Raw genomic sequence first — 112,010 nt, forward strand, 5'->3', positions numbered from 1 at the left:
TACCGGCAGGCGGTGCTGACCGCCATCAGCGACCAGGCCGCCGACACGCCCCGCTGGGTGCCCGCCGCGGCGGGGGCGCCGCACGCCTTCTCCTGAGGAGGGTCGGCGCGCCGCCTGACGTTTGTGGGAAATCGGGGCCCCGGTGCTTACAGTGGATGAATGTACTACGGCCCGGATTTCGGAGCCCTCCAGCGGGAGGACCCCGAGATCGCGCAGGTGCTGCTCGACGAGATCGAGCGGGTGCGCGGCGGTCTGCAGCTGATCGCGAGCGAGAACTTCACCTCGCCCGCCGTCCTGGCCGCGCTGGGGTCCACGCTGACGAACAAGTACGCCGAGGGCTACCCGGGCAGGCGCTACTACGGCGGCTGCGAGGTCGTCGACAGGGCCGAGCGGCTGGCGGTGCGCCGCGCGACCACGCTGTTCGGCGCCGACCACGCCAACGTGCAGCCGCACTCGGGCGCCAGCGCCAATCTGGCCGCCTACGCCGCACTGCTCCAGCCCGGTGACACGATGCTCGCGATGGCGCTGCCGCACGGCGGCCACCTCACTCACGGCTCCAAGGTGAACTTCTCCGGCCGCTGGTTCGACGTCGTGTCGTACGGCGTGCGGCGCGACACCGAGCTGATCGACTACGACGAGGTGCGCGACCTGGCGCGCAGGCACCGGCCGAAGCTGATCGTCTGTGGCGCGACGGCCTATCCCCGGCTGATCGACTTCGGCATCTTCAGGGGAATCGCCGACGAGGTGGGCGCGTGGCTGATGGCCGACGTCGCGCACACCATCGGTCTCATGGCGGCGGGCACGATTCCCTCGGCCGTGCCGTACGCGGATCTGGTCACGTTCACCACGCACAAGGCGCTGCGCGGGCCGCGCGGCGGCGGCATCCTGTGCACGGCGGAGCTGGCCGCGCGGGTCGACAGGGCGGTCTTCCCCTTCGTCCAGGGCGGGCCGCTCATGCACGCCATCGCCGCGAAGGCCGTGGCGTTCGGTGAGGCGATGCGTCCCGAGTTCGCCGACTACGGGCGCAGGGTCGTCGAGAACGCCAGGACCCTCTGCGCGGCGCTCGAGGGAATGCGTCCCGTCGCGGGCGGCACCGACACCCATCTCGCGCTGATCGACCTGCGCGGACTAGGCGTGACCGGCGCCGAGGCCGAGCGGCGGTGCGCGGCCGCGGGCATCACACTCAACCGCAACGCCATCCCTTACGACCCCGAGCCGCCCGCGATCACCTCGGGGCTGCGCGTGGGCACTCCGTGCGTCACGACCCAGGGGATGGGGGTGGAGGAGCTCGAAGAGGTCGGGACGCTGGTCTCGCGCGCAGTGAGATATCCGGAAACGGCGAACGAAGTGCGGGAACGTGTCTCTGAGCTGGTGGGGAAACACCAGCCTTATCTCAGTGAATTATAAGGTGATCTGTGTCGATTTCCGGTCACAGCTGGCCGATACATCCGGGAAACTAGGTCCGTGCGCGAATACCTCTTCATGGCACTGGTAGCGGCGGCGGTGACGTACCTGCTGGTTCCGCTGGTCCGGCGGTTCGCCATCCGCATCGGAGCCATGCCCGAGGTGCGTGATCGCGACGTGCACACGGTCCCGACACCGCGTCTCGGCGGGCTCGCGATGTACGGCGGGCTCGTGGCGGGCCTGCTGGCCGCCAAACAGCTCGACAAGACGGGCGAGGTGCTGGCCCAGGACCGGACTGTGATCGCGCTGATCGCCGCGGGCGGGCTCATCACGCTCACCGGCTTCCTCGACGACTGGTGGGGCATGGACCCCTTCATCAAGCTGGGCGGTCAGATCGGCGCCGCGGGTGTGCTGGTCTACTTCGGGCTCTACCTGCCATGGGTCCCGTGGGTCAACGGCGAGACGATCAGCCTGCCGCCCGACCTGTCCACGCTCATCACCATCCTGGTCGTGGTCGTCGCCATCAACGCGGTCAACTTCGTCGACGGCCTCGACGGCCTGGCCGCGGGCATCGTCGGCATCGCCGCGGCCGCCACCTGGGTCTACGCGATCTTCCTCGACCAGAACATCGAGCAGAACCGGATCAACACCACCGCGGCCATCACCGCCATCCTCATCGGCATGTGCCTGGGCTTCCTGCCGCACAACTTCCACCCCGCCAAGATCTTCATGGGCGACACGGGCGCGATGCTGCTGGGCCTGGTCCTGGCCTCCTCGCTGGTCACGGTGACGCCCGTCGACTCAGAGGTGATCGAGGGGATGAACAGGTTCGGCGCGCTGATGCCGATCCTGCTGCCCGCCGCGGTGATGGTGCTCCCGCTGATCGATCTGATCAGCGCGGTCATCAGACGCACGTCGATGGGCCTGTCGCCGTTCGCGCCCGACCGCGGTCACCTGCACCACCGCCTGCTCGACATCGGCCACTCCCACCGCCGCACCGTGCTCATCATGTACGCGTGGACGTCGGTGTTCGCGCTCGGCCTGGTCGGCATGTCGGTGAGCGGCGTGCCTGTCGTGTACTTCCCGATCGTGATCGTGCTGGCGCTGGCCGTCCTGGTGCTCTTCTCGCTGCCCCGGTGGAGGGGGCGCGGCGGCGCGCACGCCGCCAAGCGCAAGGACACCCCCGACGACGATGACGACGGCCCTCCCACGGGACCCATGCCGCCCATCAGGACCGAGTTCCAGCAGGTGCATCCGGCGAAAGAGGATGCGAGCGTTATCCCCGCGTTTCCCGCGCGTTCTTGATCGGGAACTAGAAATGGCAGGTAAAAGCGGTCATAGACGAGCTTGTGATATCTTTCACGAGCAGGGCCCCCGTGGTGCACGGCTCATGGGGTAGCAATCGCTCGCTTGTTAACTAGCTGTCTGGAGCACCGATGCAGGCCAACGACGTGCGCGTCATCAAGAGCGCCGCGCTGCCCACCTTCGCGGTAGGAGCCGTCGCTGTCATCGTGGCCTTCCTGGTGGCAGGCGGGAAGGGCGCACTCGGCGCCGTCGTAGGACTCGCGCTCGTGGCGGTTTTCTTCAGCGTCAGCGTGGTAGCGGTGTCCTATGCCGCTCGAGTGTCCCCCCAGATGATGGCCATCGCCGCCATGGTCAGCTATCTCGTCAAGGTCGTGGTCATCATGGCGATGCTGCGCGCCTTCGGCGACACGACCGCGTGGAACCCGAAGGCCTTCGCCTGGACGGTCGTGGTCGGCACCGTCGTGTGGACCGCCGGCGAGGTGCGAGCGTTCGTGAAGACCAAGATGCTGTACGTGGACCCCGACGCCACAGTGCCGGGCCAGGAGAAGTCATGACCCCCGGTAAAGTGACGGGGCCCGATATGACTAGTCCAGGCTGTGCCTGCTATCGTCGGGCGCGCGATGAGCGAAGAGAAACGCCGGCCCGAGGACGACGGCCGCGACTTCGCCAACGCCGCGTGGTCGATTCCCAGCTACCTGCTCTCCGGGATGGTTGTCTACGGCGGTGCTGGCTGGTTGCTGGACCGGTGGCTCGACACGTCCGCGTTCTTCCCCATAGGCGTCGTCCTGGGGACAGTGCTCGCCGTCTACCTGGTCTACCGGAAGCACGGCCGCTAACTCCGCGCGGCGGTCCCGCCCGCCTAAGGAACTCGTTGTGACCACCTACCACGCTGAAGGGAACGCCGCGTGATCGCGCTGACGCTCCTCGCCGACCCTGATCAGTTCAAGGCGCCGGCGCCGGACGAACTGTTCCAACTCCCCCCGATCATTTCCGGGGTCACCTGGTTCACCAAGCCTGTGCTGCTGGCGGTTCTCAGCTCGATCATCGTGCTGGGCTTCCTGTGGGCCGCCTTCTCCAATCCGAAGATCGTGCCCAGGGGCGTCCAGAACGTCGCCGAGGTCGGCTACATGTTCGTGCGCGACCAGGTCGCCCGGCCCTTCCTGGGCAAGGACGCTGACCGGTTCATGGGCCTGCTGCTCAGCATGTTCTTCGTGATCTGGGTCTGGAACGTGATGGGCGTCATCCCGCTCGCCCAGTTCCCCGTCGCCTCGCACATCGCCTTCCCGATCGTGCTCGCCGTCTCGATCTACGTGCTGAAGCTCTACCTGGGATTCAAGACCCAGGGCGTCGGCGGCTACTTCAAGAACATGATGTTCCCGCCGGGGCTCCCCAAGTTCATCTACGTCCTGCTGGCGCCGATCGAGTTCCTGTCGAACATGATCATCGCGCCCTTCACCCACGCTGTGCGACTTTTCGCCAACATGTTCGCCGGCCACATGCTCATCGCCTTCTTCAGCATGGTCGGCTTCTGGTTCCTGTTCGAGCAGCTGAGCCCGCTCGGCGCTCCCATCGGCGTGCTCGGTGTCCTGATGACGATCATCATGACCGGCTTCGAGTTGTTCATCATGTTCCTGCAGGCGTTCCTCTTCGCGATGCTGGCCGCCATGTACATCGGCAACAGCCTGCACCCGGAGCACTAAGAACCACCTACCGGTATATCCAGACCGGTGATACACCGCATCACCGGCCGACCAAGTAAAGGAAAACAGCAATGAGCCTTCTCGCTGAGGTCTCCGGCAACGTCACCGCCATCGGCTACGGTCTCGCCGCCATCGGCCCCGGCATCGGCGTCGGCATCATCTTCGGTCAGGGCGTGCAGGCCATCGCGCGTCAGCCCGAGGCCTACGGCCTGATCCGTCAGAACATGCTCCTCGGCTTCGTTCTTACCGAGGCCCTCGCCCTGATCGGTCTGGTCGCCCCGTTCATCTTCCAGGCCATCTGACGATCCAGAAGTACCCTGACGAAAGGCTGCATCCATGAATACGGCAGCTTCGCTCCTCGCGGCGGAGGGCGGCGCTAACCCGCTCCTTCCGCACGTGTACGAGCTGGTCGTGGGCATCTTCGCGTTCTTCGCCGTTTTTCTCGTCGTCGGCAAGATCCTCACCCCGCGCATCCAGAAGACTCTGGTCGAGCGGACCGACGCGATCGAGGGCGGCATCAAGAGGGCGGAGGACGCCCAGGCCGAGGCGCAGGCGCTGCTGAAGCAGTACCGCGACCAGCTGGCCGAGGCCAGGCACGAGGCGTCTCGCCTTCGCGAGGAGGCCCGCGAGCAGGGCGCCCAGATCAAGGCCGAGCTCCGCGAGGAGGCTCAGGCCGAGGCGCGCCGCATCGTCGAGGCGGCGCACACGCAGATCGAGGCCGACCGCCAGCTGGCGTTCGCCCAGCTGCGTACCGAGATCGGCCGCCTGTCGACCGACCTCGCCACCCGCATCGTCGGCGAGTCCCTCGAGGACGAGGCGCGTCAGCGTCGCACCGTCGACAGGTTCCTCGACGAGCTGGAGAGCTCCTCTGCGCAGGCGGTGCGCTGATGCGTGGCCTGAGCAGGAGTTCGCTGGCCGCTGTCGAGGAGCGCTTCAACGCTGTGGCGGCCTCGGCGGACTTCGGACGCCTGGCTGAGGACCTCAGCTCCGTCGCGGACCTGCTCGACCGCGAGCACGGCCTGCGCCGGAGCCTGTCGGACCCGGCGCGGCCCGCGGCCCAGAAGGCCCAGGTCGTCCGCATGCTGCTCGAAGGCAAGGTCAGCGAGGCCGCGCTGGAGACCGTCATCGCGGCGGCCGAGGCCAAGTGGTCGCGCCCCGGCGACCTCGCCGACTCGCTCGAGCGGCTCAGCGTCGTCGCCTCGGCCGCGCAGGCCGAGTCCGAAGGGCGTTTGGACGACGTGGAGGACGAGCTCTTCCGCTTCGGCCGCCTCGTCGCCGCCAATCCCGACCTGCGCCGCGCGCTCGCCGACCCGGCCGCGCCGGCCGGAGGCAAGGAGCGGCTGCTGACGGATCTGCTCGGTGGCAAGGTCGCCCCCTCCAGCCTGCGTCTCATCACGCAGCTGTCAGTGCATCCGCGAGGACGTAGCCTGGAGACAGGGCTGGAGCAGTACGCCGGCCTCGTCGCAGCGCAGCGCCAGCGTCTGGTGGCGGTGGTCCGCAGCGCTGTGGCGCTGACCGACGAGCAGAAGCAACGTCTGGGTGCGTGGCTGCGCACCTCCTATGGCCGTGACGTTCACGTGAACGTCGAGGTGGACCCGCGAGTGCTCGGTGGTTTCTCGGTTCGCATCGGCGACGAGGTCATCGACACCACCATCGCGGGACGAATCGAAGAAGTCCGCCGCCGGTTGGCCGGCTAGGCGAATAGGGAGACAGAGAAGAGATGGCGGAGCTTACGATCCGGCCGGACGAGATCCGGGACGCGCTTGAGCGCTTCGTCCAGGCGTACGAACCGGAAGGCGCCGCGCGCGAGGAGATCGGGACCGTCGTCGACTGTGGCGACGGCATCGCCCATGTCTCCGGCCTTCCCTCGGCGATGGCGAACGAGCTGCTCGAGTTCGAGGACGGCACGCGCGGCCTGGCACTGAACCTCGACACCCGTGAAATCGGTGTCGTTATCCTGGGCGACTTCAGCAAGATCGAGGAGGGCCAGACGGTCCGCAGGACCGGCGAGGTCCTGTCGGTGCCCATCGGCGACAACTTCCTCGGCCGCGTGGTCGACCCCCTGGGCAACCCGCTCGACGGCAAGGGCGCGATCGAGGCAGAGGGCCGTCGCGCCCTCGAGCTGCAGGCGCCCAGTGTCGTCCAGCGCCAGCCGGTGAAGGAGCCGCTGCAGACCGGCCTCAAGGCGATCGACGCCATGACGCCCGTCGGCCGCGGCCAGCGCCAGCTGATCATCGGTGACCGTGGCACGGGCAAGACCGCCCTGGCCGTCGACACCATCCTCAACCAGCGCGAGAACTGGCTGACCGGCGACGCCTCGAAGCAGGTTCGCTGCGTCTACGTCGCCGTCGGCCAGAAGGGCTCGACGATCGCGCAGGTCAAGGCTCGCCTCGAGGAGGCGGGCGCGATGGAGTACACCACCATCGTCGCCGCCCCCGCCTCGGACGCGGCCGGCTTCAAGTACGTCGCCCCCTACACCGGCTCTGCCATCGGGCAGCACTGGATGTACCAGGGCAAGCACGTCCTGATCATCTTCGACGACCTGACCAAGCAGGCCGACGCCTACCGTGCGGTCTCGCTGCTGCTGCGCCGCCCGCCGGGCCGTGAGGCCTTCCCCGGCGACGTCTTCTACTTGCACTCGCGTCTGCTCGAGCGTTGCGCGAAGCTGTCGGACGACATGGGTGGCGGCTCGATGACCGGTCTGCCGATCATCGAGACCAAGGGCAACGACGTCTCGGCGTTCATCCCCACCAACGTCATCTCCATCACCGACGGCCAGTGCTTCCTCGAGACCGACCTGTTCAACGCGGGTGTGCGTCCGGCGATCAACGTCGGTGTGTCGGTCTCCCGAGTCGGTGGCTCGGCGCAGATCAAGGCGATGAAGAAGGTCGCCGGCACGCTGCGTCTGTCGCTGTCGCAGTACCGCGACCTGGAGGCCTTCGCCTCCTTCGCCTCCGACCTGGACGCGGCCTCCCGCGCCCAGCTGGAGCGTGGTCAGCGTCTGGTCGAGCTGCTCAAGCAGGCGCAGTACTCCCCCTTCTCCGTCGAGAGGCAGGTCGTCTCGGTCTGGGCCGGCACCACCGGCGAGCTCGACGAGGTCCCGGTCGGCGACATCCGCCGGTTCGAGGCGGAGTTCCTCGACTACCTGCAGACCGGTCACAAGGGCGTCTTCGACGCCATCCGTGAGACCAGGGATCTGTCCGACGACACGGTGACCGCCCTCAAGGACGCCATCACGGAGTTCAAGAAGGGCTTCACCACGTCCGACGGCGAGCTGCTCATCCACGACGAGCCCGTCGCGGCGCTCGGCGCGGACGAGGTCGGCCAGGAGAAGATCCGCAAGGTCGTCCGCCCGGCAGAGAAGAAGTAGCCGATGGGTGCCCAGCTAAGGCTGCTGAGGCGGCGGATCAAGTCGGTCAAGTCGACCGCCAAGATCACGCGCGCCCAGGAGCTCATCGCCTCCTCACGGATCGCGAGGGCGCAACAGCGGATGCAGGCGGCCGTGCCGTACGAGCGTGAGATCACTCGCGCCGTCACGGGCGTCGTCAGCAACACCGGCGCCATCGACCATCCGCTGACCGTCGTCAAGGAGAAGCCGGCTCGCGCCGGTGTGCTGATCGTGACCAGCGACAGCGGCTTCTGCGGTGGCTACAACGCGAACATCCTGCGTGAGGCCGAGGCCCTGCGCGGCTTGCTCGAAGAGCGCGGCCTGACTGTGGTGCCCTTCGTCACGGGTCGCAAGGGCGTCACCTGGCACACCTTCCGTCACAGGGAGATGGGTGGCCAGTGGGTCGGCTTCTCCAGGAAGCCGAGCTACGGCGACGCCAAGGAGATCGCGAACACGCTGATCGACGCGTTCAAGGACGACAACGGGATCGACGAGATCCACATCGTCTCGACCGAGTTCATCTCGATGCTGACGCAGAACGTCGTGGTCAAGCGCGTGCTGCCGCTGGAGGTCGAGGAGTCCGAGGCGGACACGTCCGAGACGATCCCGCCGTACTTCGAGTTCGAGCCCACCGCGGGCGACGTCCTCGACTCACTGCTGCCGCGTTACGTGGAGTCGCGCATCTTCAGCGCGCTGCTCCAGGCGGCGGCGTCGGAAGAGGCATCGCGTCGCCGGGCCATGAAGTCGGCGACGGACAACGCCAACGAGCTGATCCGCGTGTTCACCATGCAGATGAACCAGGCTCGCCAGGCCGAGATCACCCAGGAAATCAGCGAGATCGTCGGTGGCGCCAACGCGCTGGCTGACGCCGCAGCGGGGAAAGAGTGAAATGACTGCAGAGACTGTTGAGACCACGACCGGCACGGGCCGCGTGGCTCGCGTCACGGGTCCCGTCGTCGACGTGGAGTTCCCCGTCGAGGCCATGCCCGAGATCTACAACGCCCTCAACGTCGAGGTCACCCTCGGCGGCGAGACCAAGACGCTGACCCTTGAGGTCGCCCAGCACCTCGGCGACAACATCGTCAGGGCCATCTCCATGCAGCCCACCGACGGCGTCGTCCGCGGCACGCCCGTCGTCGACAGCGGCCAGCCCATCTCGGTGCCGGTCGGCGACGTCGTCAAGGGCCACGTGTGGAACGCGCTCGGCGAGTCCCTGGACGTGCCGACCGCCTCGCTCCAGATCAACGAGAAGTGGGGCATCCACCGTCCGGCTCCGGCCTTCGACCAGCTCGAGTCCCGCACCGAGATGCTGGTCACCGGCATCAAGGTCATCGACCTGCTCACGCCGTACGTGCAGGGTGGGAAGATCGGTCTGTTCGGTGGCGCCGGTGTCGGCAAGACCGTTCTGATCCAGGAGATGATCCGCCGAGTCGCTCGTAACTTCGGTGGCACCTCCTGCTTCGCGGGCGTCGGTGAGCGTACCCGTGAGGGCAACGACCTCTGGCTGGAGATGGAGGAGGCGGACGTCCTCAAGGACACCGCCCTCGTCTTCGGTCAGATGGACGAGCCGCCGGGCACGCGTCTTCGCGTCGCGCTCTCCGCGCTGACCATGGCGGAGTACTTCCGCGACGTGCAGAAGCAGGACGTGCTTCTGTTCATCGACAACATCTTCCGCTTCACGCAGGCCGGTTCGGAGGTCTCCACCCTCCTCGGCCGCATGCCGTCCGCCGTGGGTTACCAGCCCACGCTGGCCGACGAGATGGGTGTGCTCCAGGAGCGCATCACCTCGACGCGTGGTCACTCGATCACCTCGATGCAGGCGATCTACGTGCCCGCGGACGACATCACCGACCCGGCCCCGCACAACGCGTTCGCGCACCTCGACGCGCAGACCGTGCTCTCGCGGCCGATCTCGGAGAAGGGCATCTACCCCGCGGTGGACCCGCTCGACTCCACCTCGCGTATCCTCGACCCGCAGATCGTGGGCGCCGAGCACTACGCGGTGGCCCAGGAGACCAAGCGGATCCTGCAGAAGTACCGCGAGCTCCAGGACATCATCGCGATCCTCGGTATCGACGAGCTGTCCGAAGAGGACAAGGTCACCGTTCAGCGCGCCCGTCGCATCGAGCGTTTCCTCTCCCACCCGATGTACGCCGCCGAGGCGTTCACCGGTCAGCCGGGCGAGAACGTGCCGCTGGACGAGACCATCGCCTCCTTCAAGGGGCTGTGCGCCGGCGACTACGACCACCTGCCCGAGCAGGCGTTCTACATGGTCGGCGGCATCGAGCAGGCCGTCGCCAAGGCCAAGGAACTCTCCAAGTAATCGCCTTCGGTGCCGGTATCAGCACCTCGTGCTGATACCGGCATCTGATCGGAAAGGAACCTACACAAGTGGCGAAGCTACGGGTAGGGGTCGTCTCACCGGAGCGTGAGATCTGGTCGGGCGAGGCCGACATGGTGATTGCCAAGACCGTGGACGGCGAGATCGGTATTATGCCTCAACACGCACCGGTGCTCGGCGTACTCGTCGAGGGCGGGGTCCTGCGTGTGAAGCGCGGCGGCGGCGAGGACGACCTCGTGGCCGCGGTGCACGGCGGGTTCATCTCCGTGGCCGACAACGAGGTGTCCGTGCTGGCCGAGGCGGCCGAGCTGGGCTCCGAGGTGGACGTCGCGGCTGCCCGCGACGCTCTGGCCAGGGCGCAGGCCTCGGTCGAGGCGAACCAGGATGACGCCGACGCGGCGGTCGAGGCCAAGCGTGCCAAGGCCCGGCTGCGCGCCGCCGGCGAGGACGTCTGATCTTTCACAACCGGCGGGGGCGGCGATGCTGACGATTCTTACGGACGCACTGCTCGCTGCCCTCCTGGTCGCGGCTCTCCTGCTGATCCGCGGTTTCGCGCTGGCACGCTCCCGCGGGAGCGTGCCGTGTCGTCTCAGGGTCGGCTCCCATAGCTGGCGCAGCGGAGTAGCCCGCTACGCCGACGGGGAGCTCCACTGGATCCCCCTCATAGGTGTGCTGTTCAGGCCGCGCCACGCGATCGCGAGGCGCGGCCTGACCGTTTCCAGCCGCCGCCGCATCGACGGCGGTCTGTGGGCCGTCGACTGCGGGCCCGTCTCCCTGGCGATGTCGGAGGACGCGCTGACCGGGTTCCTGGCCTGGCTGGAGTCGGCGCCGCCGAGCGCCTATCTCGACGTCGCCTGACACACCGTCCCGGCGCTCCGCTAGCGCGTGCCCCCCGGCTTCCACAGGATCTCGGTGCCGTTGTGCGCCGTCCTGCACAGGATGAACAGCAGGTCGGACAGGCGGTTGAGGTAGGTCGCCGGCAGCGGGCTGATGTCCTGGTAGACCTGCATGGCCGCCCAGGCCGAGCGCTCGGCGCGGCGCACCGTCACGCGGGCCACGTGCAACTGTGCCGTCGCGGGGTCGCCGCCGGGCAGGATGAAGCTGCGCAGGGGCTTCAGCTCGGCGTTGAAGCGGTCACACTGCTCTTCCAGCCACGCGATGTACGAGGGCTCGACCCGTAGCGGAGGGAACTCCGGGGTGTCGACGGCGGGCGTGGCCAGGTCGGCGCCGAGGTCGAACAGCTCGTTCTGGACCCTGCCCAGCACCGCCACGATCTCGGGGGAGAGCGTGCCGTACGCCAGGGCCAGGCCGATGGCGGCGTTGGCCTCCTCGGCGTCGGCGTAGGCGGCGAGCCTCGGGTCGGTCTTCGAGGTACGGCTCAGGTCGCTGAGCGCGGTCGTGCCGTCGTCGCCGGTCCGGGTGTAGATCCTGGAGAGGACGACCGGCTTGTCCTTGTCTGCGCGCGTCATGACCCCAGCATCGCAGACGGTTCCCCGCGGCATGACAGATGTCATGCGCACCCGGCGCGATCTTCATCTGCGGTCGGTGATATCGGCGACTACAGGGAGGAAGGCCGACACAGCAGGCTTGACGGCATGAGGACGACACAGACGGCGGGCACCGCGGAGCGCGGGGCGGTGGGCGGACCGGCGATCGAGGTCGCGGGGCTGCGGCAGCGCTACGGGCGCTTCGAAGCGGTGCGGGGCATCTCCTTCGAGGTCTCGCACGGGGAGCTGTTCGCGCTGCTCGGCACCAACGGCGCGGGCAAGACCACCACGATGGAGGTCCTGGAGGGGTTCACCGGGGCGAGCGACGGCATGGTCCGGGTGCTCGGGCTCGACCCGGTGCGACAGCGCAGGGCGCTGCGCCCGCGCATCGGGATCATGCTGCAGGAGGCGGGCTTCCTCGGCGATCTGACCGTCGCCGAGACCGTCGACGTCTGGCGGGGGATGAGCGCCGACGCGGGCCGCGAGCCGGCGAAGGAGGACGTCCTGGAGCAGGTGGGACTGTCGAGCAAGGCCAGGACCAGGGTCAGGCAGCTCTCGGGCGGGCAGAAGCGCCGGCTGGACCTCGCGCTCGCGGTGCTCTCGCGCCCCGAGGTGCTCTTCCTGGACGAGCCGACTACGGGCATGGATCCCGAGGCGAGGCAGGCCACCTGGGAGGTCATCAGGGGTCTCAAGGAGCGCGGCACCACCGTGCTGCTCACCACGCACTACCTGGAAGAGGCCGAGCGCCTGGCCGACCGGCTCGCCATCATGCACGAGGGCGTGATCCACACCTACGGCACGGTGGACGAGGTCGTGGCCACGACGGGCGACCAGATCTCCTTCAGGCTGCCACGGCCCGCCGAGCCGCCGTTCCTCGACGGCGCGGCCCCCGTGGTCGAGCGCGGTCACGTCGTCTACACGCTGCGCGGCGAGTCGCACCCCGCCCTGAGGTCGTTGCTGGCCTGGGCCGACGAGATCGATCTGACCCTGGAGCGGCTCGAGGTGCGCAGGGGCACCCTCGAGGACGCCTTCCTGCGAGTGGTGGAGGAGAAGCGATGAGGACCGACGCGCTGCACGCCGTACGGCTGGCCAGGATGGATCTGAAGCTGCTCGGCCGCAACACGACGGCGATGTTCAACGTGCTGCTGCTGCCGCTGCTGTTCGCCTTGATGCTCTCCCAGGGCGGAGAGGACTCGTTCGTGCTGACCGGCCTGCCGGGCGTGATGCTGGTCTTCGCGGTCTTCATGAACCTGGTCAACTCCTTCACCGCGCGGCGCGAGGAGCTGGTGCTCAAGCGGCTGCGCGGCGGTCAGGGCTCGGCCGTGGCCATCTTCGGCGGCGCGGGGCTGGCGGCGTTGGCGGTGTTCGTCCTGCAGGTGGCGCTGCTGGTGGTGTGGATCGAGCGCAGGGGCGGCGGGCTGCCGGAGAACGTGCCGATGATGCTGGTGGCGGCGGTGCTGGGCGTGGCGGTGTTCGCGCTGCTGGCCGCGGCCTTCTCGGGGATCACCCCGAACGCCGAGCTCGCGCAGGTCGCGGTGCTGCCGGTGCTGATCGTGGCACTGCTCGGCTCCCCGCTCATCGTGCCGCTGTCGAAGATGCCCTTCGTCGTCAGGCTGGTGCCCACGACGCCGATCGTGGAGATGATGCGCATGGGCTACGGCGGCGGGTCGTGGCTCGCGGCGCTGCCCTGGATCGGCGTGCTGCTCGCCTGGCTGGTGGTCGCCGGACTGCTGGCGAAGTGGCTGTTCCGCTGGGATCCCAGGCACAGCTAGGTTGACTCCCACCATGAGCGACAGCCGCACCGAGTACGAGCGCCTCAGGCGAGCCACCAAGTGGAGCGTCGCAGGGGGCGCTCTGCTGCCGTGGGTGGGCCTGTTCTGGACGGCGACGGCGCCGGGCCCGCCGCCGCCCTGGCAGCTGGTGGTCGCGGCGGTCGCGGCCGCCGTCTTCACGGTCGTCTACTGGCGGGCCGCCAGTCTCACCGTGGCGGGGACCCACGCCCGCACCGAAGTGATCGTCACAGGGGTGCTGGCGCTGTTGATCTTCGTGATGACCCGCGAACCCGAGTTCGCGGGCGTGATGACGGCGCTCGGCTGGGCGGCGCTCGCCGGCCTGCACGTCTCCAGGTCCACCGCGGTGGTGATGACCCTGATCGCGACGGGGGCGTGCGCGGCCTTCCAGCCCTACGGCGTGGTCTTCTACGCCGTGACGATCAGCATGGTGGTGTGGCTCAACCGCTTCCAGTTCTGGTTCTGGACGGTGGTCAAGGCGGCGCTCGACGGCAGGGACGCCCAGGCCAAGCTGGCGGTCACCGAGGAGCGGCTGCGCTTCTCGCGCGACCTGCACGACGTGGTCGGGCACAGCCTCTCCGCCATCGCGGTCAAGAGCGAGCTGGCCGCCCGTCTCGCCTCGGGCCCCGCGGCCGAGGAGATGATGGAGGTCAGGAGGCTGGCGCGGGAGTCGCTCAAGGAGATCCGCTCGGTCGTCCGCGGCTACCGCACGATCGACCTCAACGCGGAGCTGCGCAGCGTCAGGGCGGTCATGGAGGCCGCGGGCATCAGCTGCGCCCTGGAGCTGCCGGAGGCGGCGCTGAGCGACGAGATGAGCACGCTGCTGGCCTGGCTGGTGCGCGAGAGCAGCACCAACGTGCTGCGACACAGCGCCGCCACCCGCTGCCGGATCAGGGTCGCCTCGAGCGACGGGCAGGTGGAGCTGACCGTGAGCAACGACCACCCCAAACCGCCCAGGAGTACGGCGGGCAGCGGTCTGGCGGGGATGAGCGAGCGGGTCGCCGCGCTCGGCGGCGTGCTGACGGCGGGACAGAACGACGGAGAGTTCACGGTGAGCGCGAGGATTCCGGCATGATCAAGGTGTTGCTGGCCGACGACGAGCACCTCATCCGCGAGGCGCTGGCCACCCTGCTCGGCCTCGAGCCCGACATCGAGGTGGTCACCCAGGTCGGCAGGGGCGACCAGGTGGTGGCCGCGGTCGAGGCGCACCGGCCCGACGTGGTCGTCCTCGACATCGAGATGCCCGGCATGGACGGCCTGAGCGTCGCCGAGGCGCTGCCCGGCCAGGCGATCGTGATCCTCACCAGTTTCGGCAGGCCAGGCTACCTGCGCAGGGCCCTGGCGGCGGGGGTGCGCGGGTTCATCCCCAAGGACGCCTCCGCCAGCGAGCTGGCCGCGGCGATCAGGAAGGTCCGCGACGGCGGACGCTATCTGGACCCCGAGATGGCCGCCTCGGCGATGATGGCGGGGGAGAACCCGCTGACCGAGCGTGAGCGGGGCGCGCTGGAGCTGGCGGCGACGGGTTCGTCGGTGGGGGAGATCGCCGCGGCCATGCATCTGACCGAGGGAACCGTGCGCAACTACCTGTCCAGCGCCATCACCAAGCTGGGCGCCAGCAACCGAATCACCGCAATTCGGATGGCAAGGGACATGGGTTGGCTCTGAATGGGTAACCGTACACGTGGCTGGAGTGTGTTGATTCTCACCCTGCGAGAGTGAATGACTACGTTGCGTGATTTAATGGCGGCGTGACCTGAGGAGGTGGCATGCGGGTCCAGGGGAAGCCGGGGGCACAGGTGGTGCATGTCGGGCATCGGCTCGATGTGGGAACCGTTGCCGACATTCGGCCGCATCTGCACGACGCGGTCGACAGTGGCACCGGTGACCTGATCGTCGACCTCTCCGACCTGGAGATGATCGACTCCACTGGTCTCGGTGTGCTCGTGGGCACGCATCGTCGCGCGCTGAGCGCGGAACGCCACCTCGTTCTTCGGGGAGTGCCACCACGGATCATGCGGGTGCTGGCGGTGACTCGGCTGAATCGAGTGTTGCGCGTGGAGGTGCCGGCGGCCGCGGTGGCCTGAAAGTGACATCCGGCGGTCGGGAGTACGCCGGAGGTCACGCCATATTCGAGGGCAGGGTGCGATCAGCCGCCCCTGCCCTCGCCCATGCGCATGCGATTATCCCCCGACACGCTCGGTATTTCGCCACGGGCGGATCACGACAGGTTCGAAAAGGACCGCTGGAAGATATGGACCGCCGCGCCGATGAGTTCGTCGATCGAGGGGGGCTCTTCTGCCAGCACCCATTCGATCAGTAGCTCCTGTAACGCTCCTATCGCGCCGAGTACGAGCAGGTGCCGATTGACGGGAGCGGGGTCGGGAAAGACGTCCACGACCTCTTCGACGAGGCGGGCGAAGGACTCCACCGCCCGCTGTCTCGACGCGGTCAGCACATCCCCCGACCTGCGCACTTCGACGTGCATGATGCGGGCGCGCCGCCAGTCGGCCGTGGCGAAACCGATATAGCCGGCGATCCCCGCCCTGATGCGCTCGTCGAGCTCCCGAGGGGCCTCCTGCAGGGCCTTCGACACCGCGTCGAGCGTTTCGTCGACGCAGCGCTCGTGCAGGGCCTGGAGAAGCTCCTCCCTGCCGCCGAAACATTCGTAGAAGGCGCGATTGGAGATGCGCGCCTCCGTGCACAACCTTTCGATCGTCGTGGCGGCGAATCCTGGTTTCGCATAGAGCGTGTATGCGGCGGCCATCAGCCGCTCCCGCCTGTCAGCCAGCCTTTGCTCGGCTGACATTCCCCGGTAAGACCGGTTCACATTCCACCCGTTCCCGCATGATCGTGAGCCCCCAGAACCCACAATTATGGATGGGTGATCGCATTCGGGAAAGAGCGTCTACATTAGCGTTTACGTCGCCCGTGCAAGATGGTCACCATCCTGATCAGTCGCTCAACTTCTCCCGCCCCCCTGGAGAAGGAGGTCAGGTTCATTCCGGGCAGTGCGAACCGCTGGCGGGAGATGGCCTTGGGCCTGGCGAACTCCCTCAGCCCGTCGGCCCCGTGGATCCTGCCGAACCCGGAGTCCCCGACCCCGCCGAAGGGCAGCGAGGGCACTCCCGCGAACGAGATGACCGAGTTGATCGCGGTCGCGCCGCTGCGCATGAGCCTGGCCAGCCGCAGCGCGCCGCGTGTGTCCCGGGAGAAGATGGTGCCGCCCAGCCCGTACGCGGACGCGTTGGCCAGTTCCAGCGCCTCCTGCGCGTCCTTGGTCCTGCGCACGGTGATGGTCGGGCCGAAGGTCTCCTCGCGCACCGCCGCGGAGTCCTCGGGCACATCCTCGACGATGACGGGGTCCACGTACGGCGCGCGCACCGACTCGGGTCCGCCCTTGACCGCCTTCCCGTTCTTGACCGCGTCGTCGATGTGCCGCCTGATGACGTCGAGCTGGGCGGGCATGGTGATCGGCCCGTAGTGCTCGCCCGCCTTGACCGTGGCGGCCAGATCCTTCAGCTCGCGCATGAACGGCTCGTAGACCTGGTCCACGACGTAGACGCGCTCCACGCCCACGCATGTCTGCCCCGCGTTGGACAGCGCGCCCCACAGGCAGGCGTCGGCGGCGGCCCTGAGGTCGGCGTCGGCGTCGACGATGAAGGCGTCCTTGCCGCCGCACTCGGCGACGATCGGGGTGAGGTTGTCCGCGCAGGCGGCCATCACGCGCTTGGCGGTGGCGGTGGAGCCGGTGAACGCGATCTTCTTCACCCTCGGGTCGCCCGCCAGCGCGGCGCCGGTCTCCCCGAGCCCGGTGACCGTCTGGAAGACCGGGTGCTCGGGCACCGCGTCGGCGAACAGCTCCGCCAGCCGGACGCCGACGCCGGGGGTGAGCTCGCTCGGCTTGAACACCACGGCGTTGCCCGCGGCCAGCGCGTAGGAGATGGAGCCCATCGGGGTGAAGACGGGGTAGTTCCACGGGCCGATCACGCCGACGACGCCGAGGGGGAGGTACTCCAGCGTGGCGGACAGGTTGAGGCCGATCAGGCCGGTGGCGACCCTGCGCCGGCCCAGCACCTTCTCGGCGTTGCGCGCGGCCCAGTCGAGGTGCGTGATGGTGAGGACGATCTCCAGCACGGCGTCGGCGGTCGGCTTGCCCGTCTCTCGATGGACCAGCTCGGCCAGCGGCCTCAGGTTCTGGGTGATGACCGCCTTGTAGTCGAGCAGCCTGCGCCTGCGGTCGGCGGGAGCCAACGCCGCCCACCAGCCGGCCGCCTCCTCGGCCCGCGTGACGGCGTCGTGGACCGCCGGGGCGGATTGCCGGGGGTGGGTGCCCACGACCTCGCCGGTCGCGGGATTCACCGAATCAAAGGTCAGGGTGGTCATGGCGTCACGATAAGCCGGTAAATCCTTACTTACAACACGTGACGGCGCTCGACCGAAGTCCCGCTGGAGTACGCGTGATGGACGGGCGGCCACCGGTGACCACGGTGGCCTCTCCCGTGCGAAGCCGTACAGGAAGAAGTCAGAAGAGAGTCGGGTTCTCGGGCTCGATGCCGCGGAGGGTGTCGTAGTCGAGGGTGACGCAGTCGATGCCGCGGTCGGCGGCGAGCACCCGCGCCTGCGGCTTGATCTCCTGGGCGGCGAACACGCCGCGGACCGGGGCGAGCAGCGGGTCGCGGTTGAGCAGCTCCAGGTAGCGGGTGAGCTGCTCGACGCCGTCGATCTCGCCGCGCCGCTTGATCTCCACGGCGACCGTCGCGCCGGAGGCGTCGCGGCACAGGATGTCGACGGGCCCGATCGCCGTCATGAACTCCCTGCGGATCAGCGTGTAGCCCTCGCCCAGGGTGCCGATGTGCTCGGCCAGCAGCTCCTGCAGGTGCGCCTCGACCCCGTCCTTGATCAGCCCGGGGTCGACGCCCAGCTCGTGCGAGGAGTCGTGGAGGATCTCGTCCATCGTCAGCACGAGCTTCTCGCCGGTCTTGCCGTGGGTGACGGTCCAGGTCGAGCCGTCCTCCTTGAGCTTGCACGGTGGGTTCATCCAGTTGAGCGGCTTGAACGCGCGGTCGTCAGCGTGGATGCTCACGCTGCCGTCCGCCTTGATGAGGACGAGCCTCGGCGCCATCGGCAGGTGTGCCGTGAGCCTTCCCATGTAATCCACGCTGCATCGCGCGATGACCAGCCGCATGACCGCCAACCCTACCGGCTCTGGAAAACTGGGCGCATGGTGTTCGAAACGGTGGGAGTGGTCGGTCTCGGCACGATGGGGGCCGGCATCGCGGAGGTCTTCGCCAGAGCGGGGATCAGAGTGGTCGGCGTCGAGGCGGATCGGGAGGCCCTGGCCAGAGGGCTCGGGCACCTGGAGAGCTCCACGGGCCGGGCCCTGGAGAAGGGCAGGCTGAGCGCCGCCGACCGCGAGGAGATCCTGTCCAGGGTGACGCTCACCACATCGCGCGCCGACCTGCGCGACGCCGACCTGGTGATCGAGGCGATTCCCGAGATCATGGAGTACAAGGTCGCGCTCTTCACCGACCTCGACCGGATCTGCAAGCCCTCCACCGTCCTGGCGACCAACACCTCGTCCCTGCCGGTCACCGCTCTGGCCGCCGCCACCGGGCGCCCCGACCGGGTCGTCGGCATGCACTTCTTCAACCCCGCCCCGGTCATGGGGCTGGTCGAGGTCGTCGGCACCGTGGTCACGGGCCCCGGCGTCGTCGCCGGCATCTCCGAGCTGGCGGTACGGCTCGGCAAGACGCCTGTCGCGGTGGGCGACCGGGCCGGGTTCGTGGTCAACAGGCTGCTCCTGCCGTACCTGAACCACGCGGTCACCCTGCTCGACCACGGCGTGGCCGCGCGCGACGACATCGACCACGCCATGAGGCTGGGCGTCGGCCTGCCGATGGGCCCCTTCCGCCTGCTCGACCTGATCGGCCTCGACACCTCTCACGAGATCATGGGTGTGCTGTTCGAGGAGTCGCGCGCCGAACGGCACGTCCCCTCGCCGCTGCTGCGCTCGTACGTGGCCGCCGGGTGGCTCGGGCGCAAGTCGGGCAGGGGGTTCTACGGGGAGCCCGCCTCGGAGTCGACTCCCGAAAAGGCGGCGGCGCGGACCGTGCGGGTCGAGGGGTCGGAGGAGCTGGCGACGACGCTGACCGCGGCGGGTTTCAAGGACTCCACGGAGCCCGACGTGGTGCTCCAGGTAGGCGAGGCCGAGCCGGGGGAGCGGGCCGTCCAGGTGCGCGTCACGGGCAAGGTCGCCGAGCTGGCCGGCTCCGTGCTGACCGAGCACCATGCCGTCCTGTGCGCCCGCGACCTGCTGAAGGTTGCCGGGTACACACCGGTGCCCTGCAAGAGGTTCGTGATCGACGCCCTCCTCTACGCCCACCTGAACGACGCCGTCCACATGTACTCCTCCGGCTACGCCTCCATCGACGACATCGACGCCGCGATGCGACTCGGCTGCGGGTATCCGAAGGGGCCATTCGAGCTGATCGAGTCCATCGGCCTCGCGAAGGTGCGCGACGGGCTGCGCGCCCTCTACGCCGAGCACCTCTCGCCCTCCTACGCCCCCGCTCCGCTGCTCGACCAGCTCGTCACGGCCGGGCTGGCCGCCTTCCCCCGCGCATGAGCCCTCGCCGTGCGCGCCGCAGGGAATCGACCCGCCCGATCGGCTTCCCCAGTTCGACCGACAGGGTGGAGCACTGGCCCGACGGCGACTGGAAGGTCCGCATGCTCAACGGAGCTTCCTCGGCCAAGAACTATCGTTGCCCCGGATGTGACCAGGAGATCCGCTCGGGCGTCCCGCACATCGTGAGCTGGCCCGACTGGACCGGCGGCGACGAGGAACGCCGCCATTGGCACACCAACTGCTGGCGCAAGCGGCTGGACCGCGGTCCTGGCCGCAGCAGGTACTGAGGAGAGAAGTCTTGGAGATCCGCGCGGCCACCGTCCTGCCCGCCAGGCGCGAGCCGATCGAGCTGCACACCGCCGACGGCCTGACCCTGGTGGGGGAGCTGGCGCTGCCGGCCGACCGTCCTCCCTTGGCGACGCTGGTCACCCTGCACCCGCTGCCGACACACGGCGGCTTCATGGACAGCCATGTCTACAAGAAGGCCGCCAACCGGCTGCCCGCCCTGGCCGACCTCGCCGTGCTGCGCTTCAACACCAGGGGCACCTCCTCGGAGAGGGGCACCTCCGAGGGCGCCTTCGACGGCGGCGAGGGCGAGCGCTACGACGTCGCCGCGGCCCTGGAGTACGCCGAGTTCCACGACCTGCCGAAGGTGTGGGTGGTGGGCTGGTCCTTCGGCACCGAGCTCGCGCTGAAGTGGGCGCACGACCCGCTGGTGGAGGGCGCCATCCTGCTGTCGCCCCCGCTGCACCGGGCCACCGACGCCGACCTGGACGCCTGGGCGGCCTTCGGGCGGCCGCTGGTGGCGCTGGTGCCCGAGTTCGACGACTACCTGCGGCCCGAGGAGGCGCGCACGAGGTTCGCCAGGGTGCCCCAGGCCGAGGTGATCGGGGTCGACGGCGCCAAGCACCTGTGGGTCGGCGAGCCGTACGTCAGGATCGCGCTCAACGAGATCGTCAAGCGGGTCAACCCCGACGCCTTCCCCCTGCCCACGGACGTTCCATAGAATCTTGTTCAGTCACGGGCGAGGAGGCGGCATGGGCGCGTTCGATCTTTCCGGCAGGAAGGCCTTCGTCAGCGGGGCGTCGAGGGGCATCGGGCGGGCCATCGCGCTCGCCTACGCCGCCGCGGGGGCCGACCTCGCGCTGGTCTCGCGCTCGCCCGAGCCGCTCGCCGAGGTGGCCAAGGAGGTCGAGGCGCTCGGCAGGCAGGCCGTGGTCATCCCCGCCGACCTCACCGACAGGGACGCCGCCACGGCAGCCGTCCACGGCGCGATCGAGGCCCTCGGCCACCTCGACATCGTGGTGAACAACGCCGGCGGCTCGAACTTCATGATCGAGTTCAAGGACCTGCGGCTGTCGGGCTGGGACAAGCTCATGCGGCTCAACCTCGACTCGGCGATGACCGTCTGCCATGCGGCGGCCGGGCACCTGCTGGAGCGGGGCTCGGGCTCGGTCATCAACGTCGCCTCGGTGGCCGCGCTCGGCGCGCCCTTCCTGGCTCCCTACGCCGCGGCCAAGGCGGGCCTGGTGGCACTGACCAAGACGCTGGCCGTGGAGTGGGCGGCCGCGGGGGTGCGGGTCAACGCGCTGTGCCCCGGATGGACCGCCACCGACCTGAACCGCAACCTGTGGGAGGACGAGGCGGCCGGCGCGGCCACGATCGGCGGCGTGCCGATGCGGCGCTGGGGGACGGCCGAGGAGATGGCCCACCCGGCGGTCTTCCTCGCCAGCCAGGCCTCGGCGTACATGACCGGCCAGGTGCTGTTCATCGACGGCGGCGCCACGGCCATCTGACGGGATAGCGGTCGCGCCGTAGGCCGGATATGGGTATGGGCCGCACGGTGATTGTCGGCGGGAACCGGGTTACCGTGAGGTCCGTGCAGCTCTACACGAGATCAGCCGGGACCGGCGTCCCTGTCGTCCTGCTCCACGCCTTTCCGCTCTCCTCGGCGATGTGGCTGGCCCAGCGGGAGGGCCTGGCGGCCTCCTGCCAGGTCATCACCCCCGACCTGCGCGGCTTCGGCGGCTCCAGGCTGGGTGAGGACGAGCCCTCCATCGACCTCATGGCCGACGACGTGGCCGCCCTGCTCGACGCGGAGGGCGTCGAGCGGGCCGTCATCGGCGGGCAGTCCATGGGCGGCTACGTCACCATGGCCTTCTGCCGCCGCCACCCCGACCGCGTGCTCGGCGTGATCCTGGCCGACACCAAGGCGAGCCAGGACACAGACGAGGCCAGGCAGAACAGGGAGCGCATCGCGCGGCAGGTCCTCGCCGACGGCACGGGCGTGCTGGTCGAGGAGGTCCTGCCGGGGCTCCTCGGGCAGACGACCAAGGAGCGCAGGGCGATGGTGTTCGGCAGGGTCAGGGGACTGGTCCAGGCGGCCCCGCCGGGCGCGGTGGCCTGGGCGCAGCGGGCCATGGCGGGACGGCCCGACTCCTTCGACACGCTCGCCGCGCTCAAGGCGCCCGCGCTGGTGATCGTGGGCGAGGAGGACCGGCTCACCACGCGTGACGACGCCGAGGCGATGCTGCGGGCCGTACCTGACGGGCGGCTGACGGTCATCGAGCGGGCGGGTCACCTGAGCGCGGTCGAGCAGCCCGAGGCCTTCAACGCGGCCGTGGCCGCCTTCATCAGCTCCGAGCTTGGCGAGGCAGCACGACCTCACGGATGATCAGCGCGATCGCGGCGGCGACCGGGATGGCGAGCAGCGCGCCGACGATGCCGAGGAGGGCGCCGCCGAACAGCGCCGCGATCACGGTCACGGCGGGGGCCACGTCCACCGAGCGCTTCATGACGCGCGGGTAGATGAGGTAGTTCTCGACCTGCTGGTAGATGACGAAGAAGATGGCGCAGGCGATGCCGAGCGGCACCGACTGCAGGAACGCCACGCCGCTCACCAGCACCGCCCCGATCGTCGCGCCGACCAGCGGGATCAGGTCGGTGAGCGCGATCACCAGTGCCAGCGCCAGCGCGTACCGGGCGCCGGCGAAGGTCAGGAAGGCCCAGCTCAGCGCGCCCGCGATGACGGAGATGAGCACGTTGCCCGCGACGTAGCCGCCGATGCCGGTGAGGATCTCCTCGGTGATGGCCGCCGTCCTGGACCGTCGCGAGGCGGGCACGAGCTTGAGGAAGTACTCCTTGATCGTGTGCAGCGAGCCGAGGAAGTAGAGCATCAGCACCAGCAGCGTGACGCCGGTGAACACCCCGTCCAGCACCACGAGCCCCGCCCCGACGACCCCGCTGGCCAGCGAGGGCGCCAGCGTGTCGGTGACGAAGGCGGCCAGCTTGGGCAGCAGCTGGTAGTCGGAGTCGAGCTGCCTGAGCGTCGGGTTGGCCGTGAGCTGGTCGAAGTAGCCGGGCACGGCGGCGATGAAGTCGGCCGACTCCTGGCTCACCGGCGGCACGATGGCCAGTCCGAACAGCACGAACATCACGATCACGCCGGCGAACACGATCGAGATCGACGTCCGCCGCTTCATGCCGCGCCGCTGCAGCGCCTCGACGGCCGGGTTGAGCCCCGCCGCCAGGAACATCGCCACCACGATCAGGATGATCACGCTGAGGGAGCTCGTGATCAGCTGGCCGATGGCGATGGCGGTCAGCACGCCCAGACCGCCCACGAGGCCGAACAGGAACGGCCCCCTGGACAGGGGTTTGCCCGGCATGCCGTACGGCAGGCCGGGCGTCGCGCCTTCGGGACCCTCGGGGCTCTCGGGCGTGGCCGTCCAGGCCGCCGCACCGCCCTCGGCGCGCTCCTCGTCGCGGTGGGCCGCCGTCTCGGCCGGGGCCGGGGTCTCGGCCTGGGCGACCTCGCTGGAGGGCGTCTGGGCGTCGGGGCTGGCGGTCACGGTGGCTCCAGGCGGGTGGGGGGAAATCCGGGCAAGCCGTACAAAGACAAGAAGAGAGCCTAGCGACCTCCAGGTCGCCAGGCTCTCTCAGCCGTCGATCAACCCCCGGATCAAGGGGTTACTCCTGCCACCACTCCGAGTCGTCGTCGCTCTTGGCCTCGGCCTTGGCCGGGGCGGGCGCCGCCGCCGGCGCGGGGACCGGCTTGTCGTTGCCGTTGGAGGCCGAAGGGGCCAGGGCCGGCTTCGGCGGGGCGGCGGTGACGGCGGGCTCCGGCTCCATGCCAGGAAGGGGCGCGCCGCCGAGCAGCTGGCGCAGCTGCGCGAGGTGGCTGGTGATGCTGTCGCGCTGCCTGGTCAGCTCGTCGACCTGGCGCTGCATGTTGGAGCGGGTGCGCTCCGCCTCGGCCTTGGCCTCGCTGACGATGTGCTCGGCGCTGGCCTTGGCCTCGGCCGCGATCTGCTCGGCGCTCTTGCGGGCGTTGGCGACCAGCTGCTTGGCGTGGGTGTCGGCCTCGCGGCGGGTCTGGTCGGCCTGCTGGGTGGCCTTGGTGGCGCGGGACTCGGCGGTCGCGGCGCGCTGCTCGGCCTCGGCGACAAGCTTCTGCGTGGCGGCCTGCGCGGTGGCGTGGCGCTCGGCCTCCTGACGCTCGGCCTCTTCGCGGCGGGCGGCCAGCTGGATCTCGAACTCGGCTTCGTCCTGGGCCCGCTTGGCCTCGGACTCCTCGAGGATCCGCTGGGCCTGGGCGCGCATCTCGTCGGCCTGGCGCTTGGCGGTGGTGAGGACCTCGTCACGCTCGCGCTTGGTCGAGGCGCGCAGCTGGGCGACCTCGCGCTCGGTGGTGGTGCGCAGCTTGGCGATCTCGCGCTCGGCGTCGGCGCGCTTCTCGGCCACCTCGTGGTCGGCGGTGGCGCGCAGCTTGGCGGCCTCGCGCTCGGTGGTGTTGGTGAGCTCCTCGGCCTCGCGGCGGGCGGTCGAGCGGATCTCCTCGGCCTCGCGCTCGGCGGAGGTGCGCATGTCGTCGGCCTCGCGGGTGGCCTGGGCGCGCTTCTCGGCCGCTTCGCTCTCGGCGGCGGCGCGCAGGTCCGCGGCTTCCACCTTGGCGTGGGCCTTGATCTCGTTGGCCTCGGACCTGGCGGCCTGGACGAGCTCGGTGGCCTGCTCCTCGGCGAGGCGCAGCAACTGCTCGATCCGGGCGCCGAGCCCGGAGTAGGTCGGGCGCTCCTGCTCCTGGAGCTGGCGCTGGGAGTCGGAAAGGTCGCGCTGAAGGCCGGTGACCTGCTCGCGAGCCTGACGCAGCTCGTTGTCGAGCTGCTTCAGGTGGTCGTGGACCTGGTGCCGGTCATAACCACGGAGCACCACGTCGAACTCGCGGGCGGGGGCGTCCTCGAAGAAGTTGTTGAGCTGGGCGTCGATGTCGGACTGCATGGAGGCTCGATCCTGGGTTGTCGAGACGGCTACACGGGCCGGACGGGGGGTTCGGGGCATCCGAGCCAGGAGCCTGCTCCTGGCAGCAGGCTCCATGTCCGGTGGAAGGCCAGCGTACTCCGCTGGTGCCGCCTTGGAGGCCCCGTCCAACTATCTGCGCGACTAGTTACATATGAACGTTTTACGTTCGGAGGGTGTCTGCGGCCTGGACCAGCTCTGTGAGCATTCCGCCCACATCCTTCGGATGCAGAAATGCTATGGACGAACCCATGGAGCCGTGCCGGGGCCGCTCGTCGAGCAACCTGACCCCCTTGCCGCCGATCCGCTCCATGGCCTGCGCGACGTCGGGCACGCCGAACGCCACGTGGTGCACCCCCTCGCCGCGCCTGGCAAGGAACTTGCCGACGGGGGAGTCGGCGGACAGCGGTTCGAGCAGCTGGATGTAGGAGCCGCCGCCCTCGCCGTCGGCGATGTGCAGCATGGCCTCCTTCACCCCCTGCTCCTCGTTGACCTCGCGGGCCACGACGGTCAGCTCGAAGGTCCGCTCGAACAGCGCGATCTTCTCCTCCAGGTCGTGGCAGGCGATCCCGATGTGGTCGATCCGCATAAACACGTGTGTCCCGCCTCCATGGTGGTCGGCCCTGTGGTCCTGGGTATCGTGTCAAACGACCCCTCGTGTGCACAGGAGGCCCCTGCCATGTCTGGTTCCGTCATCGTCGCCGGAGCTCGTACTCCCATCGGACGCCTGCTCGGCGCCTTTTCCGGCCTCCAGGCCGTCGACCTGGGCGGCCTGGCCATCAAGGCCGCCCTCGACCGCGCGGGCGTCGCGCCCTCCGCCGTGGAGTACGTGATCATGGGGCAGGTGCTCCAGGCGGGCGCGGGGCAGATCCCCTCCCGCCAGGCCGCCGTCAAGGCGGGCATCCCCATGACCGTGCCCTCGGTGACCATCAACAAGGTCTGCCTGTCCGGCCTCGACGCCATCGCGATGGCCGACCAGCTGATCCGCGCGGGCGAGTTCGACATCGTGGTGGCGGGCGGCATGGAGTCCATGACCAACGCCCCCCACCTGCTGCCCGGCATGCGCAAGGGCGTGAAGTACGGCGGCTCGCAGATCGTCGACTCGATGGCGCACGACGGGCTGTTCTGCGCCTTCGACCAGTGCGCGATGGGCGAGTCGACCGAGCGCTACAACGCCCGCCTGGGCATCGGCAGGGCCGAGCAGGACGAGTTCTCGGCGCGCTCCCACCAGCTCGCCGCCGCCGCCATCAAGAACGGCGTGTTCGACGACGAGATCGTCCCCGTGGACGTCCCCAAGCGCGGCCTGGTCAAGGACGACGAGGGTGTCAGGCCCGACACGACCGCCGAGACGCTGGGCAGGCTGCGGCCCGCCTTCGCCGCCGACGGCACGATCACCGCGGGCTCGGCCTCGCAGATCTCCGACGGCGCCTGCGCGGTGGTCGTCATGTCCAGGGCCAAGGCGGAGGAGCTCGGGCTGACCTGGCTGGCCGAGATCGGGCGGCACGGGAACGTGGCGGGCCCGGACGCCTCCCTGCAGTCGCAGCCGGCCAACGCCATCAAGCACGCGCTCGGCAAGCAGGGGCTGTCGGTGGACGACCTCGACCTGGTCGAGATCAACGAGGCGTTCGCCAGCGTGGTGATCCAGTCGGCCAAGGAGCTCGGCCTGCCGTACGACAAGGTGAACGTCAACGGCGGCGGCATCGCGCTCGGCCACCCCATCGGGGCGTCGGGCGCGCGCATCGTGCTGACCCTCGCGCACGAGCTCAGGCGGCGTGGCGGCGGGCTCGGCGCCGCGGGCCTGTGCGGCGGCGGCGGCCAGGGCGACGCGCTGATCATCCGCGTTCCCTAGGGAAAGCAAAAAGCCCGGCCGCGGAGATGATGGCGGCCGGGCTTCCTGTCGGGGGTCATGCCGTGCGAAGGCTGGCGAAGAACGACCTGGTGCGGCCGCCGCGCTCGGCGACGTGCGCCTTGCGGGCCTCCTTGACCTGCCGCTGGTGCGCCGCGGCCGCGTGGAGCTCGTCGATCCTGACCTGCATCATCTGGTAGTTGAGCTCGGGGCTCATGGGGTTCTCCCGTGTGTTCGTCGTCTTCCTGACACTCTCTAGATTCGGGCTAAGGCCCCTCCCCGCACATCGGGTGGATGCCCTATCTCCCGGCGTAGGGGCAGGTCCCCGCCGCCTAAGGCGGCCTAGGGACATGCCTAGAGCGACAGGAAGGGACGCCTACGGCCCCGTGGCCGCGACGATGGTGACCTTGGTGAAGCCCAGCGACTTCATCAGGCCCTCCAGCATCGCCTTGGTGTTGGCGTCGGCACGGGCCCGCAGGTCGCTGGCGACGGCCGCCTCGGCGATCTTCTTCTCCGCCAGGACGTAGAGCTCCTGCTGGTTCTGCGGGGAGGAGGACAGGAAGTCGGTCACCCGGTCGAACAGGCCGCGCTGCTGGGCGAAGACGTAGGACCGCTTGTTGTCGAGGTTGGGCTTCTCCAGCTGCGCGGCGGGCAGCCGTACGGTGACCTGGGTGCGGTCGGCCGAGACGGTGATCGCGTCCTTCGCCAGCGCGCCGAAGTCCACGTACGCGTCGACGTTGCCCGCGCCGACGAACAGGGTGCGCGTCCCCTTGATCCCGTCGGGCAGGAACGGCGCGTCCTTCTCCAGGTCGACCACGACCTGGAAGCTGCCCGTCGCCGCCTCGAACCTGGCCAGGTCGTGGATGGACTGCAGCAGCACGGGCTGGCTGCGGTCCACGTCGCGCTCCTCGAAGGGGTTGAGCCACGACCACGCCAGCCGCCCGCCCACCACCGCCAGGACGGCGAGCACCAGCGCCGCCGCCACGTATCGCCATCGGCGGCGCCTGGCCGCCGTCTGAACGGTCATGTAGAACTCACTGCCCCTGTCTACATGATCAACGCCAGCTCTGCGGTGACATCTCCGGTCCCCAGCTCTCACCGCTGGATGTGGGGTAGACGGGATAGGAGCTCGTGGCGCTCGGCGCGGGGGAGGCGACGGCGGGCCCGCCCCCGAAGTGCCTGGCCGACAGCCGGCAGGACTTGAAGTCGGTGTAGAACATCCGCAGCCAGTCGCGCCGCTGGTGCTCGGTCAGCCCGGAGAACCACGCCGCGGCGTACTGGTGCTCGGGCAGCGGGCCCCCAGGCAGCGGCTCGCCGCGCAGCCAGGCCATCACGATCTCCCGGTAGCCGCCCGCGGGCGTGCCCGAGCAGGTGGCGGCCAGGCTCTCGACGTAGTCGTAGATGGCCTCGTCGGCGAAGCCCGCCGACAGGTCGGGCAGGTGGATCGGCACGATGCCGGTCGAGGCGTGCAGGCTCTCGCCGAGCGGCCGCTGCTCCACCCTGGTGAACGCCGCGGGCGTGCCCGACAGCTTGGAGGCGATCTTCGTGAACGCGTCGCCGAGCTCGGTGAGGCCGCCGCGCATCCCCGGATGCAGGCAGACCGTGATCGGCCACTCCTGGCAGCTGTAGGCCAGCGGCTGCGCGCTGGCGGGCCGGGGCTCGGTCAGCAGCCTGGCCACGCCGGTGCCCGCCGCCAGCACGGCCAGCAGGGCGAAGGCCAGCACCAGCGCCTGGCGCGTCACCGCCGCCGCCCAGCCGAGCAGCAGGGTGAGCGCGACGCCGAGCAGCCACAGCGTCTGGTCGAAAAAGGCGGCCCCCGCGAGACCCTGGAACAGGTCGTACGGCTCGCCGGTGCCCGGCGCGAGCCGGTCGGCCCACGTCTTGCCCTCGGCCAGCCACGTGAACAGCCCGTAGCACCCGAGGCCCGCCACCAGCGGCGTCACCGCGTTGGGCACGAGCCATCCGGTCACCCACCCGATGACGGCATAGAGCGCCAGACCCGCCATGCCCATGCCGAGACCGGCCAGGTTGAGCCGTCCCGCCTGCTCGGTCAGCACGGTCTTGACCGCCAGTACCAGCACGGTCGCGGTGAACGACCCCACGACCACGACCACGATGGCCAGTGGGGCCTTGAGCGCGGTCCAGGTCGAGACCGACCTGCCACGCAGGGCGCGGCGCTTGCGCACGGCGACCCACGCCGCGAAGGCGGTCGCCACGGGACCGGTCAGCTTGAGTGACCCGATCACCGCCACCACGATGTTCTCCCAGGCGTCGACGCCGGGAATCAGGACGCTCCATGCGGCCACCAGGCCCACGGCCAGCAGAACGGCGGTCGTGACAGCCGCGCTCTGCTTCAGCTCCTCGCGTGTGACGCCGGCGTGCTCACGCACGGCGAAACCCCCCGCTGAAATACATCAAGCACCCCCCGTGCCCGGTCAGCGATCGCGGAACACCGGCTCATGGCCGTCCCCTGGCTCCGCGTCACCTTTTCGTGCGAGAACCATAACTGAGCGTGATGATTACTGCCCAGGTTCTTGGTCAAGCGGTGAATATGGTTGCGCTCGGTAACCATACGAACCAGGACGAGCGGCGCGCTAACGTAGCGCTGTGTCGCTCAACCTGCCGTTCGATCCGATCGAGCGCGCTGCTGAGACCTGGCGTGTTCACTTCGGGCCGTCCTCCGCCATGGCCGCGGTCACTTCGATCATGAGAGCGCACCAGATCCTGCTGTCGCAACTGGACTCGCTCCTCAAACCGTATGACTTGACCTTCGCCAGATACGAAGCGCTCGTGTTGTTGACCTTCAGCAGAACAGGCGCCCTCCCACTGTCGAAGATCGGCGAACGCCTCATGGTGCATCCCACGAGCGTCACCAACACCGTCGATCGCCTCGAGAAGGCTGGTCTGGTGGTCCGTCTGCGCAATCCGCGCGACGGCCGTGGGGTGCTCGCCGAGATCACCGACAGGGGGAGGGAGATCGTCGGCGCCGCGACCGCCGACCTGATGAACGCTGACTTCGGCATGACCATGTACGGCGAGAGCGAACTCGCCGAGATGTTCGACCTGCTCCGCACGCTACGGGTGGCGGCGGGTGACTTCAGTGTCTAAGGGTCGCGCCCGCCTCGGCCTTCGTTGGCTCCTTCGTCGCTCTCTCCGGCCGGGCTCCTGCGCTCCGTGCTACCACGATGCGGCAAGATGAGGAGCATGGCGGACATCTCTAGGCCCGGATCGCTCTACGGAGCGGTGGATCTGGGCGCGCGCAAGCAGGCAATGGAGGCGCAGGCCCGACGCGAGGCCGCGGGTCCCCAGGCGGCCGCGTCGGTGGTCGACGTGACCGACGAGTCGTTCACGACCGACGTCATCGACCGGTCGATGACGGTGCCGGTCATCCTCGACCTCTGGTCGCCCCGCGCTCCGGGCAGCGCCCAGCTCAGCCCGATTCTCGAGAAGGTGATCACCGACCTGCGCGGCAGAGCCGTGCTGGCCAAGGTCAACGTCGACGCCAGCCCGCAGGTGGCCCAGGCGCTGCGCGTGCAGGCCGTGCCGACCGTGCTGGCAATCTTCCAGGGGCAGGCGGTGACCGGCTTCCAGCAGGTGCTGCCCGAGCAGGAGGTGCGCCGCTGGCTCGACGAGCTGATGGGCGCGGTCGAGCAGTTCTACGAGGCCAACCCCGACGCCAGGCCGCAGGTCGACCAGGGCGAGGCGGCCGGCGCGCCCGAGCAGGCGGGGCCGCCCGCAGACCCCGACCTGGTGGCCGCCGAGCAGGCCATCGACCAGGGCGACCTCGACGCGGCCGCGGCCGCCTACGAGCGCCTGCTGGCCCGCTCTCCCGGCAACGAGGACGCCAAGATGGGCCTGGCCGGCGTCGGCCTGATCAAGCGGACGGCCTCCGTCGACCCCGCCGAGGTCGACCGCCGCCTGGGCGACCCCGCCGACATCGAGGCGCAGCTGCTCGCCGCCGACCTGGAGATGCTCTCGGGCAACGTCGAGCAGGCCTTCGGCCGGCTGGTCTCCGTCGTCAAGCGCACCTCGGGCGACGAGCGCGACACCGTGCGCAAGCACCTGCTCGGCCTGTTCGACGCGCTGCCGGGCGACGACCCCGCGCTGCTGAAAGCAAGGAGAGCGCTTTCGAGCGCACTGTTCTAATCTGAGAGGTATGCGGGTCGTCACGATCTCGGCGACGTACGGCACGGCTGGGAACGTCATCGGCCCGGCCGTGGCCGAACGCCTCGGCGTGCCCTTCGTCGACCGGGCGATCCCCAGCGCGGTGGCCGAGGAGCTCGGCTGCTCGATCGAGGAGGCGCTGGTCCACGACGACCGCGCCGAGAGCGGGCTCGGCCGCCTGCTCTCAGGGGCGATGCGGCTGCCGACGGTCACCTTCGGCGGCGTCGACATGTACATGCCGGGCGCGATGCCCCTGGCCCCCGAGGAATTCGTCACCAGGACCGAACGCATGATCAAGGACACCGCGCGGTCCACCGGCGGGGTGTTCCTCGGCCGTGCGGGGGCGCTCGTGCTGGCCGAGCACCCGGGAGCGCTGCACGTGCGGCTGGACGCGCCGGTGCGCAGGCGGATCCTGCAGACCGCCGCGCTGTCGGAGGTCTCCGAGCGGGCGGCCCGCAAGCTGGTCGAGGACAACGACAGGGCCAGGTCGGCCTATGTCCGGCATTTCTACCGAGCCGACCCGGCCGATCCCCACCACTACCACCTCGTGGTCGACAGCACGATCATCCCCGTGCAGGCCTGCGTCGAGCTGGTCGTCACGGCTGCTGAGGCTGTGGGCTGAGGCGCGGCTCCAGGCGGTGGTCCTGGCAGCCGCGCGGCGCGACGAGCGGGTTACACCGGGCGATCGCCCCTCCCGGCAGTTCGGCGACGTAGTCGCTGCCGTTGCGAGCGGACAGGCCGACGACGGGGAAGTCCGTGCTGATCATCTGGGCGCCGCTGTCGAGCGCCGCCTTGAGCCGCGTGGTGTCACCCGAGCGGGCCTCGGCGAACGGCACGTCGGAGCGGGTGCGGACGTAGTAGCCGCGGCGGACGAAGTCCTGGATCTGGGCGGTGTTGGCGCCCAGCGGGTCGTTCCATCCGATGAAGGCGGCGTCGGCACGGCCCGGCCTGGAGTTGGTGAACAGCACCCTGCCCTCCAGGTTCGGACGCCCGGCCAGGTAGGGCGTCTGGACGGCGGCCGACTGGTTGTCCATGAAGAACATCACCTTGCCGCGCGAGTCGCTGAGGCGCGGCCAGCCGTGCCGTAGCACGCTCTCCTCCAAGGACAGGCCCGGCCTGCGCACGTCGTCGGCGGTGATCAGGCGGTCGTCGGGGAAGACCGTGCGGATCTCCGCGTCGAGGGCGTCGAGGAGGGCGGCGGTCCACGGGCCGCTCTTGGCGCCGCCCGCGGCCTCCTTGGCGGGGTCGGTGGTCTTCAGTTCGGTGAGGATCGTGATCGGCACGTGTCCCGGGTTGGCGTCGGACCAGTCGCGCACCTGGCGCAGGCACTTGACCAGGGTGGAGCAGGTGGTGGCGTAATCGTGGTCGCCCCAGTGCAGCACCTTGAACCCTGGCTTCGCCAGGTCGGGGTCGTCGAGCGGGGGCAGTCCGGCGTCCCGTCTGACCAGCGGCCTGGTGTAGAGGCCGCCCTGCGGGTCGGGGAAGACGTCGAGCTCGATGCCACGCACCCGCTGCGAAGCGAACTGGTGGGGGAGCGCCGCGTGCGAATACTGGAGGTTCCACCAGTTGGCGTCCGTCTTCCGCTGGACGTCCTTCTCGGCGTCGGTCACCTCGCGGTGGTAGCTGTTGTGGGTGGCGATCGTCTGGATCTGGTTGATCCTGACGTCTGACCTGCTCGTCGTGCCCACGGCGGGGGCGGCGGAGCTGAGGACGGCGAGCGCGGTCGCAGCGAGCAGAGCGGTCACTCGGGACATGAGGCTCCTCGAGGGGTTCGTGGGGGCACCACCGACGGTCGCCGGGGGTGATGAACACCCGATCAAGAAAGAGTTCTCCCATTTCGGAAATGTCCGTAAACAATCCCGTCAAGACCGCTGTCGAGAGGACTCGCCGAAGGTGGCACCATGGATGCATCCTTGGTCAGGCGCAAAGGAGCGATCGACGTGGCCACCGTCCCGAGCGTGTCTTACTCCATCACCGTGCGACTCGAGGTCCCGGCCGGCGGCAAGGCCGTCAGCCAGTTGACCCACGCCGTCGAGTCGGCGGGTGGCGTGGTCACGGCACTCGACGTCACCAACGCGGGGCACGAGAAGCTCCGCATCGACGTCACCTGCGCGGCCAGGGACACCGACCACGCGCAGCAGATCGTCGACCAGCTCGAGGCGGTCGAGGGCGTCGTCATCCACAAGGTCTCCGACCGCACCTTCCTCATGCACCTCGGCGGCAAGATCGAGATGCAGTCGAAGGTGCCGCTGCGCAACCGCGACGAGCTGTCGATGGCCTACACGCCGGGCGTCGCCCGCGTCTCCATGGCCATCGCCCGCAACCCCGAGGACGCCCGCCGCCTCACCATCAAGCGCAACAGCGTCGCGGTCGTCACCGACGGCTCGGCCGTCCTCGGCCTCGGCAACATCGGCCCGGCCGCCGCGCTGCCCGTCATGGAGGGCAAGGCGGCGCTGTTCAAACGCTTCGCCGGCATCGACGCGTGGCCCATCTGCCTCGACACCCAGGACGTCGACGAGATCGTCTCCATCGTCCGCGCCATCGCGCCCGGATTCGGCGGCATCAACCTGGAGGACATCTCCGCGCCGCGCTGCTTCGAGGTCGAGGCCCGCCTGCGCGACCTGCTCGACATCCCCGTCTTCCACGACGACCAGCACGGCACCGCGATCTGCGTGCTCGCCGCCCTCACCAACGCCCTGCGCGTGGTCGAAAAGCGCATCGAGGACGTCCGCATCACGATGGCGGGCGCCGGCGCGGCGGGCACCGCCGTCCTGCGCCTGCTGCTGGCCGCGGGCGCCCGCAACGTGATCGTCTGCGACTACCTCGGCGCCGTCCACCTGGGCCGCGACGACCTCGACGACTCCCTGCGCTGGATCGCCGAGCACACCAACGCCGAGGGCTACTCGGGCGACCTGCGCGGCGCGGTCAAGGGCGCGGACGTCTTCGTCGGCGTCTCGGCTCCCGGCATCCTGACCGGCGACGACATCGCCACCATGGCCTCGAACGCCGTGGTGTTCGCCCTGGCCAACCCCGAGCCAGAGGTCTCGCCCGACGACGCCCGCGAGCATGCCGCCGTCGTGGCCACGGGCCGCTCCGACTACCCCAACCAGATCAACAACGTGCTGGCCTTCCCCGGGGTCTTCCGTGGCCTGCTCGACGCCCAGGCCACGGAGGTCACCGAGCAGATGCTGCTGGCGGCGGCGGGCGCGCTGGCCGCCGTGGTCACCCCTGAGGAGCTCGGGCCCAACTACATCGTCCCGAGCGTCTTCCACCCCGATGTGTCCACCGCCGTCGCGGCGGCGGTCAGGGAGTCGGCCGGCGGCAGGGCGCGCGGCTTCACCGAGGCCTGACGGTCTACTCCCCGGCGCCCGGACGCCTGCCGACGGCCCTGGTGAGCGGGCCGTCGGGCGTCTGGCGCGGCCAGATCGAGCCGTACCACCACACGATCCCGCCCATCAGCACGAGCCCGGCCCCCGTGGCCAGCTTGCCCATGAGGTCGGCGGGCGGGCCCGTGTACGGCAGGTGGCCGTCGCCCTCACCCCAGTTCCGCCACCTGCCGTTTCCCCAGCCGGCACTGTGCCTCGGGCAGTCGTTGTAGACCCGATGGGCGTCGACCAGCTTGTCGTCGTGCTCGTTGCTGACGTGGTTGACCTGAATGCTGGCCGAGCGCCCCCTCGGGATCGGCACGTACACGGTCGTGCTCCTGCGCGCCTTCACCGTGCCCCGCTCGACCAGGTGGTCGTCCTTCTCCACGGTGAAGCCGGCCGCGTAGTCGCTGTTGCTCTCGAGCAGCACGGGCACCATGTTCGTGTCGCAGTTCTGCTCGCGGACCGTCATGGTGAAAGGGTCGTTCTCTTTGAGGTCATCCGCGGAGGCGGCCGTCGGAAAGAGGATCATCGCCCCTGTCGGCATCAGCAGCAGGGAGAGGGCGAGTCGGTTCCCGGTGGTCATGGCTTCTCCCGAGCACTTCAAGATTGTGATCTTTGCTACCTACAGTGCCCATATGTATGCGCTCGGTAACATCAGGCGCTCGGGGGCGCGGGATGCGCTCCGCACCGGTCATGATGGAGTCATGGCGGAGGCGATCTACGTCGGCGGGCTGTTGGTGGCGACGCCACTGCTCGACGATCCCAACTTCCGGCGGAGCGTGGTTCTGATCCTCGAACACGACGTCGACGGCGGCACTCTCGGTGTGGTGCTGAACCGGCCGAGCGAGATCGCCGTCACCCAGGTGCTACCGGTGTGGGACACCCTGGTGAGCGGTCCCGCCGTGCTCTTCGAGGGCGGGCCCGTCCAGACCGACAGCGCGCTGGCCCTGGCCGCGGTGCCGAGCGGGGAGGAGCCGCTGGGCTGGCGGCGGCTGCACGCGGGCACGCCCGCCGTCTCGCGGCTGGGCACGGTCGATCTCGACGCGCCACCCGAGATCCTGGCGGGCGAGATCGCCCAGATGCGGATCTTCGCCGGATACGCGGGGTGGACGTCGGGTCAGCTGGAGAGCGAGATCGCCGAGGGGGCGTGGTACGTCGTTGACTCGGAGGCGGGTGACACCTTCGACGCCGACCCCGGGCGGCTGTGGCGCTCCGTGCTGCGCCGTCAGCACGGGGAGCTGGCCTTCGTGGCCACCCACCCCGACGACCCGACGATGAACTAGCCGGCGAGGTCCCAGCCGGGGCGGAAGCTGCGCTCGGCGAGGGTGAGCGCGGCCTCCACGCGGTCGAACATCTCGCCCATGCTGGTGATCTTCGGTCTGGGGCACTCGAAGCCGACCCTGACGGTGGCCATGGCGTAGGCGACGACCATGTGGGGGAGTTGGTGGACGGCGGGGTCGAGGCCCTGGCGCCGGGCCACCTCGACGGCCAGGCGCCGCTCGGTCTCGACGCCGCGCGCCACGCTCCTGCCGGCGAGCGCGGGGTTGGACTCGATGAGCCGCTGCATCTTCATGAATCTCTCGGTGTCGTCAGGTGTCGCGTCGTTGAACTCTCGCATCATGACGCGCAACGCCTGCAGGAGGGACGTGAAGGGCGGCTCGTCGTCGGGCCGGTGCAGGAGCGCCTCGGTGAGGACCTCCTCGCTGTGGTCGTGGAACCACAGGACGACGTGCTCCTTGCCGGTGAAGTAGCGGAAGAACGTGCGAGCTGAGATCTCGACGGACCCCGCGATCTGCTCCACGGTGGTCATCTCGTATCCTTGTTCGAGGAACAGGTCGAGCGCCGCGTCGAGGATCGCGAGTCGCGTCTTCTCCTTTTTACGCTCCCGTAGGCCCATGGCAACCTCCCTGTCACAGTGTGCCACATGTCAGCGGCTGCTAAATAAAACCATTTGTCATTTGTCATCCTGTGCCATAAATTTGCCCTCGACTATCGATTCGTATGCATTAGGGGGACTTCCATGGCCGAAGCCAGGACCATGACGGCGAAGATGCCGTCGGATCCGGAAGGGGGCACCAAGGGCAGCCCATGGCTGACGCTGCTGGCGGTCTCGCTCGGCGTCATCATGGTGATGCTCGACGGCACCGTGGTCGGCATCGCCAACCCCAGCATCGGCGCGGATCTCAAGGCAACCCTGTCGGACCTGCAGTGGGTGACGAGTGGTTACCTGCTGGCGCTCGCGGTCTTCCTGATCACCGCGGGCAAGCTCGGTGACCTGTTCGGCCACAAGCGGATCTTCCTGATCGGTGTCGCGGGCTTCACCCTGACCTCGCTGGCCATCGGCTTCTGCAGCTCGATCACCCAGTTGATCATCCTGCGCGTGCTCCAGGGCCTGTTCGGCGCGCTGCTCCAGCCCGCCGCCCTGGCGCTGCTGCGCAACGCCTTCCCCGGCCCGAAGCTGAACCAGGCCATGGGCGCGTGGGGTGGCATCATCGGTCTGTCCAGCGCCGCGGGCCCGATCGTCGGTGGTCTGCTGGTGGAGAACGCCACCTGGCAGTCGGTGTTCTTCATCAACGTGCCGGTGGGCATCGCCGCACTGATCATGGGTGTGCTCATCATCAACGAGAGCAAGACCCAGCTGCTGGCCAAGGTCGACTGGCTGGGCGTCGTGCTCCTGTCGGGCGCGATGTTCTCGCTGGTCTGGTCGATCATCAAGGCGCCCGAGTGGGGCTGGGGCGACGTCAAGACGGTGGGCTTCCTCATCGCCTTCGCGCTGCTGACCGCCGTGTTCATCTTCTGGCAGACCCGGGCCAGGCAGCCGCTGGTGCCGCTGTCGATCTTCAAGAACCCGTCGGTCACCATCGGCACGGTGCTGATGATGATGGTGGCGTTCGCGATGTTCGGCGCGATGTTCTTCCTCGGCTTCTTCTTCCAGGGCGTGCACGGCCTCACTCCGCTGGAGGCGGGCGTGCGCATGCTGCCGATGAGCGCGGGCATGATCATCGCTTCGCCGCTGGCGGGCATGGCGATCGGCCGGCTCGGCCCGAAGATCACGATGGCCGCGGGCCTGGTCATCACGGCGCTGGCCATGTTCCTGATGTCCCGTCTGGGCATCGAGGCGTCGTTCGTCGACAGCGGGATCCCGTTCCTGGTCCTGGCCTTCGGCCTGTCGCCGGTCTTCGTGGGCGCCACCGAGATCATCGTCGGCAACGTCGAGCCCCAGTACGCCGGTGTCGCCGGTGGCGTGCAGCAGTCCGCCATGCAGATCGGCGGCGCGCTGGGCACGGCCATCCTGGGCGCGGTGATGGCCAGTGAGATCGCCGGCACGCTGCCCGGCTACCTCGGCCCCGCGGCCAAGACCATCCCGCCCGCCCAGCTGAGCCTGCTCGAACAGGCCGCGGCCTTCGGCACCGCGCCGACCCAGGGCCTGCCCGCGCAGCTGGCCGAGGTGGTCACCAACGCCGTGCACAACTCGTTCATGGACGGCATGCACCTGGCCTTCCTGGTGAGCACGGGCGTGGCCATCCTCACCGCGATCCTGGCGCTGTTCGTCAAGCGCGGCGCCACGCCGACCGAGGGCGCTCCCGTCCACGTCGGCTGAGGCCGATCCAGCCCTGCGGCTCCCGCCGGTTTCCGGCGGGAGCCGCAGCTCTTTTGTGGAGGGAGGGCGTCGGCCGCATACACTCGATGCGTGAGCACGAAGATCCTTCCAGAGCAGGAAACAACCCCGCGGCTCTCGCACGGTGACGGCGACCACGAACGGTTCGCCCACTATGCCGACAAGCACAAGATCACCGAGAGCATGGTGACCGGCACGCCGATCCGCGCCCTGTGCGGCAAGGTCTGGGTGCCCAGCCGCGACCCGAAGAAGTACCCGGTCTGCCCGGAGTGCAAGGAGATCTACGAAGGGCTGCCACAGGGCGGCGACGGTGACGACGGCAAGCAGTGAGTGTTGATCGCGGGAAATCCCCCGAGGCGCAGCTAAGGTCGCGATATTGACCAGCTCATGCCGCATCGGGGGATCGCATGGCCCGGCGTACGACCGCCGCTGCTCTGGTGTGCCTGCTCGCCGCCTGGCCCTTGGCCGTGGCGACCGCGCCCGCCTCGGCCACGGGAGGCTGCTCGCCGGCCTCGAGGAACGGCAGGGGCGACGCCCGTCCCGAGCCCGCCCCGGTGGCGGCCGTGCTCGCCGACCTCGCCTCGCGGGCGCGCCCCTCCGCCGACCTCGCCGCTCCCATCACCGTGCCGATGTGGGTGCACGTGCTGAGCGACGGCGTCCGCAGAGCTCCTGACGAGGCGGTCACGGCGCAGGTGGCGACCCTCAACGCCGCCTACGCGGGCGAGTACGGCGGCGTCGACACCAATGTGCGCTTCCGCCTCGACGGCGTCACCGTGACCTCCAAGGCCACGTGGTTCGCCAACCCGCTGGGGCACGAGGCGGAGATGAAGACCGAGCTGCGCCGCGGTGGCTCGGACACCCTCAATCTGTACGTCGGCCAGCTGGCCGAACTCGTGCTGGGATACTCGACCTATCCCTTCTGGTACGCGAACAACCCCCACCTCGACGGCGTCGTCATCGACTGGCGCAGCCTGCCGGGCGGCGCGATGGCCGACTTCGACCGCGGATTCACCAGCGTGCACGAGATCGGCCACTGGCTCGGCCTGCTCCACACCTTCGACAACGGCTGCGGGCCCCTCGGCGACGGCGTGGAGGACACCCCGCCGCAGGCCACGCCCACCGAGGGGTGCCCCGAGAGCAAGGACACCTGTCCCGAGCCCGGCGCCGACCCGATCCACAACTTCATGGACTACACCCATGACCGGTGCATGTCGGAGTTCACCCAGGGGCAGGCCGTCCGCATGCACGAGATGTGGTCGGCCTACCGCGCCCAGACCTGACGATCCCACCTGACTAGGATGTGCGGGTGACAGCACCGAAGACACTAGACACTCCATACGCACCCCCTCGCATCTTCGGTTCCGAATACCGCGCCGCGAGCCTCGGCATCCTTCTCTGCGTCACCCTGGTCGCCTTCGAGGGCATGTCCGTCGGCGTGGTCATGCCCGCCATCTCGGAAGAGCTCGACGCCCTCGGCCTGTACGGCATGAGCTTCTCCGCCTTCCTCATCGGCGGCTTGTTCGCCAACGTCGTGGCGGGTCTGTGGTCGGACAGGAAGGGCCACGCACTGCCGTTCATCGCCGGCATCACGCTGTTCGTCATCGGCATGGCGCTGGCCGGAGCGGCGGTCAACAAGGAGCTGTTCGTCCTGGCCAGGATCGTGCAGGGGCTCGGCGGCGGCTCGACCATCGTGGCCTGCTACGTCATGATCGCCAGGGTCTACGCCCCCGAGGCCAGAAGCAAGATCTTCGCGGCCATCTCCGCCGCCTGGGTGGTCCCCGCCATGGTCGGCCCCGCCGTCGCGGGACTCGTGGCCGACACCGTCGGCTGGCGGTGGGTCTTCTACGGCATCTGCCCGCTCATCGTGCCCGCCCTGATCATGCTGCTTCCCGCGCTCAGGCAGAGCTCGCGGGGCAACCCGGAGCAGGCGGTGCGGTCCGTGCCGCGCATCATGGCGGCGGCCGCCACCGCGGGCGGCGCCGCGCTGCTGCTGTTCGGCGTGGACCGGGTGCACCAGTCGCCGGTCGCCGGCGGCCTCGCCACCGTGGGCGGCCTGGCGCTGCTCGTCATCGGCCTGCCCAGGCTGCTGCCCAAGGGCGCGCTCAGGTTCGCCCGCGGACTGCCCACCACGATCATGATGCGCGGCATGTACTCGGCGGCGTTCTTCGGCGTCAACTCCTTCATCCCGCTCGTCCTCACGCAGGTGAAGCACTTCGGCACCGCCGAGGCGGGCATCGCGCTCACCACCGGCGCGCTCGGCTGGTCCACGGGGGCCTACCTGCAGAGCAGGCGCGCCTACTCCGCGCAGAAGCTGCTGCGGCTCGGCGCCGCGGCCGTGCTGGTCGGAGTGCTGGGCACGATGCTCACCGCACTGCCGCCCTTCAGCGGCTGGGTCGCGGTCCCCGCGTGGATCGTCGCCGGACTCGGCATGGGCATCTCCGTCACCACGGTCAGCGTGACCATGATGCGGCAGTCGCCCGAGGACGAGCAGGGCAAGAACTCCGCCGCGATGCAGGTCATGGACACCCTCGGCGCCGCGCTCGCCATCGGTGTCGGCGGCGCGCTGATCAACCTGATCGGGCACGCGCCCGCCCAGATCTCGACCGGGTTCGTCGTGATCGCCCTCCTCATGGGCGCCATCGCGCTGGCCGCCGTGGTGATCGCCTCCAGGATCAGGACCTGAACTCATTTCCCCCTCGCGCCCCAGCGATCACGAATCCCCTGATGGCCGCCCGCATGAGTGATAAGACGGCGGCATGGAGGACGATCGACGGGTGTGGCCGCCGGGTTCGCCCGACCCGGATCCGCCGTGGAATCCGCAGCTCAGGCGGACGGTGGAGCGGTCTCTGCCCGACGCCCTGCCGCCCGACACCCTGCCGCCCTCCGCCCGGCTGTACGGCGCGCCCGCCGCGCCCAGGAGGCCACGACGGTGGCCGCGCAGGGCGGGGGCGCTCCTCGCTCTGATCGTGGCGGGCGGGCTGGTCGCGGGGCTGGCCACGGTCGTGCTGCGGCTGGCCGTACCCGATCAGGCCAGGACGGCGATGCTGACCGACGCCACGGCCGCCGTCGCGATCCCGCTGCCCGAAGGGTGGCGGCAGGACCCCGTGCCGCCCGTCACCGGCTTCACCTCCGCCGCCCGCCGCGGCGGCGAGGCGCTGGTCATGGCGCGGCCGAGCGGCGCCCCCGCCGACGCGGCCAGGGCCACGGCCGAGGCCGCGGAGCTCTACTCCCGGCTGCTGCTGCACGGCGACACGGTGCGCGTGGTCGAGGACCGGCCCATCACCATCGGCCCGTACGGCGGGCACACGCGTTCGCTCCGCGCGGAGTACAAGGACGTGGTGAACCGTCCGGCGTATCTTCGAGTGATGCTTCTCACGAAACCCGGCAGGACGGTCGTCGTCGTCGGGCTCCTCCAACCCGACGAAACCACCAGCAGGCAGGCGCTCGACGAGGTCATGACGAGCGTGCGATAAGCCCAATAGCACGCAGAGGTGAGCTTGGCCAGGATCCGCTTAGCACGGCACGTCTTGTCGGTGCCCCCGATTACCCTTGGGTCACTGTGAGAGAGCGAAGCACACGAGTCCCAGAGGTGATGGCGTGAGTACGTTCGCGGCATCCCACCTGTCGCCCTCCTATCCCGACCGCGCAGCCTGGGGCACCGCGCCCAAACTGCGCGCCTGGCAGCAGGAGGCCTTCGACCTCTACTTCAGGCGCGAGCCCCGCGACTTCATGACCGTCGCGACGCCCGGCGCGGGAAAGACCACCTACGCGCTGCGCATCGCGAGCGAGCTGCTCACCCAGGGCGTGATCAGGGCGATCACCATCGTCACGCCCACCGAGCACCTCAAGCGTCAGTGGGCCGACGCGGCGGGCAAGGTCGGCATAGCGATCGATCCCGAGTTCAAGAACAGCCAGGGCACCACCTCGCGCGACTACCTCGGCGTGGCGGTCACCTACGCGCAGGTCGCCATGCACCCTGCGCTGCACAGGGCCCGCACGGAGGCGCGCAAGACGCTGATCATCTTCGACGAGGTCCACCACGCGGGCGACGCCAAGTCGTGGGGCGACGGCATCAAGGAGGCCTTCGAGCCCGCCACCCGCCGCCTCCACCTCACCGGCACCCCCTTTCGGTCCGACGACAGTCCCATCCCCTTCGTCGAGTACGCGGAGGACGCCGAGGGCTTCAAGCGCAGCGTCTCCGACTACTCCTACGGCTACGGCCCCGCCCTGGCCGACGGCGTCGTGCGCCCGGTCATCTTCCTGGCCTACTCGGGCGAGATGAAGTGGCGCACCAGGGCGGGCGACGAGATCGCCGCGACGCTCGGCACCCCGCTCACCAAGGACCAGCTCTCCCAGGCCTGGCGCGCCGCGCTCGACCCCAAGGGCGACTGGATCCGCCAGGTGATGCAGGCCGCCGACCGCCGCCTCACCGAGGTGCGTCGCGGCGTGCCCGACGCGGGCGGCCTGGTCATCGCCACCGACCACGAGGCCGCCCGCGCCTACGCCCGCCACCTGCGCAACATCACCGGCGAGGGCGCCACGGTCGTGCTCTCCGACGACCCCGGGGCGTCCAAGAAGATCAAGCAGTTCTCCGCGTCGCAGGACAGGTGGCTGGTCGCGGTCCGCATGGTGTCGGAGGGCGTCGACATCCCCCGCCTGTGCGTGGGCGTCTACGCCACCTCCACCTCCACGCCGCTCTTCTTCGCCCAGGCGGTCGGGCGCTTCGTGCGCGCCCGCAAGCGGGGCGAGATGGCCTCGGTCTTCCTGCCCTCGGTGCCGACCCTCATGGGGCTGGCCAACGAGATGGAGCTCGAGCGCGACCACGTCCTCAACAAGCGCCCGCCCGAGGACGGCCTCGACGACAGCCTGCTCGAGAACGCCAACAGGCGGCAGGACAACCCAGACGTCCTCGGCGACGAGCTGCCGTTCGAGACGATGGAGACGAATGCCACCTTCGACAGGGTCCTGTTCGACGGCGGCGAGTTCGGCACGGGCGCCGAGGTCGGCTCCGCCGAGGAGGAGGACTTCCTCGGCCTGCCGGGGCTGCTCGAACCCGACCAGGTGGCCTCCCTGCTGCGCAAGCGACAGGCCGACCAGCAGGCGGCCAAGCGGCGCGCGCCCAAGCCGGCCGAGCCGGTCATGTCGCCTCATGAGCAGCTGGCCGAGCTGCGCAAGGAGCTCAACGGGCTGGTGGGCGCGTGGAACCACCGCACGGGGCAGCCGCACGGGGTGATCCACTCGGAGCTGCGCCGCGCCTGCGGCGGCCCGCCGATCGCCCAGGCGACGGGGGAGCAGGTCCAGGAGCGCATCAACAAGATCCGCCAATGGGCGACGCAACGATCCCGCTAGCGCACTTTCCATGAGCTCCTTTACGGCACAGCTATTAGGAGCTTTCTGTGCGGCACAGCTTTAAGAGCTTTCTGTACGGCACAGCGGGCTGACGGCCACCGGGGTCACCGGTGGCCGTCAGCCCATCACGCATACTCCAGCAGGACTCCGGTGCCCGCCGTCACGTCAGGCTCCTTGACCGCCTGCCGGATCACGGACCAACCGCCTCACCAAGAGCTGATCGGCCCTCTCGCCGACCGACCGCCTCACCGACGGCTGATCGGCCCCCTCATCGACCGACCGCCTCACCGACGGCTGATGGGCCCCTCACCGACCGACCTCGGCCTCGTTGACGTCGCCTGTCCCGCGCCTCGTCGACGCCGACCGACTCCCACTTCCTCGACCCGTCCCCGCCGCACCGATCCGCCCCGTCTCATCGACTGATCGATCGGTTGGCCAGCCTGGGGTTCAGCGGCTCAGGGGGATGCGGTTGCCTGAGCGGCCGTCCACGGTCACGTAGCGAGGGCCGTCGGGCAGGTCGAGGGTGAGGGCCAGGGACGCGGTACTGTGCTCGACGTGCACGGGAACCGTCCTGGCGCCTTCGTGGTGGGTCTGCGGCGTGCCCTCCCAGCGACCCTGCGGGGCGCCTTCGCTCACCCAGACCCTCAGCTCGCGTCCCTTGCGGCGCAGGACCACGTCGGCCGTCCTGCACTCGTCGGACGCGGCCGCCCAGTAGAGCCTCAGCCGCTCGTGACGCCTGCCCAACCGCGCCGCCTGAGGCACGGGCGTCCGCTCGACGCACTCCGCCATGGCGGGCTGCTGCGCCGCCGCAGGCACGTCGTAGGCGACCACCACGCGCGACTCCCGCTCCTCGCTGACCACCACCGTCGCCGCCTCCATCGCCACCAGGGTCAGCACGGCTCCGATACGGGCCGGATGGCGGCCGCGTACGAGGAACCAGAGGCACAGCGGCGACAGCACGAGCCAGGCGAGGCCGAGAGCGAAGGCGAGCATGGGACGTCCTCTACACGTCGGATGAGCTTCCTGGCTCTCCGTAGTAGTTCAGGAGCGAGGAGTTCTCACCGCCTTGACCATCACATCGCCGGCGCGTTGCGAGGTGTCTAACCTCCCAGCACCGTCAGCGAACCACGATCACCTTCCAGGTCGTTGGCAGGCCACCTGGTTGCCCCACAGAACGCCCTCCGGGTTGTCCGGGGGTGGCTGAGCCGTCCTCGGTCGTGAGTAGGCGACCAGGCCCGCGCAGAGGCAGATGTCCAATGGGAGACCAGATCGTCCTCGCCGCCTTCTAGGACGTCAGTGGACAATCAGCCGGTTCCGGATCCGCCTGGTTGCCCTCCAGGCCGCCTTCCGGGGCGGCTGCGGGTGACCGAGTCGCCGTTGGATCATGAGTGGGCGACCGGGCGGCTGCAGGGCGGCCAAGGGCTCCGAGCCGCCCTCCGGGGTGCCAGCGGACGGCTGGGTTGCTCGCCGGGGTGTCAGTGGACGACTGGGTCGCCCTTCAGGGTGGCGCCTGCGTCGCGGAGTTGGGCCAGGGCCACCTCCGTTGTCTGCCTGGACACTCCGGCCGTGAGGCCCAGCAGCACGCGCACCGCGAGGCCGTGCTCCACCGCGTCCATGGCCGTGGCGCGGACGCAGTGGTCGGTGGCGATGCCCACGACGTCGACCGTGTGGACCTTGCGCTCTGCCAGCCATTCCCCCAGCGGCTGGCCCGCCGGCGAGGATCCCTCGAAACCGCTGTAGGCCGCCTCGTTGGCGCCCTTGCTGAACACCTCTTCGACCTTCGAGGTGTCGAAGGCGGGGTGGAAGTCGGCGCCCTGGGTGCCCACGACGCAGTGCGCCGGCCAGGTCCTGACGAAGTCGGGCTCGGCGTGGAAGTGCGAGCCGGGATCGATGTGGTAGTCGCGGGTGGCCACCACGTGGTCGTAGCGATGGGAGGCCACATGCTCGCTGATAGCGGCCGCGACCTCGGCGCCGCCCGACACGGGGAGGCTGCCGCCCTCGCAGAAGTCGTTCTGCACGTCCACGATGATCAATGCGGTGCTCACACTGTCGAGCCTACTCATGCCCCACCCGCCGAGGCGGACCAGGGCAAGCAGGCCATGACGAGCCGGACACGACAGGGCGAACGGAGCCGGGCGAGCAGGGCGGGGCGAGTAGCGGGGGCAGGGCGGCCGTAGCCGGACGAGCGAGGCCGGCGCAAAGTGGCACCGCATGAGCAGGGCGGGAATGCAAGACGGGGCTAGCCAGGGAGGCGGCTAGCCGGGAGGGAGCGGGCGGGGGAGGGGCCTGGGAGGGTGCCGCCAGTGGGCTGGCGGGGCGAGGGCGAGGGTCAGGCGAATTCGGTGGGGATGGCCGCGTAGCCCCGGCCGAGGTGGAGTGCGTCCTGGGGGAGGAGGGCGACGGTCTCGCGGTGCCGGTCGCGGGCCGCGATCAGGGGCTCGGCGCCGACGATCTCGCCGTCCACAACCAGCTCGTGCAGCAGGGGGAGCCCGCCCTCGGGCGCGACGCCCGAGGTCGTGACCACCTCGGTCTCGAACCTGCCCTGGTCGTCCAGCAGGCGGAAGGCCTGCTTGCGCCCGCCGCGGGACGGCTTGCCCACCGAGCGCTTCGCCACCGCCTCCAGCTTGCCCGATGCGGTCTCCCTGGCCACCAGCTTGTAGACCAGGGCCGCCGTGGGTACGCCCGAGCCCGTGACGAGGGAGGTGCCGACGCCGTACCCGTCGACGGGGGCGGCGGCCAGCGCGGCGATGGCGTACTCGTCCAGGTCGGAGGTGACCAGGATGCGGGTGTTGAACGCGCCGAGCGCGTCGAGCTGCTCGCGCACCTCTTGGGCGGCGGCGGCCAGGTCGCCCGAGTCGATCCTGACCGCGCCGAGCTTCGGACCGGCCAGCTCGACCGCCGTCCGCACCGCCTCCGCGACGTCGTAGGTGTCGACCAGCAGCGTGGTGCTCTCGCCGAGCGAGGCGATCTGGGCCTGGAAGGCGTCGCGCTCGCTGTCGTGGAGCAGCGTGAAGGCGTGCGCCGCCGTACCGGCCGTGGGGACGCCGAACTCGCGTCCGGCCATCAGGTTGGAGGTGGAGGAGAAGCCGGCGATGTACGCGGCGCGGGCGGCGGCGACGGCCGCCCGCTCGTGCGTACGGCGGGAGCCCATCTCGATGATGGGCCGGCCGCCCGCGGCGTTGGTCATGCGAGAGGCGGCCGAGGCGATCGCGCAGTCGTGGTTGAGGATGGACAGGATCATGGTCTCGAGGAGGACGGCCTCCGCGAACGTCCCCTCCACGACCATGATCGGCGAGGCGGGGAAATACAGGTCGCCTTCGCGGTAGCCGTACAGGCTCCCGGAAAATCGGTAATCGCCGAGAAACGCCAGAGTCGGTTCGTCGACGACGTTGTGCTCGCGGAGGAAGGTGAGTTCTTCCTCACCGAAGCGGAAGTGCTGCAGTTCGTCCAGCACTCTGCCGGTGCCGGCGACCACCCCATACCGCCGTCCGCCGGGCAAATGGCGCGCGAACACTTCGAAGACAGCTCGCCGGTGGGCCGCGCCACTGCGGAGGGCGGCCTGCAACATCGTCAGCTCATAGTGATCTGTGAGCAACGCAGTGCTCATGGTCATTCTCACGAGTTCGAGACTACGGCCCAGATAGGGCAGACTCGGGGATGTGGGTAGCACCGCTCCAATCGCCGTCGAGCGCCCTTCATCGGACGTCCGGCCCGATCTGCCATGGGTCACGATCGTCTGGAACGACCCGGTCAACCTGATGTCGTACGTGACCTATGTGTTCCAGACCGTGTTCGGCTACTCCAAGGAGAAGGCCGAGAAGCTCATGATGGACGTCCACCACAAGGGCAAGGCCGTCGTGTCGAGCGGCACGCGCGAAGAGATGGAACGCGATGTGCAGATTCTTCACTCCTACGGCCTCTGGGCGACGCTCCAGTCGGACTCGCTCTCGTGAGGTGGTGCAGGTGAGCTCGGGCTTCAAGTCCCGTCACGGCGGCGGCGTCATCGCGCAGTTCGAGGCCGCCGAGGTCTCGATCCTGCGCTCTCTGGTGACCCAGGTCCTCGGCCTCGTGGCGCCGGGCGAGACCGGCGACGACCCGCTGGAGCGCGCGCTCGGCATCGGCTCTCCGCAGCAGCCCACCGATCCCGTGCTGGCACGGCTGTTCCCCTCTGCCTACGCCGACGAGGCGGAGGCGGGAGAGTTCCGCCGCTACACCGAGGCGACGCTGCGCGACGGCAAGCGCGCCGACGCCCAGACGATGCTCGACACCGCCCGTCCGGGGCGCACCGAGCTCACGGCCGAACAGGCCCAGGCGTGGCTGCGGTCGCTCAATGACGTACGGCTGGCGCTGGGCACGCGGCTGGAGGTGACCGAGGAGGTGCACGAGGAGATCGCGACGATGTCCGAGGACGATCCCCGGTATCCGGCGTTCGTTACCTACGACTGGCTCACCTACCTCCAGGACACCTTGGTCCGCGCCCTCTGGTGAACCCCCACTGGGACCCTCCGGTCAGGATCGCGCCCCCCGGCTCGCCCGCCCGTGCTCTCTGACGAGGGCGCTGTCCCCGTGTTCGGTTCGCTTCCTCGGGTGAGCCCCCGCCTGCCGTTCACGTGGTGTGCTGGTCGGGTGGCCGCGGAGGCGGGCACCGGACGTCGAGGCGGTCCTGGTGGCCCAGGTACTCTCTGCTCCATGCTGACGATCTCGCAGGATCTTGTTGACAAGATCATTGCGCATGCCCGCGCCGACCACCCCGACGAGGCTTGCGGGGTGATCGCCGGGCGTGGTGGCGTTCCCGAGAGGTTCGTCCCGATGGAGAACGCCGAGCGCTCGCCCACCTTCTACCGCTTCGACTCCATGGAGCAGCTGCGGGTGTGGCGTGAGATGGACGACCGCGACGAGGAGCCCGTCGTGATCTACCACTCGCACACCGCCACCGAGGCCTACCCTTCGCGCACCGACGTGAGCTACGCCTCGGAGCCGAACGCTCACTACGTGCTCGTCTCCACCAGGGAGGACCTGGGGGAGAAGGTGGAGCTGCGCTCCTACCGCATCGTCGACGGGGTGATCACCGAGGAGGAGGTGACCATCACGTGAGACGGCGAGTCCCGGCGATCCGCGCCAAGGGTAAACTGCTGTCCATGACGGTCCGGCCTGTGCAGAGCTTCCTCTTCGCGCACACTCCGTCTGTTGTCGTCTACGACTGTCGCTGACCGGCAGTTTTCCGGAATCCCTTTTCCCGCACCGGTGTTCTGCCCGGTGGACGACGACATGAATGAGGAGACTGACCCGCGATGGCCATCGAGGTTCGCATCCCGACCATCCTGCGCACCTACACCGACGGCGCCAAGGCCGTCGACGCGGAGGGCGCCACGCTCGACGAGCTGATCAGCAACCTGGAGGCCCAGCACCCGGGCATCAAGGACCGGCTGGTCGACCAGGGAGCGCTGCGCCGCTTCGTGAACGTCTATCTCAACGACGAGGACGTCCGCTTCCTGGGCGGGCTCGGCACGCCTGTCGCCGACGGCGACACCGTGACCGTGCTCCCCGCGGTCGCGGGCGGTTCCCGCTAGCACCCCGCGAGCCCGCTCCCGGCCCTGGTCCCGGCGTGCGATCTCCACGCCGGGCTGGGGTGCAGGGAACGGGCCGCCCCTCCCAGGACCACTCCGATGTCCCGGGGCCTGCTGCTCTATGGGAGTGGGTCTCCGAGCTTCCGAACCAGTGTCGCCGGTGCCCCAGTCCCTAAGCGCCAGGGTTGTCGGGACTCGGGGTCTCTGAGGGCCTGGGTCGTCGTGACTCGGGGTTCCTGAGGGCCGAGGTCGCGGGGACTTCGGGTCTTCGAGGCCGGGCTTCGATGACTGTGGGATCCCACGGTCGTGAGGACGTCAAATCCTCGAGGCCGTAGGCCTTCGGGCTGGTCGTGGGGGCCTAGGGTGGTCCTGGTGGCCGGGCCGGGTGGTTTCGAGGGGCGCCGTGGTCCTGGTGGCCCGTTTCATTCCCAGATGCTGTGAACGCCGACGCGGAAGCCGTACATCATGCGTTTTGACTCTCTGATCGACTCCGTCGGTCGCACCCCGCTCGTGGGACTGCCCCGGCTCTCGCCCTCCGACGACGTACGGATCTGGGCCAAGCTCGAGGACCGTAACCCCACCGGTTCGATCAAGGACCGTCCCGCGCTGTGGATGATCGAGCAGGCGGAGAAGGACGGCCTGCTCACCCCCGGCTGCACCATCCTCGAGCCCACCAGCGGCAACACCGGCATCTCGCTGGCCATGTCGGCCCGGCTCAAGGGCTACAAGCTGATCTGCGTCATGCCGGAGAACACCTCGGACGAGCGCCGCCAGCTCCTGCGGATGTGGGGCGCCGAGATCATCTCCTCGCCCGCGGCCGGCGGCTCGAACGAGGCGGTCAGGGTGGCCAAGCAGCTCGCGGCCGAGAACCCGTCGTGGGTGATGCTCTACCAGTACGGCAACCCGGCCAACTGGCGCTCCCACTACGAGTCGACCGGGCCCGAGATTCTCGAGGACCTGCCGACCGTCACGCACTTCGTCGCGGGACTCGGCACCACGGGCACGCTCATGGGCGTGGGCCGCTTCCTGCGCGAGCACCGTCCCGAGGTCCAGATCGTCGCCGCCGAGCCGCGCTACGGCGAGTTGGTGTACGGCCTGCGCAACGTGGACGAGGGCTTCATCCCCGAGCTGTACGACGAGTCGGTGCTGACGACGCGGTTCTCGGTCGGCTCGGGTGACGCGCTGCGCCGTACCAGGGAGCTGCTGTCGACCGAGGGCATCTTCGCGGGCGTCTCCACCGGCGCGGCGCTGCACGCGGCGCTGGGGATGGCGGCCAAGGCGGTGAAGGCGGGAGCGCGGGCCGACATCGTGTTCGTCGTGGCCGACGGCGGATGGAAGTATCTGTCGACGGGCGCCTACGAGGGCACGCTCGACGAGGCGGAGACCCGCCTGGAGGGCCAACTCTGGGCCTGACCCGCCCGCACCACCGCGGACTGCTTGCGTGCGTCGGCTGCGGCGGACGGTTTGCACAGACGTCGATCCGCCGTGGCATAGCGACCCGGCCGCTCACGCGCGTCGGCTTCGGCCGTCCGGGTGAGTCGATGTCCCGCATAGAACGGTCACGCCGATCGCCGCGCGGACCGAAGAAGCGAATGAGCGGGAGAAAACGAAAGGGGCCGCTGCCTGGTGTCAGGCAGCGGCCCCTTTACGGTCGGTGTTAGTTGAACAGCACGCGGAGTGAGAAGCTGGCCTCTCCGCCGCTCTGCTTGCCGCTCAGCCCCACGGCGCGGAAGACCTTGGCGTTGGCCTGGTCGTCGCCCTCGAGGGAGTTGATGTAGAGCGGCTCGAGCTTGTCCACGTCCACGAAGAGCGCGAAGGTCGCCGCGTCCGCGTCGGGGATCGCGGTCGTGAAGGCCTCGCTCTCGCCCAGCGCGCCGTCCTCCGACAGGAGCTTGGCGTACTCGGGCGTGGTCGCCAGGGTCAGGGTGCCGTCGCCGGGAACCTTGGCGATCTGCGGCGCGGGCTGGCCGGCGTCGGTGAAGGACTTCTCGATCTTCCCGATGACCTCCTGCGCCTTGGCGGGGTCGGTGACGATGCGGACGCCGACCTTCGGCATCTGGCCGGACTGGTTCATGCTCGCCAGCCCGTCGTTGTCGAGCGCCACGGTCAGGTTCTTGCCGAGCAGCGTGGACAGGTCGGCCGGCAGGGACAGCCCGAACTTCTGCTGCGCCATGTCGGTGAACTGCTGGAAGCTGCCGTCGCCGCTGGCGGACAGGGTCTTCTGCAGCTCGGCCCACTGCTTGGTGATCGCCTCGTCGAGTCCGGAGATCGACAGCGCGCCCACGGTGGAGGCGGGCAGACCGCCGATGGAGGCGGCCTGCGGGTCGCCGGTGGACAGCTCCTCGGCGCCGCGCACGATGCCGGCGAACTCGGCGTAGGCGGAGTCGAAGCGCAGCGCGGCGGCGAACCTGGTGTTCTTCATCTTCTCGAACATCGCCTCGGACCCGGCGGGCACGGCGTCCTTGGCGAACTGGTTGGCCTTGCCGACGTGCATCCACATCGACAGCACGCCGGTCTCACCCAGCGCGTCGAAGTCGCCGGTGAAGTCGGCGTCCTCCGACAGGACCGGGCCCGCGGCGAACTTGTCGGCCGTGGCCTGGTCGGCCGTGAGGAGCGCGTAGTCGTCGCGGAAGGAGAGACCGTACTTGTCGTCGCCCATCAGCTTGGCGATACCGGCCTTGGCCTGCGCCTCGTCCTTGACCTGGACGGCCACGGCGAAGCCGGGCTCCTTACCGCCCGCCGCGGGCGGGAGGATGGCCGCGCCGACCCTGCTGCCGAGCCACGGGTCGACGTCCTTGGCGAAGTCGATCTTGGCCAGGTCGTCGTTGTCGTCCTTGACCGCGTCGAACAGCGCCTTGCGGGGGTCGTCACCGGTGATCTTGTCCTTGGTGACGGTGAACTTCTTGGCCAGGCTGAACAGCGCGAGCTTCTGGTTGGCCGCGGGGTCGAGGTCGAGCCGCAGGTAGGCTACCGCGCCGCCGGGGAGCACCTCGTGCGGCTGCGTGCCGCCGCCGCCGAGGAACGAGCTGGCCGCCCAGACGCCGCCACCGCCGACCAGGACGACGAGCAGCGCGGCGATGCCGGCGATGAGCCAGCCCCTGCCGCCCTTCTTTCCCGAGGACGGCGGCTGCTGCGGGGGTCCCCATCCCTCGGGGCCCTGCTGCTGCCATGCCGACGGCTCCTGGACGGTCTGCTCGCCGTAGCCGTACTGCTGCTGGTTCTGCTGGCCGTACTGCGGCTGCTGGGGCTGGCCGTACGGGGGCTGCTGCTGGCCGTAGCCGGGCTGCTGCCCGTAGGCGGCCTGCTGGCCGTAGCCGGGCTGCGGCTGCTGGCCGTAGCCCTGCTGCTGGCCGTAGTCCTGCTGACCGTAACCCTGCTGGCCGTACGGCTGCTGCTGGGGCTGTTGCTGGTACGGCTGCTGCGGGGCGGAGGGCTGCTGGGGCGGGTAGGGCTGCTGGTACGGCTGACCGCCCTGCGCCGGGGGCTGGTCCTGGTTCCAACGGTAGGCCGTGGTCCGCTCGGGGTCCTGGCCGCCAGGGGGAGTATTCGCCGACATCACTCAACTCACAAAGTGGACTTATTGACCACTGAGAAGTTAGTGCATGTGACTAGAGTGCTGGTTGCAAAGTACTGAAACACCCCAATTGTGACCCCGCCTAAACGCGGGTGAGCTCCTTGCGCTCGGCCCTGAGGTGCACCTCGCCCGTGTCGCTCGACTTCACGACCTCCCATGGCACGAACGTGCAGCCCGCGTAGACGACGCGGGCCAGCAGCTCCGACAGCCAGCCCAGCCTGCCCTGCCGGTCGCGGGTCAGGCCGAGCAGGAGCGGCGCGCGTCTCGCCGACACCGCGAGGCCGATGACGGTGTGGCTCTGCATGGACTCCGACCGGTTCCTGACCACGCGGACGTCCACGACGTGGCCGACCCACACGCCGTGCACGTCCCAGACCGACTGACCCATGAGAGCTGTCAAACTCATGATCCAACTGTTCCACCCTGGGGGCGTTTCCGCAGGTAGGCGCGCTGATGGCGAGATGTCGTAGAGTATGGAGCCACTAGAACTTAGTTCGGGAGCAGGTATGACGAAGTTCGACGAGGCGACGCAGGCGATCAGGGTCGACGAGGGCACCTACGACGTGTGCCTCGATCCCGGCTACTCCATCGGCGGGCCGCTCAACGGCGGCTACCTGATGGCGGTGATCCTGCGGGCCGCGGTCGACTCCTCCCCGCACGAGCATCCGGTGAGCACGACCACCCAGTTCCTGAGGTCGCCCCGGCCGGGACCCGCCAAGGTGGTGGTGGAACAGCTGAAGGCGGGCCGGACGGCCGCCTTCACCAGGGCGAGGCTGATCCAGGACGACGTGCCGCAGCTCGAATCGTTGATCACGACCGCCACCCTGACCGACGTTGAGCCGATATTTGCGGATAAATCGGGTGTGGTGTTGCCGGCAGTGGAGGACTGCGTCAAACTCCCCGACCCCAAGCCCGAGTCGGGCATGACGCTGAACGCGCAGATGGAGATGCGCTTCGACCCGCCCACAATTGGCTGGCTCACCGGCGCCCCCACGGGACGCCCCGAGGCCCGCGCCTACTTCAGGATGGCCGAGCCCCAGGACCCCGACCCCTACGTGCTGGCGCTGGCGGTCGACGCGCTGCCGCCCGTGGTGTTCTCCGCCGGGCTGCGCGGCTGGGCCCCGACCGTCGACCTGACCTGGCACCTGCGGGCGCTGCCCGCCCCCGGCTGGCTCACGCTGGTGGCGGGCGGCAGGCTCATCGCCGACGGCTGGTTCGACGAGGAGGTCGAGGTGTGGGACTCGGCGGGGCGGCTGGTGGCGCAGTCGCGGCAGCTGGCCAGGGTAGGACGAGGCTGAAAAACGCCGTGTGAGGATTCTTACGCTGTCGTGATCCCGCAGGTCGCCTACCCTCTGAAACGTGCCGGACGCGAGCATTGGAATCTTCGACAGCGGGGTGGGCGGCCTGACGGTCGCCAGAGCGATCATCGATCAGCTGCCCCACGAGTCCATCACCTACGTGGCCGACACGGCCCGCCAGCCGTACGGGCCGAAACGGATCGCCGAGGTGCGCAAGTACGCGCTGGAGGTGATGGACCACCTCGTGGAGCACGACGTCAAGATGCTGGTCATCGCCTGCAACAGCGCGAGCGCGGCGGTCCTGCGCGACGCGCGGGAGCGCTACGACGTGCCGGTGGTGGAGGTGATCCAGCCGGCGACCAGGCGCGCGGTCAAGGCGACCCGCAACGGCAGGGTCGGCGTCATCGCCACCCGCGCCACGATCGAGTCGATGGCCTACCACGACGCCTTCGCCGCCGCTCCGGACGTGAGCCTCATCGGCGTGGCCGCCCCCAGCCTGGTGGAGTACGTGGAGCGCGGCGAGACGATGAGCGACCAGCTCATCGAGACGGTCCGCGAGTACCTGGCGCCCATCCAGGAGGCCGGCTGCGACACCCTCATCCTCGGCTGCACCCACTACCCGCTGCTCACCGGCGCGATCTCCTACGTCGCGGGCGACGGCGTCACGCTCGTCTCCAGCGCGGAGGAGACGGCCAAGGACGTCTACCGGATCCTGCACGACCGCGGTCTCGTCAACGGTGCCACCTCCCCCCTGCACCGTTTCCGCGCGACCGGCGACTCCGCGCTCTTCGCCCAGTTGGGCAGGCGCTTTCTCGGGCCGGAGATCGACGCGGTCGAGCGGGCCGCTGTTGGGGGTAGCACCACCTCGAACGGGAGGTCCTCATGAAGGTGACGATCGTCGGATGCTCGGGAAGCTTTCCCGGGCCGGACAGCCCCGCCTCCTGCTACCTGGTCGAGGCCGAGGGGTTCAGGATGCTGCTCGACTTCGGCAGCGGCTCCCTCGGCGTGCTCCAGCGTCACATCGGCCTGTACGACCTCGACGCCATCTGCCTGACGCACCTGCACGCCGACCACTGCCTCGACATCTGCGGCTACCACGTGGCCCGCACGTACGGCCCCGGCGCGCCGTACCCCCGGGTTCCCGTGTACGCGCCGGGTGACGCCCCGCGACGGCTGGCCGCCGCCTACGGGATGCCGGAGGAGCCCGGTCTCGAGACCGCCTTCGCGTTCACCGCCCTGGAGCCGGGCCGGTTCGCCGTCGGCCCCTTCGAGGTCACGGCGGGGCTGGTGAACCACCCCGTCGAGGCCTACGGCTTCCGCGTCACGCACGGCGGCGTGACGCTCGCCTACTCGGGCGACACCGGTGAGTCGGAGGAGCTCGTGCGGCTGGCCGAGGGCGCCGACCTGCTGCTGTGCGAGGCGTCCTTCCTCGACGCGCCTGACCTGACCCCCGACCTGCACCTGACCGGACGGCAGGCGGCCGAGCACGCGGCGAAGGCCGAGGCGGGCAGGCTCGTGCTGACCCACCTGGTGCCGTGGAACGACAGCGCGAGGGTGCTGGAGGAGGCCGCGGGCGGCGGCTTCGGCGGGCCGATCGAGCTGGCCGCCAGCGGAGCCGTCTACTCCCTGTCCTGACCGTTCTGACACGGGGATAGGGTGATCTGCATGTCGCGACAGGATGGACGCACCCCTGACCAGCTCCGCCCGGTGAAGATCACCAGAGGGTGGATCAGTCATGCCGAGGGATCGGTGCTGGTGGAGTTCGGCGGCACCCGCGTGCTCTGCGCGGCCTCCGTCCAGGACAGCGTCCCGCGCTGGCGCAGGGGCAGCGGCCAGGGCTGGGTGACGGCCGAGTACGCCATGCTGCCGAGGGCGACCAACACCCGCAACGACCGCGAGTCGGTCAAGGGCAAGATCGGCGGGCGTACCCACGAGATCTCCAGGCTGATCGGCCGCTCGCTGCGCGCCTGCGTCGACTACAAGGCGCTCGGCGAGAACTCGATCGTGCTCGACTGTGACGTCCTGCAGGCCGACGGCGGCACCCGCACCGCGGCGATCACCGGCGCCTACGTCGCGCTGGCCGACGCCGTCGCCTGGATGCGCGAGCGCAAGATGTGCCCGGGCGACCCGCTGATCGACTCGGTGGCCGCGGTGTCGGTCGGCCTGGTCAAGTCCGTCCCGATGCTCGACCTGTGCTACGTCGAGGACGTCGCCGCCGAGACCGACATGAACGTCGTGATGACGGGCTCGGGCGCCTTCGTCGAGGTGCAGGGCACCGCCGAGGGCGCCCCCTTCGACCGGCAGGCGCTCGACCAGCTGCTCGACCTGGCGGTGGCCGGGTGCGAGGAGCTCACCCTTCACCAGCAGGAGGCGCTGGGCCGATGAGGATCGTGCTGGCGACCCGCAACGCGGGCAAGATCGTCGAACTGCGCCGCATCCTCGGCGGGTTCGAGGTGGTCGGTCTCGAGGAGTTCCCCGAGATCGGCGAGGTGGCCGAGACGGGGCTCACGTTCGCCGAGAACGCGCTGCTCAAGGCGCACGCCGTCGCGCAGGGCTCGGGCCTGCCCGCGGTGGCCGACGACTCGGGGCTGTGCGTCGACGCGCTCAACGGCATGCCTGGCGTCTTCTCCGCACGCTGGTCGGGCAAGCACGGCGACGACGACGCCAACCTCGACCTGCTGCTCGCCCAGGTATCCGACGTCCCCGACGAGCGCAGGACCGCGCACTTCACCTGCTCGGCGGCGCTGGCGCTGCCGTCGGGGGAGGAGCGGGTGGTCGAGGGGGTGCTCGAGGGCCGGCTGCTGAGGCAGCGCCGCGGCACCAACGGCTTCGGTTACGACCCGATCTTCGTGCCCGACGGCGAGACGCGCACGACGGCGGAGATGTCGGCCGAGGAGAAGGACGCCATCAGCCACCGCGGCCGCGCCTTCCGGGCCCTCGCTCCGATCGTCGCCTCTCTCCTTTCCTGACCCCCCGATCGTCACCTTCCCGCCGTCTGGCGGTCGGGTGGTCGCGTCGCCGCTGTCCTGGTCTCTCCGGTTGCCGCCGCATCGCTGGTCGTGCTCCTGCCGAGCCGATCTGGAGCGGTCACCGGGAGCGCGGCGGGCGTCGCTGCCGTCCCCGACCGCTCCGTGCTCGTCTGGGCGCCCGGCTGGGGAGCTCGCCGTGCTCGCCTGCCTTCCCTTACGGCAGGCCGGGTCGAGCCCACCGGGGTCACCGCCGACCGCCCGTCCAGCACGCCGCTCCAGCAGGACTTCGGTGCCCGCCGCGACGTCGGGGTCCTTCGTAACAGGCCCGTAAGATCTCCCCCCGCTCCTCCGGCGTAGCGTCAAGGTTGTGGACAGCGACAAGGTGGTTCCGGCATGGGCGGCGGCGCTGGCAGGAGTGGTCGCCGGGGCGGTGGCGCTCGGCGTCGCCTACGTGGTCGCCGCGGTGCTGGCGCCGGGCTCGTTCCCGGTCGTGGCCGTGGCGGACGCGGCGGTGGATCTCTCGCCGGCGCCGGTCAAGGACTGGGCGATCCGCACGTTCGGGGAGAGCGACAAGACCGTTCTGGTGAGCGGGGTGTCGGTGGTGCTGACGCTGGCGGCCGCCGGGATCGGGGTGTTGTCCAGGCGGAGCGTCCGCCTCGGTCAGGCGGGATTCGCGCTGTTCGGCGTGGTGGGGCTGCTGGCGGTGGTCTCCAGGCCGGACGCGGGGGCGGTCGACGGGCTCGCCACGGTGGTGGGGGCGCTGGCCGGAGCCTGGGCGCTGTCCCTGCTGTTCCACCGCGCGGTCACGCCGGCCGGTGCGGCGCGCCCCACGGCAGTCCCCGCAGAAGTCCCCGCAGGAACATCCGCCGCAGTCGCAGGAACATCCGCCGAAGTCCCCGCGGGGACGTCCGCGGACGCCGCCGCTGATGTCTCCGCGCGCGCTGGGGCGGTGGAACCGTCCGGGGGCGAGAGTCATGCGAGCGTCGAGCGGCCCGCTGTCATGCGGGCGGGCGCGCAGCTGTACGCCTTCGACCGGCGCCGGCTGATGATCGGCATGGCGGGCGGGCTCGCCGTGGCGGGCGCCTCCGGTCTCGCGGGACAGGTGCTGTCGGGGCGGCGCGTGGGCGACACGGCCCGCACGGAGCTCGCCCTGCCGAGGCCGGCCACCCCGGCCAGGCCGCTGCCCAGGGGCGTGGACCTGCGCCTCGACGGGCTGTCGCCGTTCGTCACGCCCAACAAGGACTTCTACCGCGTCGACACCGCCATCGTCGTCCCCCAGGTCGACCCGAGGGAGTGGACCCTGCGCGTTCACGGGCTGGTGGACCGGCCGGTCGAGCTGACCTTCGACGACCTGCTCAGGAGGCCGCTCACCGAGGCCGACATCACGCTGACCTGCGTGTCGAACGAGGTCGGCGGGCCGTACGTGGGCAACGCCCGCTGGCTAGGGGTGCGGATGGCCGATGTCCTTCGCGCGGCGGGGCTGCGCGCCGACGCCGACATGCTGCTGTCGACCTCCGCCGACGGGTTCACCTGCGGCACGCCGGTGGACGTGGTGATGGACGGGCGCGACGCGCTGTTCGCCGTCGCGATGAACGGCGAGGCGCTGCCCGTGGACCACGGCTTCCCTGTCAGGCAGGTCGTGCCCGGTCTCTACGGGTACGTGTCGGCCACCAAGTGGGTCGTGGACATCAAAGTGACGCGGTTCGACACCGACCAGGCCTACTGGACCCCGAAGGGCTGGGCGGCCAAGGGGCCGATCAAGACCCAGTCGCGGATCGACCTGCCCAAGCAGGGCCAGACCGTCAAGGCCGGCCGTACGACGGTGGCGGGGGTGGCGTGGGCGCAGCACACCGGGATCGAGGCGGTGGAGGTGCGCGTCGACGGCGGCGCCTGGCAGCGGGCGAGGCTGGCGGAGGTGCCGGGACCCGACACGTGGCGGCAGTGGGCGCTGGACTGGGACGCGGTGCCCGGCGAGCACACGATCGAGGTGCGGGCGACCGACGCGGCGGGCCGTACCCAGACCGGGCAGCGGGCTCACGTCGCGCCCGACGGCGCGACGGGCTGGCACTCCGTCAACGTGCGGGTGGCCTGAAAGACCTGCTTTCACCTGGGAAATCTCCTAACCTCCTGACTGCGCGCGATCGGCCGCCTACGATCGGTCGTCGAACACGAAGGAGGCGGCGAGATGTTTCGCGAGAGCCTTCCCGAGGGTGGGTACAACCCGCTGATCGCCGACGGGGTGCGGTGGCGCGACTACGAGCGGGCCGCCGAATCGGTGCTGGAGAGCGTCCCGAGTGATCCCGACTGGTTCGACCTGCCGCACCGGCCGCCGCCACTGACCGAGTGCCGGCCGTACGACCTGCTGGGCGGGCTGGCCCGTGCCGACCCGCAGTCGGAGGCGGACCTGGCGCGCGCGGTGCCCGAGGGCACCCGCTTCGCCGACCCGCGGGGCACCTGGGTGCGGCTGATCAACGGGATGGGGCCGGCGGCGGACCCGTTCAGGGCGAGCAACGCGGCCGACTGCGCGCTCGCGGTGGTCTCCACCTGGCACGGGGAGCCAGTGGTGGCCGCGCCACGGCAGCCCGAGTACGACGCGGTGGGCCGCCCGCTGCTCACGGGCGAGACGGGCGGCACGGCCAGGATCGAGCGATGGCTCGGCCAGCGGCTGGAGCACGTGGGGCTGGGCCGCCACGCCTATCCGCTGATCGCGCGACGCCTGTCGGAGGCCGGCCACGGCGCGGCCGCGGTCATCGTCGTGCGCTGGCCGGGTGGCGGCTCGCACGCGTGGAACGCCGTCAACGCCGAGGGCGAGGTCATCTGGATCGACGCCCAGCGCGGGCACATGGCGGTCGAGCCGCCCTACGAGCTGGTGGCAGGGGTGTTCGGCGCGATCGTCGACAGACGAGGGGAGCGGAGATGAACCTGGACCAGGCGCGGGCGGTGGCGGAGGAGTACTTCAACGGCGCCCGGCGGGAGCCGGTGGAGCTGGGCGTCCACGCCTTCGGCGACGGCTACGTCGTCTGGGCCAAGCCGCCCGAGCCCGAGGACCCTGCCGTCCTGCCGGAGACGGTCGGCGGCGGGTGCGTCGTCATCGACGGAAGCACCGGTGAGGTGGTGATCAGGCCGCTGCTCAACCCCGAGACGGTGGCCGAGCAGTGGCCCGGCCGCCGCCCCCGCTGACGGCCGGACCACCACCCACCGCTCAGCCGCCGGCCAGCGAGCCCACGATCGAGGCGCGCGCGGCCTTCCTGGCGGGCAGCACCGCCGCGAGCACGCCGGCCAGTCCCGACAGCGCCACGAACAGGGCGATCTGCCCGAACGGCACCGCCAGCGTCGCGCCCTCCATCATGGTCCTGACGGCCGCCCAGCCGAAAGCGATGCCGAGCGTGACCCCGACCAGCGCGCCGATCAGGCCGAGCACCAGCGCCTCCACCGAGAGCATCCGCCGCAGCTGCGCCCTGGTCAGACCGAGCGCACGCAGGAGGGCGGACTCACGGGTGCGTTCGTGCACCGACAGGGAGAGCGTGTTGGCGATGCCCAGCAGGGAGATCAGGATCGCCAGGCCGAGGAGGCCCGTGACGATCATGAGGGTCATGTCCAGCGCGTCGTCGTACTGGCCGCGGACGTCGGTGGAGCTGATCACCTGCACGGTCGGGTGGGCCGCGGTGGCCGACTCGACCATCTTCCTGGTCCGGTCGGGGTCGACGCCGTCCTTGATCTTGACGTAGATCATCGAGTCGGGAGTTTTGCCGAAGTACTCGTCGTAGGACCGGGCGGCGACGGTCACCGAGGGCAGCAGGCTCTCGCCGTCGAGCAGCTGGCTGACCTTCAGCGTGACCGTGCCCGCCTTCTTGGTCCTGAGCTCGACGGGGGAGCCCTCGCGCACGCCCCACTCCTTGGCCAGGGTCTCGGAGACGGCCACCTCGCCGGGGCCGAGGCTCTTGATGGTCGCGGGCCCGGTGAATGTGCCGACCTGGGTCTCGTGCCTGCCGATCCTGGCGTTCGCCTCGCGGAGCTGGAGGACGGACTCGAGCTCGGGCTTGGCCCGCAGCGCTTCACCGACCGAGCGGGGGATGGTGGCGTCCCGCGACTGCGTGGCGATCAGGTAGTCCGCGGGGAACTGGGAGTCGAGCTTGGCCGCCATCGACACCCTCGTGGAGGCGGTGAGCACCGAGATGAGCGTCATCAGCGTCACGCCGACGGTCAGCGCGATCGTGGTGGTGGCCGCCCGCTTCGGGTTGCGGCCGGAGTTGTCCACCGCCAGCTTGCCCGGCACCCCGAACAGCCGGCCGGGAACCCAGCCCACCAGCCCGCTGAGCGGCCTGACGAGCACGGGCCCGAGCACGAGCACCCCCAGGAAGACGAGGGAGCAGCCGGCCATCGCGATGAAGAGCGGCAACTGGTCGCCGGGCTCCATCATCACCGCCGAGACGGTGGCGCCGATTCCGGCCAGGAACAGGAACCCGGCCAGCAGCACGCGGATCAGACCGGTCCTGAAGGTCTGCTCCTCCACCTGGGCGCGCAGCGCCGCGATCGGCGCCACCCCGGTCGCCGAGCGGGCCGGCAGCAGCGCCGCGCCCACCGTCACGACCAGGCCGATGAGCAGGCCGATCGCGATCGTCCTGGGCGCGAGCGTGGCGGCCAGACCGGTGGGCAGCGGCGCGTCGAACGCTCCGAGCAGGGCCATGGCGCCCGCGCCCAGACCGTAGCCGACGGCCAGGCCGAGCACCGAGGAGAGCAGGCCGACGACCACCGACTCCATCAGGATCGAGCCGAACACCTGGCCCCTGGTCGCGCCGATGCAGCGCAGCAGCGCCATCTCCTTGGTGCGCTGGGCCACCAGGATGTTGAAGGTGTTGTAGATGACCAGCGCGGCGACCAGCATCGCGATCAGGCCGAAGATCAGCAGGCCCAGCGTGATGAACTCCAGCTCGACGCCGTTGGCGGCCGACAGCGCTTCGGCCAGCTCGGTGCCGGTCTTGACCTCGTAGCCGCCGCCGAGGGCGGTGGCGATGCTCTGCTTGAGCGCGGCGGGATCGGCGCCCGCCACGTCGATCTCGCGGTAGCCCTTCTCTCCCGTCATGAGCTTCGCGGTCGCGGCGGTGAACCCGACCGCTCCCGTGTAGCCGAGTTCCTGGTCGAGACCGACGTCGAAGAGGCCGACGAGTTCGAAGTCGTGCCTGGCGCCCTTGTGGTCGAGCACGGTGACGGTGCCGCCCACCGTGAAGCCCTGCGCCCTGGCGGTGTTAGTGTCCACGATCGCCTCGGCGGCGCCCGCGGGGGCGGTGCCCTCGGTGATCGTCGTGCGGTCGCTGACGGAGATCGCGGAGGTGGGCAGGTCGCCGACCGCCTTGCCGTCGCCGCCCAGCAGCGGCGCGCTGCCGCGCACCAGGCCCTGCGCGCCGGTCACGCCGTCGAGCCCGCGCACCTTCTCCAGCACCTCGTCCGGGAGCCGCTTGCCCTCGGCCGGCAGGACGGCGACCGCCACCTTGCCGGCGTCCGCCGTGACCTTCTGCAGGAATCCGGCCTGGATGGTGTCGGTGAGCACGAACGTGCCGGCGATGAAGCCCACCCCGAGCGTGATCGCCACGGAGGTGAGCAGGAGGCGCAGTTTGTGCGCCCTGAGTCCGGCGAGAGTCGTCTTGATCAACGGACTCAGGCCTCCAGCTTCATCAGGGTGTCGAGGACCGTCTGCGGGGTGGGCTGGGAGATCTCGGTGACCAGCTCGCCGTCGCGCAGGAAGACGACCCTGTCGGCGTAGGCGGCGGCGACCGGGTCGTGGGTGACCATCACGATCGTCTGGCCCAGCTCCCGCACGCTGGTGCGCAGGAAGGAGAGCACCTCGGCGCCGCTGCGCGAGTCGAGGTTGCCCGTGGGCTCGTCCGCGAAGATCACCTGCGGCTTGCTGATCAGCGCCCTGGCGACGGCCACGCGCTGCTGCTGGCCGCCCGACAGCTCGGTCGGCTTGTGGCCGAGCCGGTCGCGCAGCCCCACGGTCTGGATCACCCGGTCGAACAGGACCTGGTCGGCCTGCCGTCCGGCGATCTCCAGCGGCAGCCTGATGTTCTGCTCGGCGGTCAGCGTGGGCAGCAGGTTGAAGGCCTGGAAGATGAAGCCGATCCGGTCCCTGCGCAACAGCGTGAGCTGCTTGTCGCTCAGCCCCGTCAGCTCGACGTCGCCGATCGACACGGCGCCCGAGGTCACCGTGTCCAGCCCGGCCAGGCAGTGCATCAGGGTCGACTTGCCCGAGCCGGACGGGCCCATGATCGCGGTGAAGGCGCCGGTGGCGAACGCGACGTCCACCCCGCGAAGGGCGTGCACCTGCGCGTCGCCGAGGCCGTAGGTCTTCGTCACGTCCCTGGCCACGACGGCGGGCGGGGCCTGGGTGAATGTCATGTTCGTTGTCACGCAGATCACGCTAGGTGCGCGGAACGGGCATTCCGTGGGCCTTGAGGACGGACTTCGTGTCACACCTCAGATGACCCGGGTCAGCCTTTCGGCCGATCCGCCGGCACGATCAACCCCGCCTCGTACACGTAGACCACCACCTGCGCCCTGTCGCGCAGCTCGAGCTTGGCCAGCACCCTGCCCAGGTGCGTCTTCACCGTCGCCTCCGCCAGGGCGAGCCGCTCGGCGATCTCGGTGTTGGACAGCCCCCTGCCCACCAGCAGCATGACCTCGCGCTCGCGCGCGGTCAGCAGGCTGCCGTCGGGCAGCCGGTCGGTGGTGAGGTGCGCGCCGAACCGCTCGAGCAGCCTGCGCGTGGCGCTCGGCGCCATCACCGCGTCGCCGTTGTGCACCGAGCGGATCGCGCTCACCAGGTCGGAGGGCGGCACGTCCTTCAGCAGGAAGCCCGACGCCCCCGCCTTGATCGCGGAGTAGGCGTACTCGTCGAGGTCGAAGGTGGTCAGGATCAGCACCTTCGGCCCGTCGATCCTGCGGGTGGCCTCGACGCCGTCCATGACGGGCATGCGCACGTCCATCAGGACGACGTCGACGTCGGTGGTCTCGAGCCGCTCCAGCGCCTGGAGGCCGTCGCCCGCCTCGGCCACCACCTCGATGTCGGGCTGGGCGGCCAGCACCATCTTGAACCCGGCCCGCAGCAGCTCCTGGTCGTCGACCAGCATCACCCTGATCATGCCGCGACCGGCAGCCTGGCCAGTACCTCGAAGCCGCCGCCCGGCCGGGGCGCGGCCTGGACGGCTCCGCCGTACATGGAGACGCGCTCGCGCATGCCGAGCAGACCGTGTCCGTCGGGGCTGCGCGGTGCGGCGGCGCCCCTGCCGTCGTCGGTCACGCGTACCACGAGCTCGTGCATGCCGTACTCCATCTCCACCAGGGCGCGCGCCCCTGGGCCGCCGTGTTTGAGGGTGTTGGTCAGAGCCTCCTGGACGAGCCGGTAGATCGCCAGCTGCTCGCCCTCCGGCAGCTCCTGCGGGACGCCGGTCACCCGCAGGTCCACCGGCAGGCCCGAACCGCGCACCAGCTCCTCCAGCTGCGCGAGCCCCGGCTGCGGGGTGTAGTCGGCGGCGCCCGAGCCGTCCTCCCTCAGCACCCCGACCATGCGCCGCATCTCCGCCAGCGCCTGCCTGCCGGTCTTCGAGATCGCCCGTACGGCCCTGCGCGCCTGCTCGGGATCGCTGTCGATGGCGTAACCCGCCCCGTCGGCCTGGACGATGATCACGCTCACGTTGTGCGCGACCACGTCGTGCAGCTCCCTGGCGATCCTGGCCCGCTCGGCGGCGGCGGCCATCCTGGCCTGCTGGTCACGCTCACGCTCGGCCCGTGCCGCCCGCTCCTCCAGGCCTTCGAGGTAGCGGCGGCGGGTGTTGGCGTACAGGCCGGTGAGCCAGATCGTGAGCGTGAAGACCGTGCAGCCGAAGAACATGCTGAAGGTGACGGAGTCCCAGTGCACGAGGGCCAGGAAGACGCCCAGCTCCGCCACCAGGCCGGCGGCGAGCGCCCATCTGAACGGGCACCTGGTGGCCACGGAGTAGAGGGCCACCAGCACCGCGGCGTTGGCGGGAAAGGCGTCGACGGCCGCCAGCCACTGGAAGAAGCTGATCAGGGAGACGATCGCGAACACCACGCGGGGGTGGCTGCCCCGCCAGAACAGCGGCACCAGCAGCGCCGTCGACAGCGCCAGATAGCCGGCGAGGCCGAGGGGAGCAAGGACGGGGGCGGTGTAGCTGGTGGCGGTCATGACGCACAGCCCGATCAGCGGCATCAACCACAGGGCGTCCACGACCATGGGGTGGCGCTGGGACCAGGCGCGAATCTTGCCGAACACGCCCATCACTCTATGGAAGGCCGCACTGTCCCTCCTTCCCCCTGGAGGTGGAGGCCGGTGTACGACCCAGGTCGCACGCCACGTTTACGCGGTGTTTATGGGCTATGCGGCATTGTTCGGCAGTGGGAGCGCCCTCTGGGGCGAGTAAAGGGAGATCGTGATGGCGGATCATGATCACGCCGCTGGGTCGCGCGGTGAAGAGGAAGCACCGCGCGACCCAGACCCTGAGAGCGCCCCACCATCCGCTTCCAGGTGAGGCCCCCTACCGGCAGACGCCCACGGGACGGCCCGAGACGGGATCGAGGTCGACCCCGATCGGAGCCTCGTCGGGCAGGTGCACCTCCACCCTCCCCGCGCCGGCCCACCGGATCAGGTGGAGCTCGTCCTGCTCGATCTCGAAGCCGGGACAGTCGAGCGGCCACTCGCGGCTGAGCAGCCCCTCGTCCGAGCGGACGCTGAGCACGACGCTGGAGTCGAAGAAGCGCGGTTGCTCCTGCACGCGCACGCTGAACCTGCCAGGGCCGTCCACGAAGCCCATCTCGGTCGGGACGAGGACGGACCACCTGAACCCGATCTGGAGCCAGCAGAGGATGCCCACCACCGTCACGGCCACGACCACGGCTCTGGCCCAGCCGACGGGCCGCACCAGCTCCCTGACGCCCAGGCCGCCGAGCAGGATCGCGGTCACTCCGAGGAGCACGGGGTGGAAGAGCGTGTCGTTGAGCAGGACGAGATCGGTGTCGGCCAGCAGGGTGACGGCGACCGTGGAGCCGAGGACGAAGGCCACCGAGAGGTGGACGAGGGCCGGCACGGGCCTTCGGGACAAGGGCATGAGGACATGCTGCCAGCGCACCCGATCTTCATGAACCCCTTCGCGGGTTCGCGGGTCCGCGGCGGACGTGGAGGCGCACCAGCGCGCCCATGCCCTCCGCGCCCACGTCACGCCTGATCCTGCCGACGATCTCCTTGTCCAGCTTGCCGACCAGCGCCCCCACGTCGGCGGTCGCGGGGCAGGTCACCGCGATCCGCATCCGGTCGCCGCCCACCACCCGCACCTTGGTACGGCTGATGCCCTCCATGTCCTTGAGGCCGACGCAGAGCAGCGCCGTGCCCGTGCCGGAACGGTGGCCGAGACGGCCCCAGCCGAGCGCCATGAGCAACCACCTGACGGTGACCATGGCGGCCAGGACCAGCGCCAGCGCGCCCGCCCACGAGATCCACGGGTGGGCGGCGAGGTAGGCGGCGACGTCGATGTCCAGGACCCTGGCTTCCTTGGCCTGGGGCAGCCGTCCCGTGCCGCGCAGGAAGGTGTAGGCGCCGCCGCCGAGCAGGACGACGCCCACGACGGACAGGCCGATCCTGTTGCCCGCGTACTGCCGCATCATCGACTCCTCCTGCGCAGCCGCACCACGACCTCGCCCGCGCAGATCGCGCCCAGCCCGTTCAGCCGGTCGCCGACGGCCGTGCCGGTCCTGCGCAGCATCGCGCCCGTGCGCTCGGCGTCGGAGATGACCGTGACCTCGATCAGGCGGCGGCGCAGCCGTACCCTGACGCTCTGCACCCCGTCGACGTCCTCGGCGACGGTCCTGAGCGTGCGCCGCAGTCCCGATTTGGTGATGCCGATGACCAGCCGGGGATCGGAGGTCTCCAGCGCCACCAGCCTGGCCCGGCCCGGCAGCACCGCGAGCCCGAGCAGCACCAGCCCCAGTGCCCCGGCGACCAGCGCGCCGGACAGCAGGGTCGGATGCGACCACCGGGTGTCGGCGGCCAGGCTCGCCACCTTGTTGATCGGCATCACGCCGAGCCTGCCGCCCAGCAGCGCGGCGACGACCTCGGCGGCGGTCAGCGAGAGGGCTGCCGCCACCGTGGCGGCGACCGCGACGCCTGCGGGGGTTCGTGCGGGTTTGAGCACTCTCGCCGCCCTGCGGCGGGGCGTGTCCCTTTCGGTCAGGGTGGCTCCGCCAGGCAGGAGCTCCTGGAGTGTTGTCATCACACCGTCCAGAGGTACAGGGGCATGCCCGGCCATAAAGCCTTCCTCGCCGCCGGTTTGCGGGATCTTTGCTGGCTAGTATCGGTATTACGCTGCTGATATGGACGACCGCCAGCGCTACGACCGGGCCACCGCCGAGCTCGATCCGCCCTTCGCGATTCTCGACATGGAGGCGTTGCGGGCCAACGCGGAGAGCCTGGTCCGCAGGGCGGGCGGCAAGCCCATCAGGGTCGCGAGCAAGTCCGTCAGGTCGCGTCCGGTGCTGGAGCGCATCCTGGCCATGGAAGGCTTCCGCGGCGTGATGGCCTTCACCCTGCCCGAGGCGCTGTGGCTGGTCTCCTGCGGCTTCACCGACGTGCTGGTCGCCTACCCGACGGCCGACCGGGCGGCGCTGGCCCGGCTCGCCGCTGCCGAGCACGCCGCGCGCGAGATCACCATCATGGTCGACTCCGCCGAGCACCTCGACTTCATCGAGTCGGCCGTGCCGGTGAACAGGCCGCCGCTGCGCCTCTGCGTCGACGTCGACGCCGGTTACGTCGCCTTCGGCGGGCGCTTCCGCGCGGGTGCCCTCCGCTCGCCGGTGCGCGAGCCCGCGCACGCCGCCGACGTGGCGGCCGACATCGCCAAGCGGCCCGGCTTCAGGCTGGTGGGCCTCATGGCGTACGAGGCGCAGATCGCCGGCGTGGGCGACGACCCGCCGGGCAACGCGGCCTTCGCCCGCGTCATCAGGCTGATGCAGGCCCGCTCGGCCAGGGAGCTGATCATACGGCGCGGCCGCGTCGTCAACGCCGTCAGGCAACTGGCCGACCTGGAGTTCGTGAACGGCGGCGGCACCGGCAGCGTCGACCGTACGGTCAGGGAGAAGGCGGTCACCGAGGTCGCGGCGGGGTCGGGCTTCTTCCACCCGAGGCTCTTCGACTTCTACCGCCGCTTCAGCGGCCGCCCCGCCGCGCTGTTCGCGCTGCCGGTGGTCCGCCGTCCCGCGCCGGACGTGGTCACCGTGCTCGGCGGCGGCTACCTGGCCTCGGGGGCGCCGGGGCCCTCGCGGCTGCCCCAGCCGTACCTGCCCGCGGGGTTGCGCTACTCGGCCGACGAGGGCGCGGGCGAGGTGCAGACACCGCTGCTCGGCCAGCCCGCCGAAGACCTGCGCGTGGGCGACAGGGTGTGGTTCCGCCACGCGAAGGCGGGCGAGCTGTGCGAGCGTTTCGCCGGCCTGCTGCTGGTGGAGGGCGACAAGGTCGTCGAGGAGGTCCCGACCTACAGGGGCGAGGGCAAGACCTTCCTCTGACTCAGCCTCGCCTGCGCCTCTTCCACAGCACCAGCGCCGCGCCGATCACCAGCACGGCGCCCACCGCGATCAGCGCGGGCCCGAGGCTGGGCTGCTCGTCCTCCCACAGGTCGTCGGGGTTGTCGCCGAAGCGCACCGGCCGCGGCGTGACGCCCACGATGTCGCCGACCGACGACACGAAGTGCTCGGCCCTCGACTTGACCTCTTCCACGCCGCGCTGGGCGACGCGCTTCGGGCTCACCCGGTCGGCGATGGCGTCGACGGTCTGGGCGAGCTCGGCACGCGTGCGCGCGATCCGGCGCTCCAGCTCATCGGGGTCGGTGTCGGCCATGGCTCTCCTCTCTCAGGTGATCAGTCTGTCAGGTCGCGGTGCCGGACGGCACAGCGGGCGAGGGGTAGGTTGGGCCCTCTAAGGAGGACCCGTGACCGAAACCAAGCTCCAGCCCGGCGACGCCGCGCCGGACTTCTCGCTACCCGCAGCCGACGGCGGCGCCGTCTCCCTCGACGCCTTCCGTGGCAAGCGCGTCATCCTGTACTTTTACCCCGCCGCGATGACGCCTGGGTGCACCAAGCAGGCGTGCGACTTCCGCGACAACCTGGGCCGGCTCACCGACGAGGGTTTCGTCGTGCTCGGCGTGTCGAAGGACAAGACCGACAAACTGGTCAAGTTCGTCGAACGGGACGCGCTGACCTTCCCGCTGCTGTCCGACCCCGACCTCGAGGTGCACAAGGCGTACGGCGCGTACGGCACGAAGAAGCTGTACGGCAAGGAGGTCGTCGGGGTGATCCGCTCGACCTTCGTGATCGACGCCGACGGGAAGATCGAGCAGGCGCTCTACAACGTGAAGGCCACGGGACACGTGGCCGGGCTGAAGAAGAAGCTCGGCCTCGCCTGAGGCCTGCGATCAAGCCCGCCCCTTCGGCGGGCTTGATCGCAAACGAGTATCTCCGCCGCCGCCCTGGGCGCTATTCTGAGCGGGAGTTGCGCGGGCGTGGCGAAATAGGCATACGCGGCAGGTTTAGGTCCTGTTGGTGGAGACACTGTGGGGGTTCGAGTCCCCCCGCCCGCACCTTTCCCTTGCTGGCCGAATCCGTACTAGGCTGGCCCCCAGACACCGTTGAACCCACGCGGGAGAGCGTCCTGGCAGCCGGCCATGACCCCTGAAGGAGCAAGCCCTCCCCGCGAACCTCTCAAGGCAAAGGACCGCGTGGGCCAGGTGACCTCTGGAAAGCAGGCCTGTGGGCCTCGCCGAAGGTGAAAGTCCGGCAAATTCGGGCGAAGCTCTCAGGCACCGATGACAGAGGGGGAGGATCCTGGCATCCGACCCATTCTGAGGTGCGCACCATGTCCCGACCGACGCCGCTGCGAGACATCCACGAGAGTCTCGGCGCCACGCTGACCGACTTCGCCGGCTGGCTGATGCCGCTCCGCTACGGCAGCGAGTCCGCCGAGCACAACGCCGTCCGCGAGCGGGCCGGGCTGTTCGACCTGTCGCACATGGGGGAGATCTTCGTGACCGGGCCGCAGGCGGGCCAGGCGCTCGACTACGCCCTCGTCGGCCACCTCTCGGCGCTGGCCGTCGGCCGCGCCCGCTACACGATGATCGTGAACGAGCAGGGCGGCGTGCTCGACGACCTCATCGTCTACCGGCTCGGTGACGAAGAGTTCATGGTGGTCGCCAACGCCTCCAACTACCCGATGGTCGCCGCGCGGCTCACCGAGCGCGCCTCCGGCTTCGACGCGGCCGTCGAGGACCGCTCCGACCAGTACGCTCTCATCGCCGTCCAGGGCCCCAAGGCCCAGGAGATCCTGGCCACGCTCACCGACGCCGACCTCGAGGGCCTGAAGTACTACGCGGGCCTGCCCGGCACCGTCGCCGGCGCCGAGGCGCTGATCGCCCGCACCGGCTACACCGGCGAGGACGGCTTCGAGCTGTTCGTCGCCAACGCCGACGCCGCTCCGCTGTGGCACGCGCTGACGAAGGCCGGCGAGCCGTACGAGTTGCTGCCCGCCGGGCTGTCCAGCCGCGACACCCTGCGCCTCGAGGCCGGCATGCCGCTGTACGGCAACGAGCTCAACTCCTCGCTCACGCCGTTCGACGCCGGCCTCGGCCGCGTGGTGAAGTTCGACAAGCCGGGGGACTTCGTCGGCAGGGCCGCGCTGGAGCCCATCAAGGATGTTCCGCCGCGCCGCCGCCTCGTCGGCCTGGTCGCGACGGGCCGCCGGGTCCCGCGTCACGGGTACCCGGTCACCAAGGACGGTGTCGTGGTGGGCGAGGTGACCAGCGGCGCCCCGTCGCAGACCCTCGGTAAGCCGATCGCGATGGCGTACGTGGACACTGGGATAGAAGAAGGTCTGGCCGTTGACATCCGGGGCAGCCAAGAGGCTGTGGACCTGGTGGAGCTGCCTTTCTACAGGAGGAACAAGTGAGCACCATCCCTGACGACCTGAGCTACACCAAGGAGCACGAGTGGGTCGCCGGACTCGACGACGGCCTGACCGTGACCGTGGGCATCACCGCCTACGCGGCCGAAGCGCTGGGTGACGTGGTCTACGTGCAGCTTCCCGAGGTCGGCGCCACCGTCGAGGCGGGCGACTCGATCGGCGAGGTCGAGTCCACCAAGTCGGTGAGCGAGATCTACGCCCCGGTCAGCGGCGAGGTCGTCGAGGTCAACCAGGCCGTCGTGGACAAGCCCGACCTGGTCAACAGCGAGCCGTACGGCGAGGGCTGGATGTTCCGCGTCCGCCTTGAGGGCGACCCCGAAGACCTGCTGAGCGCGGAGGAGTACACCGCGCTCACCTCTGGCGACAACTGACACACTCCGCCGGGGTCCAGCCAGGACCCCGGCATGTCCGAGAGTTGGGCTGCATCAATGGCGATCAGCGTCTTCGATCTCTTCAAGATCGGTATCGGCCCGTCGAGCTCCCACACCGGCGGCCCGATGGCCGCCGCGCACAAGTTCGCCCGCGGCCTGCGGGCCGACGGGCTGCTGGAGCGGACCGCCCGCGTCGAGGCCATCCTGTACGGCTCGCTCGGCCTGACCGGCAAGGGCCACGGCAGTGACAAGGCCGTCCTGCTCGGCCTGTCGGGCGACAAGCCCGAACTCGTCGACGTCGACACCGTCGAGGCCCGGCTGGCCGAGATGCGCCAGGCCGGCCGCATCACGCTGATGGGCGAGCACGAGATCCCCTTCGTGGTGGGCCAGGACCTGGTCTTCGAACGCAAGATCTCGCTGCCCGAGCACCCCAACGGCATGCGCTTCACCGCTTTCGCCGCCGACGGCGCACCGCTGCGCGAGAAGGTCTACTTCTCCGTCGGCGGCGGGTTCGTGGTCGACGAGAACGCCACCGGCGCCGACCGGATCAAGCCCGACGACACCGTGCTGCCCTACAGCTTCACCACCGCCGAGGAACTGCTCAAGCACTGCTCCAACACCGGGTTGTCGATCTCGGGGCTGATGCTGGAGAACGAGAAGGCCTTCGGCCGCACCGAGCAGGAGATCCGCGAGGGGATTCTGACGTTGTGGCGGGTGATGTCGGAGTGCGTGCGGCGCGGCATCGCCAAGGAGGGCGTGCTGCCCGGCGGGCTGCGCGTCAAGCGGCGGGCGCATCAGTTGCATCGCAAGCTGCAGGCCGAGTCGGCCGAGCGGGATCCGTTGCACGCGATGGACTGGGTGGGCCTGTACGCGCTGGCGGTCAACGAGGAGAACGCGGCGGGCGGGCGCATCGTCACCGCGCCGACCAACGGGGCGGCGGGCATCATCCCGGCGGTGATGACCTACTGCGCGAGGTTCGTGCCGGGCTTCGACGACGACGGGGTGGTCCGCTTCCTGCTGACGGCGGCGGCGATCGGGGTGTTGTTCAAGGAGAACGCCTCCATCTCCGGCGCCGAGGTGGGCTGTCAGGGCGAGGTCGGCTCGGCGTGTTCGATGGCGGCGGCGGGGTTGACGGAGGTGCTGGGCGGCACGCCGGAGCAGGTGGAGAACGCCGCGGAGATCGGCATCGAGCACAACCTCGGGCTGACCTGTGATCCGGTGGGCGGGCTGGTGCAGATTCCGTGCATCGAGCGCAACGCGGTGGCCTCGATCAAGGCGATCGCGGCGGCGCGGATCGCGATGCGGGGCGACGGGCAGCATTTCGTGTCGCTGGACAAGGCGATCAAGACGATGCGCGACACGGGGCGCGACATGCTCGACAAGTACAAGGAGACCTCCCGCGGCGGCCTGGCGGTCAACGTCATCGAGTGCTGAAAGGCGTCGTCCTCACAGGGGGGCGCTTCGCGCCATGGGGTCCGGGCCGTGACAGCCGGGCCCCGGCGAGGGAGAACCCTCGCGCTCCCCATGTGGCTGACGTCCTGCGCTCTCGCCGAGGTGGGACCTCCCTGAACCTATGCACCTCGGCGCCACTTGTGCACTTCACTTGTGAGGTGGCCTTTGGTGGGTTGTGCCACTAGAGAAAAGGGGGGCTTGTGTCCATCACTGCCAGCGAGGCTCGCAGTCGCCTGCTCTCTCTTATCGAAGAGGTCAACAACACCGCACCGCCGTCGAAATCGTGTCAAAGAGCGGTAACGCCTACCTCGTCGCCGCAGAGGAATACGAAGCTCTTCAGGAAACCGCCCACCTGCTGCGCTCCCCGGCCAACGCGCGCCGGTTGATCAGGTCCTACCATGAGGCCCTCGAAGGGCGGCAGGAGAAGCATGATCGTGGGGCGAGACACAGGTGACCGTCCACCAAAGAGATCTCGGGCGTAGGCGTTGGTCTGAACAGCGGCTAGCCAGGAGATGAACGGCGGTCGCCGCCGCATCGGCGCTATTGACGGTACTCAGTCAGCCCCTGTAGAAAGCTCACGAAGATCATGAATGGGGTTGGGGAAGCGGACGTGTCCTGACGGTCGGAGGAGCTGTTTGATGACGGGCACCTACAATCTCGCCGAACGTCTCGCTCGAACCGCTCGGGACCAGGGATGGCTCGATCGCCCGGCCTATCTCGTCGAAAGCACCGTCCACCGCTACGCCGACGTCTTCGCGGGGGCCGAGCGGGTGGCCGGGTTCCTGGCCGCCTCAGGCGTACGCCGGGGTGACCGGGTGCTGGCGTCGCTGCCCGACGGCATCGAGCTGATCTGGACCATCCTCGGGACGCTCCGCCTCGGCGCGATCGTGGCCCTCGTCAACGCCGACCTCCACCCCGACGAGCTGCGGCAGACGGCCGAGCTCGCGCGGCCGAGGCTCGTCATCGCCGACCCCCGGATCGCCGACGTCTTCGACGCCGCCACGGTCACACACGACCTGATCAGGGCCGGGTCGGAGGGGGCTCCGGCGCCGGCGGCGGCCGAGTGCGCGCCCGACACTCCCGGCATCGCGCTCCTCACCTCGGGCACGACCACGGGCCGCCCCCGCCTCTGCTTCCACACGCACGGCGACCCGTACGTCTTCGACTCCGCGTTCGGCCGGGTCCTCGATCTGCGGCCCGATGACGTGAGCCTGTCCGTGTCCCGGATGTACTTCTCCTACGGGCTCGGCAACACGCTCTTCTACCCGCTGCTCAGCGGGAGCGCAGCCGTCCTGGCGGCGGAACGCCCCGCGCCCGCGGCCGCGCTCGCCGCGATCCGCGACCACGGCGTCACCGTGTTCTACGCCCAGCCCAGCTTCTACGCCAGGCTGCTCGCCGAGCCCGATCTCTCGCCGCTGGCCGGCCTCCGGATGGCCATGACGGCCGGTGAGGTGCTCGCCCCGGCCCTGGAGGCCAACCTGCGGGAGGTGCTCGGCGGACGGCTGCTCAACGTCCTCGGCACCACGGAGGTGGGGCAGGTCTTCGCCGCGAACACCCTGTCCGACGCCAGGGAGGGCACGGTGGGGCGGGTGCTGCCGCCGTTCCGGGTGCGGCTGGTCGACGACGAGGGCGAACCCGTCCCCGCCGGCGCCGAGGGGAACATGCAGGTCGCCGGGTCCACCATCGCGCCCGGCATCGGCTCCCCCTCGGAGGTTCCGCGGCACGGCGAGAGCGGCTGGTGGCCCACGGGTGACACGGCCACCATGGATGACGACGGCTACCTCCGCATCCACGGCAGAGCGGACGACATCGAGATCGTCGGCGGGCAGAACGTGCACCCCGCGGAGATCGAGGACGTACTGGCGCGGCATCCGCTCGTGCTCGAGGCGGCGGTCTGCTCGACCAGGGCCGAGGACGGCACGTCGCGGCTGCTGGCCTTCCTCATCGCCAAGGGTGACGAGGCGGATCACGCCACGATCCGCGGCGAGCTGACCGACCTGGCCAAGGAGCGGCTGACCTGGTACAAGGTGCCGGCGGAGATGATCTTCGTGGCCGAGCTCCCGCGGACCTCGACGGGCAAACTCAGCCGGCGAGAGCTTCGGATCCGGGCGGCGGGCTGACGGGCGAGGGACGGTACAGATGGCGACATACCCGCATGGACTCCGTTGCCGATTAGTCCGATCCCCCGAAGCGACGCCGTCCGGGCGGCACGTCCTCGGCCGGGTCGCCTTTCTCGGCCACCACAGTGCGCCGGCCGTCCGCGCCGGTGCTTCGGAGATCGGGATCCACCTGGTCGGCGCCGAGGTCGAACGCGTCACCGAGGTGTGGGAGACGGACTCGCCCGTCGTGTCGGGCATGTACCAGGATCTCGCCTACGCCCACGATGGCGAGTACCTCTTCTGCGCCGGTCAGGTTCCGGAGGGCGGGTCGTACCGGGAGCCGGTGCGCAACGCCTACCGGGCGGCCTTCGATCTGATCGGCAAACTCGACTATCCGCACGTCATGCGGATCTGGCACTTCATCGGCGACATCAACCGCGCCAACGCGGACGGCATGGAGATCTACCGGGACTTCTGCCTGGGCCGGGCCGAGGCGGTGGATCACCATCTCGGGCGAGCCGGCGACATGCCGGCCGCGACCGGGATCGGCGCCCTGGGCGGCGGCATCAGCTGGTACCTGCTGGCGTCCAGGAGCGGGCGGGTGCGCAACCTCGAGAACCCGCTGCAGGTTCCGGCCCCCTCCTATCCCCACCTGTACGGTCCCCGCCCGCCGAAGTTCGCGCGCGCCACGTCCTTCTCCCCGCCCGGCATCGACGGCGCCGGTGACCTCTTCGTCGCGGGCACGGCCAGCATCCTCGGTCACGAGACGGTCCACGCCGGTGACATCGCGAAGCAGTGCGACGTGACGCTCGGCAACATGGCGATGGTCATGAGCAGGGAGAACCTGCTGGCCCACGGGATCGATGACGGCCGGACGCTGAAGGATCTGCGCTTCGTCAAGGTCTACGTCCGTCGTGCGGAGGACCTCCCGGTCGTCCGCGCCGCGTGCGCGGCGGCCTTCTCCGACACGGCGGAGATCGTCTACTTCACCGTCGACATCTGCCGGTCGGATCTGCTCGTGGAGATCGAAGGCATCGCCCCGTACCCGCGATCGTGAGAGTACCCGGACGAACGCTCAGAAGAGCGTCAGCGGCTCGGCCGGCAGCGGTTCGGGCAGCGGCTCGACCTCGGGCAGCCGGGCCCGCACCTCGTCGTGGAAGCGGCGCGCGAGCACCAGCGCGTCGGCGTTGTCAGGGGTGTGGATGAACACGGTCGGCGAGCGGCCTTTACGGAGCCATTCGGTGACCGTGCCGATCCAGTGCTGCCAGCCCTCGACCGTGCGCTCCATGGAGTCGCGCCCGAGGTAGCGAACGATCGGACGGTCGGTGAGAGCGCGCGACCGGCGGGGCACGCGCGGCTTCTTCGTCCACGCGTCGCGTTCGGCGTCGCTGGTCGGCGGGCTCTGGAACAGGGCGGTGGTGTCGAACGGGATCCACTCGGCGCCGGCGCTCGCGAGAACCCGTTCGAGGAGCCGCTCGGACCGTTCGTCCTCGAAGAAGGCGCGGTGCCGTACTTCGACGGCGTATCTGTGCGAGCTCGGGAGCCGGCGCAGGAAGGCCGCCAGCGTGCCGAGGTCGGCCGGGGCGAACGAGCCAGGCAACTGCACCCAGAGGGCATGGGCTCTCGGCCCGAGCGGCTCGATCGCCTCCAGGAACGCGCGGAGCTCCTCGTCGGCGCCGGTCAGGCGGCGCTCGTGCGTGATCGGCTTGGGCAGCTTGACCACGAAGCGGAAGTCGGGGCCGGTCTGCCGCGCCCACGACTCCACCGTGCTCCTCGCCGGTGTCGCGTAGAACGTCGTGTTGCCCTCCACCGCGTCGCACCAGCTCGCGTAGGCCCGCAGGCGCTCCTCGGGAGAAAGAGGGTGGGGGAGGAAACGCCCCTGCCATGGCGTGTGCGCCCACATCGCGCATCCCACATGCAGTTTGTAGCGTGGGTTCATGAGTTTAGAAGATCGAGAACAGTCACGAAGACACCGTAGCCTGGCCAGGCTCACCCATCCAGACGAAGGCCGACGAAATCGCGATGCATGGCGCGGACAGGAAGCGGCGATTTACTGCCGCATTTCCCACGTACGTGACGAGGATCAGACAGGCGTGGACCGGCAGGAGCGGATTTGCCTCGCGACCGCTGAACGTCTCGGGCTCATAGTGAACCCCAAGAACATCTTCATCGACAACAATCGCTCCGCGTGGACGCGGGACAGGAAGCGCCCGGGATGGGATGCGCTCCTCGCTGTGATGCGCAAAGGAATCACGCACGTGATCGCCTACCATCCCGACCGGCTCATGCGTCAACCACGAGACTTAGAAGAACTGTTGACGATCTCCGATGAGCACGGGATCACGCTGCACGGGGAAGCCAATCGCCGTGACCTGTCCGACCCTGACGACAGGTTCTTTCTTCGTATCGAGGTGGCGCACGCCTGCCGATCCTCAGATGACACCTCACGCCGCGTAAAAGCTACGATGCTGGACAGAGCAAGGGACGGCAAGCCGAAAACCGGCGGCAAGCGGCGCTACGGATACGCACCGAACGCAGTGGACATCATCCCAGAAGAAGCCAAGGTAATCCGCTGGATATTCGAGAGCTTCCTCGACGGCATGACGCCGTTCCAGATGATGGAAGACCTCAACCGGCGCGGCGTGAAAACGGCTCAGGGAAAGCTCTGGCGCATCAATACCCTGCTCAACGTGATCGATTCCACTCATGTCGCCTCGATCATGGTGTTCAGAGGGAAGCAGATCGGCAAAGGGACATGGCCCGCGATCATCGACGAGGGTATGTGGCGCGAGGCGCAAGAACGCCGCACCTTCCGTTCCGCCGCTTTCAAAGAAACCCACGCACGGACCAGGTTCTACCTCCTCCGGGGGATCGTCTACTGCTCTGCTTGCGGACGCCTCATGGTCGGGAGGTCCATGAATGACGGCAGGCCCGTTTACATGTGCGGCTCGCACAGGAACCCCGACAAGTCCACTCGCTGTTTCCGCAGCATAGGCGCGATCACCCTGGAATCATTCGTCAAGGACGCAGCCATTGATCTTCTGGAACGTCTTGACATTACCGGGCGAGAGAGAGCCGCTATTCTCTCGGAAGAGGACGAAGCAGCGATAGAAGCCGAACAAGCAGAACTCTCAGAACTCAAAGACATGTGGGACAGTCGGGAGATCGACACTGCCGAATATCGTGAGATGCGAAAGGCGGTAGAGAAGCGCATCAAGAAGATCCAGGACAAGACCATAGTGCGGCCTGCCGTCGAAGTGCTCGCAGGGATGGTCGGCCCAGATGCCCACGCCACCTGGGAAGCACTCGAACAAGCGGGAAAACACGAAAGGCTCAATGCCGTACTGCGCTTTCTGTTCGCAGCGATCAGGATAAAAGCGGCCGACACACCGGCGAACGGCGTATTCGATTACGGCCGCATCGACATCGACCAGAATGACCTCTAACCAGTCTCAGACGCGACCGCAGGGGAAGCCCTTCCGCTGACCTCCGCCGATCTCCGCATACCTCCTCTGGCACGGCTGACCACGCGGCAGTTTGATTAATGCGTGCCAGATACCTCATACCCAGCCGTCAATTCGTGCGAGTCGCTTCGTGAGGAGCTGTGCTCCCTCAACATCGTGGCAGATCTTCACGCCGGTGATGGCGTGGCAGTCCTGAGTGTGTGGGTTGATCTGCTCGTATGGTGTGGAATGGTCAACGGACAACTGTGCTTCTGGTGGCGCACGGGCCGTTCCAACGAGAAGACCGGGAGGCCGGTATACGCATTCCACCCGGCTTTGGATCCATGGACGACCGCACGGCGCGTATATCGCCGCTACCTCGATGTCAGGGCCGGTAGTCATCGCCTTGCCGACAAAGTACACCAGTAGGTCGTCGGCGATGCCTACGCATGCAAGTCTCATCGACAGGGTGCGGCGTTTGGCTGCATACCATGCCACTCTGTCGCCACCACTTTCCAAGGTCCAATTCCTGGATCACTTCGCGTTGGACACGCGGAAAGATGAAGACGGATACACGGCGACTGAGCTTTATCACATCTATCTGGCCACTCGGATTTATGAGCGCAGATATCGACCTGCCGATTCGCATTGAATGGCAACGCCGCCACGGCACCACGGCTGGCCTCCGTCACTATGCGTGATCGTCTCACTGTCTCACGCCTCGCGCGCGTCTGCGCGTGTAGGCATCGAATGGGCGCTGAGACGAGACAATGAGACGATGACACTTCGTCACCACGCTTGAGCCCAAGCGGATCGTCGTCGATGATGAGGTGAACGCCAATCCAGCGAAAGGCGACACCATGATCAGCGCTCGCACCACTAGGTTTCGGAGTCTCGATGGATTGGATTTGTTCGGGACGCTTACTGTTCCCGAACATGTAGCAACCAGTCCAACTGTTCTTGTACACGGTGGTGGCGTGAATCGTGAGGAGGGTGGCTTCTTCACACGCCTTGCTGAAGGGCTGGCCCGCGCTGGCTCCCCATCTCTTCGTTTCGACTTTCGAGGACATGGCGAGAGTTCGGGAACTCAGGAAGAGCTGACCATCTCTGGTGTGGCGAACGACATTCATGCGGCTGTCACGCACGTGTGCGACGAGACGGGAAGCGCCAAGGCCAACATTATTGGCGCAAGCTTCGGAGGCGGCATCGCGGCCTATTACACGTCGCGCAATCCTGTCCTGGTGCGCCGGTTGACACTCATCAATCCTCTCCTCGACTACAAAAAGCGTTTCGTCGACGACAAGCCGTACTGGAATGATGACCGCATTAACGCGGAAGCCGGAAACCTGCTTGAGGAAAAGGGTTCGATAGAACACTCTCCAACCTTCAAGCTTGGACGGGCGCTACTCAACGAGGTCTTTCATGTCCAACCACACAAAGCTCTCAGGCATATTTCGGCGCCTACTCTGATCATTCACGGAACGCAGGACACCTTTATACCCATCGAGTCCTCTCGGAGCGCGGTCAGCATCATGTCTGGCAACGCAATATTGCTGGAAATCGATGGCGCACAGCACGGGATCGCGATCCACGATGATCCCCAGTACAGCGATCCGCAAACACAAGCATGGCAGGGCTTCGTCATCGACGAGATCGCAAAATGGCTGACGGAAGCCGACTAGCTTCCGGCTATTGAGCGCAGCTCTTGGACGGATTCCCTTGTCCGCCACCTGTCGAGCATTCCGACAAGACGGGAGACTTCCCGTGCCGTCCGGACAGAGCCTGTTTCGCGCGCCAGCGCCAGCGCCTTGATCCCTAGACCGGATGCTTCGTCAGGCTCTTGTAGGGCCGCGCATGTACCGGCCTTGAGCGACAGGAAGTATCCGTAATCTCGCCGCGAGAACGTGTCCTCAGACAGCCATTCATCGTACAGGCTCCTCGCCTGCTGATATCTTCCTGCTTCTGTGTAACAGATCGCCACCTGTGCAGCGAAGAGAGCATCGTCGTAGTGCGGCGAAATCTTTGCTGTTGAGCGCTGGCTGTCGTGCTTGGCGTTCTCCAGCATTTCGCGAGCCAAGTCGATCTTTCGATCAATGAGATCGGCTTTTCCAGACAGCATCGCTTGTGCCCTTGCTTCTTGCTGGATAGCCTCCGCACGCACACGGACAGGTATACGCCATGGCCCGTCCTGAACGGCTTCGGCGAGGGTAATCATCCGAATGGCATTCCGATCGTCCCAGGCGACCTGGCTCTTCTTCAGCAACACGTAGCCCTGCATGGCCAGGTTCCCGGATACTTGCGCCCACTCGATTGCTCGGTCGTGCCAGTAGCTGGCCTGCTCCAGCATCGCCATGTCTCGATAGAGCCATCCAGCGAATTCCGCGACCTGTGCTCCTATGCCGAAGACCTCTCTGCGGATATTTGACTTGGCTTCGGTTCCTGATCTTTCTACAGCGGCGAGCAGCCCGAGAACTATGGGGAGGGTTTGTCGTGGCCCGAACCGTCCATCGCGGTCGGCGCAGAACTCGAGTTGCCTGCCGAAGTAGTGCACAATGTCGCGGTCGGTGTAGCGATGCGCATCCAGCAGCATGGCGGATATGTGTCTGAGCTCATCCAGCCCCAAAGCTGGGAACGTCAGGGAGGCCAAGCCTCCCATCAGGAGACTGCGTCGTGTCGAGTCCATTCCTTCACGATCATTCTCGCGTGGTGCGCTGTTTGTGATCTCGGTGGCTTGAATGTCATCGGCGAAGAGTTCGTCTCGATCCATCTGGAATGCGCGCGCGTAAAGCATGCTGTAGAGCGCGCCGGGCATGGCCGATCCCGATTCCCAAGCCCTGATATTTCGGCAAAGGCTTTCTCGTTTGGGTAGTTGAGTTCGGGTTCTTTCGTCGGCTGCTTCCACGAGCGCGATAGCCATATCCGTCTGTGACCAGAGATTTGATTCTCGTTTGGTCCGTAGCCGAATGGCCCATGGCGGAATGCGGGCGGGCGACCCTTGATCATCCTGGTTCTCTGCCATGTGAGTACCCGAGACGCGAGAGGGAAGACGTTGATCCCTACCGTACGCCAGTCTCTCCGGGATGTGCAGGTGATCCTGAGGCTCCAGGAGTCGCTCAGGGTCGCGGCGAGGACCAATGCAGGCACCAATGCCCCGATGGCACGTTTGGGCCCTCCACGCGCGTTCAGAGGGCCTGCGGGACGGGAACAGTCGCGAGTGCGGCGTATCCGGATATATCGAAGGGCGACCTGAAGGGAGAGGCGCGCCGCATGGCTGATCATCACGGACGGTGATCGTCCACGTCCACCAGCCTCGCGCGCGCCTGCACGCGTTGGGATCGTATTCGTCCGTGGACGAAGACGAAGACGATCACGCAGCGTAGCGCAAGGGTCCCTGCGGCAAACGGAAGGGGGAATGCCCAACAACTCTCTCACCTGGGAGGGAGGTGATATCTGACGAATTCCACAAACGACAATGGATCAATCGAGGAGGCGACCGCCTGTCGGCGGACTGAACGAAGAAACGAAGCGCAGCGCGCGTTCCACTTGAGACGAGTGACCAGCACATTCAGAACGTCCATAAGCCAGGAAGGAGCACGTCGTCTGGCGCGACTGTTGACCATTGAAGAAACGAACGAACGATGAAACGAAACGGGATCCTGTGAACGACGGCAGGATCCCGTTCTCGTTGACAAGCGGAGCGATGGCCCGAATGTCACCTTCCGTGACTCCTTCGGGCCTCGTGCATGTGCACGTGCACGCCGTGAATGTGGCCCTTACGTGCAGACGCGCGTGGCGCGTGCACATGCACAACTCGGGATGACGGTCACTCTTCGTAAGATTCGACTGAGGGCATTGATGATCTTCCGCGCTCCCGTAGATGGGACCCTCAACCGACTGTTCACGACAACCTTGCAGGTCAGAACCCATGCTATGAGTAGCGTTTGACCCATCCCACATGAAGCCGCATGGACTCGACGCTACCGAAGGCGCTCATCCGGCGAGGAACCCGCTGACCGCGGCCAGCCAGGCGTCCGGCTGGTCGATGTGGGCCATGTGGCCCGCCTCCTCCAGGATCACCGCGCCGGTGCACGGGGTCCGGCCGGCCAGCGTGGCCGGGAAGATCATGTCCTGCCGGGCGTGCAGCAGGAAGAGCGGGAGGCCGCGCAGCCGCTCCACCGGATCGGGGTAGCGGGCGGAGGGGAAGCGGCCGCTGCGGTACGGCTCCAGATAGCTGGCGGTGAACCTGACCCGCTCCAGGCGCTCCAGGTAGGCGGTCAGGAGCTCCTGGTTCCACACGTTGAGCGGCGCGGCGGCGAAGGCCTCGGCGCGGGTGAGGGCGGGGCCGTCCAGCGGGGAGGTGTCCCAGACCGACGGGTGGGCCTTGGCCCTGCGTTCGTACTCGGCCCAGCCGGCGAAGGCGTCGGGGGGAACGGGCAGGACACTGCTCGAGGCCACGATCAGGCGTCTGACCAGGCCGGGCGCCTGGACGGCCAGCCGCTGGGCGATCAGCCCGCCGTACGAGAAGCCGAGGACGTCGACCGGCGACGAACCGATCAGTTCGACGAGATCGGCCACCATCGCGTCGGGGGTGAGCGGCTCGGCGGCGGGGGAGCGGCCGCAGCCGCGCAGGTCGGGGAAGAGCAGGCGGCGCTCGCCGGCCAGCCGGTCGAGCGGCTCGACGAGGTAGCTGTGGTCCCAGTCGGGGCCGCCGTGGACGACCAGCAGCGTGCTGTCCGGCGGCCCGGCGAACTCCTTCACGTGCAGGCGCATCAGGCGAGGCTAACCGGCGGCGCCGACAAGAGCGCGGAACAGCGAGCCGTCCTCCGCGGCCTCGGGATGCCACTGGGCAGCCACGGCGAAGCGGTGTCCCGGCAGCTCGACCGCCTCGATGGTGCCGTCGGCGGCGTGCGCGGTGGCCTGCAGCCCGTTGCCCAGGCGGCGGATCGCCTGGTGGTGGTAGTGCGGGACGGTCAGCGTGTCACCGCCCACGATCCCCGCCATCCGGCTGCCCGGCGTGACGCTGACCGGCAGGTGCCCGAACTCGCCGGGCGCGGGCGCGTGCCCGGAGTGCCCGACCACGTCGGGCAGGTGCTGGTGCAGGCTGCCGCCGAGCGTGACGTTCAGGACCTGGAGCCCCCTGCAGATGCCCAGGAAGGGAAGCTCCGCCTTGAGCGCCGCGTCCGCCAACACGAACTCCGCCGAATCCCGAAATTTCCGGATGAATCCGGTGCGCTCGTGTGGCGTCTCCGCGTACCGCGAGGGGTCGATGTCGCCCCCGCCCGCCAGGATCACCCCGTCGAGCCGGTCCACGACCGAGGCGAGGTCCCCGGCGGGCGGCAGGATCACCGGCTGCCCGCCCGCGCGCACCACCTGCTCCACATACATGTACGGCAGCAGCGCCGTCGTCATGTCCCACACGGTGAAACGCGCGGGCTCGACATAACAGGTGATACCGATTAGCGGTCTGGTCATAGCGGTGTAACGTATGCGCCCGAGATGCCGCCGTCGACCAGGAACTCCGCGCCCGTGATGAACGAGGCGTCGTCCGAGGCCAGGAAGGCCACCGCCGCGGCGATCTCGCTCGCCTCGGCGAAGCGGCCGACGGGGATGTGCACCAGGCGGCGCTGGGCGCGTTCGGGGTCCTTGGCGAACAGCTCCTGCAGCAGCGGCGTGTTCACCGGGCCGGGGCAGAGGGCGTTGACCCTGATGCCCTCGCGGGCGAACTGCACGCCGAGCTCCCTCGACATCGCCAGCACGCCGCCCTTGGAGGCGGTGTAGGAGATCTGGCTCGTGGCCGAGCCCATCACCGCGACGAACGAGGCGGTGTTGACGATCGAGCCCTTGCCCTGACGCCGCATGTACGGGATGACGTGCTTGCAGCACAGATAGACGGAGGTCAGGTTGACCTCCTGCACCCGGCGCCAGGCGTCGAGACCGGTCTCCAGGATGGAGTCGTCGTCGGGCGGGGAGATGCCGGCGTTGTTGAAGGCGATGTCGACGCTGCCGTAGGTGTCGAACGCGGTCTGGTACATCCTGACCACGTCGTCCTCGCTGGTGACGTCGGCCCGCACGAACAGCCCGCCCACCTCGTCGGCGGCCTTGGCGCCGGTGGGCTCGTCGAGGTCGACGCAGACCACCTTCGCGCCCTCCTCGGCGAACCTGCGCGCGGTGGCCAGGCCGATGCCGCTGCCCGCGCCGGTGATCACGGCGACGCGGTCCTGCAAACGCTGCATATGTGTTTCTCCCGGTCAGTCGGTGGCGATGAAGACGTTCTTGGTCTCGGTGAAGGCCGCCAGCGCGTCGGGCCCGAGTTCCCTGCCCAGCCCCGACTGCTTGAAGCCGCCGAACGGGGTCCAGTAGCGCACGCTGGAGTGGGAGTTCACGCTCAGGTTGCCCGCCTCCACCGCCCTCGCGACCCTGAGCGCGCGGCCCACGTCACGCGTCCAGATGGAGCCGCTCAGGCCGTACGGCGTGTCGTTGGCGATGCGCACCGCCTCGGCCTCGTCGGCGAACGGGACCACGGACACCACCGGACCGAAGATCTCCTCGGTGAAGGCGCGGTCGGTGACGGCGGAGGTGAGCACGGTCGGCGGGAACCAGAAGCCGGGCCCCGACGGGCACGAGCCCTGCAGGTAGGGGCTGCCTTCGACGAAGCCGCGCACCCTGTCGAGGTGCTCGGCGCTGATCAGCGGACCCATCTCGGTGCTCTCGTCGAGCGGGTCGCCGACCTTGACGCCGTGCACGGCCCGCGAGAGGAGGCCGAGGAAGTCGTCGTGGACAGCGGCCTCGACCAGGATCCTGGATCTGGCGCAGCAGTCCTGGCCCGAGTTGTCGAAGACCGCGTAGGGAGCGGTGGCGGCGGCCTTCTCCAGGTCGGAGTCGGCGAAGACGATGTTGGCCGACTTGCCGCCCAGCTCCAGCGTGAGGCGCTTGACCTGCGTGGCGCACGTGGCGGCGATCTGCTTGCCGACCTCGGTGGAGCCGGTGAACACGATCTTGGCGACGTCCGGGTGCTCGACGAGGCGGGCGCCGGCGACCTCGCCCGCTCCGGGCAGCACCTGCAGCACTCCCTCGGGAAGCCCCGCCTCGAGGGCGAGCTCGGCCAGTCTGAGGGCGGTCAGCGGCGTCCATTCCGCCGGCTTGACGATCACCGTGTTGCCCGCCGCGAGCGCGGGGGCGACTCCCCACGTCATGACGACCATCGGGAAGTTCCACGGCACGATCACGCCGACCACGCCCAGAGGTTCCTGGAAGGTGACGTCGATGCCGCCCGCGACGGGGATCTGCAGGCCGTGGTTGCGCTCGGGCGCTCCCGCGTAGAAGTGCAGCACGTCGCGGACGTTGCCCGCCTCCCAGCGGGCGTTGCCGATCGTGTGGCCGGCGTTGGCGACCTCCAGCCGGGCCAGTTCCTCCGCGTGCGCGTCGACCTGCTCGGCGAAGCGCCTGAGCAAGCGGGCGCGGTCGCCTGGCGAGACCTGCCGCCAGGTGTGGAAGGCGGTTCTGGCACGCTCCACGGCCCTGTCGATCTCCGCCGCTTCGGCGAATGCGACCTCGGCGACCACGGTCTCGGTCGCCGGATTGATGATCTTCAAAGTCTCTCGAATCCCCTGAACAGTTCCCAGTCCGTCACCGCCGCGTCGAAGGCGGTCAACTCGACGCGGGCGTTGTTGGCGTAGTGCGCCACCGCGTCCTCGCCGAAGCTCTCGCGGGCCAGCTTCGACCCTTCCCACAGTGCCAGCGCGTCACGCAGCGTGTGCGGCACGGTCTCGGCGCCGCTGGTGTAGGCGTTGCCCGTGTACGGCTCCTCCAGCGGCAGTTCGTGGTCGATGCCGTGCAGTCCGGCCGCGATGAGCGCGGCCACCGCGAGGTAGGGGTTCACGTCGCCGCCCGGCACCCGGTTCTCCACGCGCAGCGAGGGGCCGTGCCCCACGAGACGGAGCGAACACGTGCGGTTATCCACACCCCACTTGATTGCGGTAGGGGCGAAGCTGCCTGGCACGTACCGCTTGTAGGAGTTGATGTTCGGAGCGTAAAGGAGGGTGAGTTCCCGCAGGCAGGCGAGCTGCCCGGCGATGAACCTCGCTCCTGTCTCCGACAGTCCGTACGGCTGGCTCCCGGCCATAATGGGCGAGTTGTCCACAGACCTCAGCGATATGTGGATATGACAGGAATTGCCCTCGCGCTGGTTCGGCTTGGCCATGAAAGTGATCGACTTGCCCTCCTGGGCGGCGATCTCCTTGGCCCCGTTCTTGTAGATCGAGTGGTTGTCGCACGTGCGCAGCGCCTCGTCGTAGCGGAAGGCGATCTCGTGCTGGCCGAGGTTGCACTCGCCCTTGGCCGACTCGACGTAGAGCCCCGCGCCCTCCATCTCCAGCCTGATGCGGCGCAGGAGCGGCTCGATGCGGGCGGTCCCGAGCAGGGAGTAGTCGACGTTGTAGAGGTTGGCGGGCGACAGGTCGCGGTAGCCGCGCCGCCATGCGTCCTCGTAGCTGTCGTCGTAGACCACGAACTCCAGCTCGGTGCCCACGTAGGCGGCCAGGCCGCGCTCCTCGAGCCTGGCCAGCTGCCTGCGCAGGATCTGCCGGGGGGAGGCGGTCACGTCGGAGCCGTCCTCCCACTGGAGGTCGGCCATGAGCAGGGCTGTCCCCTCCTGCCAGGGAATACGCCGCAGTGTGGAAATATCGGGCTTCATCACGAAATCCCCGTATCCGCGCTCCCATGACGACATCTCGTAGCCACTGACGGTGTTCATGTCGACATCGACGGCCAGGAGGTAGTTGCATCCTTCTGACCCGTGGTGTAGCACCTCGTCAAGGAAGAATCTGGCGGAGAGCCGCTTGCCCTGCATCCGGCCCTGCATGTCCACCAGGGCCAGCAGGACGGTGTCGATCCGTCCCGCCGCCACTTCGTCACGCAACTCGTCGATCGAAAGGAAGCCACCTGCCACAGTCACCCTCCCGCGTTATTGGGCTAGTGTTAGACCATTGGCAAGTCCGAGTCAAGGGGGTGGCCTTGAACCCGCTGACGGTGTTGCGCCCGGTGCGGGCCGGCAACGCCTTCGAGGAGACCGTGGAACGGCTGCTCCAGGCGATCAAGCTCGGCATGGTGGCCCAGGGCGAGAAGCTCCCTCCCGAGCGAGAGCTCGCCGTCCAGCTGGGGATCAGCAGGGTGACCCTCCGCGAGGCCATCCGCGCGCTGCAGGAGGCCGGCTACCTGGACGTACGCCGAGGGCGCTACGGCGGCGCCTTCGTCACCTACGCCCCGCCGCCGCCGGGGAGCGGCGACCTGCGCCAGGCGGTCGCCGACATGGGCACCGACTCGCTCGCCGACGCGCTCACCTTCAGGATGGCGGTGGAGTGCGGGGCGGCCCAGGTGCTGGCCACCACCCCGCTCGGCGAGGAGCAGCGTGCCCTGCTCCTCGGCCGGCTGGCCGACCTGAACGCGGCGCGCCCCGACGAGTACCGCCGCCTCGACACGGCCTTCCACCTGTCGATCGCCGAGCTGACCGGCTCCGCGCTCCTGGCCGCCACCTGCGCCGACGCCCGTCTCCGGGTCACGGACCTGCTCAACGCCATCCCAATGCTGCAGGTCAACATCGAACACGCGGCCGCCCAGCACGAGGCCATCGTCGCCGCGATCCTGGCCGGAGACCCGGACGGGGCGCGCAGGGCGGTCGCCGAGCACCTGGAGGGCACCGCCGCCCTCCTGCGCGCCTTCCTCGCGTGAACCGTCGCCGGTTCCCGAGACTCCGTTCCGCGATCGCCTGCCCGATGCGGAGCCAGGCGCCGAGGGCCGCCTAGAGCGGAATCTCCTGGACGGTGCCATCGTGCCACGTGACGGTCGCCGCCACGGGGTCGTAGACGGGCGGTGGGGGTGCGGGGGCCGCCGAGAGGGTCACCACGCACGCGAAGACGGACTCCGGCTCCCCGCACTCGCCCTCCAGGCAGGGGACCAGCGCGTCCGGGCCGAAGACGGTGCCCTCGGGGGACTTCAGGACCGAGGAGCGGGTGAAGCCATGCAGGGGGAGGAGGGCGCTGCTCAGTTCCTCTCCTGCCGTCTCGGGAAGGGCCCAGCCGGTCTGGCGGACCACCGTGCCCGAGGGGGCGGTGACCCGGTGGAGCCGTACCTCGTGCGGGCCGCGCACCATGCTGACGCTCTCGATCAGCGTCGAGGGCGTGGGACGGCAGGACGAGGCGGCCCAGCCGGGTCCGGCGCCGAGCGGGGTGATGGGTCCCCGCGAGGTCGTCTCGCCGTCGATCACCAGGGCGACGTGGTTGTCGGCGGGGGTGCTCGGGCCCGTGCGGGTGGAGTAGGCCAGGCGCTGGTAGAGCGGGTCGTCGGGGCCGCCGCCCGGAGGCTGGTGGTCGCTGCCGTGGTTGACCAGCCTGACCAGGCCGTCGGCCGCGGTCGAGTGGACCAGCAGCCCGGGGCCGGGCAGGCCGATCGCCTGGTCGGCGCGTTCGACGGGGCCCGGTTCCTCCACCTCGGTCCAGGCGGGGTGGTCGGCGGGCAGGAGGAGGCCGAGGAAACCCTTCGAGGCCCAGTACGGCGAGGCCGAGCCCGAGTATGGCTGCAGCGAGGGCTCGTGCTGGCCGTACCAGCCGAGCGTGAGCAGGCCCTGAGGGGACAGCGCCCTGCCGTCGGCGAGGAAGTGCCTGAGCGCGCCGCTGGCCAGGCGGCGGGCCGTCCCGGGAGAGTAGGGAGAGACGCCGAGCAGCTCGCCCGCCCACACCGGCGCGGCGGCGGCGAAGCGGTAGATGACCGACCTGCCGTGGTAGACCGGGGCGCCGTTGGCGTCGAAGGCGGAGCCGTAGTTGCTCAGGAACGCGCGCAGCCGCGTGGCGTACGGCTCGACGGGCCCGCCGAGGTAGGCGTGGACGGCCGGGTAGAGGTGCATGGCCCAGCCGTTGTAGTGGTCGAAGTCGCGCCCATCGCCGTCGCGGTACCAGCCGTCGCCCTCGTACCAGCGTTCGATCCTGTTCAGGCCGCGCTCGATCGCGCCCTCGTCGTCGAGGCCGAGGTCGTGGAAGAAGCCCGCGCCGGCGACGGGGAACAGGTGCCAGTTGTTGTCCACGGGCTTGTGGCGCAGCGTCCCGCGCAGCCACTCCAGCGTCCGCTCCTGAACCTCGGCGGGCAGCCTGTCCCAGAGCTGGGCGCGCGTCAGCCGGAGGCCGATGGCGATGGAAGCGGCCTCGACCATGGGCTGGAAGCGGTCCTTGATCTCCGGCCAGGCGCCGAGGGGGCCGGTCGCGAGCCCTTCGGCGTACGGCTGGAGCGCCGCGGGGTCGCCGCCGCCCGCCACTCTGAAGGCCGCCAGCAGGAACGTACGGGCATATCCCTCGAGTCCGTCACAGTCGGACCAGCTGGCCCTTCCGGGCAAAGTGATCAACGAGTGATCGGGTGAGCGATACGGTTCGACCGCCGACAGCAGGGCGTCGGCGGCGGCCTCCCAGTGCGCGCGCGTCCACCCGGTGTACGGGCTGAGCGATCGGTCTTCAGGCGGAAGGGCGAACATGCGGGCTCCGGGGGATGATCGAACGAAACAATACGTTCACAGCCGAAACCTACAGCGCTAGGATCGCAGGCGTCGAGTGTTAGGAGTCCCCCTTGTTCGTCGAGCAACGCCACGAGCTCATCCTCCGAGAGGTGCGCGAACGCGGATCCGTGCGGCTGGCCGACCTGGTCGACCGGCTCGGCGTCTCGATGGTCACCCTGCGCAGAGATGTCGAGCACCTGGCGGGTCAGGGGCTGGTCACCAGGGTGCACGGCGGCGTCACGCTGCCCCCTGAGACAGCTGCCGACAGCCGTCCCGTGAGCGATCGCTCGCTCACGATCGGCATGCTGGTGCCCTCGGCCACCTACTACTACCCCACGGTCATCAAGGCCGCCCGTGACCAGGCGCAACGCCTTGGCGCGCGGCTCGTGCTCGGCGTCTCCCGCTACGACGACGAGGAGGATCGCAAGCAGGTGGGGCAGCTGATCGCGGGCGGGGTCGAGGGGCTGCTGCTCACGACGAGCAGACAGCCCGACGAGTCGCACGTGGCGTGGCTCGCGGAGCTCGGGGTGCCTGCCGTCCTGGTGGAGCGGATCGCCGAGCTGGGCGGACCGGCCTCGTTCATGGACGCGGCCGCCTCCCACCACGCGCACGGCGCCTTCCTCGGCACCAGGCACCTGGCCGAGCTGGGCCATCGCAGGGTGGCGATGGTGAGCCGCGACAGCCCGACCGCGCCGCGGGTGCGTCACGGCTTCGTGTCGGCGGTGCGCGACCTGGGGCTCGAGACGCCCGGCGAGTTCGGCGTGGAGCAGGACGGGCCGTCGGACGAGCAGGTCGCGCAGGTGGTCAGGGCCATCGGCGACGGCTCGGTGACCGGGCTGCTCGTGCACAACGACGAGGACGCGCTCCTGCTGGTGCAGCATCTGCGCCTGGCCGGCGTGCGGATCCCGCGTGACGTCTCGATCGTGGCCTACGACGACGAGGTGGCCGCGCTCAGCGATCCGCCGCTCACCGCGGTCGCCCCGCCCAAGGCCGCGGTCGGGCGGCGCGCCGTTGACCTGCTGGTTCAGCGCATCGAGCAGGGCTCGTCGGCGGCCGCCCAGCACGTGGCGCTGCTGCCCGAGCTCAGGGTGCGCGAATCCACGGCGAAGCGTGGCTGAATGTTTTGCGTTCATTTCGTTACTGATCGATATCTAGACAAGTCTTTGTTTTTGAGCGAATGATGCTCTAGCGATCGGAAGCGATGAGGAGCAATCATGGAACGCAAGCGCGCCGCCGCCGGCATCGCCGGGATGCTGGCCGGTATCACCCTGCTCGCGGCCTGTGGGGGCGGCGACAGCGAACCTACGGCCCCCGCGGCCGAGGCGGGCAAGCCCGCGGAGGTCACCTTCTGGGGCTGGGCCAAGGGCACGCAGGAGGTCGTCGACGCCTTCAACAAGTCGCACAAGGACATCCAGATCAAGTTCGAGGAGATCCCCTCGGGCAACGCGGGCGGCTACGCGAAGTTCTCCAACGCCGTGAAGGCGGGCAACGCCCCCGACGTGATGTCCATCGAGTACCCGCAGCTTCCCGACTTCGTGAACCAGGGCGCGCTGCAGGACATCACCGCCGAGGTCGCCGACGTCAAGGGCAAGTACCCCGCCAGCGTCTTCAGCCTCGTCGAGCTCGGCGGCAAGACCTGGTCGGTGCCCATGGACGCGGCGCCGCAGGTCTTCTTCTACCGCAAGGACCTGTTCGAGAAGAACAAGATCGAGGTCCCGAAGACCTGGGACGACTTCAAGGCCGCCGCCGAGAAGGTCAAGAAGGCCGACGACAAGGCGCGCATCGCCACCTTCTTCCCCGACGACCCGAGCGTCATCGCCGCCCTCGCCTGGCAGGCGGGCGGCAAGTGGTTCGGCACCGAGGGTGACGCGTGGAAGGTCTCCATCAACGACGAGGCCACCAAGAAGGTCGCCGACTACTGGCAGGGCCTGGTCAAGGACGACCTCGTCAAGGTGCAGCCCTCCTTCAGCCAGGAGTGGAACGCCGCGTTCGAGGACGACACGCTCTGGGGCTACGTCGGCGCCAACTGGGGCGCGGGCGTCATGAAGGGCAACCACGCGGGCCAGTCCGGCAAGTGGGCCATCGCGCCGGTCCCGAACTGGGGCACCCCGGCCAGCGGCATGCTCGGCGGCACCACCTTCGGCGTCGCCAAGAACAGCAAGAACGTCAAGGCGGCCGTCGAGGTCATCAAGTGGCTGACCGGCTCCCCCGAGGCGTGGACGGCCCGCCTCTCCTCCGGCACCTCCAGCGGCTTCCCCGCGATCGCGGACCTGGTGCCGGTGGCGGCCAAGAGCTTCGACGCGTCCTTCTACGGCGGCCAGGACATCTACGCCCTCTTCACCGAGGCCTACGGGACCATCCAGCCGGGCTGGACGTGGGGACCGAGCATGGTGCAGACGCTCACCTCCTTCAAGGACGCCCTCGGCAAGGTGAGCACCGGCGGCACCACGCTGCCCGAGGTGCTGGAGACCGTGCAGACGGCGACGGTGAACGAGATCAAGGGGCGCGGGCTGAACGTGGCCCAGCCGTAGGACTGAGGTTCTCTGGGCGAAGAACGCGGCCCTCTCCGTCGGGCGGGGGCCGGGGTTCTTCGGAAAAGGGGAGCGGTCCTCTCCGTCGGATGCGGGTTGAGGTTCTCCGGGTGAGGGTCGCTCTGTCGAGGGTTCTCCGAGGAGCGCGGCACCCCCGGCAGGGCGTGGGTCGAGGAGACGGTGCGGTACGGCGGGCCGTACCAGATCGGAGAGATGGAGATGACAGCAGACACACAGGCGCGCGCCCCAGGGGAGGACTGGCGCAGGCGGGGAGCGATCCTGCTCTTCGTCGGCCCGTTCTTCGCCCTGTTCGCCGCGGTCATCGTGGCTCCCCTGGCCTACGCGGTCTACCTGAGCCTGTTCAGCGAGAAGTCGTCGGGGCTCGGCTTCGGCGGCGCCGAGACGGTCTTCGTCGGGCTCGGCAACTACCTCGACACGCTCGCGGACCGGGCCTTCACCGACGGCTTCCTGATCATCCTCGGTTACTGCCTGTTCTACATCCCGCTGATGATCGGCGGCGCGCTCGGCCTGGCCCTGCTGCTGGACTCGGGCCTGGCCAGGGCGAAGAAGTTCTTCCAGCTGGCGCTGTTCATGCCGCACATCGTGCCGGGCGTGATCGCCGGCCTGATCTGGCTCTACCTGTACCTGCCCGGCATCAGCCCCATCGTGGACCTGCTGGGCGGGGTCAACTTCCTCGGCGGCGACCAGGTGCTCGGCTCGGTGGTCAACATCGCGCTGTGGGAGTGGGTCGGCTACAACATGATCATCTACTTCGCCGCCCTGCAGGCCATCCCGGCCGAGGTGCTGGAGGCGGCGAGGATGGACGGCGCGGGCGCGATCAGGACCGCCCTGTCGGTGAAGGTGCCGCTGATCCGCGGCGCGGTGATCACCACGGTGCTGTTCACGATCATCGGCTCGCTGCAGCTGTTCACCGAGCCCATGGTGCTCGACAACGTCAGCGACGGCATCGTCAGCACCTGGACGCCGAACATGTACGCCTACAACGAGGCCTTCGGAAACAACGACTACGGCCAGGCGGGCGCGGCCTCGATCATCCTCGCGCTGCTGGCCGCCGTGCTCTCCTACGTCGTCACCAGGTGGGGTAACCGTCGATGAAGTGGATGTCCCGCGCGACGGTCAACGTCCTGCTGATCGTCGCCACCCTCTACACGCTGCTGCCGCTGACGTGGCTGCTGTTCGCCTCGACCAAGTCGCTGTCGGACCTCTACTCCACGCCGGGCTTCGCCTTCGGCGACTTCAACCTGATCGCCAACATCCGGGCGGTCAGCGCGGAGAACGGCGGGATCTTCTTCCGCTGGTACCTGAACAGCGTCCTGTACGCGGGCGTGGGCGCGGCGGTGAGCTCCTTCATCACCGTCATGTGCGGCTACGCCTTCGACAAGTACCAGTGGTTCGGCAAGGAGAAGATGTTCGGCCTGGTGCTGCTCGGCGTGCTGGTGCCGACCACCGCCACGGCGCTGCCGCTGTACCTGCTGGCCTCGAAGGTCGGCGTGGTCAACACCTTCTGGGCGGTCTTCATCCCGGTGCTGGTCCACCCCTTCGGGGTCTATCTGGCGCGCGTCCTGTCCTCGGGTTACGTGCCGATGGAAGTCCTGGAGGCGGCCAGGTCGGACGGCGCGGGCGAGATCCGCACCTTCACGAGGGTCGCGCTGCCGATGTTGATGCCGGCCTACGTGACGATCTTCCTGTTCCAGTTCACCGCGATCTGGAACAACTTCTTCCTGCCCCTCGTGATGCTCAACGACCAGCGGCTGTACCCGCTCAGCCTCGGTCTGTTCACCTGGGAGAAGCAGGGCAACGCCTTCCCCGAGTTCCACAGCCTGGTGATCACCGGATCGCTGCTGTCGGTGGTGCCGCTGCTGGTGGTCTTCATGTCGCTGCAGCGCTTCTGGAAGGCCGGGATGACGGCGGGCAGCGTCAAGTGAACGAGTTTTCGGGGGAGACCGTGAGAAGGCCGAAGACCCTTGTCGCCATGGGCAGGGAGGTGGCCGCAAGGCTGCTGAACCCCCAGTCCAGGAGCCGCCTGGCGATGATCGCCGACGTCGATCCCGACGTGGTGGTCGACGACTTCGCGGAGGCGGACCTGTCGGGGGTGGAGGTGCTGTACACCTCGTGGGGCTGCCCGCCGGTGACCGCCGAGGTCCTGGCAAGGGCGCCGAGGCTGCGCGCGATCGTGCACGCGGCCGGGTCGGTGAAGCACCACGTGACCGACGCGGTGTGGCAGCGCGGCATCGCGGTCTCCACCGCCGCCGACGCCAACGCCGGACCGGTCGCGGAGTTCACGCTCGCGTCGATCCTCTACGCCAACAAGCGGGTGATCGACATCGCCCGCGCGTACAGGTCGGGGCGGGAGGACCAGAACTGGGACGCCCGTTTCCCCGGGTTCGGCAACTACCGCCGTACGGTCGGGATCGTCGGCGCCTCCAGGATCGGCCGCAGGGTGATCGAGCTGCTGCGCCCCTTCGACCTGGAGGTGCTGGTCAGCGACCCCTACCTGCGTGAGGACCTGGGCGTGGCCAGGGTGGACCTGGACGAGCTGGTCGCCCGCTGCGACGTGGTCAGCCTGCACGCGCCCGACCTGCCCGAGACCCACCACCTCATGAACGCCGCCCGCCTGGCCGGGATGCGCGACGGCGCCACCCTGATCAACACCGCCCGCGCCGCCCTGGTCGACCAGGAGGCGCTGACCGCCGAGCTGGTCGCGGGGCGGCTCTGCGCGATCCTCGACCACACCGAGCCGGAGATCCTGCCGGCCGCCTCACCCCTCTACGACCTGCCGAACGTCCTGGTCACCCCGCACATCGCCGGGTCGCTCGGCGGTGAGCTGGCCAGGATGGCCGACCTCGCGCTCGACGAACTGGCCCGCTACGCGCGCGGCCTGCCGTTCGAGCACGGCGTGGAACCCGCGAGCCTGTCCCGCTCAGCCTGACACCTGCCCGTCCGACACCTGCCCGTCCGACACCTGCCCGTCCGACACCCGTCCGTCTGACACCTGCCCGGAGGCACCCCCCATGCTCCGACGTGCCCTGCTGTTAACGGTCGCCGCGGCGTCCGCCCTCTCGATGGCGGCCGTGCCGGCCGTCGCCGACCCCACCGGGCCCGCAGCGCCTGCCGAGTCCACAACGCCTGCCGAGTCCACAACGCCTGCCGAGTCCACAACGCCCGCCGCCCCTCCGGCCACGACGCAGAGCGCCGCCGACTTCGCCGAGCCGGAGCGGCGCTACCGCGACCTGCTGACCGGCGGCGCGGACGTGGATCCCGCCGACCCCGCCTACGCCGCCGCGCTGGCCCGTCTCGACGCCGACGCCGACGCCAACCTCGCCACCCTCACCCCGACCGGCTGGGCCGACCTGCAGGGCACCGACGGCAGCACCGTGCACGCCATCGCGCTGCGCCTGCAGACCATCTCGCTGGCCTACGCCACCGTGGGATCGAAGAGGTACGGCGACGCCGCCACCGCCGAGGCCGTGGTGCGGGCGCTGACCTGGATGCACGCCGAGCGCTACCGCCCCGGCAAGCCGGAGACGGGCAACTGGTACGGCTGGGAGATCGGCGCGCCGAACTACCTGCTGCACAACCTGGTCCTGCTCGGCGCCGCCGTACCCGCCGAGTTGAGGGCGGGACTGCTCGGCGCGATCGGCCACTTCGTGCCCGACCCCGCCAGGCGCAAGGTCTCGGGCGTGCCCGAGGTCGGCGGCAACCTCGCCGACAAGGTCTCCATCACCGTACGGCGCGGCCTGCTCTCGGGCGACGCCGCGGTCACGACGATGGGCCGCGACAAGCTCGGCCCGGTCTTCGACCACGTCTCCAGCGGCGACGGCTGGTACCCCGACGGCTCGCTCATCCAGCACTTCTACTTCGCCTACACAGGCGGCTACGGCAACGCCCTGCTCGGCAGCACCGCGACCGTGTTCGCGCTGCTCGGCGGCACGCCGTGGGATCTGACCGACCCGGACAGGGGCAACGTCACCCGCTGGATCTTCGACGGCTTCGAGCCGGTCATGTTCCGCGGGCAGATGCTCGCCAACGTGCGCGGCCGCGGCATCTCCAGGCCGCACGACAACGACTACTCGGTGGCGCGCTCGGCGCTGGCCGCCATGACCGTGCTGGCCCAGGCCGCCTCGCCGGAGGACAGGCGGCGCATCGCCGCGCTGGTCGCCGAGCACGCAGCCAGCGGCGGCTTCTACGAAACCGCTACCGTCGGGCAGATCGCCCTGGCCAGGCGGCTGACCAGCGGCGTCGCCCCGCGTGGCGACCTGACGCTCACCAAGGTCTACGCGGGCATGGACCGCTTCGTCCACCACCGCCCCGGCTACGCCTTCACGATCGCGGGACGCAGCAGCCGCGTCGGCGCCTACGAGGCGGGCAACAACGAGAACCTCAGGGGCTGGTACACCGGCGACGGCATGACCATGCTCTACAACGCCGACAGGACGCAGTACTCCGACGGCTTCTGGCCCACCGTCGACTCCTACCGCCTGCCGGGCGTCACCAACGCCACCCGGGAGAGCTACCCGCGCACGGCGAAGGACACCGCCTGGTACGGCTTCCGCCAGAGCGACCCCCATACCGGCGGCGTCGCGCTGGGCGACCTGTCGGCCTTCGGCATGCGGACCCAGGCCGAACGTGACTACCACACCAAGCAGCCCATCGACCTGACCGCGCGCAAGTCGTGGTTCACCTTCGGCGACACGATCGTGGCGCTCGGCGCCGACATCACCGCCTCCAACGTCGCCGCCCAGACGACCGTGGAGAACCGGATGAACCCCGGCGAGGTGCGGACGGGCGAGGGCTGGATGCACATCGAGGGAACGGGCGGCTACCTGTTCCCCGAGGGGATGCCGCAGACCAGGCGCGAGAGCCGTACCGGCAGGTGGTCGGAGATCGGTGTGCACCCCTCCGACGAGATCACCCGCGAGTACCAGACGGTCTGGTTCGACCACGGCGCCGCGCCGCGTCAGGCCTCCTACGCCTACTACGTGCTGCCGGGCAGGAGCGCCGAGGAGACCGCCGAGCTGGCCGCCAGGCCGCAGGTGCGCGTCGCCGACAACACCGCGCAGGTGCAGTCGGCGATCGAGGAGCACGGCGTCAACTCCAGGCTCGCCGCCACCTTCTGGGACTGCGCCACCGCCGCCGGCACGGTCAGGGCGTACGGCCCCGCCGAGGTCGCGCTGCGCCAGGAGGGCTCGACGCTGGAGGTGGCCGTCGCGGATCCGACCTGGCGGCAGAGCCAGACCCTGGTCGAGATCGCCCGCACCGGCGCGCAGCTGCTCAGCGCCGATCCGAGGGTCACGGTGCTGTCCACCTCGCCCACCATCAGGCTGGCGATCGACACGTCCGGGGCGCTCGGGGTGGCGGCGACCGTACAGGTCAAGGTGAAGCCGACCGCGCGGCCCGCGCTGGCGGGGGCCGGCTGCGAGGGCAGCAAGGTGCGGCCCGACGCCGACGCCTACGTGCGCGGCGGCGCCTACGCGAGCAGGAACTTCAACGGGCAGGGCCTGGTCGCCAAGACGGTCGCCGACGAGAGCTACGCCAGGCAGTCCTTCCTGCGCTTCGCCAGGCCCGCGGGTGAGGTGAGCCTCGCCAGGCTGTGGCTGCGCGGCGCGATCGCCGACGCGGGCGGCACGAGCACCACGCTCACCCTCTACGAGGTGCCCGGCGACTGGGCGGAGTCGACGCTCACCTGGGCCACCAGGCCCGCCCTCGGCAAGCCGGTCGGCACCGTGACCGTCACGGGCTCCACCGCCGCCTGGTACGCCATCGACCTCACCGCCCACCTGCGCGCGGGTGGCTCGACCAGCTTCGCGCTGGCAGGCCCGCCAGGCGTGACCACCACTCTCGCCGCCCAGTTCGCCGACAGGGAGATCCCCAGCGGCGCGCCCTACCTGCAGGTGTTCTGAATCCCCTTCGAGAGAGAGAACATGCGCACCAAACGACGACTGGCTCTGGTCGGGGCGCTTGTCGCCCTGAGCGGAGGACTGGCGGCGCCCGCCTACGCCGCCCCCGCCCGCAACTTCTTCGTCGACTGCCAGGCCCCTGACGGCGGTTCGGGTCGCGACGCCTCGGCGCCGCTCAACAGCCTCGCCGCGGTCAACGCCATCGAGCTCAGGGCCAAGGACAAGGTCAAGTTCAAGACGGGCACGGTCTGCGTCGGCCGTCTGGAGCCGATCGGCTCGGGCACCGCCGACCACCCGATCACCTTCACCTCCTACGGCGAGGGCCCCAAGCCGATCATCCAGGGCGACGGCGGCGAGTGGGCCGTCCACCTGGTCGACAACAGCCACCTCACCATCGAGAAGCTGCACGTCACCAACCCCGCGGCGACGACCGCCAAGCGGACCGGCATCCAGTACAACTCGACCACCCCCGAGCCCAAGGCCGGGCTCGTCCTGCGCGACCTGGAGATCTCCGACGTCGCCGGCTGGGGCAACAAGACGGGCGCCAACTCCTCCTGGTTCGCCTACTCCGCCGGCATCAGCATCCAGGCGCTGCCCGAGGGCAAGGTCGGCTACATCGACGGCGTCACCGTCACCGGCAACTACATCCACGACACCGGCGGCGGCGGCATCAAGATCAGCCGCAAGGGCACCGACTACCACAAGAACGTCTACATCGCCCGCAACACCATCCGGGCGGTCGGCGGCGACGGCATCGTCGTGCACGCCTCGGAACGGCCGCTGATCGAGCACAACCTGTTCGACGAGGGCGGCGCGGGCAAGTACCCCTACGTCGACGGCAACTTCGCCGGCATGTGGCCGATCAACTCGGTCGACCCCGTCTTCCAGTACAACGAGGTCACCAGGCAGCGGCCGACGATCTACGACTCCACGGCGTGGGACTGCGACGGCGGCATCAAGGGCTCCTGCGTCTACCAGTACAACTACTCCCACGACAACGCCGGAGGGTTCTACCTGGGCTGCCAGAGCTGCACCGAGTTCCCGAACTACAAGGCGACGGCCATCCTGCGCTTCAACATCGCCCAGGACGACTGCCGCATCGCGGGCAACGCCGCGGGCGACAACACCAGCCCGCTGTGGATCCACAACAACACCTTCTTCTGCTCCTCGCAGAAGGTGGAGTGGGCGGTGCCGACCGGCAGGTCCACGATCGCCAACAACATCATCTACGCGCCCTCAGGCACCCTGCCGCAGGCCGCGGGCATCAATTACGACTCCAACCTCTACTACGGCGGCGTGAGCGCGCCCGCCTCCGACGCCAGGGCGATCACCGCCGACCCGGGCCTGGCCGCTCCCGGCACCGCCACGGGCTACGGCGACGTCGACGGCTACAAGCTGCTGGCCGGCTCTCCCGCCCTGGGTTCTGGCTCCCTCGTCGAGGGCGTGGGCGAGCGCGACTACTTCGGCAACCCGGTCTCCGGCACCGTCTCGCGCGGCGCCTACAACGGGCCCGCCGTCCCGCCGGTCGTCCACGACTCGATCGAGAAGGCCTACAACAACGTCGGCGTCAGCTCCGACCACAACCCCAACACCGGCGGCTTCTCCACCTCGGGGCGCAGCTACTCGGGCCAGGGGCTGGAGAAGGCGGGCCTGGTGCCCGGCCGGACCGTGAACGTGCTCGGCGCCGACTTCGTGTGGCACCCCCGCGCGTACGGCTGGACCGACAACGTCAAGGCCGCGGGCCAGACGATCAGGCTGCAGGGCCAGGGCGCCAAGCTGGTGTTCATGGGCGCGGGCGCCTTCAAGGTCAGGTCGGGCGACTTCACCGTCACCTACACCGACGGCACGAAGGAGACCAGGACCGTCCTGTTCGGCGACCAGTGGGACGCCACCGCCCCCGAGGGCGGCGTCGTGGTGGCGCGCGCGAGCTACCACAACCGCACCCAGACCCACTACCGGAACCCGGCCACCGGGCAGACGACCGAGTCGGGCGTGTCGGTGTTCGGCTACGCGGTGCCGCTCGACCCGGCCAAGACCGTCGCCACGGTGACGTTCCCGCAGGGCAGCCCGCTGGCCGACGCGGGGTTCCACGTCTTCGACATGAAGATCGCGAGCTGATCCGATGAGGCGCACCACACCCGTGGCGTGGATCGGCGCGGTGACCGTGACCGCACTCCTGGTCCTGGGTGTGGTGCTGCTCGCCGGCGGCCCGCCCGCCGGCGAGCCCGAGGGCCTGTCCGCCGCCGCTCCGGTCGCGGAGGTCCTGGCGGTCAGGCCCGGCGACACCGTCACCACCCTCGACGGGGAGCCCGTGACGGGGGCCGAGGTGCTGCGCGCGGCCGAGACCGTCCGCGCCTCGGTCATCTCCACCTTCACCGGGTACGGCACGCCGCTCGGCCCCGGCTTCTGGGACCGTCCCCACACCGCCGGCACGCCTCGCCAGCGGCTGCGGCGGGAGGCGGTCGGCGTGGCCGTCCTCGACAAGGCCAGAAGGCTCTGGGCGCGGGAGGCGGGGCTGCTGGCGGACGTCAGCGAGCAGGGCTTCCAGCGGGAGCTCGCGCAGGAGAACAGGAAGCGGGCCGAGGCGGCGGCGGCCGGCCGGCCGCTGCCGGGCGTGCCCTCCTACGACCAGTACACCTACGCGCGGGTGCGCGCCGCCGAGCTCGACTCGGCGCTCAGCAAGATCCACGCGGCCGGCCTCGACCTGTCGGACGCGCGGCTGCGGGAGCACTACGAGGTCATGGCGGGCGAGAACCCGCCGCCGTTCGAGCAGGCTCGCGACAACGTACGGCAGGCGCTGGTCATTCGGGAGTACGAGAGAGCGCTGCGGTCCCGCGCTGGGTACTCTGATCTACAGGTACATGGGGGACTGGATCCAGGCGCGCATCGTTGATTCAGGACGGCTACCGCTGTTCTGCTTCTTCGTCGCGCTCATCGTCACCTTCGTCGCCACGCGCATCAACGTCAGGCTCATCCGGGCCAAGATCGGCTGGTTCCGCAACGTCAGCGTCGGCGAGATGCACATCCACCACGTGGTCTTCGGCGTGGTGCTCATGCTGGTCGGCGGGGTCAGCGGCCTCGTGACGTCGGGCTCGGCGGTCGCCGCCGCCGTCTTCGGGATCGGCGCGGCCCTCGTGCTGGACGAGTTCGCGCTCATCCTCCACCTGCACGACGTCTACTGGGAGGAGGAGGGGCGCACCTCGGTCGACGCGGTCTTCGTCGCCATCGCGGTCACCGGCCTGCTGCTGATCGGCCTGCGCCCGCTGACCTGGGAGTTCGGCGGGTTCGCGCCCTGGTGGCTGCTGCTCGGCAACCTGATGCTCGCGGTGGTCACACTGCTCAAGGGCAAGATCTGGACAGGTCTGGTCGGCCTGTTCCTGCCGCCGCTGCTGATCGTCGGCGCGGTACGGCTGGCCAGGCCGGGCTCGCCGTGGGCCCACTGGTTCTTCGCCACCAGGTCGCCACGCAAGATGGCCACGGCGCTGCGCCGCGAGGAGCGCTGGAGACGGCCGGTGATCAGGGCCAAGATCTCCGTCCAGGAGTTCGTCTCCGGGCGCCACGACCTTCCCTCGACGCGGAAGCGGCGTGGCCATAATTGAGGTCATGAGCCTGTTCCCGCCCTTCCAGGCGCGGCTCGTCGAGGCGACGGAGGACGTGCGGATCCGGCACGGCCTGCTGCTGGCGGGCGGATACGCGCTGCGCGCCCACGGGCTGGCCGGTCGGCCGAGCCACGACCTCGTCTTCGCGACGGCGGCGCAGACGCCGATGCCCGAGATCGCCGCGGACGTGGCCGCCGCGCTGGACGCCTTCGCCGTGAGCGTGCGCGAGGTCGGCGAGCGCATGGCGCTGCTGGTCGTGACGGACGAGGCCGGCGGTCAGCGGTGCGGGTTCGAACTGCTCAGGGAGGCGCTGCGGAACCGGCCCGTGTGGCTGGCGGGCTGCCAAGTCGTCGGGCAGGACGACGCGGTCGGGCTCAAGGTGCGCGCCCTCCACGGCCGCGGCCTGCCCAAGGACTTCGTCGACGTCGCCGGGTTCGCCGGCCTCTACTCCTTCCGCGAACTCGAGCGCCTCGGCGCCGCGCACGAGGAGCAGTGGGGGCTGGCGGAGCTCGTGCACCGGCTGGAGAGCGTCGACCTGCTGGCCGACGAGGCCTTCCAGGTCGACGAGGACCGCCTGCACGACATCAGGCGCTTCGCCTACGCGTGGGTGGAGGAGATCAAGCTTCGCCGCGCCGACGACGGTGACGCCGAGCGCGACGATCCCGACGTCCCCGCCGTGGACTGAACCGTTTCCCGTCAACCATAGTTGACATACTTAGGTCGTCAATCTAGGTTGACGGGTGCGGATTCCGTGCGCTCGCACGTTCCGAATATCGGGGAAACGTGGGTGTTCTCCCCGAGTGCGAGCGGCCGGGCCGTCACGCACGATGTCAAGGTGATGCGGACGGAGACAGAGTGAACGGCGAGTCATCTATCAAGCTCCTGGCGGCCTACATCAAGCCGCACAGGGGCATTCTGGTCGCAGGCGGCCTGCTCGGGCTGGTCGGCTCGGCCGCGGGTCTCGCGATGCCGTTATTGGCGAAGTATGTAGTGGACGCCTTCGGCGCGAACCAGTCCATGGCCGGGCCGCTGATCGGGCTGACGATCGCCGTGCTCGTCGGCGCGGTCGTCTCCGCCTGCGGCACCTACCTGATGGAGCGCACCGGCGAGGGCATCGTGCTCGGCGCCAGGCGCAGGCTCGTCGACAGGATGCTCAGGCTGCGGGTCGCCGACGTCGACCGGCTCAAGCCGGGCGACCTGCTGTCGAGGGTCACGGGCGACACGACGCTGCTGCGGTCGGTGCTGACCAACGGCATCGTCGACTCGGTCAGCGCGGTCTTCATGCTCGTCGGCGCGATCGTCATGATGGCGCTGATGGACGGCGTGCTGCTGCTGGTCACCCTGCTGGTCGTGGTGGTGATCGGCGGCATGACGGCGCTGGTCATGCCGCGCATCCAGCGGGCACAGCACCAGGCCCAGGAGGCCGTCGGCGAGATGGGCGCGGTGCTCGACCGGGCGCTGCAGGCCTACCGCACGGTCAAGGCGAGCGGCGCGGAGGAGCGCGAGGTCGAGATCGTCGGGGCGGCCGCCGTACGGGCCAGGGACAGGGGGCTCCAGGTCGCCGGCTGGACCTCGCTGGCAGGCGTCTCGACCTGGATGGCGGTGCAGATCGCCTTCCTCTGCGTGCTGGCCGTCGGCGGCGCGCGGGTCGCCTCGGGCGCGCTGGAGGTCTCCGGCCTGATCGCCTTCCTGCTCTACCTGTTCTACCTGGTCGCCCCCATCGGGCAGCTGGTCGAGGGCGCGGTGCAGCTGCAGAACGGCCTGGCCGCGCTCAAGCGCATCCGCGAGATCGAGGACCTGCCGGGCGAGCCGGTCAGTCCCGCCGCGCCCGTCGGCAGCGACCCCGTGGGCGTGCGGTTCGAGGACGTGGTGTTCAGGTACGGCGACGACCGCGCGCCCGTCCATGACGGCGTGAGCTTCGAGGTCCCGCCCGGCGGGCTCACCGCGCTGGTCGGGCCGTCGGGCGCGGGCAAGTCCACGGTGTTCGCGCTGATCGAGCGCTTCTACGAGCACCAGGACGGACTGATCGAGGTCGGCGGCAGGGATGTTCGCGACTGGCCGCTCGGCGAGCTGCGGGCCGCGCTCGGCTACGTGGAGCAGGACGCGCCGGTGCTGGCGGGGACGCTGCGCGAGAACCTCCTGTTCGCCGCGCCCGACGCCACCGAGGAGGACCTGCGCAGGGCGCTGACGCGCACCAGGCTCGACGACCTGGTCGCCGGTCTCCCCGAGGGGCTGGAGACGGCGGTCGGTCACCGCGGCGTGCTGCTGTCCGGCGGCGAGCGGCAGCGCGTGGCGATCGCCAGGGCGCTGCTGCGCAAGCCGCGCCTGCTGCTGCTCGACGAGGCCACGTCACAGCTGGACGCGGTCAACGAGCTGCGGCTGCGCGAGGTCATCGCCGAGGTGGCGGCCGAGACCACGGTGCTGGTGATCGCGCATCGCCTCTCGACGGTCACCAACGCGGACCGGATCGTGGTCATGGAGTCGGGCGGCGTGCGCGCCGTGGGAACCCACGACGAGCTGGTGGGCAGCGACGAGCTCTACCGCGAGCTGGCCGCCACGCAGTTCCTCGTCTCCTGATCTCCTGATCTCCCCTGACAGTGCTTTGCTACGTTTGTCCCTCATGGGAGTCAAACGAGTGGCAAAGATTGGTATGGCGGGACTGTTGCTGGCGGGCTCGGCCGTGGCGCTCACCGGCGGCCCCGCGCAGGCCGCGGCCGGCCAGTGCGCGGGCAGCCGGATCGAGCACCTCGCGGTGAAGTCCCACTCCGGCACGGTCAAGGGCTACCTGAACATCTATTACGACGCCCGCACCGGGTACAACTGCGCGCGGCTCGACTCCGCGGGCGCGTACTGGGGCAAGCGCAAGACCATGGCGGTCACGCTGCACACCTGTAAGAACAAGACGCCGGACTACTTCGCCTGCAAGCCGATCGAGGTCGTGAAGGACGAAGGCAGGTACGCCAAGTACGCGGGCCCGGTGAAGCTGTACGGCAGGAACCGCTGCATCTCCGCCTCGGCCGTCATCGAGCCTGGCAACGACGAGGCGGTCCGCGTGACGCCCAGCTTCCACTGCTGACGACCGCTGACCGGTTGACGATCGACGCCGTACGGCTTGCGTGAACCCCGCGCAGGCCGTACGGCCGCTGGAGACTCCCCTGTCATGCCTCCAGATGCCGTCGTTGTCGGACCTACGTGAACGCCCCCTCAAGGCGGATCAAGTCCAGCATTCGCCCGGCGACGTGTCATGCAGTTTCAGCCTCAGCCGAATGACGCAGCTGAAGTGCCGCATTTCGGGCCGCAATCAATGGCCTGTTCAGATTTTTGCAAGCGCCCGCCGCAAGACTGCGCGACATGGCGGGTGGCATACTGCGCATCATCTTCACCGCTGACGATCTCGCGCGCGTGCGCGTGGCCGCCAGGGCGGACCCGATGTGGGAGATGGTCGCCAGCCTGCACCGCTTCCAGGCCGGCGACGGCGGCGCGGTGATAGCCGGGTGGCGGCGCAGGGCGCGCGCCCGCCTGGCCGAGGCGGGGCTGCTGCGCGACGTGCGCAGGCTGCTGGTGCCGCTGGCGCCGCGCGCGGCCTACTTTCCCGACTTCCTCACCCCGAGCGAGGCCCTGTTGGGCACCGACGAGGGCATCCAGGCCATCATCGACACGCCGCGCACCAGGGTGCAGCGCGAGCTCGACCTGCTGCGCGCCCGGCACGGCCTGCCCGCGCACCTGGAGAGCCTGGCCCGCGACGCGACGGCCATGCGCAGGGTGGCGACGGTCGCGGCCGGGTATCTCCAGGTCGCGCTCGGCGAGCACTGGTCCGAGGTGGAGCGGGCGGTCAGCCAGGACAGGGGCACCCGCGTCCGCCATCTGGCCGACGGCGGCGTCGAGGCCATGCTGACCGGGCTCTCGCCCGGCATGCGCTGGCGCGCTCCGGTGCTGGAGATCGACTACCCGGCGGGTGGCAGGGAGCTGCGGCTGCGCGGGCGCGGGCTGACCCTCATCCCCTCGTACTTCTGCAGGACGGCCCCGGTCACGCTCGCCGACCCGAGCCTGCCGCCGGTGCTGGTCTATCCGGTGCCGCGCAAGGGCGTCCCGGGACGGGCGCGCGCCGGTGACGCGCTGGGCGAGCTGCTGGGCAGGACGCGGGCCGAGGTGCTCCGGTGCGTCGCGCTGGCGCCGGGCTGCAGCACGACGGAGCTGGCCAGACGGGCGGGCGTGCCCGCGTCGAGCGCCAGCGAGCACGCCCGGGTCCTGCGGCAGGCGGGCCTGATCGCCAGCACCCGGCACGCCAACCTCATGCTCCACCAGGTGACGGAGTCAGGCGACGGCCTCCTCCGCGGCGCCCGCTGACCCTCGGTCCACCCGTGCCCCGTGCCTTTGGGTGGGCGGGCGCTCGATGTACTCTTCGAGTGACATAGATGAATATGTTCATTCAGGAGGGATCAGGCATGAGCCGCACCGTGCGCGCGCCGCGAGGCGCCACGCTCACCGCCAAGGGCTGGCCGCAGGAGGCCGCGCTCCGGATGCTCCAGAACAACCTGGACCCGGAAGTCGCCGAGCACCCCGAGCAACTGGTCGTCTACGGCGGTTCGGGCAAGGCCGCGCGTGACTGGCCCTCGTTCGACGCGCTCGTCCGCACGCTCACCACGCTGGAGGGCGACGAGACACTGCTGGTGCAGTCCGGCCGTCCCGTGGGCGTGTTCCGCACGCACGAGTGGGCCCCGCGCGTCCTCATCGCCAACTCCAACCTCGTCCCCGACTGGGCGAACTGGGAGGAGTTCCGCCGGCTGGAGGCCGCGGGCCTGACGATGTACGGCCAGATGACGGCCGGCTCCTGGATCTACATCGGCACGCAGGGCATCCTGCAGGGCACCTACGAGACCTTCGCGGCCGTGGCGGAGAAGAAGTTCGGCGGCTCCCTGGCCGGCACCATCACGCTGACGGCCGGGCTCGGCGGCATGGGCGGCGCGCAGCCGCTGGCCGTCACCATGAACGGCGGCGTCGCGATCTGCGTCGACTGCGATCCGCGCAGCGTCAAGCGCCGCATCGAGCACAAGTACCTCGACGTCGAGGCCAAGGACCTGGACGAGGCGCTCCGCCTGGCCTACGAGGCGCGCGACCAGCGCAGGCCGCTGTCCATCGGCGTGGTCGCCAACGCGGCCGAGGCCGTACCGGACCTGCTGGCGCGGGGCGCCGAGATCGACATCGTGACCGACCAGACGTCGGCGCACGACCCGCTGATGTACCTGCCGCTCGGGGTGGCCTTCGAGGACATGGCCACCGAGCGCGACAAGGACCCCGCCGCCTTCACCACCAGGGCGCGCGAGTCGATGGCCAGGCACGTCGAGGCGATGGTCGGGTTCAAGGACGCAGGGGCCGAGGTCTTCGACTACGGCAACTCCATCCGCGGCGAGGCCCAGCTGGCCGGCTACACGCGGGCCTTCGACTTCCCCGGCTTCGTGCCCGCCTACATCAGGCCGCTGTTCTGCGAGGGCAAGGGGCCGTTCCGCTGGGCCGCGCTCTCCGGCGACCCGGCCGACATCGCGGCGACCGACAGGGCCGTCCTCGAGCTCTTCCCCGACAACGAGCCGCTGGCCAGGTGGATCCGCATGGCGGGGGAGAAGGTGCACTTCCAGGGGCTGCCCGCGCGCATCTGCTGGCTCGGCTACGGCGAGCGGCACCTGGCGGGCGAGCGGTTCAACGACATGGTGGCCTCGGGCGAGCTCCAGGCGCCGGTCGTGATCGGGCGCGACCACCTCGACTGCGGCTCGGTGGCCTCGCCGTACAGGGAGACCGAGGGGATGGCCGACGGGTCGGACGCGATCGCGGACTGGCCGCTGCTCAACGCGATGCTGAACACGGCGTCGGGCGCGGCGTGGGTGTCCATCCACCACGGCGGCGGCGTGGGCATCGGGCGCTCGATCCACGCCGGGCAGGTGACCGTGGCCGACGGCACCGCGCTGGCCGGCGAGAAGCTCAACAGGGTGCTCACCAACGACCCGGGCACCGGGGTCATGCGGCACGTCGACGCGGGCTACGACGAGGCGGCCGCGGTGGCCGACTCCCGTGGGGTCCGCATCCCGATGCGGGAGTCCTGACGGGTCTCGGCAGGCGAGACGGTCGCCCGGTGAGGGAAGGGGCGCCGGTCCGGAGGTGTTGGAGGTGACGTGAGGGACGGAATTGAAAGCCTGCTCGACGGGAGAAGGCTGTCGCCCGTGCAGCGTCGCATCGCGCACTACCTGTCCGATCACCTGGACGAGGCGATCTTCCTGTCCAGCGTGGAGCTGGCCGAGCGGGCGGGCGTGAGCCAGCCGTCGGTGACCAGGTTCGCGATGGTGCTCGGCTTCGGCGGCTATCCCGAGCTCAGGCAGGCGCTCCGCCCTCTCGTGCTGGGCGGCCGGCCGGAGGGCGGCAGCCTGCTCAAGGGCGCCATCGACGACGAGATCCGCAACCTCACGCTCATCCGCGAGCGCCTGGCCGGGCTGCCGCTCAAGGAGCTCGGCGAGTCGCTCGCGGCCACCGAGCCGCTGCCCGTCCTCGGGCTGCGGGTCTCGTCGGGCCTGGCCACGACCTTCGCCTACTACGCCAGGCGCATCCACCCCGACGTCCGCCTGCTCGTGCATGGCGGCTCCGAGCTGGTCGACGGCCTGCACGCGGCGCGCAGGGCGGGCGCGGAGTGGCTGGTGGCGGTGGTGCTGCCGAGGTATCCGGCCGAGGCCGTGCAGGCGCTCGACTACGCGGGCAGGATCGGCCTCCGCACGGCCGTGATCACCGACCGGCCAGGCTTCCCCGCCGACATCGTGCTGGACGCGCCGGTGGGGGAGCGGCTGGTGTTCGACTCGCACGCGGCGCCGCTGGCCCTCGCCATGGCGCTGGTGGAGGCGATGGCCGACGCGGCGCCGCTGCGGACGCAGGCCAGGCTGGAGGAGTACGAGCGGATGACGGAGGAGACGGGGACGTTCCTAACCGGCGAGCCTGCGTAGGGAGCGAACCGACCAGGTCACGGTGAGCGCGGCCAGGGCGAGCATGACGCCGAAGGCCACCGGGATGGAAGAGTCGGTCAGGACGCCGGCGAACAGCGACCTGCCCGCCTCGACCGGGTGGTAGAAGGGCGTGAACCAGGCGACCCGCTCCAGCCAGTCGGGACCGAGTGCCATCGGGAGCAGCGCGCCCGACAGCAGCATCAGGGGGAGCGCGAAGAACTGCATGATCTGCCCCATCGCGTTCTCGTCGCGCAGGCTGAGCGCCAGGCCGTACGCCACGCCGGAGGAGAACAGACCGGTCACGCCCAGGAGCAGCAGCATGAGCACCAGCGCCGCCGGGCTGACGCGCAGGCCCATGACGATGGCGATGAGGATGAACGCGAGCGACTGGATCATGAGGGCGACCACGTCGCGCAGCATCCTGCCGAGCACGATCGCCGGGCGCCAGGCGGGACTGACCGCGATGCGCTCGAGCACGCCGCTGCGGATCTCGTAGATCGTGCCGTAGGCGACGCCCATCGAGCCGAACAGCGCGGTGATCACCAGCATGCCCGGCGCGAAGGAGACCAGCGCCTTGCCGAAGTCGCCGCCGAAGGCCATGCCCGCGTAGAGCGGGGCGAACAGCAGCAGGTACATCACCGGCTGCATGATGCCGAACAGCGGCCAGACCGGGTTGCGCAGGGTGTTCCTGACCTCGTGGCCGAAGAACAGCGAGGTGTCGCGGATCATGCGGCGGCTCCGGTGTCGCGGAGGGAACGGCCGGTCTTGGCCAGGAAGACGTCGTCGAGCGTGGCCCGCTCCATGGTGATCGAGCGCAGCGAGAGCCCGTCGGCTTCCAGCGTGCGCAGGAGCGACGGCAGGGCGTGCTCGCCGTCGTCGACGTAGACCCGCAGCACGTCCTCGTCGACACGGGTCTGTGCCACGAGCGGCGCGAGGACCTCGGCGGCCCGCTCCAGGCCGTCGAGCCTGAGCGTGACCACGTCGCCCGAGACCGAGCGCTTGAGCTCGGCGGGGGTGCCCTCGGCGACGACCACGCCGTGGTCGACGATCGCCAGGCGGTCGCAGAGCGCGTCGGCCTCCTCCAGGTAGTGGGTGCTGAGCAGGACACTCGTGCCCTGTTCGCGCAGCTCCTTGATGCGGTCCCAGAGGTTGGCGCGGTTCTGCGGGTCGAGCCCCGTGGTCGGCTCGTCGAGGAAGAGCAGCGGGGGCGTGTGGACCAGGCCGAGGGCGATGGCGACGCGGCGCTTCTGCCCGCCCGAGAGCGTACGGCCGGGCCGGTCGGCGATGTCGGACAGGTCGAACTTCTTGAGGATCTCCTCGGCCGCCTTCGCGGGGTCGGGCACGCCGTAGATCTTGGCGGCGAAGACGACCTGGGCGCGAGGGGTGTTCTGCTCCTCCACGCCGCCCGCCTGGCTCACGTACCCGAGCTTGCGGCGGATCTGGGCCGGCTCCTTGACCAGGTCGTGGCCGGCGATCACGGCGGTGCCGGCGTCGGGGGCGATGAGGGTGGCCAGCATGCGGATCGTGGTGGTCTTGCCCGCCCCGTTGGGGCCGAGGACGCCGTAGATCTCGCCGCTCTTCACCTCGAGATCGACGCCCTTGACCGCCTCGACGGTCTGGGTGCCCTTTCTGCTCTTGGTGGTGAAGCTCTTCTTTAACCCTTGAGCACTGATGATCATCAGGGGAGGTCTCCTTCTTCGACCTTCTTGGCGGCCTCCTCCACCCAGGCGAGCTGGGCGGCGAGCATGCCGCTGCTGAGGCGCAGGTTCTCGTCGATGTGGCGGGGCGCGCCGAAGGCCTGCTTGGCGCCGAGCGCCCGGTCGAGCATGGCGATCGACCGTTTGAGCTCCTCGGACCTGAACCGGAGGGCGCCGATCAGATGGGCCCGGTCCATCCTGTCCATGAACGTCATGGCCACCTGGAAGGGATCGACGATCGGCCCGATCTCGTACCACAGCGACATGAGCAGGCGATGGAACTCGAAGCGCCCGGTGTCGTTGATGGCGTAGACGGTCTTGCCGCCCTTGCTGCTCTCGACGACGTCGAGCAGCCCTTCCTCGGCCATCTTGCCGAGGCCGTGGTAGATCGAGCCGAAGGCGACGTTGGCCCAGTTGTCCGCGCCCATGGTTTCGAGGCGACGCCGTACCTGGTAGCCGTTGAGCGGCTCGTCGAGCAGAGTGCCGAGGATCAGAACCCGCGTTGTTGACACCACTCAAGTTTGTATTCAAATTTGAATGTCTGTCAATCGTCCTAGGGTGGTCGCATGAAGACGGCACTGATCACAGGAGCGTCCAGAGGCGTCGGCGAGGCGATCGCGCGAGCGCTGGCTCCCACCCATCGGCTGATCCTCGGCGGGCGCGACCGGGCCGTGCTCGACAAGGTGGCCGCCGACCTTCCCGACGCCACGGCGTGGCCGGTGGAGCTGTCGGAGGTCACGGCGGCCGACGTGGCCGGCCTCGAATCCCTGGACGTGCTCGTGCACAGCGCGGGAGTGGTCACCCTGGGCGCCATCGCCGACACGCCCGCCGAGGTGTGGCGGCGGACCATGGAGATCAACGTGGTCGCGGTGGCCGAGCTGACCCGCCTGCTGCTTCCCGCCCTGCGCGCGGCGGGCGGGCACGTGGTGCTCATCAACTCCGGCGCCGGCCAGCGGGCCAACCCGGGCTGGGTCTCCTATGCGGCCAGCAAGTTCGCCCTGCGCGCCTTCGCCGACGGGCTGCGCCTGGAGGAGCCCTCGCTCAGGGTGACCAGCGTCTACCCCGGGCGCGTCGCCACCGACATGCAGCGCGGCGTCCGGGCGCAGGAGGGCGGGGAGTTCGAGCCGTCGAAGTACCTGGAGCCCGAGACCGTGGCGCGGGCCGTGCTGGCCGCCGTGACGGCGGGCCCCGACGCCCACCTGACCGAGCTCACCCTCCGCCCGAGCGAGGGACCCGTCTCCTAGACCTCGGCATGCTGGTGAATGGACTCATTCACTAGAG

113 protein-coding genes, 1 tRNA gene and 2 riboswitches (1 of these 116 running past the window's edge) are annotated in these 112,010 nt (G+C 69.5%); of the genes, 77 read left to right on the forward strand and 37 right to left on the reverse strand.

The features are described 5' to 3' along the window. The 14 genes from H4W81_RS44485 to H4W81_RS44550 form a co-directional block, all read left to right on the forward strand. A protein-coding gene (locus H4W81_RS44485; protein ID WP_192780298.1) for a hypothetical protein crosses the window boundary here: on the forward strand, window positions 1-96 show its 3' portion. It extends 282 nt beyond the left edge of the window; 96 of the gene's 378 nt are visible here — the last part of the coding sequence; its start codon lies beyond the left edge, outside the window; it ends in the stop codon at window positions 94-96. A 63-nt stretch (window positions 97-159) separates the two neighbouring features. Beyond that, window positions 160-1,407: a serine hydroxymethyltransferase gene (locus H4W81_RS44490; RefSeq protein WP_192780299.1), complete on the forward strand. Its 1,248-nt coding sequence runs from the start codon at window positions 160-162 to the stop codon at window positions 1,405-1,407. Window positions 1,408-1,464: 57 nt separating this feature from the next. After that, the gene (locus H4W81_RS44495) at window positions 1,465-2,709 is read left to right on the forward strand and encodes a glycosyltransferase family 4 protein (protein ID WP_192780300.1); all 1,245 of its coding nucleotides are present in this window, start codon (window positions 1,465-1,467) and stop codon (window positions 2,707-2,709) included. A gap of 131 nt (window positions 2,710-2,840) precedes the next feature. Beyond that, window positions 2,841-3,263 carry a Cg1360 family ATP-synthase-associated protein gene (locus H4W81_RS44500; protein WP_192780301.1) on the forward strand — a complete coding sequence of 141 codons (423 nt, stop codon included), beginning with the start codon at window positions 2,841-2,843 and terminating at the stop codon, window positions 3,261-3,263. Window positions 3,264-3,329: 66 nt separating this feature from the next. Further along, a complete protein-coding gene (locus tag H4W81_RS44505) occupies window positions 3,330-3,545 on the forward strand; it encodes an AtpZ/AtpI family protein (RefSeq protein ID WP_192780302.1) in 216 nt (71 codons plus the stop codon). Window positions 3,546-3,614: 69 nt separating this feature from the next. Beyond that, window positions 3,615-4,409 (forward strand): F0F1 ATP synthase subunit A, encoded by a 795-nt coding sequence (atpB, locus tag H4W81_RS44510; RefSeq protein ID WP_192780303.1) that lies wholly within the window; start codon window positions 3,615-3,617, stop codon window positions 4,407-4,409. A gap of 71 nt (window positions 4,410-4,480) precedes the next feature. Beyond that, entirely contained in the window at window positions 4,481-4,711 is a 231-nt protein-coding gene (gene atpE / locus H4W81_RS44515) for an ATP synthase F0 subunit C (protein ID WP_183649102.1), read from the forward strand. 34 nt (window positions 4,712-4,745) lie between these two features. Continuing rightward, a complete protein-coding gene (locus H4W81_RS44520) occupies window positions 4,746-5,297 on the forward strand; it encodes a F0F1 ATP synthase subunit B (protein ID WP_192780304.1) in 552 nt (183 codons plus the stop codon). Then, window positions 5,297-6,106: a F0F1 ATP synthase subunit delta gene (locus H4W81_RS44525; protein WP_192780305.1), complete on the forward strand. Its 810-nt coding sequence runs from the start codon at window positions 5,297-5,299 to the stop codon at window positions 6,104-6,106. Before H4W81_RS44520 ends, H4W81_RS44525 begins: the two co-directional genes overlap by 1 nt. 23 nt (window positions 6,107-6,129) lie before the next feature. Next, complete coding sequence (gene atpA / locus H4W81_RS44530; RefSeq protein WP_192780306.1) at window positions 6,130-7,779, forward strand: F0F1 ATP synthase subunit alpha; 1,650 nt, start codon at window positions 6,130-6,132, stop codon at window positions 7,777-7,779. A 3-nt stretch (window positions 7,780-7,782) separates the two neighbouring features. Beyond that, window positions 7,783-8,685, forward strand: coding sequence for a F0F1 ATP synthase subunit gamma (locus H4W81_RS44535; protein ID WP_192780307.1), 903 nt, complete (start codon window positions 7,783-7,785; stop codon window positions 8,683-8,685). 1 nt (window position 8,686) lies between these two features. Next, the gene (gene atpD, locus H4W81_RS44540) at window positions 8,687-10,120 is read left to right on the forward strand and encodes a F0F1 ATP synthase subunit beta (RefSeq protein ID WP_192780308.1); all 1,434 of its coding nucleotides are present in this window, start codon (window positions 8,687-8,689) and stop codon (window positions 10,118-10,120) included. A gap of 68 nt (window positions 10,121-10,188) precedes the next feature. Continuing rightward, window positions 10,189-10,593 (forward strand): F0F1 ATP synthase subunit epsilon, encoded by a 405-nt coding sequence (locus tag H4W81_RS44545; RefSeq protein ID WP_192780309.1) that lies wholly within the window; start codon window positions 10,189-10,191, stop codon window positions 10,591-10,593. Window positions 10,594-10,618: 25 nt separating this feature from the next. Then, window positions 10,619-10,996 (forward strand): DUF2550 domain-containing protein, encoded by a 378-nt coding sequence (locus H4W81_RS44550; protein WP_225959085.1) that lies wholly within the window; start codon window positions 10,619-10,621, stop codon window positions 10,994-10,996. A 20-nt stretch (window positions 10,997-11,016) separates the two neighbouring features. Here the strand turns inward: H4W81_RS44550 and H4W81_RS44555 are convergent, their stop codons facing one another. Continuing rightward, complete coding sequence (locus H4W81_RS44555; protein WP_192780310.1) at window positions 11,017-11,607, reverse strand: cob(I)yrinic acid a,c-diamide adenosyltransferase; 591 nt, start codon at window positions 11,605-11,607, stop codon at window positions 11,017-11,019. Between the two features lie 126 nt (window positions 11,608-11,733). On the opposite strand from H4W81_RS44555, the gene H4W81_RS44560 reads away from it, so the two are divergent. The 5 genes from H4W81_RS44560 (at window position 11,734) to H4W81_RS44580 (ending at window position 15,499) form a co-directional block, all read left to right on the forward strand. Further along, entirely contained in the window at window positions 11,734-12,684 is a 951-nt protein-coding gene (locus tag H4W81_RS44560) for an ABC transporter ATP-binding protein (RefSeq protein ID WP_192780311.1), read from the forward strand. Next, window positions 12,681-13,397: an ABC transporter permease gene (locus H4W81_RS44565; RefSeq protein WP_192780312.1), complete on the forward strand. Its 717-nt coding sequence runs from the start codon at window positions 12,681-12,683 to the stop codon at window positions 13,395-13,397. The genes H4W81_RS44560 and H4W81_RS44565 overlap by 4 nt, the downstream gene beginning before the upstream one ends. Before the next feature lie 13 nt (window positions 13,398-13,410). Then, on the forward strand, window positions 13,411-14,490 hold the full coding sequence (locus H4W81_RS44570; protein ID WP_192780313.1) for a sensor histidine kinase: 1,080 nt from the start codon (window positions 13,411-13,413) through the stop codon (window positions 14,488-14,490). Next, a complete protein-coding gene (locus H4W81_RS44575) occupies window positions 14,487-15,080 on the forward strand; it encodes a response regulator transcription factor (protein WP_192780314.1) in 594 nt (197 codons plus the stop codon). Before H4W81_RS44570 ends, H4W81_RS44575 begins: the two co-directional genes overlap by 4 nt. Window positions 15,081-15,181: 101 nt before the next feature. Beyond that, a complete protein-coding gene (locus H4W81_RS44580) occupies window positions 15,182-15,499 on the forward strand; it encodes an STAS domain-containing protein (RefSeq protein WP_192780315.1) in 318 nt (105 codons plus the stop codon). Window positions 15,500-15,633: 134 nt separating this feature from the next. Here the strand turns inward: H4W81_RS44580 and H4W81_RS44585 are convergent, their stop codons facing one another. The 3 genes from H4W81_RS44585 to nucS all read right to left on the reverse strand — a co-directional run bounded on the left by H4W81_RS44585 (window position 15,634) and on the right by nucS (window position 18,600). Beyond that, complete coding sequence (locus H4W81_RS44585; RefSeq protein ID WP_264083230.1) at window positions 15,634-16,179, reverse strand: TetR/AcrR family transcriptional regulator; 546 nt, start codon at window positions 16,177-16,179, stop codon at window positions 15,634-15,636. A gap of 146 nt (window positions 16,180-16,325) precedes the next feature. Then, window positions 16,326-17,798 carry an aldehyde dehydrogenase family protein gene (locus tag H4W81_RS44590; RefSeq protein WP_192780317.1) on the reverse strand — a complete coding sequence of 491 codons (1,473 nt, stop codon included), beginning with the start codon at window positions 17,796-17,798 and terminating at the stop codon, window positions 16,326-16,328. Window positions 17,799-17,937: 139 nt separating this feature from the next. Next, window positions 17,938-18,600, reverse strand: coding sequence for an endonuclease NucS (gene nucS / locus H4W81_RS44595; protein ID WP_192780318.1), 663 nt, complete (start codon window positions 18,598-18,600; stop codon window positions 17,938-17,940). Between the two features lie 36 nt (window positions 18,601-18,636). On the opposite strand from nucS, the gene H4W81_RS44600 reads away from it, so the two are divergent. The 5 genes from H4W81_RS44600 to H4W81_RS44620 all read left to right on the forward strand — a co-directional run bounded on the left by H4W81_RS44600 (window position 18,637) and on the right by H4W81_RS44620 (window position 22,714). Continuing rightward, window positions 18,637-20,040 (forward strand): 3-hydroxyacyl-CoA dehydrogenase, encoded by a 1,404-nt coding sequence (locus tag H4W81_RS44600; RefSeq protein WP_192780319.1) that lies wholly within the window; start codon window positions 18,637-18,639, stop codon window positions 20,038-20,040. Then, window positions 20,037-20,327: an ATP/GTP-binding protein gene (locus H4W81_RS44605; protein WP_192780320.1), complete on the forward strand. Its 291-nt coding sequence runs from the start codon at window positions 20,037-20,039 to the stop codon at window positions 20,325-20,327. The genes H4W81_RS44600 and H4W81_RS44605 overlap by 4 nt, the downstream gene beginning before the upstream one ends. Window positions 20,328-20,338: 11 nt before the next feature. Further along, window positions 20,339-21,046 carry an alpha/beta hydrolase gene (locus H4W81_RS44610; RefSeq protein WP_192780321.1) on the forward strand — a complete coding sequence of 236 codons (708 nt, stop codon included), beginning with the start codon at window positions 20,339-20,341 and terminating at the stop codon, window positions 21,044-21,046. Between the two features lie 31 nt (window positions 21,047-21,077). Further along, complete coding sequence (locus H4W81_RS44615; protein WP_192780322.1) at window positions 21,078-21,836, forward strand: SDR family NAD(P)-dependent oxidoreductase; 759 nt, start codon at window positions 21,078-21,080, stop codon at window positions 21,834-21,836. Between the two features lie 83 nt (window positions 21,837-21,919). Beyond that, window positions 21,920-22,714: an alpha/beta fold hydrolase gene (locus tag H4W81_RS44620; RefSeq protein ID WP_318782458.1), complete on the forward strand. Its 795-nt coding sequence runs from the start codon at window positions 21,920-21,922 to the stop codon at window positions 22,712-22,714. Here the strand turns inward: H4W81_RS44620 and H4W81_RS44625 are convergent. The 3 genes from H4W81_RS44625 to mce form a co-directional block, all read right to left on the reverse strand. Then, window positions 22,674-23,891 carry an AI-2E family transporter gene (locus H4W81_RS44625; RefSeq protein WP_318782459.1) on the reverse strand — a complete coding sequence of 406 codons (1,218 nt, stop codon included), beginning with the start codon at window positions 23,889-23,891 and terminating at the stop codon, window positions 22,674-22,676. The two genes, H4W81_RS44620 and H4W81_RS44625, sit on opposite strands and share 41 nt — an antisense overlap. A gap of 118 nt (window positions 23,892-24,009) precedes the next feature. Continuing rightward, on the reverse strand, window positions 24,010-25,317 hold the full coding sequence (locus H4W81_RS44630) for a DivIVA domain-containing protein (RefSeq protein ID WP_192780324.1): 1,308 nt from the start codon (window positions 25,315-25,317) through the stop codon (window positions 24,010-24,012). A gap of 181 nt (window positions 25,318-25,498) precedes the next feature. Further along, complete coding sequence (gene mce / locus H4W81_RS44635) at window positions 25,499-25,930, reverse strand: methylmalonyl-CoA epimerase (RefSeq protein WP_192780325.1); 432 nt, start codon at window positions 25,928-25,930, stop codon at window positions 25,499-25,501. A gap of 84 nt (window positions 25,931-26,014) precedes the next feature. On the opposite strand from mce, the gene H4W81_RS44640 reads away from it, so the two are divergent. Then, window positions 26,015-27,184 carry an acetyl-CoA C-acetyltransferase gene (locus tag H4W81_RS44640; protein ID WP_192780326.1) on the forward strand — a complete coding sequence of 390 codons (1,170 nt, stop codon included), beginning with the start codon at window positions 26,015-26,017 and terminating at the stop codon, window positions 27,182-27,184. A 55-nt stretch (window positions 27,185-27,239) separates the two neighbouring features. Here H4W81_RS44640 and H4W81_RS44645 read toward each other — a convergent pair whose 3' ends face one another. The 3 genes from H4W81_RS44645 to H4W81_RS44655 form a co-directional block, all read right to left on the reverse strand. Continuing rightward, entirely contained in the window at window positions 27,240-27,398 is a 159-nt protein-coding gene (locus tag H4W81_RS44645) for a hypothetical protein (RefSeq protein WP_192780327.1), read from the reverse strand. A gap of 159 nt (window positions 27,399-27,557) precedes the next feature. Beyond that, the gene (locus tag H4W81_RS44650; RefSeq protein WP_192780328.1) at window positions 27,558-28,208 is read right to left on the reverse strand and encodes a DUF4230 domain-containing protein; all 651 of its coding nucleotides are present in this window, start codon (window positions 28,206-28,208) and stop codon (window positions 27,558-27,560) included. A gap of 28 nt (window positions 28,209-28,236) precedes the next feature. Next, on the reverse strand, window positions 28,237-29,571 hold the full coding sequence (locus H4W81_RS44655) for a hypothetical protein (RefSeq protein ID WP_192780329.1): 1,335 nt from the start codon (window positions 29,569-29,571) through the stop codon (window positions 28,237-28,239). 217 nt (window positions 29,572-29,788) lie between these two features. Here H4W81_RS44655 and H4W81_RS44660 point away from each other — a divergent pair, with 217 nt between their 5' ends. The 3 genes from H4W81_RS44660 to H4W81_RS44670 all read left to right on the forward strand — a co-directional run bounded on the left by H4W81_RS44660 (window position 29,789) and on the right by H4W81_RS44670 (window position 31,967). Continuing rightward, on the forward strand, window positions 29,789-30,289 hold the full coding sequence (locus tag H4W81_RS44660; RefSeq protein WP_192780330.1) for a MarR family winged helix-turn-helix transcriptional regulator: 501 nt from the start codon (window positions 29,789-29,791) through the stop codon (window positions 30,287-30,289). A gap of 96 nt (window positions 30,290-30,385) precedes the next feature. Then, window positions 30,386-31,327: a tetratricopeptide repeat protein gene (locus tag H4W81_RS44665; RefSeq protein WP_192780331.1), complete on the forward strand. Its 942-nt coding sequence runs from the start codon at window positions 30,386-30,388 to the stop codon at window positions 31,325-31,327. A gap of 10 nt (window positions 31,328-31,337) precedes the next feature. Next, window positions 31,338-31,967, forward strand: coding sequence for a cytidylate kinase-like family protein (locus tag H4W81_RS44670; protein WP_192780332.1), 630 nt, complete (start codon window positions 31,338-31,340; stop codon window positions 31,965-31,967). Here the strand turns inward: H4W81_RS44670 and H4W81_RS44675 are convergent. Further along, the gene (locus H4W81_RS44675; protein ID WP_192780333.1) at window positions 31,942-33,099 is read right to left on the reverse strand and encodes a phosphatidylinositol-specific phospholipase C1-like protein; all 1,158 of its coding nucleotides are present in this window, start codon (window positions 33,097-33,099) and stop codon (window positions 31,942-31,944) included. The genes H4W81_RS44670 and H4W81_RS44675 overlap by 26 nt on opposite strands. Before the next feature lie 186 nt (window positions 33,100-33,285). On the opposite strand from H4W81_RS44675, the gene H4W81_RS44680 reads away from it, so the two are divergent. Continuing rightward, on the forward strand, window positions 33,286-34,695 hold the full coding sequence (locus H4W81_RS44680; protein WP_192781422.1) for an NAD-dependent malic enzyme: 1,410 nt from the start codon (window positions 33,286-33,288) through the stop codon (window positions 34,693-34,695). A gap of 4 nt (window positions 34,696-34,699) precedes the next feature. Here H4W81_RS44680 and H4W81_RS44685 read toward each other — a convergent pair whose 3' ends face one another. Next, entirely contained in the window at window positions 34,700-35,296 is a 597-nt protein-coding gene (locus tag H4W81_RS44685) for a hypothetical protein (RefSeq protein ID WP_192780334.1), read from the reverse strand. A gap of 121 nt (window positions 35,297-35,417) precedes the next feature. On the opposite strand from H4W81_RS44685, the gene H4W81_RS44690 reads away from it, so the two are divergent. Then, the gene (locus H4W81_RS44690) at window positions 35,418-35,996 is read left to right on the forward strand and encodes a YqgE/AlgH family protein (protein WP_192780335.1); all 579 of its coding nucleotides are present in this window, start codon (window positions 35,418-35,420) and stop codon (window positions 35,994-35,996) included. Here H4W81_RS44690 and H4W81_RS44695 read toward each other — a convergent pair. Continuing rightward, window positions 35,993-36,610: a TetR family transcriptional regulator gene (locus H4W81_RS44695; RefSeq protein WP_192780336.1), complete on the reverse strand. Its 618-nt coding sequence runs from the start codon at window positions 36,608-36,610 to the stop codon at window positions 35,993-35,995. The two genes, H4W81_RS44690 and H4W81_RS44695, sit on opposite strands and share 4 nt — an antisense overlap. A gap of 123 nt (window positions 36,611-36,733) precedes the next feature. Between H4W81_RS44695 and H4W81_RS44700 the strand changes: the two genes are divergently transcribed. From H4W81_RS44700 to H4W81_RS44725, 6 genes are all read left to right on the forward strand, one after another. Continuing rightward, window positions 36,734-38,314, forward strand: coding sequence for a DHA2 family efflux MFS transporter permease subunit (locus tag H4W81_RS44700; RefSeq protein WP_192780337.1), 1,581 nt, complete (start codon window positions 36,734-36,736; stop codon window positions 38,312-38,314). Between the two features lie 90 nt (window positions 38,315-38,404). Beyond that, window positions 38,405-38,662 (forward strand): DUF3039 domain-containing protein, encoded by a 258-nt coding sequence (locus H4W81_RS44705; protein ID WP_192780338.1) that lies wholly within the window; start codon window positions 38,405-38,407, stop codon window positions 38,660-38,662. Between the two features lie 77 nt (window positions 38,663-38,739). Then, window positions 38,740-39,612, forward strand: a complete 873-nt coding sequence (locus H4W81_RS44710) for a zinc metalloprotease (RefSeq protein WP_192780339.1) — start codon at window positions 38,740-38,742, stop codon at window positions 39,610-39,612. 26 nt (window positions 39,613-39,638) lie between these two features. Beyond that, a complete protein-coding gene (locus tag H4W81_RS44715) occupies window positions 39,639-41,015 on the forward strand; it encodes an MFS transporter (protein ID WP_192780340.1) in 1,377 nt (458 codons plus the stop codon). A gap of 73 nt (window positions 41,016-41,088) precedes the next feature. Continuing rightward, window positions 41,089-41,805, forward strand: coding sequence for a hypothetical protein (locus tag H4W81_RS44720; protein WP_192780341.1), 717 nt, complete (start codon window positions 41,089-41,091; stop codon window positions 41,803-41,805). Between the two features lie 124 nt (window positions 41,806-41,929). Continuing rightward, window positions 41,930-43,681, forward strand: a complete 1,752-nt coding sequence (locus H4W81_RS44725; RefSeq protein ID WP_318782460.1) for a DEAD/DEAH box helicase — start codon at window positions 41,930-41,932, stop codon at window positions 43,679-43,681. Window positions 43,682-44,128: 447 nt separating this feature from the next. Here the strand turns inward: H4W81_RS44725 and H4W81_RS44730 are convergent, their stop codons facing one another. The 3 genes from H4W81_RS44730 to H4W81_RS44740 all read right to left on the reverse strand — a co-directional run bounded on the left by H4W81_RS44730 (window position 44,129) and on the right by H4W81_RS44740 (window position 47,294). Next, window positions 44,129-44,674, reverse strand: coding sequence for a hypothetical protein (locus H4W81_RS44730; protein WP_192780342.1), 546 nt, complete (start codon window positions 44,672-44,674; stop codon window positions 44,129-44,131). 482 nt (window positions 44,675-45,156) lie between these two features. After that, window positions 45,157-45,726 (reverse strand): isochorismatase family protein, encoded by a 570-nt coding sequence (locus H4W81_RS44735; RefSeq protein WP_318782461.1) that lies wholly within the window; start codon window positions 45,724-45,726, stop codon window positions 45,157-45,159. Window positions 45,727-46,010: 284 nt separating this feature from the next. Beyond that, complete coding sequence (locus tag H4W81_RS44740) at window positions 46,011-47,294, reverse strand: nicotinate phosphoribosyltransferase (protein WP_192781424.1); 1,284 nt, start codon at window positions 47,292-47,294, stop codon at window positions 46,011-46,013. Window positions 47,295-47,340: 46 nt separating this feature from the next. On the opposite strand from H4W81_RS44740, the gene clpS reads away from it, so the two are divergent. The 5 genes from clpS (at window position 47,341) to H4W81_RS44765 (ending at window position 50,661) form a co-directional block, all read left to right on the forward strand. Then, window positions 47,341-47,634: an ATP-dependent Clp protease adapter ClpS gene (clpS, locus tag H4W81_RS44745; protein ID WP_183648967.1), complete on the forward strand. Its 294-nt coding sequence runs from the start codon at window positions 47,341-47,343 to the stop codon at window positions 47,632-47,634. 10 nt (window positions 47,635-47,644) lie between these two features. Next, window positions 47,645-48,169 (forward strand): DUF2017 domain-containing protein, encoded by a 525-nt coding sequence (locus H4W81_RS44750; protein ID WP_318782462.1) that lies wholly within the window; start codon window positions 47,645-47,647, stop codon window positions 48,167-48,169. A gap of 201 nt (window positions 48,170-48,370) precedes the next feature. Then, complete coding sequence (locus H4W81_RS44755) at window positions 48,371-48,775, forward strand: M67 family metallopeptidase (protein WP_192780345.1); 405 nt, start codon at window positions 48,371-48,373, stop codon at window positions 48,773-48,775. Window positions 48,776-48,972: 197 nt separating this feature from the next. Next, on the forward strand, window positions 48,973-49,251 hold the full coding sequence (locus tag H4W81_RS44760) for a MoaD/ThiS family protein (protein ID WP_192780346.1): 279 nt from the start codon (window positions 48,973-48,975) through the stop codon (window positions 49,249-49,251). A 462-nt stretch (window positions 49,252-49,713) separates the two neighbouring features. Then, entirely contained in the window at window positions 49,714-50,661 is a 948-nt protein-coding gene (locus H4W81_RS44765) for a PLP-dependent cysteine synthase family protein (RefSeq protein ID WP_192780347.1), read from the forward strand. Between the two features lie 244 nt (window positions 50,662-50,905). Here the strand turns inward: H4W81_RS44765 and H4W81_RS44770 are convergent, their stop codons facing one another. Both H4W81_RS44770 and H4W81_RS44775 read right to left on the reverse strand, forming a co-directional pair. Continuing rightward, entirely contained in the window at window positions 50,906-52,804 is a 1,899-nt protein-coding gene (locus H4W81_RS44770) for a DUF3352 domain-containing protein (RefSeq protein ID WP_192780348.1), read from the reverse strand. A gap of 100 nt (window positions 52,805-52,904) precedes the next feature. Continuing rightward, complete coding sequence (locus H4W81_RS44775) at window positions 52,905-53,228, reverse strand: hypothetical protein (protein ID WP_192780349.1); 324 nt, start codon at window positions 53,226-53,228, stop codon at window positions 52,905-52,907. Window positions 53,229-53,328: 100 nt separating this feature from the next. On the opposite strand from H4W81_RS44775, the gene H4W81_RS44780 reads away from it, so the two are divergent. The 8 genes from H4W81_RS44780 to H4W81_RS44815 all read left to right on the forward strand — a co-directional run bounded on the left by H4W81_RS44780 (window position 53,329) and on the right by H4W81_RS44815 (window position 60,269). Then, window positions 53,329-54,120 carry a thioesterase family protein gene (locus H4W81_RS44780; RefSeq protein WP_192780350.1) on the forward strand — a complete coding sequence of 264 codons (792 nt, stop codon included), beginning with the start codon at window positions 53,329-53,331 and terminating at the stop codon, window positions 54,118-54,120. Between the two features lie 61 nt (window positions 54,121-54,181). After that, entirely contained in the window at window positions 54,182-55,006 is an 825-nt protein-coding gene (gene murI / locus H4W81_RS44785; protein WP_192780351.1) for a glutamate racemase, read from the forward strand. Continuing rightward, window positions 55,003-55,755 (forward strand): MBL fold metallo-hydrolase, encoded by a 753-nt coding sequence (locus tag H4W81_RS44790; protein ID WP_192780352.1) that lies wholly within the window; start codon window positions 55,003-55,005, stop codon window positions 55,753-55,755. Before murI ends, H4W81_RS44790 begins: the two co-directional genes overlap by 4 nt. A gap of 30 nt (window positions 55,756-55,785) precedes the next feature. Continuing rightward, on the forward strand, window positions 55,786-56,505 hold the full coding sequence (gene rph, locus H4W81_RS44795) for a ribonuclease PH (RefSeq protein WP_192780353.1): 720 nt from the start codon (window positions 55,786-55,788) through the stop codon (window positions 56,503-56,505). Next, a complete protein-coding gene (locus tag H4W81_RS44800) occupies window positions 56,502-57,089 on the forward strand; it encodes an XTP/dITP diphosphatase (protein WP_192780354.1) in 588 nt (195 codons plus the stop codon). Before rph ends, H4W81_RS44800 begins: the two co-directional genes overlap by 4 nt. A 367-nt stretch (window positions 57,090-57,456) precedes the next feature. Then, on the forward strand, window positions 57,457-59,181 hold the full coding sequence (locus H4W81_RS44805) for a molybdopterin-dependent oxidoreductase (RefSeq protein WP_318782463.1): 1,725 nt from the start codon (window positions 57,457-57,459) through the stop codon (window positions 59,179-59,181). A 93-nt stretch (window positions 59,182-59,274) separates the two neighbouring features. After that, complete coding sequence (locus H4W81_RS44810) at window positions 59,275-60,009, forward strand: toxin glutamine deamidase domain-containing protein (RefSeq protein WP_192780355.1); 735 nt, start codon at window positions 59,275-59,277, stop codon at window positions 60,007-60,009. Next, window positions 60,006-60,269 (forward strand): hypothetical protein, encoded by a 264-nt coding sequence (locus tag H4W81_RS44815; protein WP_192780356.1) that lies wholly within the window; start codon window positions 60,006-60,008, stop codon window positions 60,267-60,269. The genes H4W81_RS44810 and H4W81_RS44815 overlap by 4 nt, the downstream gene beginning before the upstream one ends. 22 nt (window positions 60,270-60,291) lie before the next feature. Here the strand turns inward: H4W81_RS44815 and H4W81_RS44820 are convergent, their stop codons facing one another. The 7 genes from H4W81_RS44820 to H4W81_RS44850 all read right to left on the reverse strand — a co-directional run bounded on the left by H4W81_RS44820 (window position 60,292) and on the right by H4W81_RS44850 (window position 67,369). Then, a complete protein-coding gene (locus tag H4W81_RS44820) occupies window positions 60,292-62,739 on the reverse strand; it encodes an ABC transporter permease (protein WP_192780357.1) in 2,448 nt (815 codons plus the stop codon). 5 nt (window positions 62,740-62,744) lie between these two features. Then, window positions 62,745-63,485, reverse strand: coding sequence for an ABC transporter ATP-binding protein (locus H4W81_RS44825; RefSeq protein WP_192781426.1), 741 nt, complete (start codon window positions 63,483-63,485; stop codon window positions 62,745-62,747). A 92-nt stretch (window positions 63,486-63,577) separates the two neighbouring features. Then, entirely contained in the window at window positions 63,578-64,228 is a 651-nt protein-coding gene (locus tag H4W81_RS44830; protein WP_192780358.1) for a response regulator transcription factor, read from the reverse strand. Continuing rightward, window positions 64,225-65,379 (reverse strand): sensor histidine kinase, encoded by a 1,155-nt coding sequence (locus H4W81_RS44835; RefSeq protein WP_318782464.1) that lies wholly within the window; start codon window positions 65,377-65,379, stop codon window positions 64,225-64,227. The genes H4W81_RS44830 and H4W81_RS44835 overlap by 4 nt, the downstream gene beginning before the upstream one ends. Window positions 65,380-65,641: 262 nt before the next feature. Continuing rightward, complete coding sequence (locus tag H4W81_RS44840) at window positions 65,642-66,211, reverse strand: hypothetical protein (protein ID WP_192780360.1); 570 nt, start codon at window positions 66,209-66,211, stop codon at window positions 65,642-65,644. Between the two features lie 28 nt (window positions 66,212-66,239). After that, a complete protein-coding gene (locus H4W81_RS44845) occupies window positions 66,240-66,764 on the reverse strand; it encodes a hypothetical protein (protein ID WP_192780361.1) in 525 nt (174 codons plus the stop codon). Next, window positions 66,761-67,369 (reverse strand): DUF6286 domain-containing protein, encoded by a 609-nt coding sequence (locus tag H4W81_RS44850; protein WP_192780362.1) that lies wholly within the window; start codon window positions 67,367-67,369, stop codon window positions 66,761-66,763. The genes H4W81_RS44845 and H4W81_RS44850 overlap by 4 nt, the downstream gene beginning before the upstream one ends. Before the next feature lie 100 nt (window positions 67,370-67,469). On the opposite strand from H4W81_RS44850, the gene H4W81_RS44855 reads away from it, so the two are divergent. Further along, entirely contained in the window at window positions 67,470-68,657 is a 1,188-nt protein-coding gene (locus H4W81_RS44855) for an amino acid deaminase/aldolase (protein WP_192780363.1), read from the forward strand. 1 nt (window position 68,658) lies between these two features. On the opposite strand, the gene H4W81_RS44860 is transcribed toward H4W81_RS44855, so the two are convergent. Continuing rightward, window positions 68,659-68,988: a DUF3618 domain-containing protein gene (locus H4W81_RS44860; RefSeq protein WP_192780364.1), complete on the reverse strand. Its 330-nt coding sequence runs from the start codon at window positions 68,986-68,988 to the stop codon at window positions 68,659-68,661. Between the two features lie 91 nt (window positions 68,989-69,079). Here H4W81_RS44860 and bcp point away from each other — a divergent pair, with 91 nt between their 5' ends. The 8 genes from bcp (at window position 69,080) to H4W81_RS44900 (ending at window position 76,082) form a co-directional block, all read left to right on the forward strand. Beyond that, on the forward strand, window positions 69,080-69,553 hold the full coding sequence (gene bcp / locus H4W81_RS44865) for a thioredoxin-dependent thiol peroxidase (RefSeq protein WP_192780365.1): 474 nt from the start codon (window positions 69,080-69,082) through the stop codon (window positions 69,551-69,553). A 90-nt stretch (window positions 69,554-69,643) separates the two neighbouring features. Then, window positions 69,644-69,727: transfer RNA gene (locus tag H4W81_RS44870), tRNA-Leu, on the forward strand. 49 nt (window positions 69,728-69,776) lie between these two features. Next, a riboswitch (glycine riboswitch) is annotated at window positions 69,777-69,874 on the forward strand. Continuing rightward, window positions 69,875-69,969: riboswitch (glycine riboswitch) on the forward strand. Window positions 69,970-70,002: 33 nt separating this feature from the next. Then, entirely contained in the window at window positions 70,003-71,088 is a 1,086-nt protein-coding gene (gene gcvT, locus H4W81_RS44875; RefSeq protein WP_192780366.1) for a glycine cleavage system aminomethyltransferase GcvT, read from the forward strand. After that, entirely contained in the window at window positions 71,085-71,474 is a 390-nt protein-coding gene (gcvH, locus tag H4W81_RS44880; RefSeq protein WP_192780367.1) for a glycine cleavage system protein GcvH, read from the forward strand. Before gcvT ends, gcvH begins: the two co-directional genes overlap by 4 nt. Window positions 71,475-71,531: 57 nt before the next feature. Next, window positions 71,532-72,908, forward strand: coding sequence for an L-serine ammonia-lyase (locus tag H4W81_RS44885; protein WP_192781427.1), 1,377 nt, complete (start codon window positions 71,532-71,534; stop codon window positions 72,906-72,908). A gap of 301 nt (window positions 72,909-73,209) precedes the next feature. Then, on the forward strand, window positions 73,210-73,380 hold the full coding sequence (locus H4W81_RS44890) for a type II toxin-antitoxin system Phd/YefM family antitoxin (RefSeq protein WP_318782465.1): 171 nt from the start codon (window positions 73,210-73,212) through the stop codon (window positions 73,378-73,380). 184 nt (window positions 73,381-73,564) lie between these two features. After that, window positions 73,565-75,046, forward strand: a complete 1,482-nt coding sequence (locus tag H4W81_RS44895) for a class I adenylate-forming enzyme family protein (RefSeq protein WP_192780368.1) — start codon at window positions 73,565-73,567, stop codon at window positions 75,044-75,046. 19 nt (window positions 75,047-75,065) lie between these two features. Then, on the forward strand, window positions 75,066-76,082 hold the full coding sequence (locus H4W81_RS44900; protein ID WP_192780369.1) for an FkbO/Hyg5 family chorismatase: 1,017 nt from the start codon (window positions 75,066-75,068) through the stop codon (window positions 76,080-76,082). A gap of 18 nt (window positions 76,083-76,100) precedes the next feature. Here the strand turns inward: H4W81_RS44900 and H4W81_RS44905 are convergent, their stop codons facing one another. Next, the gene (locus tag H4W81_RS44905) at window positions 76,101-76,964 is read right to left on the reverse strand and encodes a DUF72 domain-containing protein (protein WP_225959088.1); all 864 of its coding nucleotides are present in this window, start codon (window positions 76,962-76,964) and stop codon (window positions 76,101-76,103) included. On the opposite strand from H4W81_RS44905, the gene H4W81_RS44910 reads away from it, so the two are divergent. Beyond that, window positions 76,963-78,471: a recombinase family protein gene (locus H4W81_RS44910; protein ID WP_192780370.1), complete on the forward strand. Its 1,509-nt coding sequence runs from the start codon at window positions 76,963-76,965 to the stop codon at window positions 78,469-78,471. The two genes, H4W81_RS44905 and H4W81_RS44910, sit on opposite strands and share 2 nt — an antisense overlap. An 857-nt stretch (window positions 78,472-79,328) precedes the next feature. Beyond that, window positions 79,329-80,150 carry an alpha/beta hydrolase gene (locus tag H4W81_RS44915; RefSeq protein WP_192780371.1) on the forward strand — a complete coding sequence of 274 codons (822 nt, stop codon included), beginning with the start codon at window positions 79,329-79,331 and terminating at the stop codon, window positions 80,148-80,150. On the opposite strand, the gene H4W81_RS44920 is transcribed toward H4W81_RS44915, so the two are convergent. The 6 genes from H4W81_RS44920 to H4W81_RS44945 form a co-directional block, all read right to left on the reverse strand. Beyond that, window positions 80,147-81,487, reverse strand: coding sequence for an NsdA family TPR-like regulatory protein (locus tag H4W81_RS44920; RefSeq protein ID WP_192780372.1), 1,341 nt, complete (start codon window positions 81,485-81,487; stop codon window positions 80,147-80,149). The two genes, H4W81_RS44915 and H4W81_RS44920, sit on opposite strands and share 4 nt — an antisense overlap. 971 nt (window positions 81,488-82,458) lie before the next feature. Next, window positions 82,459-83,238, reverse strand: coding sequence for an alpha/beta fold hydrolase (locus tag H4W81_RS44925; protein WP_192780373.1), 780 nt, complete (start codon window positions 83,236-83,238; stop codon window positions 82,459-82,461). 9 nt (window positions 83,239-83,247) lie between these two features. Continuing rightward, window positions 83,248-83,940, reverse strand: a complete 693-nt coding sequence (locus H4W81_RS44930) for a gamma-glutamyl-gamma-aminobutyrate hydrolase family protein (RefSeq protein WP_192780374.1) — start codon at window positions 83,938-83,940, stop codon at window positions 83,248-83,250. Beyond that, window positions 83,937-84,701, reverse strand: coding sequence for a 3-oxoacyl-ACP reductase (locus H4W81_RS44935; protein WP_192780375.1), 765 nt, complete (start codon window positions 84,699-84,701; stop codon window positions 83,937-83,939). The genes H4W81_RS44930 and H4W81_RS44935 overlap by 4 nt, the downstream gene beginning before the upstream one ends. A 15-nt stretch (window positions 84,702-84,716) precedes the next feature. Further along, entirely contained in the window at window positions 84,717-86,060 is a 1,344-nt protein-coding gene (locus tag H4W81_RS44940) for an aldehyde dehydrogenase family protein (protein ID WP_192780376.1), read from the reverse strand. Continuing rightward, window positions 86,057-87,415, reverse strand: coding sequence for a glutamine synthetase family protein (locus H4W81_RS44945; RefSeq protein ID WP_192781429.1), 1,359 nt, complete (start codon window positions 87,413-87,415; stop codon window positions 86,057-86,059). The genes H4W81_RS44940 and H4W81_RS44945 overlap by 4 nt, the downstream gene beginning before the upstream one ends. 74 nt (window positions 87,416-87,489) lie before the next feature. On the opposite strand from H4W81_RS44945, the gene H4W81_RS44950 reads away from it, so the two are divergent. Beyond that, on the forward strand, window positions 87,490-88,194 hold the full coding sequence (locus H4W81_RS44950; RefSeq protein WP_192781430.1) for a FadR/GntR family transcriptional regulator: 705 nt from the start codon (window positions 87,490-87,492) through the stop codon (window positions 88,192-88,194). Window positions 88,195-88,264: 70 nt separating this feature from the next. On the opposite strand, the gene H4W81_RS44955 is transcribed toward H4W81_RS44950, so the two are convergent. Continuing rightward, the gene (locus H4W81_RS44955) at window positions 88,265-89,983 is read right to left on the reverse strand and encodes a DUF2264 domain-containing protein (RefSeq protein ID WP_192780377.1); all 1,719 of its coding nucleotides are present in this window, start codon (window positions 89,981-89,983) and stop codon (window positions 88,265-88,267) included. 92 nt (window positions 89,984-90,075) lie between these two features. On the opposite strand from H4W81_RS44955, the gene H4W81_RS44960 reads away from it, so the two are divergent. The 15 genes from H4W81_RS44960 (at window position 90,076) to H4W81_RS45030 (ending at window position 109,032) form a co-directional block, all read left to right on the forward strand. Continuing rightward, window positions 90,076-91,122, forward strand: coding sequence for a substrate-binding domain-containing protein (locus tag H4W81_RS44960; protein ID WP_192780378.1), 1,047 nt, complete (start codon window positions 90,076-90,078; stop codon window positions 91,120-91,122). 96 nt (window positions 91,123-91,218) lie between these two features. Then, entirely contained in the window at window positions 91,219-92,535 is a 1,317-nt protein-coding gene (locus tag H4W81_RS44965; protein ID WP_192780379.1) for an ABC transporter substrate-binding protein, read from the forward strand. Window positions 92,536-92,754: 219 nt separating this feature from the next. Beyond that, window positions 92,755-93,651, forward strand: coding sequence for a carbohydrate ABC transporter permease (locus tag H4W81_RS44970; RefSeq protein ID WP_192780380.1), 897 nt, complete (start codon window positions 92,755-92,757; stop codon window positions 93,649-93,651). Continuing rightward, window positions 93,648-94,481, forward strand: coding sequence for a carbohydrate ABC transporter permease (locus H4W81_RS44975; protein WP_225959089.1), 834 nt, complete (start codon window positions 93,648-93,650; stop codon window positions 94,479-94,481). The genes H4W81_RS44970 and H4W81_RS44975 overlap by 4 nt, the downstream gene beginning before the upstream one ends. A 20-nt stretch (window positions 94,482-94,501) precedes the next feature. After that, window positions 94,502-95,485 carry a hydroxyacid dehydrogenase gene (locus H4W81_RS44980; protein WP_318782466.1) on the forward strand — a complete coding sequence of 328 codons (984 nt, stop codon included), beginning with the start codon at window positions 94,502-94,504 and terminating at the stop codon, window positions 95,483-95,485. Window positions 95,486-95,567: 82 nt separating this feature from the next. Continuing rightward, entirely contained in the window at window positions 95,568-98,456 is a 2,889-nt protein-coding gene (locus H4W81_RS44985) for a polysaccharide lyase family 8 super-sandwich domain-containing protein (RefSeq protein WP_192780381.1), read from the forward strand. 21 nt (window positions 98,457-98,477) lie between these two features. After that, a complete protein-coding gene (locus tag H4W81_RS44990) occupies window positions 98,478-100,571 on the forward strand; it encodes a right-handed parallel beta-helix repeat-containing protein (protein ID WP_192780382.1) in 2,094 nt (697 codons plus the stop codon). A gap of 4 nt (window positions 100,572-100,575) precedes the next feature. Then, a complete protein-coding gene (locus H4W81_RS44995) occupies window positions 100,576-101,346 on the forward strand; it encodes a hypothetical protein (RefSeq protein ID WP_192780383.1) in 771 nt (256 codons plus the stop codon). After that, the gene (locus H4W81_RS45000) at window positions 101,315-102,052 is read left to right on the forward strand and encodes a hypothetical protein (RefSeq protein ID WP_192780384.1); all 738 of its coding nucleotides are present in this window, start codon (window positions 101,315-101,317) and stop codon (window positions 102,050-102,052) included. The genes H4W81_RS44995 and H4W81_RS45000 overlap by 32 nt, the downstream gene beginning before the upstream one ends. Window positions 102,053-102,056: 4 nt before the next feature. Continuing rightward, on the forward strand, window positions 102,057-102,737 hold the full coding sequence (locus H4W81_RS45005) for a hypothetical protein (protein ID WP_192780385.1): 681 nt from the start codon (window positions 102,057-102,059) through the stop codon (window positions 102,735-102,737). 170 nt (window positions 102,738-102,907) lie between these two features. After that, window positions 102,908-104,629, forward strand: a complete 1,722-nt coding sequence (locus tag H4W81_RS45010) for an ABC transporter ATP-binding protein (protein WP_192780386.1) — start codon at window positions 102,908-102,910, stop codon at window positions 104,627-104,629. 58 nt (window positions 104,630-104,687) lie between these two features. Further along, the gene (locus H4W81_RS45015; RefSeq protein ID WP_192780387.1) at window positions 104,688-105,128 is read left to right on the forward strand and encodes a hypothetical protein; all 441 of its coding nucleotides are present in this window, start codon (window positions 104,688-104,690) and stop codon (window positions 105,126-105,128) included. A 275-nt stretch (window positions 105,129-105,403) separates the two neighbouring features. Beyond that, window positions 105,404-106,399 (forward strand): winged helix-turn-helix domain-containing protein, encoded by a 996-nt coding sequence (locus tag H4W81_RS45020; RefSeq protein ID WP_192780388.1) that lies wholly within the window; start codon window positions 105,404-105,406, stop codon window positions 106,397-106,399. A 98-nt stretch (window positions 106,400-106,497) separates the two neighbouring features. Continuing rightward, window positions 106,498-108,147, forward strand: coding sequence for a urocanate hydratase (gene hutU / locus H4W81_RS45025; RefSeq protein WP_192780389.1), 1,650 nt, complete (start codon window positions 106,498-106,500; stop codon window positions 108,145-108,147). Window positions 108,148-108,216: 69 nt separating this feature from the next. After that, window positions 108,217-109,032: a MurR/RpiR family transcriptional regulator gene (locus H4W81_RS45030; RefSeq protein ID WP_192780390.1), complete on the forward strand. Its 816-nt coding sequence runs from the start codon at window positions 108,217-108,219 to the stop codon at window positions 109,030-109,032. Here the strand turns inward: H4W81_RS45030 and H4W81_RS45035 are convergent. From H4W81_RS45035 to H4W81_RS45045, 3 genes are read right to left on the reverse strand one after another with little or no spacing between them, the layout of a single operon-like run. Then, the gene (locus H4W81_RS45035; RefSeq protein ID WP_192780391.1) at window positions 109,012-109,761 is read right to left on the reverse strand and encodes an ABC transporter permease; all 750 of its coding nucleotides are present in this window, start codon (window positions 109,759-109,761) and stop codon (window positions 109,012-109,014) included. The genes H4W81_RS45030 and H4W81_RS45035 overlap by 21 nt on opposite strands. Beyond that, complete coding sequence (locus H4W81_RS45040) at window positions 109,758-110,711, reverse strand: ATP-binding cassette domain-containing protein (protein ID WP_225959090.1); 954 nt, start codon at window positions 110,709-110,711, stop codon at window positions 109,758-109,760. Before H4W81_RS45040 ends, H4W81_RS45035 begins: the two co-directional genes overlap by 4 nt. Then, complete coding sequence (locus H4W81_RS45045) at window positions 110,711-111,241, reverse strand: PadR family transcriptional regulator (RefSeq protein WP_192780392.1); 531 nt, start codon at window positions 111,239-111,241, stop codon at window positions 110,711-110,713. Before H4W81_RS45045 ends, H4W81_RS45040 begins: the two co-directional genes overlap by 1 nt. Window positions 111,242-111,295: 54 nt before the next feature. On the opposite strand from H4W81_RS45045, the gene H4W81_RS45050 reads away from it, so the two are divergent. Beyond that, window positions 111,296-111,973 (forward strand): SDR family oxidoreductase, encoded by a 678-nt coding sequence (locus tag H4W81_RS45050; RefSeq protein WP_192780393.1) that lies wholly within the window; start codon window positions 111,296-111,298, stop codon window positions 111,971-111,973. Window positions 111,974-112,010 lie beyond the last annotated feature (37 nt).

It is taken from the genome of Nonomuraea africana (genome assembly GCF_014873535.1).
Classification (GTDB): domain Bacteria; phylum Actinomycetota; class Actinomycetes; order Streptosporangiales; family Streptosporangiaceae; genus Nonomuraea; species Nonomuraea africana.

Coding starts and splice junctions, on each gene's coding strand:
- H4W81_RS44840 (WP_192780360.1), bottom strand. CDS start 66,211: ATGCCCTTGTCCCGAAGGCCCGTGCCGGCCCTCGTCCACCTCTCGGTG.
- H4W81_RS44675 (WP_192780333.1), bottom strand. CDS start 33,099: ATGTCCCGAGTGACCGCTCTGCTCGCTGCGACCGCGCTCGCCGTCCTC.
- H4W81_RS44700 (WP_192780337.1), top strand. CDS start 36,734: ATGGCCGAAGCCAGGACCATGACGGCGAAGATGCCGTCGGATCCGGAA.
- H4W81_RS44905 (WP_225959088.1), bottom strand. CDS start 76,964: ATGAACCCACGCTACAAACTGCATGTGGGATGCGCGATGTGGGCGCAC.
- H4W81_RS44500 (WP_192780301.1), top strand. CDS start 2,841: ATGCAGGCCAACGACGTGCGCGTCATCAAGAGCGCCGCGCTGCCCACC.
- H4W81_RS45040 (WP_225959090.1), bottom strand. CDS start 110,711: ATGATCATCAGTGCTCAAGGGTTAAAGAAGAGCTTCACCACCAAGAGC.
- H4W81_RS44520 (WP_192780304.1), top strand. CDS start 4,746: ATGAATACGGCAGCTTCGCTCCTCGCGGCGGAGGGCGGCGCTAACCCG.
- H4W81_RS44770 (WP_192780348.1), bottom strand. CDS start 52,804: ATGTCGGCGAATACTCCCCCTGGCGGCCAGGACCCCGAGCGGACCACG.
- atpD (WP_192780308.1), top strand. CDS start 8,687: ATGACTGCAGAGACTGTTGAGACCACGACCGGCACGGGCCGCGTGGCT.
- H4W81_RS44815 (WP_192780356.1), top strand. CDS start 60,006: ATGAACCTGGACCAGGCGCGGGCGGTGGCGGAGGAGTACTTCAACGGC.
- rph (WP_192780353.1), top strand. CDS start 55,786: ATGTCGCGACAGGATGGACGCACCCCTGACCAGCTCCGCCCGGTGAAG.
- H4W81_RS44800 (WP_192780354.1), top strand. CDS start 56,502: ATGAGGATCGTGCTGGCGACCCGCAACGCGGGCAAGATCGTCGAACTG.
- H4W81_RS44650 (WP_192780328.1), bottom strand. CDS start 28,208: ATGACCGTTCAGACGGCGGCCAGGCGCCGCCGATGGCGATACGTGGCG.
- H4W81_RS44605 (WP_192780320.1), top strand. CDS start 20,037: ATGAGCCCTCGCCGTGCGCGCCGCAGGGAATCGACCCGCCCGATCGGC.
- H4W81_RS45000 (WP_192780384.1), top strand. CDS start 101,315: ATGGGGGACTGGATCCAGGCGCGCATCGTTGATTCAGGACGGCTACCG.
- H4W81_RS44780 (WP_192780350.1), top strand. CDS start 53,329: ATGACGAAGTTCGACGAGGCGACGCAGGCGATCAGGGTCGACGAGGGC.
- H4W81_RS44895 (WP_192780368.1), top strand. CDS start 73,565: ATGACGGGCACCTACAATCTCGCCGAACGTCTCGCTCGAACCGCTCGG.
- H4W81_RS45035 (WP_192780391.1), bottom strand. CDS start 109,761: ATGATCCGCGACACCTCGCTGTTCTTCGGCCACGAGGTCAGGAACACC.
- H4W81_RS44505 (WP_192780302.1), top strand. CDS start 3,330: ATGAGCGAAGAGAAACGCCGGCCCGAGGACGACGGCCGCGACTTCGCC.
- H4W81_RS45050 (WP_192780393.1), top strand. CDS start 111,296: ATGAAGACGGCACTGATCACAGGAGCGTCCAGAGGCGTCGGCGAGGCG.
- H4W81_RS44845 (WP_192780361.1), bottom strand. CDS start 66,764: ATGATGCGGCAGTACGCGGGCAACAGGATCGGCCTGTCCGTCGTGGGC.
- H4W81_RS44590 (WP_192780317.1), bottom strand. CDS start 17,798: ATGACCACCCTGACCTTTGATTCGGTGAATCCCGCGACCGGCGAGGTC.
- H4W81_RS44985 (WP_192780381.1), top strand. CDS start 95,568: ATGCTCCGACGTGCCCTGCTGTTAACGGTCGCCGCGGCGTCCGCCCTC.
- H4W81_RS44555 (WP_192780310.1), bottom strand. CDS start 11,607: ATGACGCGCGCAGACAAGGACAAGCCGGTCGTCCTCTCCAGGATCTAC.
- H4W81_RS44615 (WP_192780322.1), top strand. CDS start 21,078: ATGGGCGCGTTCGATCTTTCCGGCAGGAAGGCCTTCGTCAGCGGGGCG.
- H4W81_RS44920 (WP_192780372.1), bottom strand. CDS start 81,487: ATGGCAGAGAACCAGGATGATCAAGGGTCGCCCGCCCGCATTCCGCCA.
- H4W81_RS44990 (WP_192780382.1), top strand. CDS start 98,478: ATGCGCACCAAACGACGACTGGCTCTGGTCGGGGCGCTTGTCGCCCTG.
- H4W81_RS44975 (WP_225959089.1), top strand. CDS start 93,648: ATGAAGTGGATGTCCCGCGCGACGGTCAACGTCCTGCTGATCGTCGCC.
- H4W81_RS44930 (WP_192780374.1), bottom strand. CDS start 83,940: ATGACCAGACCGCTAATCGGTATCACCTGTTATGTCGAGCCCGCGCGT.
- H4W81_RS44825 (WP_192781426.1), bottom strand. CDS start 63,485: ATGACATTCACCCAGGCCCCGCCCGCCGTCGTGGCCAGGGACGTGACG.
- H4W81_RS44910 (WP_192780370.1), top strand. CDS start 76,963: ATGAGTTTAGAAGATCGAGAACAGTCACGAAGACACCGTAGCCTGGCC.
- H4W81_RS44565 (WP_192780312.1), top strand. CDS start 12,681: ATGAGGACCGACGCGCTGCACGCCGTACGGCTGGCCAGGATGGATCTG.
- H4W81_RS44730 (WP_192780342.1), bottom strand. CDS start 44,674: ATGCTCGCCTTCGCTCTCGGCCTCGCCTGGCTCGTGCTGTCGCCGCTG.
- H4W81_RS44860 (WP_192780364.1), bottom strand. CDS start 68,988: ATGGCCGACACCGACCCCGATGAGCTGGAGCGCCGGATCGCGCGCACG.
- H4W81_RS44550 (WP_225959085.1), top strand. CDS start 10,619: ATGCTGACGATTCTTACGGACGCACTGCTCGCTGCCCTCCTGGTCGCG.
- H4W81_RS44855 (WP_192780363.1), top strand. CDS start 67,470: ATGGACGACCGCCAGCGCTACGACCGGGCCACCGCCGAGCTCGATCCG.
- H4W81_RS44600 (WP_192780319.1), top strand. CDS start 18,637: ATGGTGTTCGAAACGGTGGGAGTGGTCGGTCTCGGCACGATGGGGGCC.
- H4W81_RS44765 (WP_192780347.1), top strand. CDS start 49,714: ATGCGTTTTGACTCTCTGATCGACTCCGTCGGTCGCACCCCGCTCGTG.
- H4W81_RS44560 (WP_192780311.1), top strand. CDS start 11,734: ATGAGGACGACACAGACGGCGGGCACCGCGGAGCGCGGGGCGGTGGGC.
- H4W81_RS44670 (WP_192780332.1), top strand. CDS start 31,338: ATGCGGGTCGTCACGATCTCGGCGACGTACGGCACGGCTGGGAACGTC.
- H4W81_RS44690 (WP_192780335.1), top strand. CDS start 35,418: ATGGCGGAGGCGATCTACGTCGGCGGGCTGTTGGTGGCGACGCCACTG.
- H4W81_RS44570 (WP_192780313.1), top strand. CDS start 13,411: ATGAGCGACAGCCGCACCGAGTACGAGCGCCTCAGGCGAGCCACCAAG.
- H4W81_RS45020 (WP_192780388.1), top strand. CDS start 105,404: ATGGCGGGTGGCATACTGCGCATCATCTTCACCGCTGACGATCTCGCG.
- H4W81_RS44585 (WP_264083230.1), bottom strand. CDS start 16,179: ATGGCCGCCGCATACACGCTCTATGCGAAACCAGGATTCGCCGCCACG.
- H4W81_RS44760 (WP_192780346.1), top strand. CDS start 48,973: ATGGCCATCGAGGTTCGCATCCCGACCATCCTGCGCACCTACACCGAC.
- H4W81_RS44740 (WP_192781424.1), bottom strand. CDS start 47,294: ATGACCATGAGCACTGCGTTGCTCACAGATCACTATGAGCTGACGATG.
- H4W81_RS44915 (WP_192780371.1), top strand. CDS start 79,329: ATGATCAGCGCTCGCACCACTAGGTTTCGGAGTCTCGATGGATTGGAT.
- H4W81_RS44925 (WP_192780373.1), bottom strand. CDS start 83,238: ATGCGCCTGCACGTGAAGGAGTTCGCCGGGCCGCCGGACAGCACGCTG.
- H4W81_RS44775 (WP_192780349.1), bottom strand. CDS start 53,228: ATGAGTTTGACAGCTCTCATGGGTCAGTCGGTCTGGGACGTGCACGGC.
- H4W81_RS44645 (WP_192780327.1), bottom strand. CDS start 27,398: ATGAGCCCCGAGCTCAACTACCAGATGATGCAGGTCAGGATCGACGAG.
- H4W81_RS44995 (WP_192780383.1), top strand. CDS start 100,576: ATGAGGCGCACCACACCCGTGGCGTGGATCGGCGCGGTGACCGTGACC.
- gcvT (WP_192780366.1), top strand. CDS start 70,003: ATGTCCCGACCGACGCCGCTGCGAGACATCCACGAGAGTCTCGGCGCC.
- H4W81_RS44810 (WP_192780355.1), top strand. CDS start 59,275: ATGTTTCGCGAGAGCCTTCCCGAGGGTGGGTACAACCCGCTGATCGCC.
- H4W81_RS44970 (WP_192780380.1), top strand. CDS start 92,755: ATGACAGCAGACACACAGGCGCGCGCCCCAGGGGAGGACTGGCGCAGG.
- H4W81_RS44935 (WP_192780375.1), bottom strand. CDS start 84,701: ATGCAGCGTTTGCAGGACCGCGTCGCCGTGATCACCGGCGCGGGCAGC.
- H4W81_RS44900 (WP_192780369.1), top strand. CDS start 75,066: ATGGCGACATACCCGCATGGACTCCGTTGCCGATTAGTCCGATCCCCC.
- H4W81_RS44710 (WP_192780339.1), top strand. CDS start 38,740: ATGGCCCGGCGTACGACCGCCGCTGCTCTGGTGTGCCTGCTCGCCGCC.
- H4W81_RS44580 (WP_192780315.1), top strand. CDS start 15,182: ATGCGGGTCCAGGGGAAGCCGGGGGCACAGGTGGTGCATGTCGGGCAT.
- H4W81_RS44850 (WP_192780362.1), bottom strand. CDS start 67,369: ATGACAACACTCCAGGAGCTCCTGCCTGGCGGAGCCACCCTGACCGAA.
- H4W81_RS44525 (WP_192780305.1), top strand. CDS start 5,297: ATGCGTGGCCTGAGCAGGAGTTCGCTGGCCGCTGTCGAGGAGCGCTTC.
- atpA (WP_192780306.1), top strand. CDS start 6,130: ATGGCGGAGCTTACGATCCGGCCGGACGAGATCCGGGACGCGCTTGAG.
- atpE (WP_183649102.1), top strand. CDS start 4,481: ATGAGCCTTCTCGCTGAGGTCTCCGGCAACGTCACCGCCATCGGCTAC.
- H4W81_RS44490 (WP_192780299.1), top strand. CDS start 160: ATGTACTACGGCCCGGATTTCGGAGCCCTCCAGCGGGAGGACCCCGAG.
- H4W81_RS44830 (WP_192780358.1), bottom strand. CDS start 64,228: ATGATCAGGGTGATGCTGGTCGACGACCAGGAGCTGCTGCGGGCCGGG.
- H4W81_RS44535 (WP_192780307.1), top strand. CDS start 7,783: ATGGGTGCCCAGCTAAGGCTGCTGAGGCGGCGGATCAAGTCGGTCAAG.
- H4W81_RS44630 (WP_192780324.1), bottom strand. CDS start 25,317: ATGCAGTCCGACATCGACGCCCAGCTCAACAACTTCTTCGAGGACGCC.
- nucS (WP_192780318.1), bottom strand. CDS start 18,600: ATGCGGCTGGTCATCGCGCGATGCAGCGTGGATTACATGGGAAGGCTC.
- H4W81_RS44575 (WP_192780314.1), top strand. CDS start 14,487: ATGATCAAGGTGTTGCTGGCCGACGACGAGCACCTCATCCGCGAGGCG.
- H4W81_RS44755 (WP_192780345.1), top strand. CDS start 48,371: ATGCTGACGATCTCGCAGGATCTTGTTGACAAGATCATTGCGCATGCC.
- H4W81_RS44695 (WP_192780336.1), bottom strand. CDS start 36,610: ATGGGCCTACGGGAGCGTAAAAAGGAGAAGACGCGACTCGCGATCCTC.
- H4W81_RS44720 (WP_192780341.1), top strand. CDS start 41,089: ATGGAGGACGATCGACGGGTGTGGCCGCCGGGTTCGCCCGACCCGGAT.
- H4W81_RS44665 (WP_192780331.1), top strand. CDS start 30,386: ATGGCGGACATCTCTAGGCCCGGATCGCTCTACGGAGCGGTGGATCTG.
- H4W81_RS44640 (WP_192780326.1), top strand. CDS start 26,015: ATGTCTGGTTCCGTCATCGTCGCCGGAGCTCGTACTCCCATCGGACGC.
- H4W81_RS44965 (WP_192780379.1), top strand. CDS start 91,219: ATGGAACGCAAGCGCGCCGCCGCCGGCATCGCCGGGATGCTGGCCGGT.
- H4W81_RS44790 (WP_192780352.1), top strand. CDS start 55,003: ATGAAGGTGACGATCGTCGGATGCTCGGGAAGCTTTCCCGGGCCGGAC.
- H4W81_RS45005 (WP_192780385.1), top strand. CDS start 102,057: ATGAGCCTGTTCCCGCCCTTCCAGGCGCGGCTCGTCGAGGCGACGGAG.
- H4W81_RS44885 (WP_192781427.1), top strand. CDS start 71,532: ATGGCGATCAGCGTCTTCGATCTCTTCAAGATCGGTATCGGCCCGTCG.
- hutU (WP_192780389.1), top strand. CDS start 106,498: ATGAGCCGCACCGTGCGCGCGCCGCGAGGCGCCACGCTCACCGCCAAG.
- H4W81_RS44955 (WP_192780377.1), bottom strand. CDS start 89,983: ATGTTCGCCCTTCCGCCTGAAGACCGATCGCTCAGCCCGTACACCGGG.
- H4W81_RS44685 (WP_192780334.1), bottom strand. CDS start 35,296: ATGACCACCGGGAACCGACTCGCCCTCTCCCTGCTGCTGATGCCGACA.